Here is a 115,343-nt window from a genome sequence, read left to right as displayed (position 1 = left end):
GAAGTTTAGAAGAGTGAAAGGTGAAACAGGAGAAAATGGATAATGTTCCAATTCCAGAAAGCAAATTTGGACTCTTTAATTTTATGTTTCAAGGAATGTCGCTTGCTTCAGTTGTGAAATGATCAAAAACAGCTATAGAGCAGATCACTAATATTCTCAATGAAGGTGATGATGATAAAGCAAACCAATTTGCCCTCAAGTTTTTTGGACCACTTTTATGAAAAGATGGGAAGACTGATATGATGTCTCGGGTAGAACAAACTCAAAAGAAAAGTATGGAAGAATTTATCTGAAGACTTAAGGATATTAATTCTAAACCAGCTACACAATTAATAAAAAATTGGCTCAAAGACCCAAGAACTCCAGAATATAAAAAAGAAGCTGGTATGTTTTATATGCTTGAAAAATATGGAGCGCTCAATGCGAAAGAGATGTATGAATACCAAGGTCAAAGTTATTGGTATCAAAAAATGTGAGGTATTATTGGAGATTCTGTGTGGATGAGAGTCCATGAAAAAAATGATAAACTTTGACTCAATACCACGGAAGAAGAACTCGTTTATAACCTCATGTCTGAACAAGTAAAAGAATGAGGGTATAATGGAGTAAAAAGAAGATCTAAACTCGCAAAAGAACTTAAGAAATTTAGAGGTCAATGAAAAGAGGAAGAATGGGCTGTAGGTTTAAAAGATGGTTCTAATGAAAGAGATGTAGTCGAACGAATTGATGGATGACTTTCAGAAATGAGCAGTTGAAATTATCCAAACTCTTTTTGATGGCTTGAGTCTGTCACGAACAAATGAGGGAGCATGAAAGAAATGAATATGATTCCGTTTGTTATGATGTACTCGGGTATGGCATATAATTTTGAGAAAGATATTCTTGATAAAGCGAAGAATTTTCCAAGCCAGTCTCGAATGCTTATGATGATGAGATTTATGTCGTATTCATGAGATATAGATATAGTGAATCAAACTATAAAAAGAATATCTGAAAGACTCGAAGAAAAGAATCCTCAAAAGTATGCTTGAATATCTGCTCAAGCTCAAAGTATATTTAAGAATCAAAAAAACAATCTTAAACCAGAATGAGAGAAACAAGATGAAACAATTGCATTTTATAAAAAATGGGGATGAGATATTACAGATATTTTATATATGCTTAATACGTGAGAGACTGAAGATATACACAACAAAATGATTTTTCTTGAAAAGGATGACGATCCTATATTCAAAAAATATTATAACAAACTTGAAGGATTTATGTGACAAGATCCAAGTTTTACTGAGAATAAGTTATACGAAGATCCTATGGCTGCAAAGGGAACTTCGGGTCTTAGTATAAAAAAAGCCTCAGGACTCTTTAATATGAGAACCGGGTGAGTTTTATCTCACTGAGATGCTTCAAATATGATGTGGACTGATGAAATAGTTCCAGAAATGGTTGCTGTAACAAAAAGAAAGTATGATTCTGATCCAATGAAAAATAAAGAAATTCAGAAAAAAATTCTCGAAAAGAACCTCAGAGATTTTCTTACTGCTATAATGGGGATGCATGCTGAAATTAGAACTCTTGCAGCATTTAATTCTCCCACTTGAAAATTTTCTAAACTCAATGATTGGTGAGTGTATTTTGATCAACTCGTGAATGCGTGAGCAAACTCAGAAAGTATTGATGCCTGAGAAAATACGTGAATTATTGATAGATTTGTAAACCAAATTATAGATCATGAAAATGGATGAAGAAGTTATGAAAGAGCAACTGTAGTAGATTCACGAGGCTGATATGAATTTTTAAATGAATGAGAAGTGCCATCAGATGACTTTCCAAGCTTTTCTGATGTGGTGAAATGAGATGTAAACAGGGCTATTACTCCTCGAGTAGCTCCACAAAGAAAAGATGATGATTATTCAGATGAATATTAATAGATTAAAAAACACTTATCAATTTGATAAGTGTTTTTTAATCTATTTGTACCAATTCGTGAGAACGGTTTGCAATGTGAGAGTCTTAATGTTTTCATTTCACACATCTCTCCATTGTACGAGAGAACTCACCCTCATTTTAGCATCATTTGAATTGATGCTCGCATCACTATTCGTATCTTCAATATATTCAACAATTATCTCTCGAGTGTAGAGAGGATTGATATCAACTCATCCACTTTGAGTATAAAATCATCTCGCATCTTTTTGCACTTTGAAATCATTTCTATAGCTTGGTGTATCAAAATCTCAAAGATTACTTTTCAAACTTAACTCAAATTGATTTTGAGCATTTCTATAAATGCTATAAGACTGATTTGCAAGTGATCTTATATCGTAAGTTGTAGTAGAGTTACCTAAACAATTAATATTATAATTTAGTACATTCCAACAGTTTCGCGTGTCTGCAGAGAATCTAATCCAGTTTGTATCTCGTATATTTGAAAATGATTCGAGTCCATCTCTTGCAATAGAAATTGCTTCTATACGGTTTCAAGTACTGTTTGCTAATCGTTGAGAGGAGTTTAGTAATCAATATACTCAAATGATTCCTGTTACAACAATCAAGAGTACGACCATTGCTTCGATGATTGATGTTGCTTTGAGATCGTATTTCATTGAATAATTGAGAAATATTTGTATTGTTTTCAGTATAAAAATAAATAGAAAAATCACAAGAAATATAAATACAATTTTGCCTTTACATTTTTTATTTTATTTATACAATCTGCGAACCTTAACCCAAAGATAGTGGAAAAATTTTCAATACATGACGAGTTAAAATTAAAGGAACTGTTTGCGCAATATAAATTTCCTGCATTTCGTTATGGTCAAATTGAGAACGCTATTTACAAAAACTTCATCACAAATTTTGATGAAATTCAAACAATTCCGAAAGAACTTCGAGAATTACTCAAGGAGAATTGTTTTTATGAGACACTAAAAGTAGATAATCAAGCTACTTCAGCGAACGGACAAACAACAAAATTTCTCTTTGAAACCCAAGACGGACTTTTTATAGAAGCAGTTTTGATGCGTCATCTCTCTGGAAGAAATACTCTGTGTATCAGTTGTCAGGCAGGTTGTCCGATGGCGTGTACATTTTGTGCAACTGGAAAACTCGGTTTACAAAAAAATCTACCACTCTATGAAGTTGTAGAACAAGTGATGTATGCTGCTCGAATGTTAAATTCTGAGTGAGAAAAACTCAGAAATGTAGTATTTATGGGTATGTGAGAACCTATGCTCAATTATGACGTGATGAAAGAATCAATTCACGTATTTACGAATCAAAAGAAGTTTGATTTAGCTAATAGAAGAGTGACGGTCTCTACTTGTGGAATTGTTCCTGGTATACAAAAATTTACTGAGGATTTCCCTCAAACATCGCTCGCAGTAAGTCTCCATGCTCCTAATGATGAAATTAGAAGGAGTATCATGCCAGTAGATCATACCTATGATTTAGAAAAGCTTATGACTTCATTGGATAGATACGTAGAAAAAACGAATAAAAGAATTTTTTATGAATATATCATGATTAATTGAGTAAATGATCATCTCAAGCTCGCTGATGAACTCGGGAAACTCTTACAGGGAAGGCTTGCTCATGTAAACTTCATCCCGTATAATGCGTGAGAGGGAACTGCATCAGACTGATATACTACGACTCCACGATTCATTATTGAAAAATTTCAAAGAACCCTTGAAAAATACGGAGTGGTTTCAACGATTCGAGCAACGATGGGAGATGATATTGCTGCTGCCTGTGGGCAACTTGCGAGAAAGAAAAAAGATACAGAAGAAAAAACTCAGGATTAATCCTGAGTTTTTTATTTTTTATATGAGTGTTCAACGTTTTTCGCAAACAACAGAAATCATTATATCTTCAGACTTAAAAGAAAGTCTTTTTTCTCCTTTTGGTCATATGTGTGTTCTATCAGTTAAATCGTCATTGTTTAAGTCCACAGTATTTATTAAATCAAGTACTCTTTGTTTAGTTATTTCTCAAACTCAAACTCCATCACACTCAAATCATTATGTCGTAACCTTCATTCTATCATCTTCTTGGTAAGTTTGGGCATCTAATTCACTTACTCAAACTGAAGCTAATAAAGATAAAACTCAAATTCATTTATGCATAAAATCTCTTATTATTAATAATATATTAATTATATACTAACTAAATACTATTTTTGTCAAATATAATTATAAGCTATTTTTCTTAATTTGCTGTTTGTGGATACAATGTGCGTAATAATTTTTACTAAACTCTATGAAATCTCTTATTTTTAAATTGTTCTTAACAGTTCTAGGTGGACTGTTCATACTTCTGTTTGCTGTTCCTTGGAATTATTTTGGTTTAGTTGTTCCATTTTCTGGACCAGATTATAAGCTAGGACTTGACCTTCAGTGAGGAATAGAGCTTGATTATAAAGTTGATTTAGAAGAAGCAAGAACTGAAGAAGATTACAATCAACAGCGTGAGGATTCAATCGTAGAAGGGTTAAAATCTGTAATTGATAAACGAATTGCTACACTTAATATCAATGATTCTATTATTACGAGTGCGAGTTACGGTGATGAACAACATATCATAGTTCAAATACCACTTAAATGAAATGATGCACTTCAAAGTTCAGCGAATATAGAGCGAGCGAAAGATGCGATTGGAAAAGTAGTTAGAATAGAGTTTAAAGAACTCAGGGAAAATATTACAGAAGCTGACAGAACAGCTAGAAAAGAACTTGCTGGTCAAATACTCACTGATTTACAAAAGAGTCCAGATGAATTTATCACTGAAACACAAAGATTTCAAAATAATAATGAATGAATTGAAGTTGGAACGGTTTCCGATATAACTTCATTATTAACAGAAAGTTGAGCAACTATTAATCTCAATAAGCAAAATATATCTACTTCACTTTCTGAAATAGAAAACACTGATGGTGAAAACTGATATCTTGTGTATAAAAAAAATGAGGATAGTTTTGATTATATCGTAGTAGACGCTGAACCATCAATATGGATATCTGCTGAAGATTCTCAAGGGAGAGTGCTCAACGATACTTATTTTACGAAAGCTTCGGTTCAATATAATCAGGCATTTCAACCAATGGTAGAGCTTACATTCAATAACGATGGAGCGGATATATTTGGTGAACTTACAAAAAGACTTGTTGGACAACCTATTGCTATATTTGTATGATGAGAACTCCTCACTTCTCCTACGGTCAATGATGCTATACTTACAGGGCAAGCAGTTATCACAGGAAATTATACTCCAGAATCTGCTCAAAAACTCGCGACTGATATAAATACATGAGTGGTTCCTGCCCCAATTTATCTTACAAGTGAACGAACTATCGATGCTCGTTTAGGTCAAAACTCACTTGAAAAAATAATCTATGCTGGTATGTTTGGTTTTCTAGTTATTTTATTATTTCTTATATTCACTTATAGACTTGCATGATTTGTATCAGCAATTGCACTATTTATATACATAGTTATAACACTCGCTATACTGAAACAATTTGGTGTAGTGCTCACTCTTGCTTCTATTGCTGGTTTGGTGCTCTCTATCGGTATTGCTATTGATGCTAATATTCTTATATTTGAAAGGGTAAAGGATGAACTCAGACAAGGAAGCACTATTCGTGAATCAGTAAAAATTTGATTTGAAAAGTCATTTTCAGCTATTTGGGACGCGAATATTACAGGTCTCATCGTAGCGCTGATACTTTTTGTATTCGGGATTAATCTTATAAAAGGATTTGGATTCATTTTGGGACTTGGTATTATTGTCAGTTTATTTTCAGTATTCTTTGTGAGTCGACTCTTTATCCGACTCATAGCTCGATCAGATATTTCTCAAAAAGTATTTATTTGAAAATAATCTAATATATATGAAAATTAATTTAGAAAATAGATTCCAAGCTATTACTTCATCATGAGAAACAGCTGAACTGAGTTTTAAAGATATAATATCTTACTGAGATTACACTTTATTGTATTTTTATCCAGCAGATAATACTCCAGGATGTACGCTTGAAAATAAAAGTTTTTCATCACTTAAAAATGATTTTCAAGACTTATGAATTGTGTTGGTTTGAGTCTCAAAAAACAGTATTGCGAGTCATAAAGACTTCATAGAAAATCATGATTTACAAATAGATCTCATTTCTGATCCTGAACTTATTCTTCATAAAGAGCTCTGAGCCTATGGAGAAAAGAATAATTATTGAAAAATAGTTACCTGAGTTATTCGTTCTACTTTTCTGCTCAATAAAAATTGAGAAATAATACAAGAATGGAGAAATGTACGAGCAAAAGGACATGCTGAAAAAGTCCTCAGAGAAATACACCTCCCAGAATAAAATAAAAACGAGCCTAGCTCGTTTTTATTTTGTCACGAAGTGAATCTATATCTCAGGCTCAAAGAAGTAATAGGATGGCATTATTTGGATTATCAATATCAAATTTCTGTATTAATTCAGCAGTATGAATGAGTCATTTGCCATTTTTACTATTTTTATGATTCACTGCTTCCAAAAATATCTCCGTATTCATGTTTATTTTATCTGCTTCACTATCTCTGGATTCATAAATATTTGGAACGATAAGGGTATCAGCTGCATCAAAACTCTCTTTAAATCACTCAATAAGTTCAATAGTACGAGAATATTGATGTGGTTGAAATACACAGAGTATTGTATGTTCGGGATAAGTATCTCTGAGCGCTTGAAGTGTTACTTGAATCTCAGTTGGATGATGACCATAGTCACTTATGAGCATATTTCAGTTTTCTGTTGTTCCTATTTTTTCCATACGTCTCCAAACTCCGCTATAGTTTTCTAAACTTTCGAGTATCACTTTATCTGATATTCCAATCATATGAGTAACGACGTAACTGAGTTTTGCGTCATAGAGGATATGACTTCCAGGTACGTGAAGAACTATCTCAGGAAAATCAAAAATTTCGCTACTTCCATCTACTCCTCTCAATTCAAAACTATTTTTAGACACAGCAATGTAGTTTATATCACTTCTTTTTCAAATAAGTTTAGAGCTGTTTTTTTCATTAGCATCGAGGATACAAAATCCTCAAGGAAGTATATTATGTATAAAATTTTCGTAGGCTTGTACATAACTCTCAGGAGTTTTAAAATAATCAGCATGATCATACTCAATGTTTGTAATCACTGCAACGAGGGGTTTGTAGGCATGAAAATGCTCTTTATATTCACAGGCTTCTATTACAAAAAAGTTATTATCTCATTGTGTGTAAAAATTTTTCCCTCCAAACTCTTTCAGTATCGTGCCTATGACTGCTGAGAAGCTCTCTCAACTATGTTTCAGTACTTGAGCAATCATACTACTCGTAGTTGATTTCCCGTGTGTTCAAGAAACTGTGATGAGTTTATACTCATTGACTACTCTTCAAAGTGCTTCTGAGTACTTCAAACATAATAGTTGTAACTCTCTTGCGCGTAAGAGTTCTCCTTGAGTCGTTGGAACAGCTTCTGAATAAATAATAGTTTCAAAACTGTTATCTATACGAGAACTACTAGCTCATATGATAATATCACATCACTCTCAAATGAGAGCCTCAATGAGTTTTGAATTATTTGAATCACTTCAAAATACTTCATATCACTGTGACAGATAATATCTAGCTAGTGCAGAGACTCCAATTCATCCTATTCCTATACAGTATATTTTTTTCTGGTTCATTATTTTTAAATGTTTTTTTTTAATGTATCATCAATATTGTCATAGACCTCGTTTTCTAAATCTATGAGTTCTTCTTCACTCATCTTTCAAAGCACCCAGTCACTGACATCATACCTATCATCTAAACCCACTCATACTTTGATTCTTTTCCAAGAGTCTGAGAAGTATTGTATAATACTTTTAGCTCCATTATGTCATCCAGCCGATCACTTATCACGAAACCTCACCTTTCAGAACTCAAGGGATATATCATCAAAAATTATTATAAACTGTGAAGTATCAAGCTTATAAAATTGAGATATTTTTTGAAGTGACTCTCCAGAAAGATTCATGAATGTTTGAGGTTTTACCAATATAACTTTTTCTCAACTTATATCTCAGTGAGATATATCAGCTGTAAATTTTGATTCATACTTCCAATCAGAAAAATTATTTTTTTCTCTAAAAATGTTTAAAAATATAAACCCAATATTATGTCTTGTAGTACTATATTTTTCTCAAGGATTTCATAGTCATACTATTATTTTCATGTGTTTGTTCTGAAGAATATTTATTAATAATTATATGAAAAAGTCTCTGCTGAGCAAAAGAGCTTTTAGTAAAATATTTTAACAAAAGCTGATTGGAACAGTTTGATGCTATGAGAAATGACACGAAATAGTATATTTTTAGGTTTTTTTTCAAGTAATCAAAAATCAAATACATAGAGGTCTTTGCCGTCAGTAATGAGATTATGTATTGTTTGAGGATGCGTTACAATATCACTTCCTAAAAGATCTAAAAATACTCATTCATTTTGCCACATTACTTCATTTGCTATGACGAGCCTTTTAAAACGTGATAACAGTTCAGGATTATTATCCATCATATCTCGGGTTAGCTCTTTTCCTCATTCTACTTTTACTTGGTCAATGACAAAGTGGCCTTCAGAATCCTCATAAATCTTAGTTTCTGGAATAAATGCTATAGGTCAGAAATATTTTCGTATTGTTTCAAGTGATGTGTTTACTTTTTCATACGAGCTACAATCTCTATACATCGTATTTTTTGCTAAATACGTTGGCATTTTATAAAAATGTCAGTCTTCTTCAAAGACAAAATTTTCTCAAAGCAGTCTCCATGAAAATTTTCATTTTCTCATTTCTTGAATTTCTTCAGCTTTTTTATCCATTATTTCATATATTTAGAATGTATTTTCTTGAGTTGTGGATTTGTAACGTGAGTATAGACTTGAGTAGTAGTTATACTTGAGTGTCAGAGCATTTCTTGGATACTTCGCAGGTCAGCTCCAGCTCAAAGTAAACTCGTTGCAAAACTATGCCTAAGAGTATGAGCTGAAATATCTTTGAGTATTCAAGCTTTTACAGCTCGAGATTTAATCATTCCGGTTATAAAAAATCTTGAAAGTCTTATCGTCTCATCCTCAAGTGCATCAATTGAATCAATTTTAATATTATGGCGAATAAAGAGGGGACTGACATGATCATTTCTCGATTGTAAATATTGCTCAATTAGTTCAGCAGCATGTTCGGTCAGATACACTATTCTAAGTTTTCTTCATTTTCAACGTATTGCAAATTCTCGTGTTTCTAGATTGATATCTGTTTTATTGAGTGCAGTGAGTTCTGAAATACGCAGTCATGTTGAGTAAATACACTCCATAATAGCTTTGTCACGTTTCCCAATAAGAGTTTTTGTATTTGGGTTATCAAAAAGTTTTTCTAGTTCTTCAGGGCTCAAAAACTCAACCTGGCGAGATTCTGCTTTAATAAGATCAATACTTGTAGCAGAAAGTGTTTTAATGCCTTGTTTTTCAAGATATTTTAAAAAACTACGAAGCGTTATCATATATGCATTTGCAGTCTTGATAGAAATTTTTTTTGTTCACTTATATAAATAGCTTCGAAATCATTCAGCAAGTTTGTGAGTTATTTCCTCTACCGTGAAAGTGAAACTATCTATATTTTTATCTTCTAAATATTCTGAAAATTTCTCCAAATGTCGATTGTATTGCTCAACCGTTTTTGGAGATTTATCTTTAATAACTTCTAGCCAGTTATTAAAATCATCTCGTGCTTCTTGGAATTTCATAATTATATTTTAGTTGGATCAAAGTCGGGATATTTTTCAATAAAATTTTGTACAGGAAGAAAATTTTTATCTCATAATTTTATTATCTCTTCCCAAGAAAGCCATTCCCACTTTTCCAATTTATCTGGTTCCATATTTTTAAGTTCTCATGTGAATTCTGTGATAAATGTGGATATATTTATATAATGTTTTTCATTGTTTGGATATATTTCATTGAGTGTTCCGTATACTATTACATTTTTTTCTTGAGCTATAAGTCAAGTTTCTTCATATAATTCTCTTACTGCACATTCTTCAATTGTTTCTCAATATTCTAAGTGTCAACCGGGAGGAGAGTATTTTCATTCTCAGTGTTTAGACTTTCTTAGTCCGTACAGTATTTTTCAATCTTTGACTGCAAAGGATCAAATTCATACCCTTATTATTTTTTCCATATTAGAAATATTTACACGATAATTTCTGGATCTCCATCGGTGATAAGAATGGTATGTTCAAATTGGCAGCCGATACTACCATCTTCTACATAGATTTCCCAATCTCAATGATCTACGATATTTCCAGAAGAATATCAAATAATTGGCTCAATTGCAAGGGTCATTCCAGCTTTGAGTTTCATACCTGTTCAAGGAGTTCCATAATTGTAAATATACGGTTGTTCGTGAAGAGATTTACCAACTCAATGACCAGTAAGATCTCGTATAATATGATATCACTTCTTTGAAACATAGGAATCTATAGCTGCTCATATATCTCAAACAGTTTTTCAAACTCTTGCTTGTTCGAGTCATTTTTTTAGAGCTTTTTCACCAACTTCTAAAAATTTCTTTTTTTCTGGATAATCATCAGGATTTCAAACTATCATAGTAAAGGCTGCATCCGTACATATTCAAAACTGTTTGTCTTTTACTCAAAAATCAAACGTCACAACATCTCAATCTTGAAATTCGATACTTTCAAGGGGACGACCATGCACTACTACATCATTCACACTCGTTTGGAGTGTGAATTTATAGCCATACACTCCTGTGAATGCTGAGAGGACTCAAGCAGATTTACATATTTCTAAAGCAAGTTTATCTATGTCAGCAGCTTTTGTGCCAGCAACAGTTACTTGTTTAATTTTATCAAAAACTCTTTTATGAACTTTTGCGTTTTCGCGCATAATTTGAAGTTCTTTTTCACTGAGCATGTACACATGTTAACGAGTATAATTCGTAAAAGTATAGAGAAAATTTAATTATTTACAAAATAAGTTTATCTATAGCTACAGTTTCCATCTCAAACTCATTGTTTATTACAGAGTTTTTCTGCTTGTGGGACTTGTTTAGAGAGTATATTTATACTTCTCATGAGTGAATAATGTATTTCTATAATTCTTCATTGGAGTTTTTGAGTTGATACGTCCTGACTGAGAGAAAAAGGAATCTGCTCTTCATACATAGTTGCTATACTCTGAGATATTTCTGCAGAATTTTTAGCTATTGTATCGACCCGTGTGAGTTCTAAATAAGGAATAGAATCTTGACCACTTTGAAGTTTTTGAGCAAGTGATTCATCAAAACTCTGAGCTACATTTGTAACTTGAGTCAGAGAGTTATTTGCTGTATTTGAGAGGGGATTACTGGTAGAGAGTCAACCACCGTTATACCTATTTAAATTTCACATAATGATTCATGCTTGATCTGTTGAGATTCCCTGTTCCTCGAGATATCTTGCTAGTACAACAGCTTCTTGTTCTTTATAAGAGCCTTGTGCACTTCAACCACGTGCCAAAGTCCACGCATCTTTCCATTGTTGGATTCATTTTTTTGTTTCTCACGTAAAATTACTAATAGTAAGTATTTGTTTGAGACTTGTATCTTTAAATCACCCATCACACGCGGAACAGCCAGAAAGTGTATCCGGGTTATAGTACTCAAGAATTTGAGTACTGAAATCATTTGGAGTTAATATAAATATAGAATCTGTTGCTATAAAACTCTTTCATAACAGTGAACTTCTCATAAAATCTACAATTGTATCATTATTATTTATAAGACTTACTATCGCATTTCTAGCACTTGATTGCGTGAAAGTACAGTTTGAAACTCATTCACACAATTTGTTGAGAACAGAATCAGCAGATCATCTCTTACTGGATTGTAATAGAACTTGAGTGAGTTTTTCGCTGTAAGACTCAAGTTTTGTGACATCTCTTTTTATCTGGTCAGGTATTTCCTGCGTCATTGGAAGCGAGATTTTGTAATCAAAACTCGTATAATACTTTCAAACTGAAAATATTCTATTCATACTTGTAGATATTTTATTTTTATTCTCAGTATTTTCTTCTGCAGTTTTTTCAGATGATGTGAGACCTGAAAGAATATTTCACATAATAACTTCAACATCTGCCATATATTGTGTCAGCGCTGGAGCTGGACCATCCTGAATTTTACAACTTTGGCTGCATTCATCAGCAAAAAGCTCTGTTTGAATTCAAATAAAACAGCTAAACAAGATAAAAGAGTATGTAAGTATTTTTGTATTCATATTTAGCTACTTCTTGTAGGAATTTTTTTCATTTCACTGACCATTCAAGCAAGAGAGGCCGTAAAATCCTCGATTCATTTTAAGAATATTTCAAGCTCTGCAAATTGTTTTTCAAATCTATTCATCTCAGCGCTTAAAGTCTCTTTATTACTTTGGCTTGATACTTGTCTATTATTTTCCATAAGTGCTGCTCTAAAAATATCTAGTTGATTATTTCTGTTTTCTGATGTAGTTATAGGAAGTCACCCGGAAGCTAAAATTATTTTTTGCCTCAGCTCAGTCCCATTAAATACTTCTATATCATTTTTTCTCATACAATCTAGACCAGCATTTTTATAAAATTCACACACTTTATTTTCTACTTTTTCAGCTTCAGAACTCAGTAAATTTTCATTTCATGATTCTAAATCCAAAATAGGAAGAGGTTTGGTAGATACTTCTATTCAAAAACCTCGAAGCATTCCTGGGAGGTCTTTTATAATACTACCAAGTTCAAAGTTATTTGTTGTCATTTTTCTCTGAGTCAATGAGGCATTAGCAGGTTTTTCAAGATGCTTTGCAACTTTAGAGAGCACTTTTTCAATAGAACTTGTTGTTCATCAAGCAAGTCAGTATTGTGATTTTTGAAACTCTATTATTATACAAAATACGTCTCCTACATCACATTTCCAGTCATCTTGTACACTTGCATATTGTCATTCAGGTCAAATCGCTGGATATGGTCAACCCCAACTTGCTCCATTTGAGGCAGTACCATCTGGATATACCCAAGTATTTGTTGATGGTACATATGTACCTCAATTTACTCACTGTATAGAGTTATAAAGCTCTTCAAAATCCAAACTCACGAGTCAGCTGTTATTCACAGGACACATATATCTGTGATCATCTATCGAGTCAAGTAAAACTACAGGAGCATCTTCTGCTATTCCATCCTTATCTACAATATCAGGACTAGTAATATCTTTAGGTAATAGAGCATCACTGTCGTAGAGATATTTTTTATCTTCCTTAAAAAAATTATCATATTTTTTGTCATCTGACCCATTACTTTCCTCACCTTCATATTCAATCTCTTCGCTAAAAATAACTCTATCGATTTCTTGAATATCAAATATGAGATCAAATGGAGAATTTTCTATATTTCCATCACTGTATAGGCCAACTCGTGCAATTTCATAGGTGGCTTCTGTCTTTTCTTGAGCTCGTATAAGATAGCTACTTTTCGTATATGCAATAGCGTTTTGTACTTTTTCTATCATGAGATTCGGAGTTCCACCAGCTTGAGTAGAGTTACATCTATCTACTATAAACTCGATACTCGAATCTGCATTGTTTCACAAAATAGTTTCCATCTCATCACTTGACCTGATGTCACACTCTATTCATTCTGCTGCAAGAATTGGTCTTATCACATCTCCAATTGGAGCTTCTCATTGACCAGTTAATTCGTATTCATACTGTTTTTGCTCAAGTTCTTTTAGACCTTTATCAATATTTTCGTATAAATCGAGTCACAAGTCTTCTCACAAAAATGAGTACCCTTGAGGAAGAAAAAAGTGACTGATTAAAATACAGACATATATAAAAAAAATCTTCGTATTTTTATAAACTGGGAATGGAGTGGTTTTCCTCTTCATAAAGTTCTATTTTCTATATCAAGTTGTAGCTTCTATAATACCGATTATAGCATGTTTTTCACTATTTTAGATAAAAGAGTATTGACTAAATGTATTAATAATTTTATATAATAAAAAAAAGAAGCCAATAAGGCTTCTTTTTTTATTGTACTTCAATTTTATTTTTAATAGATTTGAGTGTAAACGATTTTTTCTCAGGATTTTGAAGAATACTTTCTGCAATCGAATCCTCAATTGTGTCTGTGATATATCTGCGTATTTCTCTCGCTCCAAATTCTGGATTGTACACCTCTTTTGTAATAGTTGTAATTGCTTTTGCATCAAAATTGAGTTTGAGCCCTTTCATTTCAAGTCGAGTATTAAACTTTGAAAGAAGTAACTTCACTATCTTTTTAATTGCTGCGGTATCCAAGGGGTTGAATACAATTACTTTGTCTATTCTGTTTATAAACTCAGGGGAGAAATAATCAGTGAGAGAGTCTTTGATCTTTTGTTTTGCTTTTTCATAATCTGTTATGATTTTCTCTTCGGCTGTTTCTGAAATATTAAATCAGATTTGAGCTGCTTTTTCTGAAAACTCTTCTTGTCAGATATTAGAAGTCATAATGATAATAGTGTTTTTGAAGTTAATTTTTCTTCATTTATTATCAGTTAATATTCATTCTTCAAGTATTTGAAGGAGCAGATTGTATACTTCTACATCTCATTTCTCTATTTCATCAAAGAGGATAATAGAATATGGTTTTTTTCTGACTTTTTCAGTAAGGAGCCCACCTTCTTCGTATCAAACATATCAAGCAGAGGCACCTATAAGCTTATTAGTTGCTGTTTTATCAGAGTATTCACTCATATCTATTTTTATAAGTGCTTCTTCGTCTCCATAATATTCACGAGCTAATACTTTTACTATTTCAGTTTTTCAAACACCAGTTGGTCATAGGAAGAGGAAACTACCAAGGGGTCTATGTGGTTCACCAATTCCTGTTTTATTTCTGATAATTGATTTTGAAATAGCATCAATGGCGTCATCCTGAGAGATAATACTCTTTTTCATTATCCCTGGGAGTTTTTTGAGTCTGTCTATTTCATTTTTAGAGAGATTTGCAATAGGGATTCCAGTGGTAATTGAGAGGACTCTGTGAATGTCTTCTGGTGTCACCCAAAATCTTTTGTCTTTTGGAATAGAAAATTTCTTTTTCAGGCTTTGTATTTCTTTTTCGAGTTTTTTTTGAGTTTCTTTGAGTGTAACTGCTCTCTTATATTGTTGAGAAATAACTGAATCTTCTATTTTTTTCTGATTTTTTGCTATTTTTTCTTTTATTTTTTTGATTTCAGCTTCATCGAAATTGTATTTCATTGATTTAAGCGAACAGGCTTCATCAACTAAATCTATAGCTTTATCAGGGAGTTGTCTGTCTGTAATATATCTCATAGAGAGATCTACTGCTTCCGTTATTGCTTCGTTAGAAATATTGAGATTATGATATTCTTCATAGACTTCTTTGAGTCCAATAATTATTTCAGTTGCTGTTTTTCGATCTGGTTCAGATGCGTTAATTTTTTGAAATCTTCTCTCTAAAGCTGGATCTTTTTCTATATATTTTTGGTATTCTCATAGCGTTGTAGCTCAAATAACTCGTATTTTTCCACGTCCCATAGCTGGTTTAAGTATGTTAGAAGCATCTAAACTTCATTCACCACTTCAAGCTCCTATTATGGTATGTATTTCATCTATAAAGAGGAGAACTTCATTCTCAGCTTTACTCGCTTCGTCTATTACTTGTTTGATTCTCGTTTCAAACTCACCTCTAAATTTTGTACCAGCTACGAGAGATGACATATCAAGAGAAAGGATTCGTTTATCTTTCATAGAAAATGGAACTTCTCATTTTGCTATTTTGAGGGCAAGTCACTCAACAATTGCTGTTTTTCCGACTCAGGCATCTCATACCAAACACGGATTATTTTTTGTTTTTCTGTTAAGTATAGCTATAAGTCGTTCTATTTCTGTTTCTCTCCCAATTATGACATCTATTTTACCATCTCGAGCTTCTGCTGTGAGATCAGTTGAAAAGAAATCAAGAGCTGGAGTACTGGATTCATCTTTTTTATCTTCCATAACTGGATTTGCATCAAATGGGAGATCTCACTCAGATTCATCTTTCCCACCTTGTAAGCTTGAAAAAATATTATCAGCAAGGTTTCAAAATAGTTTTTCTATAGAAGAATCTGAGGTGTCTTCATCAAGGATTTGTCCATTGAGTCAGTCAATAGTTCCTACTTTAATAAGGTCATTCATGTTTGTCTCAACGTCACTTGGATTAATTCCTATATATTCTAAGAAGTTAGCGAGCCAAATATCGTTTATAAGAAGTGATAAGAGTAAGTCCTCTAAACTCGCTCTCGCTTTTGTGTTTTGTGCTGCTATTTTTACACTTCAAAGTATAATATCTTTACATTTTTGGTGCATCCCACTATATACTCATTTTCTTTTTAACGGAGCAACATTAAATAGTCATTTGTTAATGATTTCTAAAGTGAGTTTTTTATCTATACCATAGAGCGTAAGTATTTCGAGAATTCAACCATCTGCTGTTTCTAAAAGCTCTAAAAATATATCTTCTGGTTGTAGGTTTTTAAGTCCTATTTCTCTTGCTTTGTTTTCAGCATTAATAAGAGTTTTTTTGTATCCATCTGAAAAGTTGTTGTAAACCATTTGTATCGTTTTTTATTTGAAATTAAGCTGTGATAGTGTAGTCATATACTAAGTGTTGTAAAGCAATACAAGTGCTTTTATGTTAAAAAATACAATTGCATCTCGTTGCTTAAATAATATAATCAATTATATACTATTTTCTTACAGCAAGGAAGTAATATAGCTGTACAATTTATTTTTCTCATTATTAAATTTATGTTTTGAAGAAAACTTTTATTCCTAGCAAGCGGGTATATAGCTTGAAATGTCGTGGCTTCTATGTATGGGAAGAACAAAAATACTATAAAAAAAGTACAATCTAAAGAAGACGTAAAACTTATGGTCGATAATTTTCTTGCGACTCAAAAAAGCTTTATTTCAGATGTTGAACAAAAATATGTTTCAGATGAAAATAGAGAAAAAATAGCTGCTAAAAAGGCTGATTTTAAACAATACGCTGAAAAATATCAAAAACAAGGGCAACAACTTATTGAAGAATTACAAAAAAATAAAGAAGTCGGAAAAGAAAAAGCACAAGGATTATTTTCTAGTTTTCTAAGCTCAGTTAGGGACCTTATATCTTCTGCAGATGACTCTCTAGATTCAGCTGAAAGAAAACTTGCAAAAGCTGATTCAGAGGTAAAAGAACTTAAAAAAGAAACTAAAAGAAATTTTAAAAAAATGTAATTTTAAAATTATTAAATATAAAAAGCTCAGAATTTATTCTGAGCTTTTTTATTGTAATATATTTTAATCTTGAAGTTGTTCTCCAACTTGACCAGATATTTTAATGGATGGAGTGAGAGTTTTAGAACCTGATTTCCAACGAGCTGGACAAGCAACTCATGGATTCGCTCCCATAAATTGAAGAGCTTCTATTTTTCGTAGGAGTTCTTCAGAATTTCGACCTAAAGGTCCTGAAGTAACTTCTATTCCTCTACATGTTCCTTCTGGATCTATGATAAAGGTACCTCTTCCAGCAATTCCTGTTTCTTCATCGAGAATATTATATGCATCTGCTGTTCCTAAATTATGATCAGCAAGCATTTTGAAAGGGAAGTTCTTCATAAGCAATTCATGTTGTACCCAGGCTTTGTGAGAGTAGACTGTATCAGTACTCGCAGCTAGCACTTCTACTCACATATTTTTGAACTCATCAAAGTTATCAGCCATATCTTTGAGTTCTGTAGGACATACAAATGTGAAATCTGCTGGATAGAAAAATAGAACCACCCATTTTCATTTTAAATCAGCCAAATCCATCATTCCTTCATCATCTTTTATAGGACAATAGTAAGGGAGATGGAAACCAGGAGCTGGAGTATCTATTTTTACAATAGAGTAATCTTGCATATTTTCGTACATGTATTTTTAATTTAAATTTATTAAGCTGTTGTAGTCTATAAAAATCTTGCATCAGGTCAATAAAATTATACATGAAAACTATCGTTCTAATACATCTAACTGTATTGATTGAGATCAAATATTGAAATCCATATCGACAGCTTCAACTTTAATGACGTGTTCTCAAATCTCTATTTCAGAACTATCAATCTCTTGTGCAAAGTCTCGTCATTGGATCCCTATTTTATAGGGTTTATCATCTATATAAATATTTACAGAACGAATAACACTTATATCACTTACAGAACCTCGTAAGTTAAAGAAGTCTCACGCATAGAGTGATATTTTGCCATTAGATGGGTTTGAAACAGTTATTTCAGGAGCTGCATTATCTCGTTTTATTACGTCTATACTATATGATTTAGATTGTGAATAGTATTCTGTGTCTGTAGCTTTTACTATAAGAGATTCTATTCAAAGTGTTCCACTGGGTATTGTAACATCTCACTTATAAACTCATTCTTTTTTTGAGTCTAAATCTATTTGTTTAATTTTCTTCTCTCATAAAAACACATCTATTTGAGTGATAGGAGTAGAACTTTGATACGCTATTTCAATATAATTTGAACCATTTACAAAGGTAGCTCAGGATTCTATATTAGCTCATACAGAAATATTTCATGCAAATCCTGTTCTTTCACAAGCTTCAGGATTAATATAAGTTATAAATGACCCCACATTTCAAATTTCACTGGTATACCCACCTCAATTCACCCAAGCTCTCACAGGATTTTCCCATGCTGGGTTATTTGGCTGGAGTGAACGAAGTGCTAATAAGTTTACAGTTCAAATTGCTGAAGCAGGAGTATTCTCTGTAATGGTACCATTACACAAGAGATCTACCTCTATTGGTTGAAGACTTTGATCAAACTCTGTAGGGGCATTTTTAAAAAGTGAAGAGAGTATAAGGCTAGAATCGAGACTACCAGGAGCTAATAGCCCTGATATTCTCGATATATTTGCTTCCTTCACTCCGTTTGGTCGCTTCCAATTTAGTACTTCTTTTCATACATGGGCACTTTCCATAAACTCTTTCCAAATGGATCCAGCAGCTTCAAGTCAATTTCAGTTCGTACCAGTTTCACTTCAATCATTGTTTCAAGCCCATACTACTGTAGTAATTTGTGGAGTAAATCATATAGTCCACAGGTTTCTGGCTAGTACCTCGTTCCCATCTTTTGAAGAAGCCTTCGTTGATGTACCAGTTTTTGCAGCTACATTTCTTCAAGAAAGAGAGAGATAGTTATTCCAACCTGACGGTCTTGCTGAAGTATCTGAAAGAATATAATCTAATATATAGGCCGTTGCAGCATCTATTGCTTGAACTCAATTATTTTCTTCTGCTTCTTCAATTACTAATCCCTTTGAGTCAAGTATCTTAATAACAGGAACTAATTCTCTTTTTACTCATAAATTGGCAAATACACTATATGCTTGAGCCATTTCTAGTGGAGTCATCATAACTGTTCAAAGTGCCATTGATGCTCAATAAGTATACTTAGTTCAAGAGCTTGCTGTATATTCATCTCTAAATTTACGAATACCATCAATTCAGAGCTTTTCCATGAATGTGAGAATATTTTCTTCTCCACCTGCTAGAAAGAACATTTTTACTGCTGGTATATTTCTAGAATAGTTTAATGCAGTTGAAATAGTCATCTTTCCCATGAATTTTCAATCATAGTTTTTGGGAGTATAATCTCAAGGAAATGTTGTTTTTAAATCATATATAGGAGTCTTTGTTCCTATTTCACCCTGATCAATAGCGAGTGCATAGACAAATGGTTTAAATGAAGAACCAGGTTGCAAAGCAGCTGTGGTCATATTGATATTTCATTTATTCTTTTCATCAAAATAATCACGTCCTCATACCATTGCTAGTATTTGTCCAGTTTTATTATCGAGTGAAACAAGGGCAGCATTTTGAGCTCAGAATTTTGTTTCATTAGCAGCAGCTCTTTCAGAAACTATTCTTTCAGCTTCTTCTTGAAGTTTAGGATCGAGTGAAGTATATATTTTTAATCAACCTGTCTCAAGTAAGTCTTTTCAGTATTTTTCTTCTAAATATTCTCTGACATAAAACACGAAATGCGGAGATTTGATATCCTCAGTATATTTTTGAAACTCAAATCCTATACCTCATATTACAGCATCTTTATATTCTTCAAATGTAATATATTCATCCTCAAGCATACGACCTAGAATAAAATCCTTTCTTCAGATTTGATATTCTACATTTTTATCTCCAACTTCAATTTTAATATTATTTAAGAGAGTGAGGAAGTCTGTATAACTAATAACACTACAGCCATCTCAATCAATAGAAATATTTGATTTCAAATTTTCTTCTTTCAGGCCACATAGTAGTGCTTTTGTCCCATCAAATCTTTGAGCCTTGAGTCCATCAAGAAAATCAGTGAGAGCTGTTACTGCATCTTTATTTTCTTCTATAGAGTTTTTAGATATAACAAATATAGAGTTTTCACTATCATTATTTTCATAAACATATGGGTATCCAACGAGCCTATCGAAATTATTGTATGGAGAATAATAGGTCGGTCCTTTTGGAAGAGAAGCAAGCATAGAAGCTTCTAATATTCATAAGTCTTTTGCACTTTTTCAATAAAATGTCTTAGAAGCTTGTTCAATTCAATACGCATTACTTCCGTACGCTATTTTATTTAAGTAGAGCTCAAGAATTTTTTCTTTTGAAACTCCATTTGTCAGTTTAAACGCGAGATATATTTCTTTGATCTTTCGTTCTACTTTATCAAAAACAGTTTCATCAGAACTTCGGTTCTCAATAATTGTGTTACGAATAAGTTGTTGAGTGAGTGTTGAGGTACCTCAGAATCATTCATTTTTACCTATTACTCAGTATATTCCTGCCCTCACAAGTCCTATAAAATCGACTCCAGGATTTTCCCAGTATCTTTTATCCTCTCATGCTACGATTGCGTTGATCATATTTTTATTAATCGCATCAAAGGTAACATATCTTCTTTTCTCCTGAAAAATACTATACAATTCTCAACCTTCTCTGTCATATATAGTTGATGATTCTGAAATTTCTAAATTTTCAAGTTCACTTATAGATGGAAGAGGGGCTATAATTTTTTGGTAGAGAACAATAATTCCAATAAGTCAGAATATAAAAAGCCCTCAAATAATATAGAGTAATGTTTTCCCTATTGGTTTTTTTGGTTTTTTCACTCATCCTCACGATTGAGTAGAAGTTTTGATTTTTTTGTAGTTTCTATTTCGATAACTACTTGGAGTTACTGCTGCAACTCTTCTTTTTTGAAATGCCATATTGTATTATTAAAAACTGTTAGTGTCATTGAGAATAATCTCTATTGTAGTTCAACTCCCACTAAATACAGGAGCGTCCACTTTTTCAATTTGTTGTATATTTAAAAAGTCTTTGAGTGCTGTTAAAGTAGAATCATTGGATTCTATACCATTATAATACAAAATAGAATTTTCAAACTCTTTTTCTTTCATGCTTTGAGTCCCAGTTTCATAATCTATAGTAAATCCATAAGGTCTCAGCTCTTCTGCTAGTTTTTGAGCGAGGAATCATTGACTAGTAGCATTGTAAATTACGATACTTTTGGGTTTAGAGTACATATCAGGACTTTCGTAGATATAATCTGCAAATTGGTGTATATCTGGATAGAGTCACGGATTGGTTCCAGTTCATCCATTCGTCAGCAGAACACTTGCTCCTCAAAATAATGCTCTATTTGGTGTATAAATAAATCCTCATGGCATACAGCTTGGACTATTGCTATAACAACTATCATTGAGATTAAAACTGAGTGTTTGAGGATCTTCCCATCATTTTACTGCAAGTCAGAGTTTAACCATATCTGTCAAAGCTAAATCTGTTTCTACATATTCAGTAAAGATATCGTAGAGTTCTACGATTTGCTTTCGATTTTTAAAGTATCAGAGATTCGATACTTTTTCTCTGAGAGAAGAAATAATTTGTTGTTGTCTGAGTGACCTATCAAAATCACTTGTTGAATGTCGGCTTCTCGCGTACATAAGGGCAACTTCACCATCGAGATTCCAAGTTCATTTTTTCAGTATGAACGTTTTATAACCCCTGTTTGCATCAGGATACTCATAATCAGCAAAGTTTTCTTCAAGTGTGACTTCAACTCCTCAGAGCGTATCAACTATTTCTATAAATCAGTTAAAATCTATGTTAACATAATGATCAATTTTTTTTCATGTTATGTTAGTTACTACTTCTGCTAATCATTGCATAGCTTCTGTTGGTGTACCTAACAGACCATTTTCATACACACCATTAATTCTTCATTTTCTTCAAGATGGATATGAAACCCATAAATCTCGAGGGAGTGAAAGAAGTGTAATTGTCTCTTGTGTTGAGTTTATTCAAGCTAATATCATGGTATCAGTAAGATTTGGAGCATCGTGATTACCACCTCATCTACCGGTAACAAGTATGTATACATTTTCATCTAAAGTATTTTCATCTTCTTTATTTCCAAAATTTAGGATTGACCCACTCCCTCCAGCAAATTCAAAAATTTGAAATGGAATTGCATTCATAGCTTGCACTACAAAAGTCCCCAAAAACAAAATACTTAGAACTCAAAAAGCTCACAAAATATAAGGAGTTTTTTGAATTTTTTTCTTTTGTGAAGCTATCTTTTTTTTCTTAAAAAACACGTGTTGTATCAGATTAGTTTTATGTTAATTTTTGCGTGCATACTTTAATCAAAAAAGTAAAATTATCAAAAAGAAAAATATCTCACTTTCCTGTATTTTTTCCTTACACTCTTCTTACAAATTTGTGATAAAATGATATTTTGTTACAATAGTAACTCAATACTTTATTAGATAAATATACATAGATTATGAAACACGAATTAATGGAACTTCCTTTTGCAAAAAATGCTCTTGAACCATACATGTCAGAGGAAACTCTTGAATATCATTATTCAAAACATCATCAAGCATATGTTACAAAACTTAATGAACTTATTCAGGGGACAGAATTTGCAGATATGGAATTAGAAGACATCATAAAAAAATCAAAAGGTGGGATCTTTAACAACGCAGCTCAAATATGGAATCATAACTTATTTTGGAATACTCTGAAAGTAAATAATGGTATAGAACCTATGGGGAGATTAGCTGATATGTTAACAGAAAATTTTGGAAGCTTTGATTGATTCAAGGAAACTTTTACAAAAGAAGCACTTGCTAGATTTGGTTCTGGTTGGGTATGGCTTGTTCAAAAAGATCAAAAACTTGAAATCTACTCTACTCCAAATGGAGAAAATCCTCTTACAGAAGGTGGAGAAGCCATTTTAGGATGTGATGTATGGGAACATGCGTATTATATTGATTATAGAAACGATAGAAAAAAATTCATAGATAATTTCTTTAACATTGTAAATTGGAAAATGTTAGAATCTAAAGTTAAATAATACAATAAAAATCCTCAGTAGTGAGGATTTTTATTTTACAATTGTTCTAAATCTTGAATTAATTGTAAAATTAATTTTTTTTGGGTTTCAGGAATATTTGGATTTTTTAAAATTTTTTCAAATCGTAATATTAGGTCTCTTCATTCTTTTTGTTTATATATCTTAGAAAGATTTCATCATTTTTTCTTTTTAAATTCTTCTCTTATAAGTAAAAATAATTCTTTTAAAATAAGTTCTAAATATTTTTCTTTCAAACAATCGTCCAATTCTCAGTCCTTTAGAATCAAAAAAATTGTAGCAAAAAATATATTCTTACTTTTAGGAATAGAATAGAGAGAATTTAGTTGAATGAGTTCTGAAAAGTTTGAGCATTTGCTCACTAAGTTTTGTCACACATTGGCACTTATTTCTTGTATACCACTTTTGCGTAATTGTATTAAAGTATTTGATAAATTAAGCCCTTTGGTATTGTTAAATAATTCTGTTTCAACATTTCAAATTATTCAGGATACATTTTTTCTACATTCATCTAAATGATTAATAGCTTCAGGGGAGTTACTAATTGTTTCTGATCAATGCATATTAGATTTTGAATTATTCATAACAAATTATTAAATACTATTCTTATATTGTTTTAATAGTTATTTAATTAACTTAGTCAAATAATATAGTGTTTCTTAGATACTTCTTACTTTTAAAATATACTATTTACATTACAATAGGCGAGATATAATAAATAAAATAATTATGATAGAAATAGCACAAAAAATACAAGAACTTCAAGATGAAGTTTGAAAAATAATAGTAGGTCAAGAGAACCTTAAGAGAGATATAGTTGTTGCACTATTATCGGGGGGACATATATTGCTAGAGTGAGCACCATGACTTGCAAAGACTCGAACTATCTCAAGTTACGCACAAGCTCTTAAACTGTCTTTTCAACGAATACAGTTTACTCCAGATTTACTTCCAAGTGACTTAATTGGTGCTAAGATATATGATCCTGACGCGAAGATATTTGAGGTTAAAAAAGGACCGATTTTTGCAAATTTTGTGCTGGCTGATGAAATCAATCGAGCACCAAGTAAAGTACAGTCTGCACTTTTGGAATCTATGGAAGAACGACAAGTAACAATAGGAGATAAAACATTTCCACTGGACGCTCCATTTATGGTACTTGCAACTCAAAATCCTCTCGAGCAAGAGGGAACTTTTCAACTTCCAGAAGCTCAATTGGATAGATTTCTTTTAAAGACTATAGTTGAATATCCAACAAAAGCAGAAGAAAAAATTATTCTCCAAAAAGCTATCTCTCGGGATACTACCAAACTCAGTACAATTTTTTGAAAAAAAGAAATATTGGAACTTCGTGAAATGATAGAACATATTCAAGTATCAGAAAGTATTTATGATTATATATGTAATATAATTTTTGCATCGAGAGATACTGAACTTCACCCCGAGATTGCCTATTGAGCCTCTCCTCGGGCATCTCTTGCACTCCTACGAACTTCAAAAGCACTTGCTGTCATGCAGGGAAGAGATTTTGTAATCCCAGAAGACGTAAAAACTATGGCTTATGGAGTGCTGAGGCATAGAATTATTCTTCAATATGAAGCGCTTGCTGATGGAATCGTCACAGAGGATATTATTAGAAATATTTTAAAAGATACCAAACTCGATTAATACATGAAACAAGGACACAAACATATAAGTTTTAAGAGTTCTAAGCTTATGGAGTGACTCTTTATAGGAAATTTTAAAGCTGCTTTTTCAGGTCGTTGAATTGAGTTTCAAGATTTCAGAGAATATAGTTCATGAGATGACGCGAAATATATTGATTGGGCTCGTTCAAGTCAAGAATGAACAACTATTATGAGGAGATATAGAGAGGACAAACAGGGGACAATTTTAACAATAATTGATCATTCTCAGAGTCTATATTATGAAGCTGGGAATCCAAAAATTAAGCTCATTCAAGATATACTAGAACTCATATGACAGGCAAGTATAAAATCTGGTGAAAATTTTGGATGATATATTATTTGAGAAAATGAGCTAAAATATATACCAGCAAAAAAATCTATTATTTCACTGCATAAAATTCTCTGATTTACCGAAATTTCTCCAAGGAACACAAAAACAGAATTTTCTTTAAGCCAAATAAATAAGTCTTCGCTTAAAAAATCAGTTATATTTGTTCTGAGTGATAGTCTCACTGTAGATGAGAGAAGTATTAAAATACTAAGTCATAAACACGATGTAATATATATTCATATTTCAACATACTTTGAAAACACATTAGAAGGAACGTGAATCGAAGTATTTTCTTCTTGAACTGCTTCTCTTTGAATGAATCTTTCTGACGAAACGAAGAAACAAGAATACCAATTGAAAAGAAAACAAAAACTAAAGGATTTTCAAAAATCTATGCATTTGATATGAGTTGATACTCTATTTTTACATGAACAAAGCTCACTTTTTGCTGAGTTTTTAAAACTCATGAAAGCAAAAGAACAAAGAAATATATTTTAAATTAACATTATGTTTCAAAAATTAACATTATTTTTCATCAGCCTCATGATTCTGTTAAGTGTGAACGGGGTATTTGCCAATGAGGATATAACTTTACAGGTTTCAAGAGCAAATTTGGAGGTTTGACAGGATTTTGATGTAGCAATAGAGTTAAACTGAGAACTTTCTCAAGGCCAAAATATGCAGATAAAAGTGAATGGACTTGAGAATTTTAAAATAAGTTCTCAATCTCAGGCTACAAGTATTCGAACAATAAATTGAGTTACGAGCTCAGTTTTAGCGTATAGTGTAAAACTTCATACCTCAGAAGTTTGAGAATACGTGGTATGACCTGTAAGTGTTTTAAAAAATTGAAATGAATTTATAGATGATGAATTATTTACTGTGACGGTCTGAGAAATATGATCACTTTCTCCAGCTCCACCAGTTATACCCAATCAAAATACTCAGGATGTAGCTCCAACTGATAATATAGATTCAGATATACAAGATTTGAGAAGATCAAATTTTCCATTAAGTCTTATAGTTCTCTGAATTATTGTATTTTTAATAGCTTTTTATTTTCTCATTGGATTTATTCTTAAACAAAAAAGGAAGGGATTTGTTGAGGAAAATAATATAAGCCCAGTTATTCCTCCTAGTTATTACCAACAGAAAATTTGAGAACTCCGTCGCTTAGAATCTAATATGTGATGACTCAGACAACAAGAATTTTATAGAAAGTATAACCACATCATCCGTGATATACTCAGGCATGAATGAAACTCTTTGGCTGAAAAAGCTACGCTCAGTGAAATGATGAAAACCAATAGTTTACAATCATCTCCAGTTTTTAATCTCTTTCAGGAAACATACTATAAAGAGTTTGCTGACAGAGATCTATCAATTGATGAAGAAACAGTATTTGTAAATAAACTTGTTCAGTTACTTTCTCAAAAATAATGAATATATTCCAAACATTCTGATTTCAGTATCCTCTCTTTCTTGCTGCAGGTGCAATTATTTGTGTAGTATGATTTTTATATTATTTTTTTCGAAAACAGGAAGAAAATTTTGTTGAGTATAAACTTCTTGCGGAAGTATATAAAAGAAATAATTATTTATATAATTTGTTTTTAACTCTTTGTTTTTTAATGACATTTTTGTTTTTTGTGTATCTTGCAAATCCATATATGAGTGAGCAAACACAAAAAATTAAACGTAACGGGATAGATATAGAGATAGTTTTTGATTTGAGCTATTCGATGATTGCCAATGATATACTTCCAAATAGACTTCAAGCTGCCAAATCTGTGCTGAGTGAATTTATTAGCCAAGTAGAAAATGATAGGGTTTGATTAGTGTTATTTTCTTGAAAACCATTCCAGTCTATTCCACTAACATATGATTACAGCTTTATAGAGTCCTTCATTTCAGATCTTGAAATAGATACAATAAATCAACAAAGTTCACAATTACAAGGAACGGCAATCTGAGATGGGTTGATTGTCGCTAGCGACGCCTTGAGTCGAGAGGAAAACGAAAGAGAAAAAGTAATCATATTACTCACAGATGGAGAGGCAAATAAATGAATCGATCCAGAGCTCGCCTTGAAATATATAAAAGAAGAAGGGATTAAAGTATATACCATATGAGTAGGGAAACAGTGAGATACTACGATTGAATTACCTACGTATGGGGGATTTACACAGAGAGTCTCAGTGAGCTGAGTCGATGAAGAAATTTTACAAAAAATAGCGAGCGAGACCTGATGATTTTATGGTCGAGCCGACTCACAAGAGAGTTTCCAAAAGATACTGAGTACTATTGCAACTCTAGAGAAAAAAGAAATAGAAACACAGAGCGTAGAGCTCCAATCATCTCTTCGATTTATGGTTTTAATGCTTATGCTTCTCAGTTTATTTCCTTTAATTTATATTACTTTTAGAGTACAGATATGAAATATTTCTCAAAAATAAATCTGCTGGTAGTTCAGAAAATATCTCTTTTAATATTTGGACTATTATTACTTGCCTGAATATATTTAGAGTTTGTTCAGTCATCTCAAAATAGTACTTGAGTCAGTGAAAATTCTCTCGTTTTTGTGCTCGATGTATCTAAAAGTATGAATGTATTAGACGTGAATCAAAACTCACGTCTTAATGCAGCAAAACGCGAAATATATGAGATCATGATTGAAAATGAATGATATGAATTTGCACTCAATATATTTGCAGGTGAATCTCAGAGAATTATTCCGTTTACTACAGATGTATCGCTCGTTGCTACATTTTTAGATGGTATAAATAATCAAAATGTCTCCATACAGTGAAGTGATATAAGTGCTGCTCTTGAGGATGTATTAGATTCATTTTGAGAATCTAGGCAATGAAGTTTTATATTATTCACTGATGGTGATGAAGATGAAGTAGAACTCAGCCCAGAATTAGTTACTATATTTACCGATGCTAATATTAGTAGCTCTATAGTCTGAGTATGATCAAAAGATGGCTGATATATTCCAGAAACAAGTGGATTAGAACCTTTTGTGACCTATAATTGAGAAACGGTCATCTCAGGCTTGAATGCTGACTCTCTTCAATTATTAGCTCAACAATTAAACTGAAATTATTATGCACTTTGAGAAAAAATTCAAATTGATTCCATAGGCTGAAAACTCAATAAAAATATGAATGTATCACTCATTTTTTTAATAAGCTTTTTAGTTTGGGGGCTCTATATATGAATTTGGATGTATCGTATATATTTTAAAAATCGAAAATAAAAATGAAAAAAAATATAATACTAGTCATCACCCTTATTGTACTGTGATTTATTTCTATCAGTATTCTTGTAGATTTTGTTCAAGAAAAAAAACTTGAGAGATTATATGATGCCTGAGAGTATGAATCAGCATTGCAGCAAGCATGATTACTTGAGGAGTCTGCACAAAATCTACATAATATATGAAATATATTTTATGAACAATTTAATCAGCAGGAAGAAATAGATTCTCTTGAACTTTTACAGCAATCTGTTGACTCTTATTCTGGCTCTCTCGCGATTGAAGACAACGAATTAACTCAATATAACTATGACTATACAAAGTCTCTTTTAGATATGTTAGAACGCCAAGAGCAAGAACCTGAACAGGAACAAAATCCAGAACCACAAAATCAAAAACAACAGGATGAATGAGATGAAAACAACAACTGAGAACCAGAAGAATCTGACGAGGGACAAGAAAGTTCAGAACCGTGAGAAAACTCTGATGGTCAAGAATCTCAAAACAACGGAAATGGAACTATACAAAACTCACGACCAGACGAGTATCAACTAGGTGAAAACGAACAAATAGAACAAATGACAGAATCTGAACGAGAAGCAGTAGAACAAAGCATTGAGGAGCTTAAACGTGATCAAGCTCAAAATCAGAGATTTTATAACAAAGAAGTACAGGAATCAGATTTTCAAAAAGCTTTTGATTCATTTTTTAATAGATGATGAGAAAAGGATTGGTAAAATTATTCATAAAAAAGAGAAACAACGTAGTTGTTTCTCTTTTTTTTTGTCAAGATTGAATTATTTTGTCATACCTGGAAGTCCTCCAAGCATATCACCCATACCCATTCATTGCATAACTCCTTGCATTTTTTCACCTGCAACGTCTTGAGCTTTTTTCATCCCTTTGTTTACTGCTTCTAAAATTGCTTTTTCAAGTCCAGCTTTATTTCCAATCAGTGCATCACTTTCAAACTCAACTTTTTCAACTTTCATTTCACCATTAACAGTAATAACGAGTCCATCTACTTCAGCTTCGATAAGTGTGTTTTCAAGTTCTTTTTTAACTTTCATTGCTTCTTGTTGCAGTTTCATAAGTTCACCAGCTTTGCTAAAATCCATTTTTTCAAATTTATTAATATAATGTCGTGATTATAGGCTGCTTTTGTTTTTTTTCAAGAATAAACTTTCGAATTTTGCCCAAAAGTATTTATTATGTTACAATACACTCATCTATAATTTAAATATAAACATATTATGGCTCAAACAGGAACAACACAAGACGAAGAGCTTCTTATCATAACCGATGATTCAAGTGATGATTCATCGGATATGGATTTTAGTTTTGATTTTTGAGATGAAAATACTGATTCAACTTCAGAAAAAGAAACTGAAACATCTAAAGCAGAGGCTCAAGCTACTGAAGATTCTTACACTGATGAAACAATTCTGGAAATGGAAGATGCTCCTTTAAAAGAAGAAATTTCACAGATTCCTCAATCTACAGATGAAAACGAAGAATCTGAAAATGAAGAATTTTCCCTCGATTTTTCAAAGGAGATTGATACACTCCCAGAAACGAATCAAAATGTTAGCAACGAAGTAGTAGCTGAAAAATCTGAACAAAATGATTTTGGAATGGATCTTATGAGCGATGATACTTCAAATAAAACTCAAAGTGAAGCTCCAGTGACAGAAAAAAATACTGAAACTAAAATACTTTCTGATTCTCATGAAAGTCTCAATGATATATTGTCTGCTACTATAGCTAAGCTTCAAAAGAGACAAGAAGCTATTGCTTCTGACACTGAAAATAAAGCAAAAAAAGAAGAAGAAATTAAGTCTCAAATCACAGAACTACAAACTCAAGTAAAGGAGCTTGAAGCTGATATGAAACAGCTCGATACTGAATCTAAAAAGATTACATCAAATATCGAGGAACTTGAAGGAATGAAACTTGATCCAGTGAAAGAGCATAATGCAAATAGAAACGCTAAAAAATAATTACAAACTTTATAGAGAAATCTCAGAATTAATTCTGAGATTTTTTTATATTATAAAATAATTTTGACAGTTGGTATAAATAATTTATAGTAATAATGTATTTTTGTAAATAAAACATATGTTGGAGAAAAAAAATAAATCTAGAGATACTTTTGCTTGAATGAAAATAAAATATATAGGTTGAATAGAAGATGATAATCAAGAAACTCCTTTAACAGGATCATGCAAAATTATAAAATTTCAAGATACTCAATGAAAGTTTATATCAGTAGTTGTTGATTTTTGATTGTACCAATGAGGACAAAAATTATGAGAATTAAATGAAAATATTGATCCAGAAATTTTAAAAGCAGATTATATTATTATCACTCATGCTCATCTCGATCATGTTTGAAGATTACCAATGCTTACAAAACTATGATTTACTGGAAAAATTATAATGACACCAGAAACAAAAGCATTAGCTGAAATTTCTTTGAAAGATTCAGCAAAATTAATGTTAGATAATTACTTAAATTCGATTGAACAAAATAAACGAGACGGGGATAGATATAGAAAAGTAAAAAAATATGTAACCAATTTAAAGAAACTTTATGATAACTGACTTAAAAAATGAGTAAAAGATAAGTTATCTCAAGAAAATACTAATGTTTTAAATGAACTTTGAGAGGACAAACTCAACGAATTCATTTGAGATATTGAAGGGGTAGATGGTGATATTAGTCTACTTTTATGAAACGTAATTGAACCATTATTTTCAAAGAATGATGTTATATTTTTATTTACTTGAGATAAATGATTTCTCCTCACTGAACCTTTGTTCAATGATATATTTTGAATCAAAGATGATATCGAAGAGGACGCATTGGTGAATGATGAAGATATTTTATCGACATGAAATGTTGCTGGGACTAAGTATGAAGAATTTTTTGAAACAAATTCTGATGTTAGAATCTCAGATGATTTAAATTGAAGAATTCCTAAAGATTCTTGAGATGTTCACTCAATAGTAACATTGAGTCCAGAACAGATAATTAAATTAGATTTTGTTTCTTCACATGTTTGAGCAAAAGATTTAAAAGAAACTCCAAAAATAAGGGAAATATTTTTAGAACTTTTTGATGCGTGACATATTTTATGATCAGTACAAGTTGAGTTTACTGTAAGAGTTGAATCAGTCTTAAAATGAGATAATACTCAAAACTTTTGAAAAGAAACGAGAGAACAAAATTTAAGATACAGAATATCATGAGATTTATGACGAGAACACGGTTGAAATAATGCTTGAAATATACAATTTCCAAGCTGAGAATACGAATTTTTAGAAGTTGAAGGGACATACGCTGATAAGGAACATCCAGATAGTTTAGAATCTATTCAAAAATTATTTGATGTATTACTTGATTCTTGAAAACATATTCTTCTTCCTACATTCGCTCTACAACGAACACAAGATACTTTACTCTTGCTTCTAGATTATATAGAACATATTATTGAACCTAGAAGAAAAGCCCTCATTGAGGAAAATAGAAATTATAAAAAAGATATTAAGGATTTTAAAAAACTCAAAAAATCTCATGGTGAAAGTAATAATTGAACTGAAAATGAAAATATTTCAGATGAACAATTTGAGATCTTAGAAACAATACAAGCTGAAATTCATGTGATTCAAGAAAAAATCCAATTCAATGAATGAGAGATAGATAGACTAGATATAACGATTATTTCTGATAGTCCTCTTTCTCACGCATTATGAACAGTGTTTCAAGTATTTAAACCTGACATTTACGATAAACTAACTCCAGAATCACAATTAGAAAGATTTTGAAAAGAAAAAATAAAATTTTTAAAACCTAAAGAATCTAAACTTCTTATTGATGATTATAAAAATATAAATGATTCTAAGAAAAAAGATAGAAGAACAAAGATTTATGTTTCATCTGGATGAATGTGTGAATGAGGACCTGTAGTTGAACATTTAAAATGATTAACAAGTAAGGTAGATTCAACAATTATTTTTACTTGATATGCTCCACCAGAATCTTTAGGTTGAAAGCTTAAAACTGATTCCCAAGTTATTATTGATGGAGAAATATTTAATGTAAGATCTAGAATACAAGATATATCTTGATTTTCATGACATGCTTGAAAGTCCACTTTAATTAAGTATTTAAACTCTAGTGCTGCAAGAGTCACTACTATAGTTCATGGTTGAAATGATAGATTTAAACTTGCTGTAGATCCTTTAGTTAGAAATAAAAAATCTATTAAAATTCCAGCTCCTTGAGATATTATAGAAATTCCATTTCCAAGGTCTAAAAAAATAGTTAATAACGGTTTTATAAAATAATTATAAAAAAAAACTTAGAATTCATTCTGAGTTTTTTTATTAAAAATACTTTGACTTACTTGGCAATAAATCGTATTATAAATTTGCCTAAACTTATATCACGGTGGTATGAGTCAAAAATGGAGATGATTATGAAAAATTTTTCAATCAACCTGAATAATTCGGAAGAAATCCTGGTTTGATCGGAGGTGATCACTTGTCTCGCCCGCAGTATGGAAAACAGCCGTCGAGCTTGAGTACAAACTGAGTCGGGAAGTCAGGACTGGCAATCTTGGCCCTTCTGGAATAAACCAGTAAAAATAAGATTATGTAGGGCAATAAAAGCTTCAACATAGCGAGTAGAATAAAAGGGGACCCCACTTGGGTCCTCTTTTTTATTACACTTCTTGAATACTTTTATATCCATCATTCCCATTCATTTCAACAAACATAATTGTAAGCTTCGTTCAAAGCAGAGATTCCATAAGTTCTCTATACTCTATAAAATACTCTGGTCTATCTTCATATACTATAATTTCACTTGGTATATATTTAAGTTCAAAAATTACATATTGTATTACTGCCATAATTTTGTCAATTCAGGTATCAACTATTTTAACGGTATAATTATCTAATTGCATTTTCTGAGCTTTCATACGCTGTAACTCTACCATCCCTGCAGTTAAAATTATATCAATCTTTGGATCGAGTAAATCAAGGATATCTCTAGGAAAATCAGTATGATACTGCTCCTGTATAAATGTATGTAATCATAAATCGTTTATAATCACATCTATTCATGAAGCTCCTCTGTTTTCTCTCAGCTTTACTTCTGATTCGAGTTGATCTCCTCTCCCAAAGAGTGTATCATCTAAATCTGAAACTCGAAGTGCACTCTCTTTTTTTTCTAAGTGTTTTACTTCTTCTATATAAAAATTAAGTACTAGTGGTCTATCAGTAAGTTTTTTCATTTTTGTAAGCATTGCTTCATGAGTAAGCATAGATTTTATTTCTTAAGAATAATTTTAGCAGTATTTTCTCCAAGTTCTAGCTCCTTTTCTATATCTCATGAGTTTAGAGTCGTATCAAGTGTTGAAAGTGTCTCAGAAGCAATATCATAGCTGTTTATGATAGCATCCAATTCTGGAGTGATGATATTTATTTTGATTCTATCATCTACTTGGTATCCGGCTTCTTTTCGAGCTTCCTGAATATGTCGAACAATATCTCGAGCATATCCTTCAACAGCAAGTTCTTGAGTAATTTCTAAGTCCATCGCGATAACCATTCCAAATCCTGATTCTATATTATCATTTTCCCCATCAGTAACATAAGCAATTTCAAATTCATCTCACTCAAGAATAAATTCTCATACTTTTACCGTATTTTCATCAATAATTTCAAAGTTTCCACTTTTCGCTTCTGAGATAATATTTTTCACCTCTTTTCCAAATTTTGGACCTATAAGTCGACCATTTGGTTTACAAATTTTTTGTGCGATACTACTAGAATCTACAGTATTCACTGCTTTAACATTGAGCTCTTCTTTGATGATTTCTTTGTAATACTCAGATAGATCAAATCCGATAGAAATAGATTGTAATGGTTGTCGAACTCTGATTTTTTGAGCAGTTCGGAGTGAAAGCCCAAGATTAATAACCTTTTGACAGATATACATCGCTTCATTGAGCTCTGAGTCAATAAGTTTTGTATCTGCAACAGGGAAGTCTTCCAAATGAACTGATTCATTTCCTGTGAGACTCTTATAGATATTTTCAGTGACAAATGGAGTAAATGGAGCCATAACTTTTGTAAGTGTTACGAGTACTTCGTAGAGCGTTTCGTAGGCTTGCATTTTGTCTCCGTCATTTTCTGATTTCCAGAATCTTTTTCGACTTCTTCTGATATACCAGTTTGTGAGATTATCCATAAAATGGACAATGGGACGAGTTGCTTCTGTTACTTCGTATGTTTCCATTCACCCAGTTACATCGGCTATGAGTTGGTTTGTTTCTGAAATAATCCATACATCAAGAGGATTTTCTGGAGTGTATTTTCCAGTTGGGACAAAGTTATCTATATTTGCGTAAGTTGTGAAGAAACTATAAGTATTCCAAAGTGGAAGTATGACTTTTTTGATAACTTCTACGATTCCTTCTTCTTTGAAATCCATATTTCCTCCATTTAAGAGAGGGGAGTTTGCCATATAAAATCTAATCGCATCAGCTCCATATTTTTGAATCGTTACTTTTGGATCTGGATAATTTCCGTATGACTTAGACATTTTTCGTCAGTCACTCCCCATTACGATTCCTGTTGTAATAACATTCGTAAACGCTCGCTTATCAAAGAGGGCTACTCAAACGACGTGCATCACATAAAACCATGCTCGTACTTGACCGATATACTCTACGATAAAGTCAGCAGGATATGAACTCTCCATTGGAGATTTATTTTCAAATGGGTAGTGCATTTGAGCATACGGCATAGATCCTGAATCCATCCACACGTCGAGTACTTCTGGAAGTCTCGTATACGTGATTTCTCCCTCTTTCCACGTAATCTCATCGATAAATGGTCGGTGTAAATCTGTCACAGTCATACCTGATGCAGCTTCTATTTCAGCTTTTGAACCAAACACCTTCATATCTACTTCATTTCCTTCAACGTCTGTTCCCATCCAAATAGGCATTGGAGTTCCCCAGTATCGAGTACGAGAAATACACCAATCTGGTGCTGACTCTACTGACTTGAGAAATTGACCATGTTTGAGGTGATTTGGTTGCCAGTTGATTCCTTCGTTTTCTTGGAGGAGTCTGTCTTTCATTTCTTGGATATTGATAAACCAAGAATCTTGCGCTTTATAGATGAGTTTTGTTCCAGATCTTGGACACATAGCAACTCTATGGTTGATTGATTCTTTCTTAAATAAGAGTCCAAGTTCTTTGAGTTTTTCAGAAACGACATCATTGGCAGCTTGGTAGTGCATACCTTCATATTCTGGTATTTCTTCTGTATAATTCCCAGCATTATCAAGAGCTGTTGAAATATGTACTCCTTCTTTTCTAGCAAGCTGAAAATCGACCTCACCAAATTCTGGAGCTTGATGCCCAACTCATGTCCCATCTGTATCTGTAATAAAATCAGCGTGGAGTATTTTATGATTTTTATCTGGATCTACTTTTCCTACATAGAAATCAAATGGAGGAGTATATTTGAGTCCAATTAAATCACTTCCCATAAAGCTTTCAAGGATTTCAAACTCTCGTCCTTTAAATACTGTTTCTACTCTGGCAGTTGCGAGAATATATACTTTATCTTCTGATTGTACTCTTGAGTATGAGAGGTTTTTATTGAGAGCCATACTCATATGAGCAGGAATCGTCCAAGGAGTGGTCGTCCACGCGATAATATAGTCTCACTCTTGTACGTGTTTATGACTTTGTGTGAGAGGAAACATTACGGTTACAGCTGGATTAGAAACTTCTTCATAGGAGTCATCCATCGCAACTTCGAAGTTTGAAATAGGAGTAGAGAGTTTCCAAGAGTAGAGCGAGACTCTTCGACCTTTATAAACTTTTCCTTTTTCGTGCATTTGTTTAAAAACCCAAAGAACAGACTCCATATAGTCTTGGTCCATCGTCTTGTAGGCATTATCCATATCTACCCATCTACCAATATGGTCGATATACCAATCCCACTCAGCTGATACTTCAGTCGTATAGGTATAACACTCCTCAACAAACTTCTTCACTCCAAGTTCCTCAATATCTTTATTGGATTTGAGTCCAAGTTTCTTTTGTACTTTTTCCTCAATAGGCAGACCATGACAGTCCCAACCCCATTTTCGCTCAACGCGTTTACCTTGCATCGTGTGGTATCGTGGAACGATATCTTTTACGATACTTGAGAGCAGGGAACCGTAGTGTGGAGTCCCTGTAATAAATGGAGGTCCATCATAAAATCTATACGGATTTGATTCTGGTCTCTGGTCTATAGATTTCTGAAAGGTATTATTCTCCTTCCAGAATTTTAGTACATCCTCTTCCAAAGCTGGAAATGATTGTTTTTGGTTTACTTTTGGGAATTTCATAGGGGAGTGGGGTTAGTTTTTAAGTTCTTCTAATTTGGTATTTATAATTTTGGTACAATTATTGAAGTCTTCTAAATCTTTTGAAGTATATTGTGGTATTCAGTTTATTTTTTCTCAACTATTATTCATATAGCAAACTATTCAATCAATAATTTCTTTAGTTAAAATATCAGTAATTTCTAGATTATATATTAAATTAACCCTTTCTGATTTAACTTTTTTAATTATCTCAGTGTATGCTATACAAGAATCTAACTTAGGTGTGTAATAAATCTTTGGATTTTCAATTTGATACTCTCAACTTTCATCAATTCAATCAGTAATAATTCAATACTTCTCTTCTAAAGAACTATATACATCATTATATAATAATGAACACTCAATTTTTTTAGAAAAATTATCTTCAGAATCATTACTTTTTTCTAAGTATTTAGAACTTGAACAAGAAGTAATAAATATTAATATTCAGATTATGGGGATCAATTTTCTCACTATAAATATTTAGTAAAGATAAAATTCTCAAAAATTATTATAAACTCACTCAATTGACCACTTATTATTTTCTTCTAATATCTCATCTTCTAAATTAAATATCGTATGATTTAAAAACATCGGGCAACTTCATTTAGTTACTATTTTTCAATTTTTTATATAAATATATCACTGATACATTTCAATGCTTCATCATCCTCCACAATCTAATTCTTCGTACTCTAAATTATATGATTTTAAAACAATATTTTCATTGTCAGTAATTTTTCCGTAAAATACTTTATCAGAATTTTTTGATAATAATGCTATATATCAATCTTTAACAATAAAATAATTCCACATATCATCAATTCAAATATCTCATTTAAGCATATATTTTTTTCCATCGGAGATATCTCTTATAATTATTTCTTTATTTTGATTAATTTCAAAAGTATGCGTAAGGTATGTATTTATTCTTTCTTCACTACCAATTATTTCTCACTTATCTAAGTCATATACGAACTTATTTGTGTAAAGTATACTTTTAAAACTATTTCAACTTACTCAATCATAGCCAGGGATTTCATAAATTTGTTTCATATTTTTTATATCTCAGACAGAACTGAGATAATTATCAAATTCTTTATGTGCATTTATTTCATAAATATTTTCTACAATTTTTTTAATCCTTATTTCGGTTCAGCTTTCTGAGTAAATTCTATTTGTTATTCAATCATCAGCACTATATTTTATAGTTAAGAAATCATCATAAAATACTTCAACATCGAATTTTTCTAATCAAATTCAATATATTTTTAGTAATTTTCAAATTTTTTCCTTCTCACTCAAACTTTCAAGATTTCACTCTGTACTTTCTGTTTTTTCTGACAGACTATCGTTCTCTGAAAATGAGTTATTTTGAGACTTCAAAGTCGTACATGAAGATAATAGAATAATCCCAATTATTATTAGTATTTTTTTCATAAGTTTTATTTATTTTTATTCTCAAAAAACTTTCTATCTTTAGATGGTTTATGATTTTCTTTTACTATAAACCAAACAACTATCATTAATGCTATTATGAATATTATAACCACTGGGGTAAATGAATTTAATAAATCTGTAATCATTGTGTTCATCTTATTTATAAAATTAACTTAAAATATTTTAGTTTTATGTCGTTTCGGACTAACTCTCTCTGTGTAGCCCCTTTCCTTTTGTAAAAAAGGATAAGCGAAGAAAGGAGTGTAACAACTATTCTGAAGTTAAAGCGTAGCAGAGGATTCAGGTGAGGAATATTACACCATTCCTATCTTGAATTCTTTCCTTTAAGTCTAAAGGAAAGAGGCTGCAATTTTACTCAAAACTTTATCAATATTATTTAGTATTTCTTCATTTCTAAATCGTAATACTGTAAATCATTTTTCAAGTAACATTTCTTGTTTATATAAATCAAGTTCTAATACTTCAGGAGTATAGTGAATATTCCCATCTATCTCTATAATGAGTTTATATTCAAGACAAATAAAATCAGCAATTACATATCAAGGAAATCAGGAATCTTCTTCAAACATAAATATAGGTTTTTGTTTCAAAAAGTTTTTTCACTCTAACTTTCAAGATTTTATATATTCCCATAAATTTTTTTCAGCTGGAGTCATGTTCTTACGTAAATCTCTCGCAGCTTGTTTTATAATATCAGGTACTATCATGTTTATATTATTCAAGAACAAATTATGCAGCCTCTTTCCTTTTGTCTAAAAGGAGAGAATTCAAGTGAGGAATATTTATTTTTCTTCAAGCTTATCAATATATTTAATAGCTGTTTCTCTATAGTCATCTTCTCAGAGTTCGAGGTAGAGCGTCGCTTCTGAGATAATATCCTCAAGTGCTTCAACTTCGTCTTGCGCAAGGGCTCCACTAAAAGCATATTCAAGAAGGTAATCAACACTTTGTTTTTGTTTGTTTTCGAGAGCTTCTCGAAGTTTTTCGAGGAAATCAGAGTAGGAGTCTGCAGTCATATATTTTTTTAGTTGTAAAATGGAGGAAGGGACGAGATTTACCCAAGGGCATAAACTTCTCATCACGTCCTAGTTTTGTATGTATGGAGGAAGGGACGAGATTCGAACTCGCGAAACGGGTATACCGTTTACACACTTTCCAGGCGTGCGCTTTCAACCACTCAGCCACCCTTCCAAAATCAATTGTAGCCCCTTTCCTTTAGGCTTACAGGAAAGGAATCTAGTTTTATGTCTTTTCGGACATATACTTAACCGTATAATTGTTGTTTTAAGGTTTCTTCATCTGGAACTCATTGTTCTAGAATAGTTCTACATTTTGCAGAGAAATTTTGAACCCAAGTTTTTGCTCCTTCGCGTCTTTCTAAATGTTCTATCTGACAATATTCCAGTATGAGTCAGCATTGTAATTGATACACTGCACCACTATCGAGAACTTTATCTCATAATTGACATACTTTTTCCATTCTATTTTTTATTTATACGCTATACATTCTATTTCAACTTTTGCTCAGGCAGGTAGTTCTCGAACTGCAACACAGCTTCGTGCTGGTTTGTGTTGAAAATATCTTCCATATATTTCATTTACACTTGCAAAGTCTGACATTTGAGCAAGAAATATAGTTGTTTTAAATATATTATCTATCTCGACTCAAGCGGCTTCACACACTCAAAGAATATTTTCACACACTTGTTTGGTTTGTGACTCTATAGTAGTTTCTAGTTTCATAGTATCGGGACATAAACCAATTTGTCCAGAAAAGTATATGAAGTTTCATACTTTTACAAAGGGAGAATAAGGTCAAAGCGCAGTTGGATACTTCATAGCACTATACTAAAAGATTAAAATAAAGATCATTATTGGTAATATTTTCAAACTGAAACCCTCATGCTTGCATATTTTGCTCAATTGCTTCAAAATTCTGATTTCACAGTGCTTCTATTCCTATCATTACAGGAGCTGTATTCCGGTTTGATTTTTTCATATATTCAAAACGAGCTATGTCATCATCAGGTCAGAGAAACTCAAGAAATGATTTGAGAGCGCCTGGTCTCTGTGGGAATTTAACGAGGTAGTATCTCTTTTTTCATTCATATCGCAGAGAGCGCTCTTTGATTTCAGGAAGTCGTTCAAAATCGAGATTTCATCCAGAAACAATGACGATTATTTTCTTTCCTTTTATTCTTTCAGACAATGATTTCAGTGCGTCTGATTCAATGGCTCCAGCTGGTTCTAGGACGATTCCATCTTCTCTGAGGAACTCGAGAATAGTGGAACAGACTCTATTTTCTGGAACACTGATAACTTCGATATTATTTGCCTCACAAATTGCATAGTTATTTTCTCATACTCGTGCAACACTGGCACCATCTACAAATGTATCTATTTTAGAAAGAGTTGTGTTCTCATTTTTTTCTAAACTTTTTTTCATACTCGCAGCTCATTCAGGTTCAACTCAGATTATTTCAGTAGTTTTTCAAAGGACATTTCTGGCAGTTATAATTCCTGAAATAACTCAACCTCCTCCAATCGGACAAATAATCATATCTGGTTCAGGGAGTTTTTCATAAATTTCAAGTCACATCGTTGCTTGACCAGTGATGATACGCATATCATCAAATGGATGAACAAAAATAGCTCACATATCTTGTTCGTACTGTTTTGCAGCAGAAAGTGCTTCATCAAAGGTATCTCCTATAAGTACTATTTTAATGTATTTCCCTCAAAATTGATGAGTTTTATAGACCTTTTGTTCTGGAGTGGTTACAGGCATATAGACGACTCACTGTATCTTGAGTTCAGCGCATGAGAGTGCAAAACCTTGAGCATGATTTCCAGCACTTGCACAAACTACTCAAGATTGTTTTTCGGTGTCTGAAAGGGAAGAGATGAGATTATAGGCTCCTCTAATTTTGTAGCTTCTCACTTTTTGAAGATCCTCACGTTTGAGGTAAATTTCTGCTCCATATTTTTTTGAAAGTCGGTCACTATACTGTAAAGGAGTATCTTTTACAACTCTTCAAAATCTATGTTTTGCTGCGGTGATGTTCTCGAGAGTAAGCATAAAAAAAGCATACAAAATAAGAGTTTGTATGCTTTGAGGTCATTTTGCAATGAAGGTACCACCTAAAGCTGTGCTTGATTTATTTTTTATCGAAGTATTTCGACTTCGTGAGGTTCTACTGAGATTATTATCTGTTCTTCCTCAAGCTTGCAGGTGATAGCTGCTCTAACGCTTTGAAGTATTATAGATAAAAAACAGTATTTACAAAACTTTTAATAGTCAGTCGTTGCAAATTCATCTTTTTTATCTCATGTATCAAATTCATCAATGAGAATAAGTGCTTTTTCACGACTAATATCGTTTCTATTTTCTATATAATCATCCACGAGTAGATTTATTTCTCTCACATCATGTGTTTCATAATCATATTGATCATCATTTTCAACATATACTCAAATTTCTTGAATCTTTTCTATATCCTTCGCTTTCAGTGCATTATACAGATTTTGTAGATACTCAGTCATTTCGTACATAGTTTTTATTTATGAAATATTTCATAGTAGTCTAGACTACATTTGTGTGAGAAGTGTATGAGGGATTATTTTAGAATTCATTTTGCTATTCATCCAGCAGTTGCAAGCCAGACTTCTTTTCATTTTATAAAAATTGAATTTATTGAATCGTTTATAATTCCCACTGAGCTATCGTAGGTTTTGAAGGTTTCAGTTTCTGGAAGATAAATTACAACTCATTTATCTGTTCCTATCCATAAATTATCTTTATCATCTATTATCATATCAGTAAGCGTATTTGAAGGTAATCAGGCACTAGTTGGATATACGGTAAAATCTGTCCCATTAAATTTTCTCACTCCATTAAATCCTCCAGCAAAAATACTGCCATTATAAAATTCTATTTCATGAGTATTATCTCAGGCAAAATTTATCCAATTAGTTCCTTCAAGCTTACTCACTCATTGTTGCGTTGCAAACCAAAAATTTCATTCTGCATCCTGAGTCATATCATAGGTATTACCTCATAATATGCCATCTCCGTCTGAATTTTTATAAACGGTTATAAAGTTTGTTCCATCATATTTTCTAATTTGACTTGAACCTGTAATCCATAAATCTCATACTTTATCTGTATAAAATGTTCATCCTCACGTATTTATTGTTTTATCAACGGTAATCGTAGTTGGATCTACAATCGATATTCAAAATCAATGGGAAATAAATAATTTGCCATTATACTCATGAAACTCTTTCGTCTCACTTTTATGTAAATTAAGATTTGCAGTGTTATAGAGCTTCCAAGTCTTATCTGTATCAATTATATAGATTCATATATCAGTACCAATCCATACTTTAGAACTAGCATCAATGTAGATATCATGAATAGTATTGGTTGCTAATGCTTCATTTATTGAATAAGAGGTCCAGTTAGAACCATTAAATTTTGAGATTCATTCTGATCTACTTCAAACCCAAAGCTCATTTTTTTTATCGAAAAAAGCGAATGATTTCTCTCACCCTACCATACCATCTGCTGGAGTAATGAGTCACCAGCTTGTTCCATCAAATGTGGAAATATTTTCTCAGGTAGGAAAATGAAGTTTTCAAGCATTATCCTTTGCTAAGTCTGCTCTGTTTGTTCTTCAAAATGTTGATCCATTTCTGAGATCTGTATATCTTGTACCACTCCCTGTCGTAAGATTCATATTATATAATTCTTGATAATGCTTATCCATCCAAACATCTCAGTTATTTCAAAGCAGTAGTTCATACACTACATTATTTCAACCACAGGTCTCACAAAATACATCTGAGTTTGTATAATTGTAAATAGTAGAAGTGTTTGCATCTATATTGTAAACTACCACTCAAGTTTTTGAAGGAATATAAAGAGTATCCTTAGCTGGGTTTATAATAAAATCTCATGATAAATTTGGATCAGCCAATGTTGTCGTGATTGCTGTCATAGTGCCATTTTCTATTTTGATGAGTCATTTTCATGTTCGTATCCAAAAGTTTCAATTCTTATCTTTTGTGACATTTCACGCTCATGAAGTTCAAATTAAACCTCCAAATTGATACTGAGTCCAATCCGTTCCATCATACTTACTGACTCATAAATTATGAGAAAAATAATAATCTCATGTATCAGGGTCAATATATACTCTCCTCACTACATCATTTTTAAGTCCATTTGCCGTATTACTTCCTGTTAAATTTTTCCAGACATTATCTTTGAGTATACTTACTCAAACATCACTTCAAAAAACCATCTCACCATTGTTTCATTCTGCTATGGATTCAATTCAGTTAGACAATAAACCAATGTCTCAAAAACTAAAAATATTAAACCAGTCAATAGCTCAACGAATCACTCTTTCATTAAAGTTTTCAACAAAAATTCCTGCAACTCAGTATCAAATAACATCAGCAACATAATTTTTTGCTCTAGTAGGATTAACACTTGGATTAAGACTCGTTATTTCATCATAGTATTTATTTCAAGCAGTATCTCAACTTGTATAAATACTGTATAATTTTTTAAAAAAAGTTAGTCTTGGAGCTTCATTTATTAGATCATTTAAGTCTCAAGAAAATACTATATAATCAGGACTTCAGAAATTTACAGCTCACGTCATAGTGTATGAGAGAGTATCAGAAGAAGCTAGACTCGAATAATGAGCTGGTAGATTTGTTCCTCCATTTATAAGTATATTTTTACTAGCAAAGATACTACTAATCTCTGGATTTGTAATATCTGAAGTAAACAAAGAGGGAAGAGCAAGAATAAAACTTGTTCCAGCAATATTAGTAAGAGTCAATACTCCATTATACTTCCCTCATAATCTCACATATCATGTTCTTTTTGCAGCAGCGTATGTTTCGTTAGTTCCTAATAGTCATAAACTTGTAACGGGATTTTCAAATACTCAAGCTATTTGATATTCGCCTCTATTTCAGGATACAGAATACGCATAGGGCAGTTTAGAAATTGGATCAACAGGAAGAGGATTTACTCTAATAATTCCTGCAGTTTTTTCTCACAGTATTCATTGCTCAAATAGAGTAGCTCAACTATAAGTTACGGCTTGAGCATTTTCTGGATCAGGATAGTATCACTCAGTGGTTCGGAAAAACTCGAGTCATTTTTCTATTGTTTTCATATCTGCTAGTCGAGTAGACTCACGAGCATATTGAGCATATTTTTGAATAGATATAAATCAAATGGTTCAAAGTATTGCAAGAATAGTTATCACCACAATGAGTTCAACGAGAGTAAAAGCAGTGATTTTTTGTTTTTTTAATACACTATTCATTAAATTATCTTAAGGATAAGTTCTATGTAATATAACTTTATGTGAGAATCTTGTAAGTTTTTTTTTAAATTACTGCTTGATGATAAATTATTTTATAGTGTAAATTATTTTTTTATTTATGTATCAATTGTCTTTTCCCAATTTTCAAAGACAGACATATCAACCATTTTGAGAGAAGGAGTTGTTTCTGAAATAGCTATTTCGAGAAGTCACTGTGTTATTTCATGATTTTGAAGTGCGTCTTTAAAATCACTGATATCTCCATCATGCGCTTGTATTTTTTCTGCTAATTCTATGATATTTTTACTCGCGTCTCTACTTGCTTCCTCGACTATTGCCTCTATGTCAGCGGCTACATATCCATCTGTAAACTCTGCAAGTTTGCTGTAATTAAGTTTTCAGTGAGGACGTTTTTGTTTTGCTATAAATATTTCAAACAGTTCTTTTCGGGCTTCTGTATCTGGAGCTCAAATATAGTATTTTTTATCGAGTCGACCAGAACGCAAGATTGCACTATCAAGATGATCAGGACGATTCGTTGCGGCTATAACTATAAGATTTGGAGCTTCTTCCAGTTTGTTAAACTCTTGGAGAAACTGAGAGACTTCCTCTGCTTTATTTGCGTCCACCTTGTTATCTCTTTTGGATACGAGTGAGTCAATCTCATCTAAAAACAGAATAATTGGTCATTTTTCACTCGCTAGTTTTGCTGCAGCGAAAAATTCTCTAATATTTTTACTTGTTTCATGGAGATAGCTTGAACCAAATTCTCACACTGATTTTGTGATGAGTCCTGCTCATAATTCTTGAGCGAGTTTTTTAGTGATAAATGTTTTTCCTGTTCCTGGAGGTCAGTACAGAAGCATTCCTGTTGGGATTCATACTTGAAAGGCTTCATAACTTGCGTAGAGATCAACGAGCATTTTTTCTTTTTTTTCTTCTTTTGTATCAATCTCAGTTTCTGACATAAGGTCGTATTTCTCTTTGAGATTACGAACTAAAAACAAAAATTGAAGTGGTTTAATGAAACCATCAGTGAGCTCCTCTTTGAGTTTCTGCATTCCAGCAACTCATTTAAATCCCCAAGTATCAGGATTTTTCATCACGAAATACTCAGGCTCTACTATAAGTTTTCGAGCTTCATCATCTCACGCATTTTTTGCTGATTTTCAACTAGTATCTGAACTATGAGTAGAGATATTATTTCACGCATCTATAGATTCAGGAGTTGCAAATGTTTCATGAAATGCTTTTGTGATATCTCAAGCTTTTGCAACTGAGGCTTCCATTTTTTTGAGAGTTTCTGAAAAATCTCAACTCCAATCTTTTTGAACTACTTTTTTAAATTCTGGAGTGGTGGTAACTGCTTCAAAGAAAGCATCAAATCACGCGTCTTTTTGTGTCATAAATTTATGAGTTATTAATATTTTGCATATGAGATTCTAGTCTCTTTTTTTGAAGTTCTAAAAGAGCTTTTCCTTCGATGAGAGGTGAATTATTTCACTTTGATTCTAACTCTGTAACTTCTCAAAAAATCTCTTTTTCATGGGCCCCAATCCATTTTTTTATATCGGTATGAAAACTAGAAAGTAGGTCAACGAAAAACACCTTTTCATGTTCTATGATGTCGTCTTGTTTTGTATTATGTGAAATAAGAGTTTCTAGAATATCTCAGCAATCTTTTATAGATTCAGTAATATAATCTATACACTGTCGTATATTTTCTCAATCGATAGCTTTAGCCTTTGTATCGATAATATCTTTTCAAATATCTGAGTACAGATTAGAATAATTAAGAAGTATTTCTTCTTTTTTTTCTGCATATTTTATAAGAATATTTTTGAAACTTTTTCAAAATATTCACTGTAATTTCTCCATAATACTTACATCTTTGTAGGAGTTAACTAAACGATGAGTTCTTTCGAGTTCTTCGTGGGATTTTTTGAGTATATGTTCTTGCATAAATATGTAGTTAAAATTTATATCTGTATATGTTTTAAATAAATTGATTTAAATTAATTATTTGAGTTTATCTATCGACTCTTGAAGTTGAGGGATGTATCTTTGTATTTCTCGTTTTTGTAACTCTATTCTCTGGAGCTGTAATTCAAGAGTCGATTTGTATTCAATTTTGTGAGTCTGAGTTATTTGTTGTTCTATATCTTTTGAAGTTTGGATGAGGAGAGAGAGGTTTTTTTCTAAGAGTGCCAAAATTTGTTCAAGGGGAGTCAGTATCTGTTTTTTTATCCAAGAATTATAAACTGGAAATGAGAACATATCACTATATTTAGACTGCGAGATAGTATTTTTAAGATCCAAGACTTGTATGATTGCGTTTTGAGTTTTTGAGTTTATATGTCAAATTCATTGATTAATTTGTAACAACAAGCCGTCTTGCCAATTATTGTTGTACGCTTCTTCTAGTAGGAGCTCTAAACTTTGTTTTTCATTGTAGATATCTTCTGAGGATATATCTAGACTTGAGAATAATTGATTTATTTTAATTACTGTGTGTCATTTTCTCACGAGGTATTTCGTATTTATCCACGTAATAAAACTTCCAAGTACCCAGAGAAATAAAACTCAGACGAAATACACACTTGCCATAATTGCTGCGTAGGCTGTGTAGAGTCAAATTACGAGCAAAACTGCTTTTTCAGAATCACGTGATGAACCTCATCGTGACATTCAGCTCATAATAATTTTGTATCATCAAAATAATTGATCCATTACTTCTTTCATAAGATTTTCCTTTGCTCCAGAGAGTTTTGATTCTCAAAACAGGTCTTCTTCAAAGGTTTTAGATACTTCGTCTATATCTTTTTTTAAACCTCAGATATCTGAAAGTTTATGAATCTTTCCTCAAAGAGAAATAGAACTATCTGTCATAATTACAAATGCAGATTTTGAAAGCAGAGCTGATCTCTTGATAGATATAAAAAAAAGGTAGAGAAATACAAAGAAAACTCAAGTAGCAATGGTTGCAAAAAATACCCATATATTTATTCAGCTAATGAGTCAGGCTAGAACTGAAATAACAGCTAATGGAATTCATATCACTTTAAGAGTACGTAAAAAATCTCGTTCTATAGAGAGCTTTACTTCATCAGGACTGATCCATTTATAGAGATGAAATCATTTATCAGTAATATCATCCTGTACGGATTTTGGTATTTGAAGAACCTGAGGGAGTTCATCAGAATATTCGTCGTGTCTTGTTTTCATATTTTTGTTTTAGGATTCTTATATTATATGAAAAATATTTTATTATTATAAATAAATCATTCAAAATTATAAAATACTCATACTATTTCACTATTTTGTCAATGTGAAATTCTTAATTTACCTGTATATAAATCATTTTAAATTTAATTATATGATATTTTTAATGTAATATTATTTTACATATGAAATATGTTAGAGCAAATTAGAACATTATATAGAGATGGTTTTAGAAGTGTCTTTTGAAACAAACATCTCCATCTCCATTGGTTACTCGCAGTTTTACTTGTATCACCAGTTGCTTTTTTTGATGTATCTATTGATATAACTCCAAAAACTACACAAGCAAGTTGACTTGGTATGACGAGTCAAATTACTGATTATGGAATCACTTGGACCCTTAAGGAACCTGCTGAATATGGAAAATATATTTCTGGATGATACTGGGTCGTTTGACCAGTAGAGATTGTACGTGTCAGTCCTGATTCGGTCAATGGACTCAATGGACTTGAGGTAAACATAATGTCTGATACCTCGCAAGCCTTTGACCTAAGAAGTCCAAAGTATAACTCTGGTACACTTCTCTCACTCCCGTATATAGCTTCAGCTGGTACATCACTCTTAAAAACAGTATCAATTGATGGTGGTATTTCTACTTGTAGGCCATGTACTCAAGAAGCGTCTATATTAACGGTAGTATCACAGGCTCCTAGTGACGACGCATTTAGACCTGCTTATGCTTGAAATAATAAAAGAGAGTATACACTTGGTGATATTAATTGGAGTTTGCTCCCACAAGTTGATGTTTGAAATATAACACTTCCTGTATACTCAGGTACTGATATCCCAAATTACTTAAAGGATGGCTGAAGTATCGTTAGTTTAGAAACAGTTGCTTGATATTTTGAAAGACCTTGGCTTGATCATATTACAGATTATCAAAGTAGAAATATTCATCCGATTGCTCATATGCCAGCGTATGGTTGAGATATGAACAGACTTATTTGAACAGCAATTTTAAGAACTATGTTTGATGATGCTACTCAAGACAAAGTTCCAGCAGTGACTCAAATTGTACAGTATGCTATTGATTTAGAAGGGATGATGCTGGAAGCGTGAACGAGATTTCCTTGAAATGGAGGACATGAAAACTGAAGAAAAATAGTTTTAACCTATGCGTGAGTCCTTCTCAATGATACTGAGATGAAAAATATTGTTCAAAATGCTGCAAATAATGTATTTTCAGAAAATGATCATTCATATTTTAGTCAAAAAGCTAATAATTGAAAAGGTATAGCACTCCTTTGAGATGAGAGTGGTGGGAGTGAAAAACAGTACTGGACACTTGTTGAAGATGGAACAGGTTTTAGAACAAACAAAGATCCCTACGGACTGATTGATGGTGGTCCAAGAGCGTGAGACTCTTATCTTATACCTATCAATGCAGCATTATGGAAAGCAAATGTTGTAGCCATTAAACTCATGCCGGAACTTAAAAGTGTATGGAATGATCAGGATAATATCGATGTTACGTACAGATATGTAGAACATGGAAAATGGACCAGTTGAGATATTTGTGCCCCTTTTGATGGGAATATCTCTAACAGATGAATCACATATTGACCTGATGGAAAGGGAAGTTGTATACTCGATACAGATTCAAGTGATGGAATAGGGAGATACCCTGAACTACACGGAACTGATAAAGATGCCTGAGCATATTCAAGATACCGAGTGCCACTTGCTGACGCTTTATGGAATAAATATATTACGAATAATGAAGCTCTATTGGATAAGAGTATTTCTATTCCAAATTCTCCAAATACTACTAACTCTAGTGATACTCCCCAGCAATCTTTTAATAATTTTCCAAGTGTTCCAGTCATTTCATATGGACAATCTGTATCAGTATGAGCCGGTTGAATTCTCTCACCAGATGCTCATGGACCAGAAAATACCGTTTGGAGTAATCGTATATTCACACTTAATAATGAAAAAAATGATTTTGTCACACTTGCTTCTACTAATTTTAGAAGTCATGATCAAGGAATGCTTGAACGAACGGTTCAAAATTTTATAAATAATTATGGTGATTCTCCCTCTTTTCTGAGTCAAAACTCTGGAATAGGTGGGCGAACAGTTCAAGAACTTGCTGTGAGACCTGAGCATATTTTTAAATCGTGAACATTAGCAGCTGCAGCAAATGCGGTTGAGACTAAATATGTATTTGCCCTTTATAATGGTACAAATTATGATATTTATATAGATGATGGAACATCGAGTCCTGCTATATCAGTAAGTTGAAAATCTGAACCAGTTTGATATGGTAATATGATTTCAGAATTTAAAAAAAGTAAAATTATTGCTGACCAAAAAGGGATTTCTCTGAATACTACTGTATTTTTTAACTGGACTCAGTGACAATCTAATACAGGAGCTATTCCAAACTGATATGACTTTTATCTTGGTCATATTATAGATATGCTCAAGTCAGATCTCAGTACTATTTATTCCAAAGATGTAAAAGTTGTATCTATGATTAATCAAGTATCAAGATATGCCTTTACAACTCCAAGTGCTCAATCAAAACTCGTTCGTGATAGATCTGATGTACATTTTTGATATCCAGAATACGCATATAATATAAAATTTCCGCAAAGAAATACTGACTCAGTTGGAGGACATCTCAGTAGTCTTTGATATAGAATCATGTGAGAAAATATGGGATATCAACTCTACGATATAATGACACAGTGATACTCACAAACTCCATACATAAGTTCATACCAATATAATGAATCAGGAAGTTTAGATATCAATTTTTGAGGTTTAAAAGGGAATCTTATAGATGATAGATTACTTCTCAATCAAACCTATAGTCCTGCTCAAACTATTAAATGATTTGTAGAAAATGTTCAGAGTTATTTTCCATATCAACTTACAAACTGATGATTTTCAGGTTTCCCAAGTGATATTATAATTGATTCATATTCTCTATTAGATAAAGACACAGTGAGAGTAAAAATAAATAACTCAAAAAATAGATCAAGCTTTAAAGTGAGAACTTGAGAAATTATTAATGGTTCTATTCTTACTTCACTTCGAGATTCAGTTGAATATTGAATGTTAGTTCCTGCTTCTAATTATGGAGATACTTCAGTGCATAAAATTCGCTTTCATCCATTCGTAGAATCTCTTGATATCGATATCTCAAATAACAATCTTGTAGTTTTAAAAGACGTCACAAATAAAACTCCGTATTTTAACTTTGGTGTCACTCAAGAATCTAAGCCAGAAATAATTACAACAATTCCTGAAGAGAATATACCAAGTCCGACTACAAATACTCCAGAAATAAGTACAAACTCAATCACCGTGACAAATTCTCTCGAACTTACATCAGCATTAGATTCAATTATAGGATGAGAAACTATTTATTTGAAATCTTGAAAATATGAGAGTGTTACTATTTCTAAATCTTACTCAAGTAGCGTTACAATAACATCCCTTGATAAAAATAACAAAGCTGAAGTAATATCGTTTGATGTTAGAACCTCAAATATAAAAATTACTGATTTAAAAATTACTCCAAATTCCGCTAAGAGCAATTGAATATACGTATTATGAGGAAATAATGTAGCACTAGAAAATAATTTTATTACTTTTTGAGATTCCACAAACTGGAAAGCGAGCGATTGGCTAAATAACGCTAAAAACTGAATCTATATTCGATCTTGAAAAAATTCTAAACTTCTCAATAACTATATCGAGAATGTAGCAAGTGGTATTACCGTGTTTGAAGATAATGCAATAATCCAAAACAATACAATTAACAGATTTAGAGTTGATGGTATACGTGCATTTTGAAATGATACAAAAGTACTTAATAATTTTGTAAAAAATTCTGTTAAAGTAGATTCTAATCATGATGATTGTTTTCAATCTTGGTCAACACTTGATGGCTCAGTTTGAAAATGAACAGTAGAAAGAATGATACTTAAATGAAACGTTTGTCTTTTATATGATGATCCAAATAATCCTTTGTATGGGAGAGAAATGCAATGAATTTGACTCTTTGATGGTATGTATAAAGACTTCGTTATTGAAGATAACCTCATCATGACTTCTATGTGGCATGGAATCGCTGTATATTGAGCTGATAATGTTCAAATTCGAAATAATACAGTCGTAGATATAGACAGTGTTGATCCTAAAGCACCTTGGGTTAAAATATTTAACCATAAAAATGGAACAGCTCCATTGAATTCTGTTATTGAGAACAATATTGCTACTAAATCTTTCTCTACTAATCAAACATGAGTGAGATCCGGAAATAATTTCACGGCTCCTATGGATACTTATGCATCAAATTTTAGAAATTCTGAAATATATGATTATAGACTTAAAAGTGAGAGCACTATTAAAAATGCTGGTGTAAGAATGATTGATGCTGGAAGTGAATATCTAAAATTTAAATTTGGTGATGTTATTCTTCCTCTTGATAGTGATAAGGATTGAATCTTAGATGTAAATGAAAAAGAAAACTGTGTCACTAATAATTCACTTACTTGTTGAGTTGCAACTACTGCAACGTGAAGCAGTGTCCCAGTATTAAATAATACTACATCATCTTGAACTACTATTCCAGAAGTTATAAGTACTACTTCATCTTGAACTACTACACCACAAAATACGAGCTCTAGCGACGGAGTAACTCCTACTTCACAAAATACTACTCCACAAAACACTAGTTCTTGAGAGGGGAGTTCAACAGATTGAACAACATCTTCCAAATCCGATGAAAATAAACCTGATTCTAATCAACTAAATCCGATATCTCAGAATCCAGTTATTCCTGTTAATAGGATTCCAGAAATTGAGAAAATTAAAGTGGATTCTACAAAACTTATTCCACTCAAGAGAAAAAACAACGCAATAATAAATCTGGGTGAATGAATGAAGAATCAAACTATTGAATCTGAAAAATTAAAAGAATTTGTATGATTATTTAACAATCCTACTAAAGTGGAATACTCTCAAGGTGTTGATTATGTGAGCAAATGTAATGTTATAAAATATTTACAAGAAAGTAGTTTTAAAACAAGTGATTCAACAGACTTTGCTTTTACTGATGAATGAAAATCTGGAAGTAGATTACAAATTAGAAAATTTTCAGAGTTGTGAATTCTAAATTGATTTAATGACTGAAGTTTTAAACCCCAAGAGTGAATCACACGAGCTGAGTTTCTGAAAACTATATTAAAATCACATTGTTATGATTATTCTAATCAAGATACTTCACAAATTACCTATGGTGATGTGGATAAAAATTCATGGCAAGCGAGGACAATTATGTTTGCTCAGTGATTATGAATCGTGAGATGAAGTTTAGATTCACGATCTAATGTTGTATTCAGACCAAATGAATATATAAGTAAAGCTGAAGCATTTAAAATCTTACTGAATCTCAGTGCGATAGAAGTTAATGAAACTATTCCTACACTTTACACTGATATTTGAAATACATGGCAAAAAAAATACGTAGAAATCTGAGAATCTCTTTGACTCTTTGATCCATATATGGAAAAACAATTATTTAACCCAAACTCTGTATTTACGAGGGAAGATTTTGTAAGTTTTGTAGATACTTTTGTAAAACTCTACAAGTAAAATATTTTTAAAAAAACCTCAAGAATTTTCTTGAGGTTTTTAGATGTTCATTTTTTATTTATTGATTTCTGCTGCAAGTTCTTCTTGAGATTGAGCCGAAAGTACTTTTACTTCTTCTAGTTTATCCTTTGCGTCAGCAAATGCTTTATTCTCTGCTTCTGCTTCAAGTTTTACTTGAGCTCTATAACTCTCGATTTGATCAAAGTGATTTTTTAATTTTGTTACATTTTCAACAAATACAGAAGCTGAGAGTACTGGTTTACTTGAAAGTTCTTCAGATCTTTTAGCAGAATCAATAGCTTTGTCAGTAAGTTCAGAGGACATCTTATCAATAGTTTCTCCCATGACATTGAGAGCCTTCATACTTGCGTCAAGTGCTTTTTGTGAACTTGTTTCAATAAGCGCAGTAGAGAGTAGAGTTTTAAAGATAGGTCGACTTGAGCTCATCGCAAGTGAGAGTTTAGAAGCACTATCAAGTCTCATAAGGAGTCTCTTTCTCGCCATTTCTAGATTTCCAATAAGAACTACTAGATTTGAAACAAAATATTCTACATTACGAAGAAACATATCGTATTTCATTTTTTCATCTTCTGATTCGACATTTTCTGACTTAATTTTAAATTCTTCAAGTTTAACTCGTAAAAAGTCTTTGTAAGCAACGACTTTTCATAAATTAGCTTCAATTCCTTCAAGAAATGCTTTTTGCATGTCGATTGAAGTATTAAGCGAAGTATTTGATTGGTCAAAACCGTCAAATATTGCTTCAAGTTTTCCTTCCATTGATTTAATATTGAACTTAGCTTCATCCCATTTAGCGTCCAAAGTCTTTGCTAGATTACCGATAAGTGGAATAGACTTAGCTATTTTCATAACGGTTCCATCATTGTTGATGATATCCTTGTAAACTGACTGTACATCTTTGTTCATTTCAGCAAGTTCATCTGAAACCTGCATAATAGGGTCGCTGTCAATAATTTTTGCCGTTTCAGATATTATACTATCAAGGGGAGCTGTGATTTTTTCTCCAAGCTGTCTGAAATCCTTTGCTTCAGTAAATGTTTGCTCTATTTCAGCTTTATCTGTTGCAGATAAAGGGACTGATTCAGTGCTTGAAACTAATATTTTAGATTCTTCTTTTATATCATCAGTTTTAACTTTTGTAGCCATAATTTTTTTATTAAAAGAAATATTTACACTCTCTAGTATATCAAATATTATCGTGAAGTGGAAATTATTTTTTCATATTTCTGTACTTTTTAAATTCTTCACTCTTTGTTCATTCTGGAAACCACTCAAGCATTCTACAATTTTCATGAAAATAAAATACATGAGGAATTCCTGATAGAATTATTTTTTCTCACATTTTAGGACTCAGTATTTCTCTTACTTCAAGTCAATTTTGCTCTGATATAAGCTCAGCTTTTCCTGAGATAATCTTACAAACTTTATCTGAAAAATATATTTTCCCTCATCTGTAAAATCACATTCTCGTAAATATATCATAGAGTACGACTCATCAAGAAATACTCGTATGCATAACTCAAGCTTCGTTTTCTTTTGTTGTGTGTCTGTTCACAGAGATTATAAATTATTGATTAATCATGATACCTGTAATATCATTTGATATTGGATCTAAATAATGCTTAAATCATCATTTTTCATAAAATAGAATAGTTCCTGGTTCATAACTGAGCCATATTTTTTCATAATTATTTAAGATATAATTTAGGATTTTAAATCCTATCTTTTTTCATCTATAATTTGGATTAATAATAAGATACACTAATGCTTTGTATCAATTTTCTTGTAAATACTTTTTATATTTTATTTTTTTCTTTGTACTAAATTGATTTATAAAAATATCTTTAGATATAATTGCTCATCATAAAAAAACTCAATTTTCTTGAGCTATTAAAATATCACATTCATGAATACCAGTTTTATCTGAAAATTTTTCTCAGTTAAAATCTTCCTTAAAATCTCTTGGCCAAGTTGTTTTAATAAGTTTTTCGTATTCTGATGCAAATCAATTGTCAGGTGATATTTTTATTATTTCCATAAATTATTTTTTACAAATTATACTCATCCAATCATCAGTTTCGTTATGATATATATGAGTTTTATAAATATTTAGTCATATTTCTTCTAATATTTTAAGTATTTCAGATTCTTTGTAATATACATATTTCTTTTGAACTCCTGGAAGTGAAGTACTATTTTTAAATATAGTATCTCAAGATTCAGAAATCTTGAGTGTGAGAAAAAATACTCAAGAATTTTGTAGTAGATTAAAAATATCTTCCAACGCTTTTAGTGCTATATTTTTATCCAAATGAACAATTGATACAGATGAAATTATTCAATCAAAACTTGAATTTGAATAGAGCTTATCCAAATTAGTTATATCTCACTCAAATAGAAAATGTGATACAGAGCTATCTGCTAAAGTTAGAAGTTCTTGAGATATATCAATCCCATAGGCCTCATATCAAACTGCTCTGAGTCTCATAACATCTCTTCAAAAGGCACATCATACATCTAATATTTTTTTTCCTGAGAGTTCATCTAAAAAATACTCAAACATATTTCCTGGAAACACAAAGTCTTCACAGCTTTTTTTGTATTGAATAGCTCAGTCATTGTATATTTGAGTCGTACTTTTTTGATTTATATCTTGCATTAGTCTATTTGTGATAAATAATCCTCTTTTGTATAACTATAATGAGCTATATCTTCGTATTTTCACCTAATAATATCATCTTTTCTTAGAATTCAGTCTTTTTTAAAATTACATCTTTCTGCGACTTTGCATGAATTTTTATTTAAGATATTTACACGTACAATTATATTTTCAGTATTGAAATTACAATATATATAATCTACAAATAATTTTAAAACTTCTGACATATATCACTTTCATTGATATTTTTCTCATAACCAGTAGCCAATTTCTATAGTCTTTGTTTTTTCCATAGTTCTAGGAACTCAAAAACTTCCAATCATTTCTCAAGATTTTAAATAGATTGCTGCAGACCAAGATACAGATTCTCTCACTCAATTATGTCGTTCTTTAATGTGTGCTTGTTGTTCTTTTATGCTTTTGCATTTACTCCAAGGCATAAACTCAAGTGTATTTTTATTTATTAACTCTAACATCTTCTCAGCTTCAGATTCTTGAGGTATTTTTAGAATACATCTAGGAGTTTCTATGATATCGTCTATTTTGGGAAGTTGCATACTTAAGTTCTTAAATATTATTTTCAAAGTTCAGGATGTCTAATGAGATATTCGCCAAGTTTAATAGTTTGTGTTCTCGCGGAGTCTATTATCTTGATTTTTGGATACTTCAAACTTATATGTTCGTAAAATACCGTGTAATGTGTACAAGCAAGAATAATACTATCAATTCACTGTAAAATAAGTGAGTCGATTCTACGCTCGAGGTACTCTAAGGTATATTTATGTTCTTGCATTCAGGCTTCTATAAATCCTGCTAGTTCTGGAGTTTCAAGTGCTATGAGTGTGTGATGATCTGAAAGTTTTGCAATTTCTCGTTCATATTTTCAAGAGTTTACGGTAAATTTAGTCCCGATAAGCCCTATATTTTTGTGTGAAATCATCACAGCAATTTCAACAGATGGAATAATACATCATAGTATTTTTTTATCAGGATAGGTATCTTGTAAATGTCTGAGTGTTTCAGCGCAAATGGTATTGCAGGCAATGAGTATCAAGTTACAATCTCTCTTCCATAAATCTAAACATCAAGCTTCTGCGAGTTTGTAGATTTCTTCTCCAGATTTATTTCCATAGGGTGCATTTTTGTGGTCAAGATAGGTCTCATACTTATATTGTGGAAAGTGAGATTTTATATCAAGTAGGGCATAGTGTCCACCCATTCAAGAATCTAGAATTCAAATCTTAAGCATACTATTTTTTATAATAATTATTATGAGCATTTTTAATTAATGCTTCTTGAATATACAGTAATTCTGGAAAGTCTAAGTAGTGATGGAGTCTCTTTGACTCGTGATAATCTTTTGTCCAGTTTTTAAATAAATATCATTTATTAAAGCAAAAGAACTCTGCTTCGATAATATCTACTATTTTTACGAACTTACTTTCAAGTGATTTTCGTTCTTCATACTCATTATATGCTGAAACAAATTTTGACTGTATTTCTTTTGGAAGTTTGGTAGGAAAAGTCTCCATAGCATGCTTTTCTTGTTCTCATTTAGCATTGTGATTTTCGCTATTACTCGGATCTAAATCCTCATCACCCGTTTCTGCTTCTATAAGATCATGATACATTATAAGTTTGCAAACTTTTTTCATATCTAAATCGTATTTTCATGGAGCTAGGTGATGTAGTTTCTCTTCCAGGTAATCAGCAATAAGAAACATACTCCAAGTATGTGCTGCGACTGATTCTTTGTCACCTTTGAGTCTGTTTCAAAAACGATAGGTAAATTTGAGTTTCATAGCTTCTTGCATTTTGAGAGCATCTTGTAAAACTTCATTATTCATGGTACAATTTTAATTATTGTGATTTATATGCTAAAATATATTCAATATTATCTTATTGTAAAATATGAAGTCCATTGAACAAACAAGTTCTCCAGAGGAATATATTTTATATATGTTTCAAATTAATCAGTGAACAGGCTTTAGTGAAGATTTTAAAACAAGTCTACTTTCTCCACTCATTGGATATTTTTCTGAAAAAGAGGAAACATTTGCTCTTATGTATTTATGATGAAATACTTTAGAATGAGTCTGTAATAAATTTTCTTCTTACAAAGATTTTCTTCAATCAATCGGACAAAAACCCAAAGTACGTACTTTTATGGAAAAACATTGAATTAAACAAGAAGACCTTATGAAAGTTTTGTGAGATATTTTGAGTCCCTATAGTGATTGAGAGTTTGATTCTGATTTTGAATCTCTGAGGCAACATGTACTTACGTATGATTGAGAAAAAAATAGAGTGAGAGAGAGCTTAGAGAATTTTTTAAAAAAATATTTTCCTCAAGCAAAAGAAATTGCAAAGAAATGACAAATTGAGTTACATCTCACGAGCTACAAAGCTCAAGTTCTTGAAAAAATTCGTGAAGTCATATGATAATTATTTTCAATATTTTTCTACTATTTGGCTTATATTTGAATATTTTTTAGAAAAAAATCTATTTCCTGTAATAGTTTTTTTTATGAAATAATTATCCCAATATATTGAATTTTTGTTCCAGAGATCTGGTAACTCTCAAATTCAGAGTGTATAGAATGTTTTTGCGAGTTCTTGCTTTCCGAGATTTTCAAATATAGTAGCACAAAAGAAATAATTCTCAGCTGATGAAAACTCTGATACGAGTGTATTACAGAGTTCTTGTCTATTAGCCTCATTTATAATCTGGACTTTGATGTTTTCTTGACTTACAAGTCATTCGAGCCTTGCGGCTGAATCGTATTCTCATTGTTGCAAGAGGGCTGCAGGAGTCGCAAATATTTGAATAGATTTTTCACTATTTCACTGAGCAAGTGCTATTTCTGATTGTACTAAATTCAAACATCAAATAGCTCAAAGCAGAGAAATGAGGGAAAAGAGTGTGAGGAGTCATATTCTCTTTTTTTGATCACATTCATTTGAAACATCTCCAAATTTATTATAAATATTGTCTTTTTCTATTGAAGTAATAATAAGAATGATGAGTACATATGAAGCTATAGAAAAATAATGAAATATTCAAAATATACAGAATATTATAAGTGCAATTACTTTTGGACTGAGTCATTTTTTTATTTCTTGAATGAGGAAATAAAAAAGAAACATAACAAATGTAATTCACAGTAATCAGAAGCTATAGAATATATCTAAATAACTATTATGAGCTCTATCTGCTGTAAATCCATAGTTTTCAAAGATGTAGAGTTCAGGGACTTTAAAAGCATTAAAATAATAGGGAAGAGTTTCAGGTCATGCTCCTATAAATATATTTTTTAAGTTTGAGAAAATAATAAGAAGTGTCGTTTTCCAAATATAAAAACGAGAAAGAAAAGAGTGAAGTTTTTCTGGAAGAAATACAATCATCACATAACAAAAAAATAAAAGTGTTCATATAAAAAGTAAACACAAATAAACACGTACTAATTTTTTATTGAACAATCTACAAACAGAATCAATGAACTCTCTATTTGAAAATGAAATTATATATCCATAGTAGAGAATAAGTATAATATAGGCTGTAAAGGATTTTGTAAGTAATATTGTGAGAGTAAATAATATTACAAGAGAATTCTTGAGAAACTTATTTTTTACACTTTTTGTAAGTGGAATAATAATAACAATTATTCATGCAAGATAATTGGGGTGTCAAAAGGTCCCAACAGCTCTTTTTGTAAGTTCACCATAATCATAGCTAGGCATAAAATATTCCTTGAAGCCAATGAGTGATGCTATTGATATGCTTATAATACTAACATATAATAGTTTTTTAATGAATGTTACTTCTAATTGTCTGAGAATCAAATAGAGTAGTAAGAGGTTGAAATACATCAAAGCTGTATGTCATTTTTCAGTATCTCAAATCAATGAAGTAAATGGGGAAATGGAGAAATAGGTGGAGAGTCATAACATACTCAGTACAAATACCAGTATGAAGATTGTAGTACTATTATGAGGAACTTGAGCCAATTTTTCAGATTGACTGAGATTCCTGAAAAAATATTTCTCATAGAGAAATACCAGTAAAATAAGACTCACAACGATATTAAAAAACATTACTTTTGTAAACTCAAAGTTTCCATTGATTGTAAAGTACAGAGGAATTCAGAGAGTAGGCAAAATCTTTGCATGGATAATTGGTATCAATGCACAGAGAATCAAAAATAAGTATTTTGTAAATCTCATAATCTAAGCAGTTATTTTTGAGAACAATTTAGGTATTTGAGGAAATATACTTTCCATTTTTATAATTTCTCTTACTTCAAACCATCAATAATCTTTGATTTCTTTTTCTTGTATTTTAAATTTTGGCATTGATTCTTGCTTTACTTCCGCGTGAAATATATATTCACATTTTTTTACTTCTCAAAATTTCTTTGAATTATAATAGATTTTATACATAGCCAGTGGGAGAACTTGGCTCTTGATGTTCTCAAGTTCAAAATCATCCTTTGCTCCTAAAAACTTCATTTTCAAATTAAACTCTTCTTTAATTTCTCTTTTCATTGCTTGATGGAGCGTCTCTCACTCATCCACATGTCCTCCAGGCAGAGTCCAAATATCAGACTTATGATGTTGGACCAACAAGTATTTTCATTCTTCATTTTTCAGAAGTGCTCGTACAACTTGTCGCATAAGATTAAAAGTGAATGAAATAGTCTCTCTATTTTAGGAAATATTGCCTAAAAATAAAGTTTTTATTCACAAATTTCTCCTACTAAAAAAAATACTATATCTTATAATACTCATTATAAAACGGAGCAATAGCAGCTTTGAATGCTGCTGAGAATTCATCAGTTCTGGTAAGCATATCATTGGACCAGGCTCCCATACTGCCATTTTCACTGCGAATATCTGTATTTCAAGAAAGTTCTCACATTATTGGTCAGAGTTCGAGTCATTCTTGATAGAGTTTTTTCTCAATCAAACTTGGAACTTCCATCATAGGAGAAAAACCATAGTGTCACTCAGATTGATTATTTTCAATGTATACGACTCAAAATATGTATTTTTTATTTCAAATACTACTTGTACCTCACTCTATTCAAATATAAAAATCTGCAGTTTCAAGAGTTTTGAGATTTGTAGCTCTATTTTTAGCTCACAGCATAACTTCATCAAGAGAGAGTGGCATATCAGAGATTTCACTTGCTACATTGTGAGGAAAATACTCTATTTCTGAAAGTATATCTTGAAAATACGGGCAATCTAAAATTCATTTTTTAATTCATTCTAATTTTGGAAGCCTCGTGGTTCCGATTGCTATTTTCATGTAGAAAAAATATGTAAATATTAACTAAATTCCTTAATCATATAAGTTCATTCGAGATGATATCCTCGTTTTTCATAATAAGCTTGTACTCCGACTCCAGCAATAACAGCCATTCGAGTTACTCCTGAATGTTTGGCTGCAAGTTTCTCAGCTTCTATTAGAAGTTTTTTTCAAAACCCTATATGTTGCCCGAAACTTGATCACTTTTGATTGATAGATAGTTGGTCTCCAAAAGTATGTATTTCTCTGACAATTGCAGCTCATTTGAGTTCTGGAATATAGTCAGTGATGTCGTTTAAGAGTACTCTGTTTGGGTCTCTATTTTCTGCTTGCGATTTTGCAGCGTCTGTTGTCATGTCATAGAGTTGTTGCGATTCTGGTTTCACAATAAAACTTGGGATTCTGAGTCTGAGGAGAGAAAATATGGTTCTATCTGCAGGGTCTTCATAAGTGAGAAGATACTCTATTCCATCTGAGGCTTCGTATTCAAATACGTTGAGCTCTGCGTCTTGAGGATTATTAGTTTTATCTTTAATTTCCCTACTTCGGATATCTGTCATGATTCTTCATTCAGCGAGCAGTTTATCCTCAACCAGTTGACGGAGATTAGAGAGGGTAGATCCATGAAGTATTTCACTGGCAGGAATATCTCTATACGTTCTGTTGATTCGAACATACTCTGGGATAATCATCTCCAGTTCACACATAAGGTCGATGAGCGTCTCGTCGTCATAGGCAGTAAATCATCCAGCTTTCCAGATATCTGTGAGTTCAGACTTATCTGTTACCATCATCGGATAGATTTTTAGCTCATCTGGTCTATAAAGTTGGTTTTCAAAACATTCCTTCATACTTGCTATATCACCCTCAGGTGTTGCACCCATAAGATTTGGCATCATATGTGCGACTACTTTGAACCCAGCATCTTTAAGCATTTTTGTTCCTCCAATAGATTCATAGTTCCCATGTCCTCGTTTATTGAGTTCATTAATTGCGTCATCCGTTGTTTGGTATCCAATTTCTACTCTGGTTACTCCGTAACTTCGTAGTCTCACTATTTCCTCAGGAGTAATCCAATCAGGTCGAGTCTCTATTGCGATTCAAATAATTCTATTCTTCGCTGATTCGTTATTTTTTTTCGCTTCTGTAAAATCAGCTGATTCATACATTTTAAATCATTCTCTGAGTTTAAAACTCGCAAATCTATCATGTTCAAAATCAGTTTTTTCTATATGAGGCTTCATCGCTTCGTAGCTATTAAAAGCATCATATATTCACTTCATGAATTCTTCTTGATATCCATGTGGATAAAATGACCAAGTTCCACCTATGATTCTGATATCATTTTTTTCTATTTTGTGTCATGTTACTTCAAGAGCTCGGAGTCGATTATGAATTTGAAGGATTGGATCAAACTTATTGAGCTCAGCTCGCATCACAGCTGGTTCATGTGGGATATATGATTTTGGGAGACCTTCAAAAGTTGGGCAGTAAACACAGAGTCCAGGACATCCCCAAAATTTTGTAAGCAGAGATATTACAGTGACACCTGAGAGACTTCGAACCCCTCGTTTTCGTAAGAGTCGTCTGAAATTTTCATCTTCAGGAAATTCTCAAGCTATTACTCGGTTATCATAACGTTCTAAGATTCTGATACTTGGAAATGGTTTTGGTACGTCATAACTCTTATAAATATCATTTTTTATTTTATGAAAGGCTTGTTTTGAAAATCCTGAATCCTTCTCAACTTGAATAAGCCCAGCATTGATGATTAGGTCGAGAATGTCTTGAGTGTTTTGCATAAAGTTTTGTATGTTAATTGACTCAGGATTATAAAGAATAATTGTAATTTTCAAAAACTTATTTATAATACTAGACAATATTTATAAATATGATTTACATAGAATTGGTATGCAAAAATTACGTTGACTTAATGATAGAATTGTATCTTCAATAACACATGAACCTTTAAATAAATTATTGCATCCTGTAAGTGTTTTTTCTAAAAATATTTGAGATTTATTATCTCTATGAGAGCGTCTGTCTCGACTTGATTATAGGGCAGAATCGACATTGAATGTTGTAGATTTTGATGATACTTTATATTCAAGATATGAACAATTGCAATTAAAAGGTTTTCAGGATAATAGAGGGGAGATGGGAAATAAATTTGTACGAGAAAATTTTTGATTTAGAAAATTTATAGAGAAATTCTATTCCAGATCCAGAGCCGTTGAAAAAATCTTATGAGTTGTAGAGTCTCAGACAGAAACTCATACATCACTTATTCTCACTGCTGGGATGCAAGATTTACAAGAATTAAAAGTAGATTCACTTGATATATGTAGAGAGAGTGTTGCGCTTATTACGGTTGATTTTGCTCTAAAAAAACCTCTAGAACTTATCAAATATATTATTGATACACTGAAGTATGTTCCTTGAAAAATAATTATTTACGAAGATAAACCAGAATGTTTTGAATGAGAAATGCAATCAATCAGACAACTGCTTCCAAAAACCGAGATAGTTGTAGATAAAGTATTTTTAAATCCTCCTTGAATGATGAAACAGATACATTCAATAGAACAAAATATTTATAAAGTCTAATTTTTATTGTACCACTTTCTATAATCTTGGAAGTCCACCAATATTATTTTGCATCAAAAAATTTGTATATTCTTGTACAGCTTCTGAGTCATCAAGATTAATTTGATTCAGTTTCTCAACGGCATCTGTACTTTTTTGAGATACGTCACTCATCTGAGAATATGAAGCAATAAGATTTTCCAAAAACTTTCTTTGATTCTCGTACTCATTGAGTTCATTTAAATTTCCAGAAAAAACAATAGCATTCATGTCTTCGCTTTTTACTCATCCTGATTGATTATATTCTCAGGTATTGTAGCTATCAGAAAGATTATATTTTCAGTGAATTACGAGATTATTACTTTGAATAATTTCAAGCAGTTCATTACTGCTATCATCACTCGATGTTATACTAGGAAGTGCAACAATTATATCCCTACCGTCACTTTTTACGTAACTTACTCGTTCATTATAGTTTCAAATATTAAATGCTGTGATTTCAGCAGCATAGGTATGTGAGATAAAAGGGGATTTGGTAATTTCTTCTCATTCAAATATAGTTGAAATTTGATACTCTTGAGAATTATTGAGAAGAGAATAAGAATACTCAATCCCGAGAGATGGATCAACGGGTTTTTTAGAAAGCCTTTTTACAGCTTTGTGAGCACTATCTCAAAATGTTCATTGGTACCAAACCACACTTCAACTCAGAGTTATTTCACGAGCTTTGTCTGGGATTGGAAATCTTCATTCATCAATTGCAGAGAGTTCAAGGGATTTTTGAATATTTCTTACTTCTGTAATTCTAACAGAATCTCTTGATCCCTTAGAAAAATTGATATAGGATATAAATCCCATAGTAGATAAGAGAGATAAAATAGTTATAACTATTACGAGCTCAATCAATGTAAACGCACTTTTTTTGTCGAAACTTTTCATAAAAATATATGATATTAAATAATGGGATACTAAATGTAATCTATTATTTTAAAAAAGTAAAATTTTAGACAGTTTATTTTTAATGAAGTACTTTGAGTTATTTTAATCGAGAATATTTGACGTTATTTTCAGGAGTTTCTGAATGATTTCTTCCTGTGAATCTATACTTTGAAAACCACTTGCTTGTAAGTGTCCACCTCATCAGAATGTCTGACAAATAGCATTTACATCATACCCTGATTGACTCCGCATTGATACTTTATTCTCACTTAAACCAAGAGGATAGAGAAGAAATGCGATTTTTGTTCCTTCTATATTTATAAGGACATCGTTTATAAATCATTTGAGATATCATCCAATATCTTCTTTATTTATTCAAGTTATACTTCGTAAATCATCGACTGAGATACTACTGTAGGAGAATGTTTGAGCGTCGTTTTGTTTTAAATTTCTCAGCGCGATTTTCCACAGTTCTATTTCTATAATACTTCGAGATTTAAAACATTTTTCAATTGGGAGTCTAAAATCAGCTCAAAGTTCTATCAGTTTTGCTCAAGCTAAAAGCGTTTCTTTTCTGGTATTATTCGTAAAGTACATATTCGTATCAGTCTGAAGTCCTGTGTAGAAAAAAGTTGCTACTTCAGGGCTTACGTGACTCTCAAGTCAGAGCTCTACTATAATTTGTACCATCATCTCACATACGCTACTCGCTTTCGTATCAATAATATTAAGATTTCAAAAAGCAGGGTTTGATATATGATGATCGATCACCACAAGTGTTTTAGTCTGAAAATATTTTTTATATTTTTTATAAATATTTCAAAGTCTATCTTCGTCAGCAGCATCCAGAGAAATAATAAGATCAGGGTTATAAGCTTCAACATCAAGTTCGGCTTGAACTATTTCAGTATTTCATAGGAAATCTAGAAATGGAGGGACAGGGCAGTCGTTTATTCATACTACTTCCTTTCCTAAACTTTTTAGTATTAGAGCAAGTCATCCAAGACTTCCCCAGGCATCTCAATCCATTCTTATATGATTTATAAGGAGTATTTTGTGAGAATTATGAATAAGTTCTCAGAGTTTTTGTATTTCGTTTTGCATAACTCTCTCTTGAATTCTCTCCCTTTTCAAGGGAAAGAAGCTGCAAGTTCAGTTTTAAATAATAAAAAAATCTCTATAAGTATAGAAATTTTTTGATAAATGTGAAGCTAATTCAAAAATCTAGACAATAAAAAAGACTGAGTATTTTGGGTAAAATTGACTCAGTCATTAAGTGTCCAGATTCACTTCCTGTGACGTTAAATATGGTTGTTTGTTGTCCAGGGGAATAAGGATCGGTTTTGAAAAACTAATCCTTGTTTTTCATGAAATTCATAGCGATTCTTTCGAACGTTTCTGAATTTCTAGAATCAAACCTCCCTTGGGTAATTATTTAAAAGGTATTCACCATCCTTATTTGTTTTTATTTTTGTTCAGTAAAGAACTTTTTTTGTTTTTTGTATGTGAGTTTTTGGTGTTATACTTGCTCCTAAAACTATTTCTTTGAAATAATCTTGAGAGCAAGTATAATCTTTCTCACGTTTTTGTTTTTATTTTTGTTTATTTAACCAAAGGCTAAACAAAATTTTTGTGGGTTTCGGGTTGCTTGTTAGATTTTTACAAGACCCATACTCGAGAAGTAAGATTCTGTTATGTAAGGAACATCAGTAAATTACAGATGTAACTTACATATCTATTATATCTCATATTCTCCATACGCTCAAATATTTGTGTACTTTTTTATAAATAAAGTTTTTAAAACATCATTTTTTGTGTATAAATAGGGAAGAACTACTGTGAAGAAAAGGTGAAGATAATTTAAAATACTTCCTTGAAATACATCTAAAATACTCTAAAAAATGAGCACTAAAACTTAGTCTTGTACAAATAAATGACACAAAGAGTAAGAACACTGTAAGAATGTTAAAAACTTGTAAATAAGACTCATTTAAACAACCCAATACCCTATGAAAGCAGAAGCAGCCTACAAATTATCTCAAAATTTTATAGCCAAAGAAACAAAGAATTTCACAAAAAAAGAATTTTCTGAACTCTGAAAATTAGTCTCTTATCACGCTACACTTTATTATGAATCAGAAAATCCTGTTATTTCTGATGTAGAATATGACACTTTATTTAAAAAGTTGGAAGAACTTGAACTGAGATTTGCTACGAACGTTCAAATTTCTCATAAAGTTTGAAGTTCACTGAAGCAATCAAGCTTTTGAAAGGTGGATCACTCTCGCTCGATGATTAGTTTAGACAATACCTATAATGAAGAGGATTTAAGAGACTTTGATACTCGAGTAAAAAAAATATCTAAATCAGACGATTTATCCTATATGATTGAGTTCAAATTTGATGGATTAGGTATTGAGCTCATATATGAGGATGGCATACTTACACAAGCCATTACACGGTGAAATGGAGTAACGTGAGAAGATGTCACTGAAAATGTGAAGCAAATCTCTAATATTCCAAAAAAAATAGAGAGAACTTGAACCTTTGAAGTGAGGTGAGAGGTTGTTATGCCACTTTCGAGTTTTGAAAGACTCAATACTGAAGCAAAAGAATCTGGATGAAAGATATTTTCAAACCCGAGAAATGCAGCTTCAGGAAGTTTGCGAGTTTTAGACATAGAAATAACTAAAAAACGTGATCTTAAATATTTTGCATATGATGTGAGTGATACTAAGAGTTTAACTGTTGAGTTATCAGAAAAATCATGAGGATCTGCTGAATATGCTGACATGATAGGGTATCTAGAGTCTCTTGGTTTTGATATTTCTTCATATTTTATTAAAGGTAAGGATATCTCTGAAGTTATAGAAAATATTCATAACATTGGAGAAATAAAAAAACAAATAGATTTTGAGATTGATGGATTGGTTCTTAAGGTCAATGATATGAATCTATGGAATACTATTTGATTTACCGAACATCATCCAAGGTACGCTATTGCTTATAAATTTCCTGCTGAAATAGTCACTACTAAGCTTATATCCGTAGATCATAGTGTTGGGAGGACTGGGACTATTACTCCAGTAGCAAATTTAGATCCTGTTACTATTGGCTGAGCCATTATTCGTAGAGCGACGCTTCACAATTATGAAGAAATAGAGAAACTCTGAGTCAAAGTTTGAGATATAGTTTTTTTGAAACGTGCTTGAGAAGTAATTCCAAAGATTATTTCAGTAGCAACCAGTGTTTGAAATGAATGAATATTGCCTCCAAAAAATTGTCCAAGCTGTGATTTCGAAGTAAAAAAAGATCAAGAAAAGGTCAGATATTATTGCCCAAACTCTTATGGCTGTCCAGCTCAAATGAGAGAAAAAATTGCTTTTGCAGTAGGAAAACAGTGATTTAATATCGACTGATTTTGAGAAAAACAAGCAGAGCTCTTCTATACTTTATGATTTATTAATACTTTTTGAGATATATTTAAACTTAAAAAGTATAAAGACAACATCTTATCACTTGATTGATTCCAGGAAAAATCTGTGAATAAACTGCTTGATGGAATAGAAAAAGTAAGAAATACTAATATTATTTCAGTTTTAAAAGCACTTTGAATTCCTGGAGTAGGGAAGAAGACTGCTAAAACTCTCGCAACACTGATTCACAGTGAAAGAGACATACTCTCAAATGAGTTTTTGAATCTAGAAATACTCGAGTCACTCCCTGATATTGGTCCAGAAGTTGCAGAAAGTGTTATACTCTTTTTTACGAATCATAGATGAATCGTTGAACAACTCCTTGAGGAGGTGAATGTACAGTTTTCACAAAAAGTTAAATTTACTGATGGTACGTTTACAGGCAAGAAGGTATGTATTACGGGGAGTTTTGACTGATATAGTCGTGATGAACTGGTTGAAATCCTTGAAAAACAAGGATGAAGTTTCGTTGGTTCTATTTCTAAAAATACTGATTACTTGCTTGCTTGAGACAAAGCTGGAAGTAAACTCAAAAAGGCAAATGAACTCTGAGTAGAAGTACTGAGTTTAGAAGCGTTTATTTCATAGTGCATATTTTTATATTCATTATTTATATGTTATAATTTAATATATAGATTTTTATTATGATTATTATGGAAAATGACCTTGTATGACCTGATAGGTTGGAGTCACTCAATAATGCAGTTTGAAAAATCGTTGATGTAGAAGATTTTTCATGAAATTTAGAAAAATTTAAAATCATTAAATATGGTTCTGATTTAATAACTTTTGAAGTTTTAGAGTGAGAATACTCTTGAGCAAAGCTTCAATTTGATTTATGAACAAATTCTACACTTGACGTCACTATTAAAAATATTTCACTTGATTGAAATGAAATATTTTGAGAAAAACTTATTCAAAAAAATAACATAGAAAGGGCTCATTTATTTAAAAATAAGCTAGATGTAAGACATGCTGTAGATCTTGCAAGAGATGAATATAGAAAAAAAATACATAATCTGATGTCAATTTGTCCTTCTTGAGATTATTCCTGAATACAATCATTGGTGAAAGAAATTTGAGCTAGATATCAACAAGATGGTATAGTTGAACCAGAAAATATTATTATTGTTTAAGAATTTATTTTGCTCTCAAAAGATTTCGAAAACTATGAACTGCGAATGAAAAAACTCTCTCTAGAATCAAGAGAGTTATTTGAGAAGTCTAAAAAAATATTTGAAGATGAGTATGAACAAGCACTTAATACTCTTCTTCCTGATGATATTTTAGGTACCAAAAAATCTATAGCACTTGTATTTACTATAGAACACTCTGAAAACTTGGCTTCTTGAACAGAAACAAGTAATGAAGATATACTAAAAAAGAGTATCATTAAGGTCTGTAACTCTCTTCCATTGAATGGGGATATCAAAAATATTCTTGCTCATTCACTCCTCTCTCAAGTAAATGGGAAATCACTAAACTCTTCTCAAGTACTCCCTCAATCAAATATTCAAAGAGATCCTTTATTCCCTATTTTAGAGGATATATTTAAGGACTGACAAATCTCAGGTGAAGAATTTTTGTTATTACAACATCATTATAATAAACACAGTTCATTTACTGATTCACTCGAGAGTATTTCAAGCACATCTAAAAAAGCTGTGAAATGAGAAATAGGAGAGCTCTCAGCTACAAATTTTAGTGAAAGAAAAGAATTATTTGAGTCAGAATTTTCAGTTCCTATACAAAACTTAAAAAAAAGAGGATACAAAGTTGCACCTGTTATATCTTTTGTTTCAAAATCATACTACAAACCAAAAAATCGATTTGAAAAAGATAAAAATAGACTCAGGCGAACTTGGAAGATAGCACTGCTGAAAATGCTTTGAATCAGGTTTTGAAGTTTTGATATTGAATCTGTATTACAACAATTTGATAATTGTGAGAGTTTTGAAGATTTTTTCTTACTTTTCTACAAACTTTTTGAAATCATTGGAGAGGATGATGAAGCTCAAACATCATTTCACGCAAAAGAAGAAAAAGAGTTAGTTACAAGTATTTTAGAAGACGCAGATCAAAAAAAAGAGAAAATACTCAAATGAGAAAAAGCTACAGCTAATATTAGTTCAATTATTTCAGAAACTGACTGACAACTAGAAGAATGAATGCTCGAAAAAATACTAGAGTCTTGAACTCATTTTATTGGATCGGATATTCATTTTTGACATGAAGATGATATGGCTTGAATATATGCAGAAGATAATGAGCGAGAAGATGAAGATGAGGAAGAAGACGAAAAAGAACAAATTGATCCCTGAAACACACTCGAGTGAAATTATGAAAAGCTCAAAGAATATTTCTTTGAGCTTGATGATCTCAAACGACAAGCATTTGCTTCGTGAGATTATGATGAGATTGATAGAATCAACGATAAACTTATAAGACTTGAGTCTCAACTTATAAAGATTTGAAAACTTTTATGAAGAGACGAGTAATTATTTGGTGTATTCTCGAGCACATCCAGTATATTCTTTGTCTCATTTTTTAAGAATAACACTGTAGCCGTATTCATTTTCTGTTACTCCATCAGTACAATTATCTGGATTTAGTATTGCACTGAAGTCTCAAGCTTCGATGACAACGTTTTGGTTTTCTTCTACGAGTGTAGAGCTTCCAGTAGCAGTATATGAGTCAGCTCCTGTTGAGCCAGGTTCTTGCCAATTAAATTTACCTGCTGAGAATCGAAAAGCAAAGTCTGGATCTATTCCAACTCATTCAAATCAAGCTTGAAAGAGTTCTGCTTTATCTGTTTTAGCATCTTCCTTTGTGACAGTATCTTCTAAATCTGAGTTGTTTGATGCACATCCTGTTAAAACTATAAGTGTAGTTAATAGGAGAGAAGCAAAGATTTTCATAATAGTAATATTAAAAATAGTGTGTGACACGTATTGTAGTAAATAAGTCAAAAATGTAAAAGGTTTCGATGTAAAATCTATAACTTTTCTTACAGAGTTTTTACAAGTTCGAGGTAATTGATGTCAGTGTTTTTTCATCTATAAAAAGCTTCGAATTCTGTTATATTTCACATATCAAAAATCTCATCACTTTCATAGTTATCTATAATTTTTTCTATTTTCCATAATCAGAGTTTTTCAATTATAGCTAGTACACTTTCAAAATATTCTCTATGATCTGTTTTGAAATAGAGTTTTCCTCCATCTTGAGTTATAGTATAGAGATGTGTTAAAAAGTCAGTTTGCAAGAGTCTGTTTTTTTTCTGACTTTGTTTCTTGCCCCAGGGATCTGGAAAAAATATATATGACTCAAACACTTCTCAAACTCAAAATATTTTATCTATATTTTGACCGAAATCTTTGAGAAGTACAAAGTTGTCACTTGAGTCATTATTTTTTCTTGATTTTTCAGCTGTTTGAAAGAGTCTTTTATATCGTATTTCCATTCAAACGTAGTTGATTTCTGGATTTTCGATGACTTGTTTAGAAAAGAAGTTTCACATTCATGTTCCTATTTCTAAAACAACTGGGTTAGTATTTCATATATATTCTGACCATTTTCACTGTTGAGCATAGATAGTTTCAAGCTCTACCAATATATCGTTGTCAGCAAGCACGAGTTCCCTATAAGGATTTTGTATAACCATTGTTTCTTGTTTTATTTATTTTTTATGAGGATATATCAATCAATATTTCCATACAATCTATCTCTTTGAGTTGTGTTATTAATCGCTCATTTCTCATATGGGATATTTGCACTTCAGATAAGGAGTTTAAATGTTTTAGTTTTTCACTGTATTTCAAAACTGAGTTTATCTCCATCTATTCAACCATTACTCGTATTTAATTGTAACTCTCTGAGTGAACTAAATATTGATGAGATATCAATAGACTCTTCTTCACCTCAATTTTGCGAGATTATAAGAGATTCTGAGTAAATATCTATAGAAATATTATTTTTAGATGTATTAGGAAATCACAGATTAACTATACTCTCATATCCGCGTACATCTATTGGAAATATATCTGTATAATCATTTCTATAAATATTTATGAGCGTATTAGTATCTACAATTCAAGTTATATATGACTTAACTTTTATAGAATCAGTAATTTTACTTATATACTCCCAGTTAGAAACACCAGGATACCTTGGTTTTTCTCAACCATTATTTATAAAATCTTTACTTCCATAATACTCATAATTTCAATTATTTTCAGTATAATCCTTGAAATCTTTTGCATCTAACTTTTGCGTAATTTCTGGAAATAATTTTTTTATTTTAGCACAATTATCAAAGTTACAGGTGTACTCTATCCCATCATAGATTTGTTTTGAGAGATTCTCATCAATATCAGCGTAATTTTCAAGAGGAGTGATTCTTCTTCATTCTATGCTGTCAGTAAGAATTCTAGCATCTCGTAGGTTATTTTCTAGTCGAGAAATCTGACGAGTGAGTGGAAGATCATATACTGACCATGGTCAAAGAGATATTATAACTATAAAGAGCGTTAAAATTGCTGGGATAAAAACCAGTGATTTTTTTCGTGAAATAATATAATACAACGAAATAACCAATAACCATATCCCAAATACGAAAACAAAATATCTGTTAATCGTGAGATCGTATTGTCATATTCTGAGTCAAATCGCGTAAAACAGCATGGCAAGTTGTGGAATCACTACGAAAGGGAAGAGTCTTCGAAACGTGAGAATAAAACTATAATTCGTCTGCTTATTGTTAAATTCAAAAAAGTATGAAAATATATACGTGATATATCAAAATATTGAAAACAGTATTACCATCCAGCTTATCTCTCATTTAGGCCAATCTCAAAAATTGAGTAATACTTTTATAGAATAGGCATAGAGAATAATAAAATAAACATATATAAAGGGAATAGCAATAAAGCGTACTAGAAATGTGAAAAATACATTTTCATTAAAATTATTGTCATAAAATTGGTCTCGAGTAGGTAACTGTGTCAGTCAAAATAATGGGGTGAAAAACACGAGTGACAGTACCGTCCAATATCAGTATGTATCTGAGTATCCAGAATTATTTATATCAAATAGGGTATCAACTGCAAGTATTGCACCATTTCATAGGAGCGCAAGTGCTCATCACACTATAAAAGATATAAAAAATACGACTGACACACTATAAAAATAGATATAGTATTCTTCCTGTATTTGAGAATTTTCTATAATATTGTTGATATACGGAGCAAAAAATAAAAAACTTGTGACTCAAAAGAGCGTCAAGACAAAGAAAATAATATTATTCATACTCTCTAAGTCTGCACTCAAAAAGTAATAAAACAATGCTCAAAATATTAATACTCCAACTTGAGATATAATATCTCAATGATTATACTTAGTATCTTGCGACTCTACAAAGAGAGTTGCTCAGACTGATAAAAAAAATGTAATGATTCACGTAAAAATAACTCTCATAATTCTCTCAATGAGTATTTGATTTTCAAACGAATTATATATGAGTACAAAAAATAATATCGTTAATACAGTACTATAGACTACGGCAAATGGAAAACGTGATATTATTACTTGAATCTTTTTTTGAAGTTCTTCCTTATTGAAACCAGAAAATATATTTTTCATAATCACACAATTAGAATATAAAATTATTCCTTTGCACTCTAAGGATACTCTCGTATTATAGCTTCTTTTCTATGTTGTAAAATAAGAAACTTCTTTTTTACTTTTATTTGATTTTTCCCTAATTATTTATAGACTGTGCGGGCATTTTTGCAAAATCTATTATGGATCGATAGCTCAGTTGGTAGAGCGCAGGACTCTTAATCCTTAGGTCCCGGGTTCGAGCCCCGGTCGGTCCACCATTCATTGAAATTGAACTCTCTAAAGGCTTTCATAGTAGGAATTTCCTCTATATAGAGCCTTTTTTTGTTGTCTATTTTAAGTTCGACGGTGATATCATTTATCCATATCGAGCGAACCTCATCATCCCATTTTTTCCAGTATATATCTATGTTACATAGGAGTTCGACGGAATAGTTAAGATACTCAAGCATTTTATCATTACTCTCTGTGAGTTTAAACATTTTCAATTCTATATCATGAATTTCACTCATGAGTTTGTTTTTTCTAGGCATAAATAATCCCTGGTCTATTTCTCACATGGTTCTCATTGATATGAGGCCATCTATTTCTTTCGTTTTTTCAGCATGATTTTTATTGAGAGTTATTCTGATTCTTTTTATGTCTCACATTTCTTCCTCATACAAATTTTTTAAACTTTCTCGGCATTCCTTCTCATATTTTTTCGGCATTTTATAAAGATTGATATTTTTATCGAACTCTTTAATTATATTTTTCTGATTATACCAAATTTTTTCTCAGGCTTTTTCTGAATGCTTGTGAAAATAAATATGTTTTTGTTTGATCAATGAAACCGTTAACGGTTTTCACTCAAAAAATACCTTTCCCTTCAGAGGAGAAACTAAAGACTTCTTAAATGTCTTTTTTTTCTTGTTTACAGCATCGAAAGTTTCTTTTGATACAATTGCTTCATGAGTTCAATTATATATCTCTCAGTCGTAAGAAATGACTCCATAATACAAAGGATTTTGTAATATTCTTTCGCAGCTAGATTTTACAAGTGATCATCCAGGTATTCTTATTCAAGTTACTGTAAATCTATCTCTATTCTTAAATCAAAGATCATTTATAATTTTTACGATAGATCTTACTGGTTCACCAAGCATTCGAAGCTCAAATATTTTTTTTACAAAAAATGCTTCAGATTCATTTATTACTAATTCTTTATTTTTTGTATCATATCAATACTTAAATCCTCAAAGACTCTTTCATAGTTTTAATTTTTGTTCTCTCCCGTCTTGCATTTTCTTTTTCATCTGATGAGATTCATAGACTGCAAAAAGAGACTTCATTCCAAGATGAAGAATATCTTCAGGTAAAAATTTTCATGAAGCAGTTACAAGTATTTTTATCTTTCCTTCCTGGGAAAGAGTTTGAATAATTGAATTCTCTGTAAAATTTCGAGCAAGTCTATCTACCTCATAGGTAATAATTGCGTTGATTTTTCATGCATGAATGTCTTCAATCATTCTGTAAAATTCTGGCCGTCATGATACTTTAGTAGCACTTTCAGCTTCAGTGTATTCTTCAGAAATTTTATAGCCATTAGAAAGAACTTCACGATCTCTCCAACTATCCTGGTTCTCTAGAGATAATTGTTGAGTGTTTCGTGAATTGGTACTCTTTCTCCTGTAAAATCAAAAATTAAGATCCATTTTATATCATTGGTATATAAGCTCTAAAAATTGCAGAAATTATAATTAAAGCAGCAATTCATATTCAAATAAAAAAAACTATATCTTCATCAAAATTTTCCTCTTTTATTTCAAATTTTGATAATGTATTTTTTATAAATTTCATTTTTTCGTAATTTTAGAAAGTCTCTTGTAAATTCTTTCTGCAGATATTCAAATTTGCATAGAAATTAGATTTGTGTCCCATTCATAATGTTCTCACCACTCCAGTAATTCGTTGTCTGAAATTAGTAGTTTAAATGCTCTTTCATCAGCTTCTTGTTCATTCCATTTACATTCACATGTATGATTACATATTTTATGTGCTAACTCATGAGCTACTGCAAATCTTTGTTCATACCATGATATATTCTTATTAATTGCAATATGTCTCCCAGAAAGCAAAAAACCATTCAAAATCTTATTCATAGGAAATATATCAACAGTTAATTTATGACTTCGAATCATTTTTATAGTTGTAGATGGCAGTTGTAACATATTATTTTAAATCTTCTAGAGTTTTAAAAAGAAAATGAAATACTCTATAATTAAGAAAAATCATTAGGAGTATTCAAAGAATAAAGATAAAAGTACTAATTAAATTTATAGCTCATCAAAGTGATAGAAATACAGATATTATCGCTGTAATACCACATACGAATATAGCTTCCTTAAAATATCTAATAAATAGTTTAAATTTTCACAATTTTTGCATTGCTTTTATATTTTCATTTTCAGGACTTTGTAAAATAATTGCAAGTCATGCCATTAAAAAACTAGCAAAAATAGAAGATACTCAAATTATAGTATTTGAAAGGTTTTTCAAATCCTCTGGATCAATTATAATCTTATATTTGTTTAAAATTAATACTATAGTTATTGCAATAATAATACTGTATATGTAGGATCTAAATCTATCATCAATTCAAATTAATTTTAGTAAGTTCATTTTTGATAAATAAGAAATTAAGAATTATTTATATTCTTCTCGTATTTTAGGAATTTCTTGTAAATAATTTTCCTGCATCTTACTTAGAACTATCTCTGGATTCAATTCTTTATTATATAATTGTATAGAAACTGCAGACTTAAAGCGAATTTTGTCTATTTTTTGTTGTACTTTTTTCCCAGCTTCATCAACTTCAATGGTTGCAGAATTTGCAAAATTGTGTCATTGATCTTTCTGAAATCATAGTATTTTGTCCTTGTCTAAACCATCTTTATCCAAAACAGTAAATTTCATTTTTTTTCATCAAAATTGTTCCTTTAAATCCCATACTGGATCTAATCATCAACTAACTCATAAATTCTTTTGATTTTTAATAGTAGCTATTTCAAAAGAATAAGATCTAATCAGATTTTCATTAAAATATTTTTCTCTGTTTTTATATTCAATGGTTTTTAAAGTAATGGTATTTTTAAGTCAAAGTATTGTACAAAAGAATTTTCATATTAGAGCTAATGAAGGTTCCTTTCATCACTTTAATACTGAAATTATTCATAATGAATTCATAAAAGGATTGTTTGAAGAAAAATCAATATACATATATATATCTGCATATAGAGATTCGTCTTCAAGTAATCAGAGAGATTCTAAATCATCAACACCAACATTGTTTCATTTTCATTTCTTATATAGAACTTCAGAATCATGTTTTTGAATGAGAGTAAAGAAGAATTTTTTTTCTCATACCTTTTCAATTTTGTATCAATCAATAGATCAAAATGCAATCTTATTTAAAGTGGAAACAACTTGATCAATATCTATAGGGTTTCAAAGTAAATTTAGATCATAATAGTATAATGGAAATTCTTTCATTTATATTTAATTATTATTAAATGTTATTCAAAATTATTATTTAACTATTATCAAGCTAAATATGTATATTTTTATATCTAAATTTATATTTTTTTTATGTCATTTTATATCTATTTTTAGCTAAAAAGCCTTGAACTAGGCAGTTTATATATATTGACATATATTAATATTATGTATAAAACTTTTGACAAAAAGTCTAATTTCATATACTATGTACCTGTAAGATTTGTTTGGCACGTCCTCACACTCGAACATATCTCTGATTCGGTGCAGATCTTACTCAAGATAAGCTAATCTACTTTGGATTAGCTTTTTTTGTGTCTTCTTCAACAAGTTCATCTATAAATTCATCAAGATTGTCTTCTTCTCATTCTACTTCTTCAATAAACATATCTCATCTCATTTGCATATCATGATAAGAATTCATGACCCAAGCTGGCTGTATGCTATGAAATTCAGACTTTTCGTATCAATCTGGCTTTCTAATTACAATCTTAACTCTCATATTGCTATATAGAATTCAAATGAAAGCATAATATTGTACCTGTCTTCTCTCAGTAACTAATCTAGATCATCTTTTAACGGTCACATTTTCCATAACACACTTATATTCTTGTGGTAATCATAACTTTCTTAATAAAGTTCATACATGTGGGAAACATTTTAATCTTACATATGCATCCTTTGGATTTCTTTTTCTCTGATTTTTAAATCATTTATTTTCTAAGTGTTGAAATCATTTTTTAGTAATTTTTACCTGTCAGAGATATGGTGAATGAAATTCTCTATTTAACTTATAATACTCAACAGCATCGTTTAGTGCTGCATCATATATTTCTGAAGGTATTAAATTTGATTCAGTCATTTTCTATTTCTTTGGGTATTTAGTTCTCAGGAAAGCAATGTAACTCTTCAAATCTTTCTGAGCTTCTTCAGAGATAATTCAATTTTTAGACAACAAAACATCTTCGAGATCTTCATCACTCAAAGTTTCTATATCGATTTCTCATGATATTATCTCTTCACCATATTTGTATTTGTATTCTTCTTGATCTGCAGCTTTGAATATTTCCTGCATTTCTTTAGTGGAGAGTCCGATTGCTCTTGAAGCTTTAGTAAAAAAGTTATCACTTCATCAAACCTTTCAATTTAAAACTCTACTGAGTGCTGGTTGAGAGATTCACATTTTTTCTGCTACCTCAGAAACTGTAAACGATTTTTGTTCAATAACATTTTTTAGATGTTGTCATATTGTTCAACTTCTAATTATGTCGGAGTTTGCCTTTATTAACATATTTTTGATTACATTATAGATATATATAATATTTAAAAGATATATTTGTCAATGATAAAATGATAAAAAGATATAAATTTATTTGCAATATATCAATTAAATGATATATTTATATTGCACATAAGAAAACTGCTCTTTAAAATCAGAGTTCAAGCAATAAAGTTTTGCTTGGAATTAATATATATTTTTTTGCTTATATGTATGACAAAATAATGGTATATCTATAATAGATTGAGATGAAAACAAAATTCAGAGAATTATTAGATAAAGAGAGATGACTTTCATATTTGATATGCAAAACGGAAAAAATGGCCACAAAAACAATTGATAAAGCAGCAAATGGGTGAGACGTAACTTTTACTACAAAATTTAGGATTTACTCATTTTTGCTCGAACACAAAGTAATAGATATCAACACAAAAACTTTAGATTTATTTGAACCAATGAAAGAATGACAGCCAGTTGAAAAATAACCGTTTTTGAAAACAAAAAATACATCGAAAGAAATTGAACATTTTTCTCAATAAAGAAAACAAAACCTGATCCTAACGATTGGAAAAGACTTTACATGATGACTTTAAAATTATGAAAGCTATAGGAATAACGCTGCTTGTCCTCGTGATCTACGGAATAGTAGGACATATCGAAACTCAAACGATTGAATTGGAGAATCTTACTTACCAAAACCAATACACATATGGAGACTAAATACATGATCCAATACAAGAAACAAAAGATGCTTCTCAGTAGGGAAGAGCTTGATGACTTTATTCAGGATCTGATTGATTTAAAGATTTTTAAATCAAATAAAAAAGAACTCCCGAAAGAAGTTCTTGTTTAGAAAAACCACAAAGCAAAGCGATTTTCTCGCTCAATTATAGCGAGAAAATCATAAAAAATCAATTTTAATTTTTTTATAAAATTTTTTTATGACACAAATCATAAAGTGGGAAGAAAAAACCCAGTTACAAACCATAAAAGATATCTATGCAAAGGATCTTACAGATCCAGAGTTTGAAACTTTTGTATGAGTAGGGAAGAGTACATGACTCAGTCCATTTCTTAAAGAAATATGGGCCGTTAAATATAAAGATAAACCTGCAAGTATTTTCATCTGAAGAGATGGATATAGAAAATCTGCTCAGGCAAATAAGTTATATGATTATCACATAGTAGATGCCGTTTATACCAATGACGATTTTAAAGTCTCATGAGGAGAAGTTAATCATACTTACAATCTGAAAGATAGAGGGAACCTTGTCTGAGCTTACTGTACAGTCATGAGAAAGTGATCAACAAAGGCTACATTTACTTATGTTGAACTCAAAGAGTACATTCAAACATATTGAGTATGGACATCTAAGCCAGCTACTATGATTAAAAAAGTAGCTGAAGCTCAATGACTCAGACAAGCATTTCAGGAATTATTCGCAGGAACATTCGAAGAGTCGGAGAACTGGAATACTCCGGAGGATGAAACAAAACCTACTCTACCAAAGAATACAAAGAAACCTCCAGAACCAAAAGCTCCTGAAAAACAACAATCAACGGTTGAAGAATTTTTCATCTGATGGTATGAATGAATACAAGAATCTAAAACTTTAGAGAGTCTTGAATCTAAACTTAAAGTTTTCAAAGAAAAACTGAGCAATAGAGCTGATTGTCGAAAAGAGAAAGAGAAAATTGATAATATCACGCAACTTGTAGTAGATATGAAATGATCACTCGCTCACTGAGAAATCCAAGATGCTGTAGTAGAAATTCAACCTATTGAAGAAACGCAAAAAGATAGGGAAGAGTATTTAAAGGAAATCAGAAAATGAGATTATCGAGCAGATGGAACTGAAAAAGAATGGTTCAATGAAAAACCACAATATGAAGAATTTCTGAAGGGAAAAGATAAATACAAGAATTTCTCTGAAGCACTCGATGACATCACTTTAGATTACAAAGTCTGAAAACCAATGAGAGCAAAACTCAAAGATTTATTTTCTAAGACTCAATCAACATGAAAGACTTCGAAGTAAAAATTTGAGAATATAAATGAAAGCAGGTATCGGAGGTCCTAGCTCTTAGTAAAGATTATTTTTACTGGCTCTACCACACATTATGGGAGAGTGTGAGAACTGAAGAATATTGTTTTTGCATGGAAGATTTATGGACTGCGAATTGAAATAAAATTAATGATCTGACATTCAAAAAGAAATACCAGATCAAAAAATCTAAAGAAACAATTACATACGAATCAAAAAAAGCTTTTCATCATCTCTCAGATGATCATAGGCCAGTCTATGTTCCATTATCTAAAATCACTCCAGAGATGGAAGATGCTGAAGATACATGGTGTGCTGAAAATCAAGAAAACATATCCCGACATAAAAATTAAAATACATTATAAAACAAAAATATGCTTAAAAAAGTAACAAAAAAAGTTCAATTATTTAAAAACCCAAAATACCCCGACTCTTACACAATAGATCTTAGATTCGAAAAATCTATGGAATATTGCAACTCGAGAGATTGGGGAAAGTGAGGAAAAATAATGTGAATAATATTACCAATTCTCGCAGTTCTGTGAGCAGGATTTCTAGTCTCTTTAATAATCCCTATTACTTCTGCAGATTATTGAAAGCTTACTTTTGAAGATTTCTTCTGAGAGGAAAGAGTAGTTATCTGATGTTATAACGACATATCTTGAGAAACAAGAGAAGAAAGATCATGTACTCAAAGATGAGATCATAATATTATGACTCCTCCACAAAGAGACATCAAATCATGGAAGAAATATTACAACGAGAAACAAATTATAAACAGATTAGCGCTTGTAAATTTTGAAAGCTGATTTTCTGAGACTGCCAGCAATCCAAGTGCATGGTGATATGTACAAACACTCAGAAGTCACGGTATATCTCCAGATATAGAATCACAACTCGCATGGATGAAGAATAGAGAAGAAGTATACCGACAAAGATATTTCCAAGGAAAATCTGGAACACTTGATGGGTGTGGGAAATATTGGGAATTTGATAATCTCAAAGATTGATTTGAAGCCTGAGAATACGGTGTTTTATCTTGTCTTTATAGATTCCATTATCATGCAAATAAAGGTACTTGGTATGCCAAAAGGTGAATAATTGTAACTGAATTTTATAAAAATTATTTTAATATTAGTTGATCTTATGACAAATAAAAACCCAGAAATACTGAAGGAAATGCCTTCAGAAAAAAAAGAAATCAAAGAGCTCGTAATTTTCCCAGGATTTGACCTGAAAAATTCAAACCAAATTGAAGCAAAAACACTCGAATTACAGAAGCTTGCATGAGAGCTCAAAGAAGTTGATAAATACTCATTTGATAGAGCTAAAGGCTACAAGAAAAAAGTGATGGATCATTATAAGAGAATTGAGGAAACCAGAGTGAATCTCAAAGCTCCTGCACTTGAGGCCTGTAATATGATTGAAGCTCAAGCAAATAAGTTTAAAGAGCCACTTGTAATACTAAAAAATGAGCTCACTGATAAAATTACAGCTTTCAGTGAAGCTGAAGAAAAAAGAAAACAAGAAGAAAAAGAGAGAGTTCAATGAATCATTAATTGATTTCTCCTTATCGAAACACAAGAAGAATTAAAGAAATATTTTAAAGCACTTCTAGAATCTGATAGAAAGAAGAAACAAATTGCTGAATCGTTTAGAGATAGAAAGTTATACCTGGAAGAGCAAGAAAAACTTAGAAAGATGAAAGAAGAGCAAGCAGAGATTGAGAAAAAAATAAAAGCTCAGGAAGATATAGAGATTGAAAAAATTTCAAAAATAACTTCATTTGAGCAAATGCAACACATGGAAGATTATATTGAAAATATGTATGGAAGAAATCATTCAGTACCTATTGAGAATGCAGTCTCATTAAAAATTAAGGAATTAAGGGAGCTAGAATCTATTGAAAATAAGAAACTCGAAGATCTAGAAAAACAAACTAAAGCAGAAGCAGAAGTAAAAGAAATTGTAGTAGAAAAAGACTCTGTATTACCTGAGAAAGAAGTGGAAGTGAAAAACGACTCAATACAAGCAAATGATACTAAAAACGCTATCAGTGAAGAAAAAGAACCAAGTTTGTTTGAAAAATTTGATTATCTCTGCTCAAAAATAAATTTCGCAGATTCCAATCTTGATAGTATCGCGATTACATACATGAACGATTTATTTATTGAACTTAAAAAACTCTCTTAATATGAAAAAAATACTGTTTTTTGATACCGAAACAACTGGTGTCTATATACCTTGAGCTCCAATAGAAGAGCAACCACATATGCTTCAATTATGAGCTTTATTTTGAAAATTTTTAGAGGCTCATGAGTTAGGTGATGGTGAAGTAATACCAATTCCAGATTGAAGTGACGAAAAAATAAATGAGCTCTTTAATCCGTGAGTTCTAATTCCTTTAGGATCCACAGAAATACACTGAATCACTCAAGAAATGATTCAGAACAAAGATAGATTCTTCTGGTATGCAAATAAATTCGCCCAACTCATAAATCGAGCAGACATCATAGTGTGACATAACGTAGATTTTGATTTTAAAATTCTATCAACCGAATATCGAAGAATTGCTGCAGAAACAAACTGGGATTGAGTTGATGCTTTTTTAAAAATGTTCGAATCCAAACTCTCATGCACCATGCAATCCTCAATACAGTTTTGTCAGATACCAGGAAGGTACAGATGATACAAATGGCCCAAACTATCGGAACTCCATATAAAACTGTTTTGAGTGGATTTTGATGGAGCTCATGACGCATTTGCTGACATTGTTGCTACTAAGAATTGTTACTTCGAACTCAGAAAAAAGAAACTCTTGTAAAAATTATCTCTTTTAAGAAATAAAAACATATGAAGAATTGATACGCAATTTGTATGAATGAATGGATCTTCGATAAGGATATAAAAAACGAATTAAATCTGCTTTTATATATCTCATCACTTGCAGCAGAAAAATGATACTGTCATGCAGGAAACATTCATTTATCAGAAAAATTTGAAATTGATGACAAAACTATAAGTAGAAAAATATCAAAACTTCAAAGCCTATGATATATCGATATCGAATACAAAATGAGAGGATGTGAAGTTATATATAGACATATTTATTTAATAGATTCTCCCTATAAAACACGAGTGACAAAAAAGTCACTCGACGAGTGACGTAAAAATCACTCGACGGGTGACGAAAAAGTCACGGATAATAATACAAGAAAGAATAATACAAGACAATATAAGAAGTCTTTACCAGAAAGAGATAAATCTCTTCTGGAAAATAAAATTTATTTTTTGAATATTCTTGTTTTAAAAATCATAGAAGTCTTTTATAAAAATTCCTATGAATATAAAACCTCAAAGGATTTTTTATATTTTAATTTAGATAAACCACAAATACAGCATTATGTGAAAACACAATGAGAAGAAAATGTGCTGGCCGCGTGGTGTGATGAAATTAGAAAATTAAAAGAGATTGATTGATATAACGAAACGCAAATCACTTACATCATAAAATTTGTTAAATCTGATGACTTCTGGAGTAATCAGATTATTTCTATGTCAAAATTTAGAGAAAAGAATAAACAAAAAATACCATTTTTCGTAGAAATGATTTGAAAAGTGAAAGAAGAAGCAGAGAAGCAACAAAAGAAAAAACCAATAATTATGTAAAAATATTTTATGACTACACAAATAAAAAAACATGTCCCCATGGTCTGAGTACAGGTAGCATTTTGACTCGAAACTGAAGTTTTATATTGGGAGTGATTGATTGAGAATTTTAATTCCATCTACCAACAAGCAGAAGTTATAAGATTTCCAAGGCACAATAGAAATGTAGTAAAAAATAAAATCAAAGATTGGTGGGAAGTGAAAGATCAAAAATCTATTTCTTATGAGGAGAAACTTGCTGGATTGGATCCTGAACAAAGAACTGTTGTGAAGTTTCATATAGGGAATATGAAGAAAAACATTAATAGGGAACCTACAATTACAGAATTAGATTCGATAATCACCACAGTAATTTGAAATGTAAAAAGTGAAGAAACTCAAGAATTCAAAACACTAAATGATGTTGAGAGATTTAAAACATCTCTTCAGATAACTAAAACGAGAATTGCAAAAATAACGACATGAAGTTACTGGTGATTTAATCCAAAAAAAGAAGCATGCAAGTAGATTTTACATCAGAGGATTTAGTGTATATCGAAAGTGAACTCGATGAATACGATATTTTATATATAAGAGCAGAACGTGAATACCAAAATAATAAAAACAGAGTGAAAGATGAATTTTTACTCTCACTACAGTATCGCCGAAATAGAATCAGGGCAATTGTTGCAGCTCAATTACAAGAAGACAGAGTCTCGCAAGAGCTTCTCGCTGCATCTGAAAGTTGAGAGAATATCCAAGGAAACTTGAATGATAATTGGCACCGGTCAATTTTCTGACCAGGGAAGCAATTATCTTTTCCACGTGAAACAGGTGTATAGGAATTACACACTCGACCCAATAGCTGCAGGAAAGAAAGTACAAATATTTTTTAAACGGAAACCATGTCACTAAAACAAGAAGTTACAATGTTATTAGATTATTGAATTAGAGTTCCTGCAACTTACATAAAAAGTCATGAATATGTCTGACTATCAAACTTAATTTATCATGTGTATTTATCTTCAAATTCAGAATCAGTAAAAACATTTGTTTCTGAAGTATTGTGAGAAGACGACATGACTCAGATGTTTGAAAAAGATTTTCTACCAAAAATTAAACATAATACGACTCAAATTTGAAAGCTTGAAAAGATAGATCAATACAAGACTTATTTTTGAAAAGATTATGTATGAGTTTTTTCATGACATGATGCAATATGTATTGATTTTCAGCTTTATAAAAAATTAAAAAAGATGATAACTGAATCATCACTTTGAGAAGACGACTGTATGGTTTGAATTTATTCATTCAGTGATATGAGTAAAGCTTTAGTGATATTTCATGATGACATACCTATGATAATTGTATCTGCAGTAATCATTCATAAACAAGCGAGCTTATTTTAAGATTAATAATAATATGTTTATCTAACATGTGACAAAAAGAACAATATATCGAAATAGAAATATGTGCATGGCTAATGGAGGAGTGAGCTATGGTATGGGACAATGAAATGAGAGGGTTTTACAATGAGAAACTCTGATTTTATCAAAGAAATAATAATAATTTCGTTCGTCCAGGCATATCAGACGTAATGGCTCTCGTACAATGAAGATTTATCGCTATTGAGGTAAAGAAACCAAGCGAAATGAGTTTTTTTGATAGAACAATAGAAGATCTTAGAGAGCGATTTGCAAAAGCTCAATACACCACAAAGAAACCTAAGAAATACCATCATGCAGTAGAACAAAGAGAGTTCCTTGATGATGTAATCAAAAATTGATGAACTTGATTTTTTGCTTCGAGTATAGAACAAGCCAGAGAGAGACTTGAGGAGAATTGATTTATATTTACATAAATAGTCTATGCAACTCACTAAATTAGAAAAAAGAGCCATGAAAAAATTCATGAGAGCTCATAATATGAACCCGAAAAAACACCGTACTTTATTTTTTGAGACTATCAGAAATGAAAGAAAAAAAGCTGAACAAATTAGAGAGAGCGATGTTACTCTGGAGGGATACTCCGAAAAAGAATCGAAAGCTGAATAGTATTTTATTTGAATTATAGTAATTTTATGAAAACAATATGACACACACTCATAGTAAAATCTATTCCTGATAACTGGAATAAAGAAAGATATTGAATCAAAAATAATACAGTTCGTGAAGTTCCTAATTATGAACAAGAAATATTTGATAAATTTTTAGAAAAATATAACTCTTGAAATCCAGTTTATATTGAAATAGTAAATACTGAAGAACTTACAAGATTCGATAGAGAGGTTACGGATATTACAAAATTCAAAGACAATATTTATATTATATCTTTTAAAAGCAGATAATTATGGCCCACGAAAACATTCACATAATCCGAAACGAAGAAAATCCAGAAGCATTAGATATACTTGCTGAATCTATACTTGAGATAGAAAAAAGCATGAAATCATTACTTACTACTCGAATCAATAGAAAAACACTTGTGAAACTTATTCAGATGAATTGTAATTCAAATCCTAAACCTCGAATTGATGAAATAGACACCGTTCTCCTTTCATTAAATACTTTGAGCAAAGCATTTTTAGTTCCTGATAAAAAATTATAACATGAACTATTCAGAACAAGATCATGAAGAGCATTTCTGAGAAGAGTGCCAAAGGTTAGAGCAGAGTTTCCAGGAATCAGAAATAACAGAAACTGATATTGCAAAAGTAATCTTTCTATTTGATAGGAATGCAGCATTTCATTTAGTAAGTTGAGATTTAGCTGAAAGATATAAAGATCTTACAATCTGAGAAATATTTGAAGGTTTCAATGAATTAAAAGTAGAGAGCAATAAAGAATCTACTTGAACTTGAGAAGAGATCAGTGTGGAAGATTTACCATTTTAAATTCAATTTAAATAACTATGAAAACTTTAAAAGCAATTATCTCAATTCTTATAGCAATCCCGGTGATATTTCTCCTTGCATGTTATATAATATTTCTACAACCATTTATTATTTTATATTCGTTAATATGGATGAATAAAGTTTGATTAATGCTCCAATATAATCAGTTGAAATTAGAACTTTACCCGAGAATTGTTACTACAAAAAAATAAAAATATATCACTAAATTATTTAGAAAATGAATAAAAAAATAAAAATTTGGAAGAAAGAAAAATGAGGAAAAGTAATTCATAAGGTATTGGAATATGAAAGTATTCAATGTTTTCAAACGTACGTTGTTGTAAAAACCAAATCAAGTGTTCATGTAATTTCTAGCTTTGAGGAAATGGTGACAGATGTAGATTCTTTTGAGGATCTGCAGGCAAAATAAATTCTTGTATTCTAAGGTGATATTGGTATAATTTGTATACATTTTTCGAATATTTTTCTCTTAACCGATTCAGGTAAGAGTGTTGTCTCCATTGGAGACTTTCGCCGTACTGGCAACACTTTTATTTACGTCGGTTTTTTTATACGCAAGTATCTCAGTGGAAGAGGCTTTCCCTTTCAAGGAAAGAGTCGCAGGTTCGATTCCTGCCTTGCGTTACCTATAAAATTTTTTCACCTGTTCGTTAGTCATACAACCATTTCGAGGGATTAAGCAGCTAATACTCTTACCCTGAGCCTCGAAGTGGACAATACAGGTCGAGCAGGAGCCTAAAAAACTTTTTAGCTTGTGTTGTACGTTTTATTCTCAGGGTAACGAGTGGCTGAAAGCATTTTATAATAACAAAAAATATGGATTTAATACAGGATCTTAAGAAATATAAAAAAGAGCTCATTTATTTAAACATAGATGAGATAATTCCGTATGAGAAGAACAATAAAAACCATACGAAGGAATCGGTTGATTGCCTAGAAATTAGCATGAAGAAAGTTTGATATATAGCTCCAATAATCGTTGATGAAAAAAACATGATTATTTGTGGCCACTGAAGACTCCTTTCTCTGAAGAGATTTCAAGAAAATGAAGTAGATGTTATTAAAGTTCATTGAATGCCTGAGAAGGAAAAAAAGTATTATCGAATCAAAGATAATACTTCGAACCTATTGTCATGATACAACAAAGAAAATCTGATGTCAGAACTAATGGAATTATGAGACTTCTGAAATGATATTCCAGATGATCTTCCTTTCGATATGAATTTTGATATTTTTGATGAAGATGAATTTGATGCTGATATTGAAGACCATGTACCTGAAGTGAATCCTGAAGATCTCATTATCCAAAAATGAGATATTTTTCAATTATGAAATCATTACTTGATGTGCTGAGATTCATCTGATCAGAAGGATGTCTGAGAATTAATGAATTGAGAAAAAGCTCAAATGATTTTTACTGATCCACCATACAACGTGAATTACAAAGGTCAGTGAAAAAATACGAAAAGATGAATAGAGAATGATCATATGTGAGATCAAGCTTTCGATGACATGCTGGTATTATGGTTCCAAAGATATGCTGAAATTACAAGAAATACTGCATGAGTTTATGTATTTCACTCTTCCTCTACTCAAGCTCAATTTGAAAAGGCTTTACTAAAAACAGGATTTGATATTAAGAATCAAATAATCTGGAATAAACCTTCAGCTGCTCTCGGGTGGTGAGATTATAGATGGAAACATGAACCTCTATTTTATTGCTCCTTGAATCAATGAAGAACAAATTTTTACTGAGATAGAACACACGGAACAGTAATAGATACTTTCAAAAATAAATCTGACTCTCAGATTCTTAATATTATCAAAAGAGCTCGAGCTGCTGAAGAACAATGAAAGTGAACAATCTGGAGTATGAAGAGAGCGAATGTTTGAGATTATGTACATCCAACTCAAAAACCAGTTGAGCTTATTGAATATGCACTCTTCAATAGTTCGAAACAACATGACATCGTGGCAGATTTCTTTTGAGGTTCATGAAGTACTCTCATTGCATGCGAAAAGACAAATCGCAGCTGCAGAATGATGGAGTTAGATCCATTATTTGTCCAGGTAATCATAAAGAGATATTACGATGTTACCAAGTCGAAAAAAGAAATCTGATGTGTAAATCGTGAAATTGATTTTAATTTTTTAGAGAAGTAATCGATGGAAAATACATGGTTCATATGGGAAAGTAATCCACTCTTCCAGGATATGCTGAGAAGATCTATAACGAGGACAGATGATGTCAATCAATCCAATCTCGCAGCAGCTCAGAAGATAATCCAATCTCGCATGATGCGAAAGAAAAGAAATAAGATTTTACGAAAAATTAGAAATGGCAATTAAAGCTGGTCCATCTCCTGAAAAAAAACAAGCTGCAGATAAAAAGATTCCTGTAAAAAGAACTCTAAAATCTGTGGCTAAAACTATTTCAAAAGAAGATAGATCTGCTTCAGCTAAAAACTTAAATCAGAAGCTTCCAAAATCTTTGAAAACTAGTACAAAAAAGTGAACAAAATTAGATTGAACAAAGCGAAAGAGTAATGCATGAGCAAAACCAGTCATGACAGATAATGTACTCCGACAATTAGAGTTATGTTTTATGGTAGGTATGAATGACCTAGAAGCTTGTGTATTTTGCGAAATCTGAAGCTCTACTCTCTATGATTATCAAAAATCTCATCCTGAATTTCTGGAGAGAAAAGCACTTTGGAAGAATAAAATAACTCTTCAGGCAAAGATTAACATCTGAAGAAGTATAAAAGATTGAGAAGTTTCTGATTCTAAATGGTGGCTCGAGAGGAAAGCGAGAAAGGAATTTGGGAATAGAGTTGGACTGGTTGATGATTCAGATTTGAAGTTTGAAGAGGATGAGTCAGATGTTGAAATGTATGAACTAATTCTTAGCAGAAAAAACAAGAAATAATGACTCCACAAGAAATACATATTCCTTCAAAGATTAAATCATTAGCTAAGAGAAAAGAACCTTCTGAGAGCGATATTTTAAATTATATTTTCAGAAATCCGAAAGCAAAAAAATCTCGAGTTCTTATTCTAGAATCAAGATTTATTGAGTTTATGGAATATTATTTCCCGAGAGAGTTTTATCATGAGATGGCTCCGTTTCAAATCAATTATTCAAAAGATTTGCAGAATGGAGAAGATATAATCTTTGTTTGATTTCGAGAGTGTGCTAAATCTATGATCTTAAGATACTACTATGTTTGGTGCATCTGTTACAGGAAAAAGAGATTTATCATGCATTATAATGATAATTTCACCAAGGCTAAGAAGATGCTTCTTTCGGTGATCATCATACTCGAAAAAAACAAGAAAATAATTAGAGATTACGGATATTTATATATACCTGCAGAATGAAGAAAACAGAGAGATATTTCAAAGAAATCTGTGACTGAATTTATCACAACAAATCAAGTCATGATGAAAGCGATGTCTCCAGGTATGAGTCCAAGATGAGAAACTTTCTATTCTTCAGAAGGAGAAACACTTCGTCCTGACTTGGTTTGATTCGATGACCTGGACACACTCGAGAATACAAAGAATCCAAAGATTATAAGCGAAGCTGTAGAGTTTATTCTTTCAGAAGTTATGTGATGACTCGATGCTTTTGCACAAAAAGTCTTTCTTTGAAATTCTATCAGGGAAGATGGGAGAGTTATAAGACTCAAGAAACACTTCGAATCAGATGAAGCATTTAATATAAAAATCTACTGGCAAAAGATTCGAGAGAAGTGAAAGATTGCATGGAGTAGATTTGTAGCTACTGATAAAATTGCCGATAGGTTAAATAAATGAATCACTAATACGAAGGCCATGTTTATTTCTCTTCAGAAGAAAAGAAGAGAACAAGGAAGTATCGCATATAACTGAAATTTTAATCTTATTCCATATGTCGCATGACAAACAATTATCGGAAAGACTCTCATAAAATATTGGTACTCTAAACCAGATAAGGTCAGAATCGTAATGTGAGTCGATGGAGCTCTTTCTGAGCAAACAATATCAGATCCAATGGCTGTAACCATAACAGCTCATTATACCAATGATGAATGAAGAAAGTTTAAATACATCTTATGATCCTGGAAACTTGAATGAGCTGAGAAATCTGAAGAGAATTACAAGAGATTTATTTCAGAGAAATATAAACAATTTAATGTGAATATTATTGTTCTTGAAAGTCAGTGAGGTGGACTTGCTATTGGTCCAGTCCTGAGAAAAGAAAAATTAGCAGTTGTAATAATTTCAGCAACGAAAGATAAGACTCAAAGACTGATGGAATTCCAGTGAGATTTTGAAAGAGGAGAAGTAATGTTCTCGCCAGATAAAACAGGAGAGCTCGAAACTCAGCTCCTCGCGTTCCCAAATGCAACAGAGGACGATATGGTCGATAGCATGGTATATTCGTTCTATGACATCAAGGTTTGATGATTTACAAGCAGTGCATCGAAATAGGTTAAATTTTACTGAACTTAACACAATTTTACTATGAATGTAATCCAAAAATTAATCAAAGATCTCCAGGATAACTGACCATGATTTATGGCTAATAAGATTGGAGTATCTTATAATTTTATGTATCTCATATTTGTAAATTGAGCTCCAGATAGAATCAATTCTTGAAAGCTAGATTTGATTTATAAGTTCTATAATCAGGAGAAAGATGACTTTTATTTAGAGAATCAAAAGAAGTGGCAAAATCCCACACAATCTATTCTCTGAAGTTTGTTTCGAAAGAAGAGATTAGAAAAATTCTTGAGTGTGGATGATGTAGCAAAACTGGTGAGATGAGACTCACTTGCAATCCATCGAATAGAATGAGGAAGCACTCTTCCAAATTTTAACTCATATTATATCACAAAGTTCATGGAGATTTACGATTTTACTGAAGAAGAGAAACAAACTATTTCATGGTTCATTGTCATACTTCGAGATGTCATCAATATTTACAAATGATGAAATGACATTGAAAAAAAAGAGCAGGAGTGTATCACTTAATAATAGTATTTCATAAAATCTTATAATGGGAAACAAAAGTAAAGCTGTGACATTCTCTAAAATCTCAGTAACAGTAGATCCAAAACATCCTCTGCAGAAGACTCAAACAGCTCAAGAAATCATGACTAAAGTTGAGGAATCTAAGCAACTTTCAGAGAATACGAAGTGATACAAGGGAATGATAAATCCTGAAATCTCTTTCGATTTACTGAGAAAAACTGTAAGAAGTTCTTCTCTTTTATCATGAATAATTAAAAAAATCGCTGCGAGTTGTGACACTGGATTCCTTGAAACTTCAAACGAGGATTTAAATAAAATTCTCAATAAACTAGATGTAAATGAATGAGTATTTAATTTTTGTACATTCGGAAATTTCTTCTATGAGATACTCACTACAAATTGAAATAAGATAATCGAATTAGATCCTATACTTACTGAAACATGTCTCATTGCTGAAGATACAGATTGAGAAGAAAAGCTTATTCAGAAATGAAGTTGAAATGAGGAAGTTGAATGGGGGAAATGAGAATTTATTCATATTAAAAGAGCATCACTCACGAGTAAGTATTATTGAGATACTATTTTTGTAGATTGTATCGAATCTATTCTCATTCTCTATTTCATTGAACAAGTGTACCGAAAACTCTTTGAGAATGGATTTATTGAACCAACACTTCTTGTAGATGAAGATAATGTAATGACTCCTCAGGATAAAGCTGCTATTACAACATTTATTAAAGATTATTTCAGAGGTGTGAATAACGGTCTTGAGATGTGAATAGTATCTTGAAAACTTAAGAAATTAGATATCGCGAGCAAGATAGATCATAATTCTTTTATTGCTCTCAAGAAAGAAATTAAAGAAGATATCGCAATCGCTCTTCAGATTCCCTTTGATTTACTTTCTTGAAAAAATTCAAATCGTGCGACTCGTGAAAGCTCATTAGAAGATTTTAATCTCACAACTATCAAGCCTACTCAGGCTCGGTTCGTGAGACAATTGAAAGAATGACTTCGAGAATATTTCCCTGATGCTGTAGATGAAATAGAAATGAATCCAGTCGATACAAAAAACCAAAAAGAAGAAGCTGAAGTTGTCGATAAGCTTATTAGAACTTGAGTCTTTAGTATTGATGAATGAAGAGAATATATTTGATATGAAATAACATGAGCTGCAGATAATATGATTCATAAAGTTTATGGATCTTGAAACTCAGATAAGACTCCTGAAGAAGATGCAGTAGAAGAAGTACTTCAAAAAATGTATGAAAAAAAATGAAAAAAATAAATAAATCATGAGACCTTCGAGGGAAAGAATTTACATCTACAGTCGCTGCATTCAAGAAAGTGGCCACAAAGTATTTCGAGCTGCAGATACAAGACTATTTAAGTTATATTGATTGAAATCCTCAGTTATTTATTGGTGTCTCAGAAAACTCTGAGAATGAAATTAATCAGGTTGAAGTGCTCCTCGATAAGATGAAAAAAATATCAGCTGAAGAATTAGAAACAATTGTTGAAGAGTTTGTGAATGTACATGTAACTTGATATGTCGCTGGTCAAAACTTCTCTGAAAAAAAAGCACAATCTGAAATTCCTGTATGAGTTAGTTTTGATATAGATAATTCTGAAGCAATTAGTTGGGCTAAAGTTCACGCATGAGAAATGATCAGATATATCGATGAAACAACTCAGAAGGAAATCTCAAAGATTATTTCTGATTCGATTGAGAACTGAAATTCTGTTGATTTATTGAAAACTAAAATCTATACTAAGTTTTGAAAATACAATGAAACTCGTGCAGCTCTAATTGCTCAGCAAGAAATATCTATTGCATTTGCCCAGGGGAAGAGAATACAATATGAAAAATATTCTAATTATTTTAATACGGTATGATGGAAAAGAAATATGGACCAATGAGATTCAGCAGTTAGAGATTCTCATGAGGAAAATACTTTGGAAGGTTGGATTCCAGCAGATCAAGCATTTAAAGCAACTCAGACTCAAGATGAACCTCATTGATTTTATTGTAGATGTTATGTAGATAGAAGACTCACAAATCCAGATGAAGATCCTTTATAAACGACATTGAAAAAAAAATCTCAGAAAGTACCGTAGTTTTATTACTTGGTACTTTTTTTAATTATGAATCTTCGAAAAACATTTACAGAACTTCAAAATAGTATCAACACTAAAAAGAAAAACTGAGTTGAAGTATGTCCTTGATGTGACCACGATTATTGTTCTGATTGCTGATGTTTCATGGATAAAACAAAAAAAGAAATAAAGCTACTTAAGACTGAATCACACAACACAATAACATTCGTAGCACTTGAACCAGATGTCGAGGATAATAACTGAGATACAGCTTCGCGTGACGAAGTAATAAAAGCATGCCATCAATTTATGATCAACATGCAGGAATCTTGAGTTACTGCGAATATAAATCATGAAGAAGATACAGATATCGATTGTACTGAAGCAAGATTTGTGGAGTCCTATATTCTTCCAATGGATATGGAATTCGAGCACTGAGTTGTCAGTAAATGAAGCTGGCTAGTCGCAATTAAATTTAGTGATGCATTATTTGATAAAGTTATAGCATGAGAGATTATTTGAATTTCTATCGAAGGGTGGTATCAAAAGGAACTTATTATTTAAAGATTATTATTATGAGCTTCAATATATTTTGAATTAAAACTGAGAAGATTTCTCTCGTTACGAGTGATCATACTCCTGCAGTTAAAAAGGCAACTACAGGTTTTGCAATGTTCAAGAAAGTCCTTCTAAAAAAGGAAGTTTATGACATGAAGAAAATTGAAAAACTACAGAAAAGACTCTCTCAAGAGTAAATGACATTGAAAAAAAAAGCCCAAACTCAAAAATGAAAAGAGTAATATTATTAATTATTAAATTATTCCTATGAAAGAAAAATTTGAAAAAATGAAGAAAAGCTTGAGTGAAGCTCTAGAACTTCTCAAAACTCAAAAAGGAGATGAAGCTTTAGAAAAACTATCTGAAGCAATCGATTGAATCGATGACGTAGAACAAGAGTTTGAAAAAACTGAAGATTCTATGAAAAAAACAACTGAAGAAAATGCATCTCTCTGAGAAAATATGAAGAAGATTGAAGAGAAAATGGAAAAATGGGCTGACTTGTATGTAACAGCATCAAGCTTGAAAGAGTTAATGGATGACATGAAAGATGCGATGACAGGTGCTATGAATAAGATGCAAGAAGAGATGACAAAAACAATCGAAGATCTTCCTAAAGGTTCTAAGCAAGTAACGAAAACTACTTGAGGAGAACCAGAAAAAGGATTATGGGATGAAGTGGTAGCTGGATCATAGTATTTTATTTAAATTATTTTTAGAAACATGAAACACAATATTTTTATGAGACTCTTAGCTCAAATTTTTAGTTTCCATTTGGTTGCTACTTATGTTGATGAACCAGGTTCAGGTGGTGGAAGTGATGAGAGATTAGAAAAAGCTTTTGATGCACCTACTTTAGGTTCAAAACTTGTAACTCTTCGAGAAGAACAAGCAGTTGCATTCATTGATTATATGAAAGATGAATCTGCAATACTTAAGAAAGCTCGAGTCGAAAGAATGGATGGTCCAAATAAAACTATCGCAAAATTATTTGTTATCGGAGATTTTCTGTATCCAGGGAGTCATTCAGAAGTTGATACTTCGAAAGATACTACATTTGGTAGTGATACTCTAGAATTAAAATCTGAACTCGTGAGAGGTCAATTCATGGTAACTGATCAAGAACTTGAAGATAATATTGAGAAAGGAAAAATTGGTGAAAAATTCATGAGAATGATTGGGAAGAAAGTTATGAATGAACTTGATGTTCTCTCATTCTATGCTCGAAAAAGAGGGAATCCTCTTACAGTAAATCAACTTTTTGATGGATTTAAATATAGATCTCTTGAAGGAGCTCATATTATTGATGCAGCTGATACAGATACATTTGCAGATAGACTCGTGAAAAGAGAAAAATTTATCAAAGCAATCAAGGCTATGCCTTCTAAGTTTGCAAATGATGCTGAATTTATTACTTCTCGAGGTGTTGTTATTGATTACACAGAACAATATACAACAATTGCAGATTCACTTGTAAAGACTGATCTTCAAAGAACAATCGCTACAATGCCATATACTCAAGCAAATCTCATGAGAGATGGAGAACCAGTTCTTCTTGGAGGATGAGCTGCAACTACTACTGCTTCAGTTTCTGCTGCAGGACAAAAAGTGATTGCGGTTACATCTGCAACTTGAGTAACTGCTGGAAAAGCATTTGTTACTGATATTGGTACAGAGAAAGAACAAGTTCATATAGTAGCTAGTGTATCAGCTTCAAATATTACTATGGTATCTAATATCATGTATGAAATTGAATCTGGAGCAACATTCACTGAGGTTACTCTCGATGGTTCTGACGCACTTCTCACAGATCCAAAGAATCTTATCTACGCTATTCAAACAGGTGGTAGCGCTTCAGATAGAATTAGTTTTGAAATTCATAGAATTCCTGGAGTTGGTTACAGATATTACTTCAAAATGAGAATCGATATTCAAATCGAAAATCTTGATGCTGTAGTACTTGTGAAAAACCTAAAAGTTATTTAATCGGATATCTCTCTTCGGAGAGATTTCTCATTTAATTTATTTTTAATTATAATATTATGAGCCAAATAGAAACTGTACAGGTAGTGAATACAACAAAAAGAATTTATAATTGAGTAAGACCAGGGGAAGTTCGAGAAATTAATAAAATTAATCTCTGAGCTTATAAGAGTTTTTGATTTGAAGTTCTTGGGAAAGAAATACCAAAACAAGAAGCTCCTGTAGTTGATAATTCATTGACTGTAAAAGAAATCAAAGAAAAACTATCAGTACTTTGAGTTGAGTTTGATGCTAAGGCAAAAAAAGATGAACTCCTAGAACTTTTAGAGAATTCTAATACATGAAAAACTTGAGAATCAGATCTTACAGGAACTAAAGATTTAGAAAAACTTCTGAATGATAATTGAATAGAATTTGCTGAAGGTGATGATTTGAATCAAATCGCTGTTGATAATGGATTACTTTAAAATGACATTGAAAAAAAAGCTGAGCTCTCTAGTCTAACTAGGAGCTTATTTTTTATTCTAAATTTTTATGGAATATTGCAGCCTAGTAGATCTGAAAAAAGTATTATCAATTCCTGAAACTGATACATCCCAAGATGTAAGATTGACGGATTTAATAACTACCCTTACATCATTAGTAGATCTAGAATTATGATGGAATTTATGAGAAAAGGAAATTACTCGAAGAGTTTCTGGAATGTGAAGCAATAGACTTTTACTCGAAGGACCAATTAATTGAGTTTTAGAAGTAAAACAGTTTACGAATATATCATCATGAGAATTTAATAACGTCTGAATAGATTTTTTTGAATGAGCGATAGTATACCTGGACAAAGTCATCCCAAAATGAAACAAAAATGTAGAGATTATATATAAAAGAGGATTTACTTCAGTTCCAGTTGATGTTAAAACATTCTTCCTGAAGTATTGTACAGAAATGAATAGTATTCAATTGAATTGAGAAGATACAGTCAAAAACAAGAAAATAGAGTGATTAAGTATTACATATTTCTCTCCTTCAGAACTCCTAGATGGGAAAAAAATGAATAGCTTGTCAGACTTTTCCTCGATACTAAAAAAATATAAAATTTTTAATTCTATTCACTATTAAACTATGTTTCTTTGAGCTTTTAGAAAAGATATAAGAAATTACACTCACAAATCAGTAAGTAGTAATAAGAATAGTATCTGAGAATCAATTGAGAGCTTCTGAGAAGATGCTTTAATCAAATGAGTACTAGTTCAACTCAAAACTCCTAAAGAGATATGAGGGACACTCACAAAGCAGATTTCAGAGCATGCATTATATAGCTCATTAGAATTTGATTCGAAGAGAGGAGATCAGATTATACATTGAGATGTAAAATATAGTGTGATCACTTCGAGAGTAGTACAATATTTTCAACAAGATGATCCTTTCAGGATTCATTATTTGCAATTAATACAATAATGGCCGAATTTAAATTTAGTAATGATTTTATCATGGAGCAAGCTATTAATTTTGCTCTCTTAGAAGTTACTGTATTCTTAGAACAAAAAATTCGTGAGAATACTCCTCGAGATAAAAATAGACTTCCAGATAATATAAATCGAAAGGATTGATTGGCTCCAATTAGAAAATGAAGAAATCCGGTGATAATTTGAGGGAACTGGTATGAATGAGTTACATGAAATTTAAAAAGAAGTATTTGACATGAGAAACTTGGAGATATGATCTATCAACTCTGAGTAAAGAAATGACCAGCTACCGAATATGCGAGAGCTCAAGAATATGGATATGCACATATTCCTGAAAGAAGTTTTGTAAGAAAATGAATTGAAGATAATCTAGAGCAAGCAAAGAATATCTTTGAAAAAGCATTGAAACAATATTTAAAAATATAAATTATGGCTAAAAATATTAAAGGGATTCTCTATTCTATTATGACCAGCGATGAATGAATCATGTCTTTAGTAGAAAATTCTGACCAGGTATATTATCAAAATGATGATGCTGATGTGAATAGAGCTCAGTCAAAATTTGATTCAAGTATTCCTCTCATTACCTATCATAGAATTACAGATAATGCTGCAGAATATCCAAAAAGAAGATCTCTTTTTCAAATAACATCATGGGCAAAAACAAATCTTCAAGCTGAAGAATTAATGAATGCAATTGTGACATGCTTCAATAGAAGACAAAATATGGACGGGATTTCTTACGTCTCACTGAATAGTGTCGATAGAGATACCTATGATAAAGAAATAAAATGCTGGGGAATACATCTCACTTTTACATTCATTTATAGAGATCTAGATTTCTAAAAGCAAATGACATTGAAAAAAAAATCTCAAAGTATAGCTTAATATAGAATTATTTATTAATTTTATACTATGCAAACAGCAGTACAAAACAGCCAAGCGATTCGTCTATGAAGTGTGAAAATGTTTCTTGATAATGTAAATCTAGGATTACTTGAGGATGCACAACTCGAAGTAGTTTATAATGTTATTGATTTAAGAGCTCATAACTGAAAACTTCCTCCAAGAAAAAAAGTAGAATCTGTAAAAGCTACAGCAAGCATATGGGAATTATTTTTTGATAATCTTTCTAAGATTGATAATCATGGAGTATTCGAAGATATAGCTGCAGCTCCAGTTAATATTACTTGAGAAGCACTCGGTACATGATGGATTGTTTGAAGTCCAATAAAGCTTGCGAATAAAAATGGTGCATATAGCGAAGTTTCTTCAGTAATAATAAATTCTGATGGTTCACCACTTATTTCAGGTACAGATTATTCAATCTATCTATCTGATGGAAGTAATGGAGAGAAATGATATACTTATATCGTTCCAAAAACAGCTCAAACTTGAGTTTTAGTTGCGTCTTACTCTTACACTCCAAACGCTAAGAAAAAAGCTACATGGTCAGATGTAACGAAGCTCATTGCACTCTATGAGCTTAGAATGGTAAACACTGATGAAAATGGTAAAAATCTTACCATAACAATTCCAAAAGGGTATGCATCAGGAAACATGACGTGGGGATTTGTTGCAGATGATGCAGTAGATGAAGTAATGAAAATGCCATTTGAATTTATGGCATTCCCAGATGAAAATAACAAAATTCTTGTTATTGAAGATGAACAATCAGTTTAAAAATCGATAAATAAAAGACCTCAAATATGAGGTCTTTTTGATTTATTAGAAAAAATCATTATAAGTGTTCTATTACTTTTTTATATATTTCCATGAAGAAATGTAAATTCTGTGCTGAAGAGATTCAAGATGATGCGAAAGTTTGTAAGCATTGTTGAAAAGAACAGAAACCTAAAAAGAACATTTGATGTGGTGGATTAATTATAATATTCATAATTATTGTAGGAGTTATATGAGCTATATGAGAACAATTTTCTACTGAAACTAATAATTTACCAACAACTCCTGCTTCTTATTTAAATGAAAATTCATGAGTTGCAAAAATGATATGTAGAAATACAGTAAAAGGACTTTTAAAATCTCCATCAAGTGCTGAATTTAGTGAAGAAGAGGTTGGGATTTCTACTGATGATCAAAATACGGCACTCGTAAATTTAAAAGTAGATTCTCAAAATGGTTTTTGAGCTATGATTCGTTCAGCCTATCAGTGTGAATTTAAATGGAATTGAACTGATTTTGTAATTACTGATGCCAAAGCAATAGAGTTTTAAATATATTGATGTTGAGAATTGAAATTGATAATTATAAATAAATAGCTTATTCTTAGACTCAGAAATGACATTGAAAAAAAAATTTCAAAACCTACCCTAAAAAGTAGGTTTATTTTTTTATTAAAAAAATGTTCTACAACTTAAATAGCTATGAAATTAATATCGTAATTGCCTGAAAAAAGTATTACATGTGAAAAATTTCTCACGAAAAAAAGTGAGAAATTATATCGGCTACTCAATGAATTACTAACAATAAAAAACTTAGGAAAGTTATTATTCCATTTATTCATCAAATACTCAAAAAATTAAATAATTGATATTTAGAATGTAAAGATTGAGAAATATTAGATGAAGAAATTATTAATTTTATCACAAAAATTAAATGCTAAGAATAAAAAATACTTTCAAGTATAACTGAAATTACTTCATTACATGAGAAATTACAGTTCAACAATATCTCAGCTGGTTAATTGAACCAGAAAAAACTATTTTAGAAATATTGAATGAGTTTAATGAAAAAACTCCTAAATTATCTTCAGAACATACGGAAAAATTTTTAGAAATTTTATTCCAAATAAAAGATCATAAAAATAAAAATAACATGAAAGATTTTGATTTCTTGGAAGAGTTTAATGATATGGAATATTTCATAGTACTCTTAGCTAAAAATTTAAATCAACCAATTTCAGAAATACTCTCTCTACCACTCACTTCATACAGAAGAATTTACTCTAGAATTTGAGAACTGCTGGATCCATCTAAATATAAAAGATTATCAAAAAAGGCAGACAGAAAAGCAATCAATGATTTAAAAAATATCTTAAAAAAATAAAATATGAAACTTTGAGATTTAATATTCTGAGTAAAATCAGATAAATGACAATTAAGAGCTGAGCTCAATAAAATAAAATATGATTTTAAAGATGTTTGAAATGATATTGAGAAATCTTTATGAAAGAATACCATCTGATGATTAAATAGTAGACTCACAACACTTACTTCAAAATTAAGTGGTGTTAAAATTTGAAGTAAAGAATTTCGAGTTCTTCAGAGAGAAATAAAATCAACTGAATCTGCACTGCAAAAAGCCAATTGACAGACTACATTATTCACAAAATCTTTGAAAGTAGCTGGATGATTTTTGGCTACAATTTGATTTGCAAAAGCTACTTCTGGAATTTGAAGTTTATCGGAATCATTCACTAATATGTGAAATAGATTGAAACAAGTTTCAGAATGAGCTCAGCTTGAGCAACTTCGAGATAATTTATTTCAAATGGCTAATCAGGCAAGAGTTCCAGTTGATGATTTAACTGCTTCTTTTGTTCGTTTTGACTTGGTAAATAAACAACTCTGATGAAGTCAGGCAGAAACTCTAAAAATTTTAGATACTCTCTCTAAATGATTAGCTTTATCAGGTGCAGAAGCAAATGAGGTTTCTTCTGTAATGCTTCAACTTGCTCAAGCTTTTTGATCAGGGCAACTTGCAGGTGATGAATTTAGAGCAGTATCTGAAGCAATGCCATCTCTTCTCGATATACTCGCAAAACAACTATGAGTAAATAGATGAGAATTAAAAGACTTAGCTGCTCAATGAGTTATTACTTCTGATGTCTTAAAAAATGCACTGCTTGAAGCGAATGAACAAGTAAATGATAGTTTTCAAAATTCTAGTGTGACCATTGGTCAAACGATGACACAAGCAACCAATGATTTTATTAAAAAGTTCTGAGAAATTGATGAAACATATTGAATTACAGAGAAAGCAACAACACTAATAAATTGATTCTCAAATGCTATGATTTCTTGAGTATCCGTAATAGGATATTTAGTAAATGTTGCCTCGAAATGATTTAAATTCATTGCTTCTACAATCTGAACTTCTCTTATTTGAGCATCTGAAACAGTAGTATGAGTTTTTAATACTATTAAAAATAATACATGAACATTAGTTGAAAATATGTGAATTGCATTTGAAAAGCTTCCAAGTGCAATTGAAAAATGATTAAAGAGTGCTCTCAATGTAGTATGAAATTTTATAGATAAAGTTTCTTTTTGAATCTGATGAAAAGTTTCAAAAGCGTTATGATTAAATAGTTTAGTAGATGGAATTAATATTTGATGAGGTTGACCAACTAGAGCTTTCAAAAGCTTTGAAAATGGATTTGATTATTCTTTAACTAAAAAATCAAATCTTGCTTCAGTAGCTGTATTTGATGATTTCACTAAAGCATTGACAAGTTTTGGCTGAACAACTGGTAAAATTTGAACTGAACTTCTAAGACCTGCTACTTGATGAAATAGAGGTGGTGGATGAACATGATGAGATGATTCTTGATGAGGATGAGCATCTGCAAAAGATGAATGAAAAACTCAAGAAGAAATCGAAAAAGAAATACTGAAGGCAAAAGAAGAAGCCATTAAAAAAGAAAATGAACTTTTAAAACAGGATGCTGAACAACGAGAGAGAAGAAAAAAATATCTCGAAGATCTTCAGGAAGAAGAAAATAAAAGACTCAAAGAAAAAGTAGAATTTATTTCAGATACAGTTGAGAAAATTACTGAAGTATATGATGATGAGTTAGAAAAAAGTAGTGATATAATTGATGATTACATAAAGAATATTGAGAAACTCGAAGATACATTGTTAAATCTTGCTGAAGAGAGTAAAAAAATAAAAGAAGATTTATTTAAATTTTGATCTACAGATACTCAAGCTGATTTAGAGGAATTAGCAGAAAGATATAAAGCTATTCTCGCAGTTGCCTGAAATGATGAAACACTTGAATGATGAGTAAAAGTCTGAGATTTAAGAGATTTCGTAAAAGAAAAACAAAGACAAACTGAAATCGAAGTTGAAAGACAAGCTGCAGAAAATGAGCTTGAATCTTTACGAGAAAAGAAACTTCAGGAGCAAATTATTTTTTCTGAATTTTCCAATAAAAGAGCTGCGATTGATGAAAATTATAAACAACTCCGTCAAAGTATAGAGGTTCAAATTACTGATACAGTATACCAGGAATCTTTGAAACAAGAATCATATCAAAATAGACTCATTTCTAAGTGGCAGGCAGTTGCAGCTGCAAGAAGAGCTGCATTATCATGAGGAGGTGGAGAATGAAGTTCTTGAGCTTGATTTTATGAATGAGGATATACATGAGATGGTCCAGTTACATGAGAAGCTGGAACAGTTCACTACAAAGAATATGTAATCCCTCATGACATTGTAAAAAAAGTTCCTGAAACTATTTCACAACTCGAGAGAATGAGACAATGAAATCAAAGTTTTGATAATTCAAAAAATATAAATGTTCCAAATATCACTGTGACAAATCAAATAGATCTGGAAACAGTTTTTGATAAGTTAAAATTTAGACTCTAATAATTACTCATGAACGATTTTAAAACTGCAAGGCTTGATAATAAAGATATTCTTCGAAATAGTATTTCGGGTATTTATTATACATTTAAAGAATGGAGAAAACTCTCAACTTCAGATGACTCTCAAAACATTGATTGAATGCATGGGAGAACTACATCTCCAACATACGCGCGCACACGAATAATATCTTTAGAATGATACATAGATAGGATGTGAGCTATATGAGATGAAGAATATGCATCCGTATTGTATTTAGAAGAGCTCTTTGCACTCCAGGGGAACCCGTGAAAAATACAAGAAAGAGAATTATATATTCAAGATATCTATGATAGAGAATGGACTCTCAAAGTGAAGATTAAAGAACCTCTCGAAGTACTTGAATGAGATGATCAAATCATATGAAGTCATTGGAGATGGAGAGTAGTTTTAGAATCAATTGAAGATCCTATTTATAGATCACTTGAGCAAATTGTAACTGCATGAGGAGAGTGAGTCTTTTTATGATTTAGATTTCCATTCACCCTTCCAGATGCTTGGGACGAATCATGAAGTATTCTAGAATGTATTGGAACCTGAAATACAGATAGTCCTGCAAAGATTGAAATAAAAGCCAATCAAACTCTCAGTTCTCCCATCAAAATATTTAATGTTTCAAATGATACATATTTTATAATTAATACTTCACTCACCTCATGAGATGTTTTGATTATTAATTCAGCTGAAGAAAAACTTACGAAAAATGGAGTTAATATTCTTTGAGATAGAGAGCCATGAAGCATTTGGCCTACAGTATCATGAAATACGAAATTCATTGTAAATGATAATGATTGAGGAATTAGTCCTGGAAGTTTTGATGCTACCGTATATTTTAATAATTCACTCTTATAAAAATGTATATTGCTTATGTTTCTTCTCCATCGAATGTAAAAATCACTCAAATTCATAATATAATTTCTGCTTCAGCTGAAAGCAAATTAAGTGATGCAGGGAAGGGAAGTTTTAAAATAAAATCAGATAACATTGGAAATGATCCTGAAATTCTTCAGGAGTTTTTCCGTGTAAAATTATTCAAACAAGATCCTGTAACTGGAAAAGAAAATCTTCTCATTGATGGATATATTGATTACATCCAAGCTGAAAATAATGTAACTGAAGTTTGAATCTGAGATATGATAGATTTTCTCCAAAATAGATATTTATGAATAGATAAAAATTATTTCTGAAAATCCCTTCAGTATATTTTAAATGATGTATTATCAGATATTAGTTCGAGATATGATAATTGATTTATTCTTGATTGTGGAGTCACTGATATCCTACCTGATAAAGAATATTTTGAAGGTCAGGATATTCTCAGTGTTTTTAAAGATTTAACGGAAGATGGATATGAATTTTTTATAGATAATAATGTCATATATTTCAAAGCGAAAATCTGAATAGATAGAACTTTGTCATGAGAGAATTATAGAGAGTATAATTTTGATGTGAACAATCCAAGATCGCGAAGTATAGAAAATCCTAAAACACTATTTAATTCTAAAAATATTGCGAACTGAGTAAAAGTGAAAGATACTACTTCAGTAGAAACTCAAATAGATACTCCAAGTAAGACAAAATACTGAGCAGTTGAAAGATTCTTCCCAAGTTTATGAAAAGATGCTACTACAGCAGCTGAAATTCTCTCTGAGAGAAAAGAAAGTGTCAGAGAGATATCTTTTACTCCAATTACAAGAAACTACTTCGAGGTGGAAATTTGAGATGATATAAATATATTTATAAACTCAGATAATATTTTTAATAATTATATCGGCCCAAGTAGAATAATAGAAAAATCATATAAATCTTGAGACCTCGAGAATATATCTCTCAAAACTTCTACCAGTAAAGTAAAAACACTGACTTTTCCAGAACAAATTCGAAAATTAAAAGAATCACAGAAGATTTTAGAGTACTAAAATGACATTGAAAAAAAAACCACGATATCTAGGCTTAAACCTAGATATTTTTTTATTATAAATTATGCAAAGAGTTTCTCTCCTTCAATGAAATAATCTTGTCCAGGACTATGATGTTTCTAAAATCTTAGAATCACTTTCAACTGCTTGAGTAGCTCAAGGCTTACAAGTACAATCATGAAAAGTAACAAAATGATTTTGATTTATTGAAGTGACTCGAACATGAAAGTCATTTCGAGTTTTATTTGATTCAGATACTGACGTTACTATTGATACAACTGGAACTAAAAAAGTATTCGTTGAAATTACTCAAGCCAATATTGATAATGGAACTATAAATGCACCAAATGGTGAAGGAATTGGAACTATTAAAACTGCAGCATCTTATCCTACATCTAATTATATAAAACTTGCAAGTATTACTTCTTGAGTGATCACTGATGAAAGAGTTTTTATAAAGAAGGATTATTTAGCTCGAAATATTGAAGAAACAACAAATGCAAGATTGAATGTAATATGATTGACATGGAATTCTTGTGTTCAATATTGAGCAGTAACAGATTTTAATGACATATTAATTGGATGAAGATATAGAGTTGATACTTGAACTGCTTTAAATAAACCACCAAAAAATTGAACTTATATACTTATTGTTGATAGAGTTTCACAATGAAGTAATTATGCTTTTCAGATGGCTATATGAAGTTGATTTTGATGATCAACAGCAAATGAAATATATACAAGATCAATGAATAATAATATCTGGACTTCTTGGGAAAAACTTATTACTTGAGGTGTTCCAAAACTTGCAAATACACCCGATAATAGAGGAGGTTGAAGATGACCAAATTGATATGCAAGAAGTCTTGAATTAGAATTTATAGATGCTTCAGATATCGCATTAACTTGAACTTCCCCCGGTATTTGATTATTAACACTTGCACCTTGGAATGACCCGAATTGATCTGGACAAACTGTACAATTTGCTTTTGCTAATAATGGAGATAGATTTTACAGACGAAGTACAAATAACACCACTTGGGGGCTTTGGGAAAAAGAGTGAGTAAAACCAATAACTATGGGATTTCAAAATCCTAGTTATGTTAGTTGAAATCAAGATATAACTTATAATCATTCATTTGGTTCAATCCCAAATTCGATTGAATTTTATTTTTGATGAGCTGGAAAGGCTGTATGGACTAAAAAAGATAACACTCAAAGATTTATTTCATATTGATATAACTGACAAAGAACAGCATCAACTTGAAATCTAATGAGTAGATTATACAACAATAATTGAAACTATTTAGTTATGACATTACTTAGTGTTACATCAACTCAATTTACAATTAGGTATTTTGCAGATAGTTCGACTTCATACCCAAATGATGAAATTTTAGTTACTTTATCTTAAAAAAATGTATTGATTAATAAAAAATTGAAAACTCATTTCTCGTTCTTCAGAGTTTATGGAAATGGAATGAGCTGAAACTATTAAAATTTCAAATGATTTTATAAATTCAGAAAGAAGGATTGAAAACTATAAACCTATCGTAAAAACTCTCAAAGATTTTCAAGATGAAATCGAAGCACAAAATAAAATAATTGTAGAAGATGCACAAGCTATAGATCCTGATCTTATAACTGAACTTGTACCTGAGTATATCGCAGCAGAAAAATATCAAGAGTATCTCGATTCATTTATAGAAAATGATTTTGATTTAGTAGAAACTTTGGAGAGTAAAAATCTAGAAATTGAAGCAAAAGTATCAGAAATAAAAAGAAAATGCTCCGAGGATATACTGAGAAAATATAGCATAACAGACCAGGCAAATATGACCGCAAATGTGGCCAGAATAAATGCACTTTGTACGAGAGAAAAAAGAGATCCATCAGCTGAAGAAAATGAACTCTTAAATGAAGCTGATGTGATGTTTTTGGAAATTAAAGAACTTCGAGATAAATGTGCTGAAGAAATAGAAACTTTATTTTGAAACTAAGAAGAAATCATGGCTGGATATGAAAAACTTTTAGACCTAATGATGCTCTCTCGAGAAGATCAGGCAAGATTTTGAGAAGCGTTAAAGTATCTATGAGAAGATCTCCGAAGAATGGAAGCAAAGCTAGATTATACTAACTGAAGTGTTCGGACTCTTCGTTCTGAAATGGATTGAGTTCATCATGATTTATGAATAATAAAAAAATCCAAAACTACAATTAATAATCCAACCAATGTAACAGTTAAAAATTGATTTTTTAAAAGAGACTGGAAAGAGATATTTTATGTCTTAGCAATTTTGGCTTCAACACTTTGATATTTAATTGTTCAAACCTTAATTTATATCCAAGAGAATCTATGATAACAATATATATTTTTTTTAGAATACTCATATATCTACTTAGTGCTTTTATAATTTCTTATTTGAGATTTTATAGAAAAAAAAGAGTAGATGTAACTCATTCATTCGTCGCAATTTGTATTTTATCATGCATATCAGCAATTAGTAAGTTAACAATTAATGCAGATATTAGCTTATGGATTGTGACTTGATTTATTCTAGTTACTGCCTATACAGCAATTTTATATATTTTATCATGATAAAATGAAATTAAAAACCATAGAAAAAATACTCTGATACAAGCCTATTTCAGAATACAATATTGAGCTTCTGAAAAAATGAGGTTTCTACAATTGAACATGAGCTGATGGAATATTTTTTGATGACATCATAGATGCAATTTTCGTCACTTTAGAAAAATCAAAAATCTTTGATCCTGAAAAATGTTTGAAGCTTCGAAAGGATATAGAGCAACTTGTAATTCGACATGATATAGATACAGGATTCAAGATTTGATTCTTCCGAGCAAATAAAAGACTTACAAAATGAATGTTTGATCTCTTATATAAATTCCCAATGAAGTACAGATTAATAATTAGATTATTTTTATTCTATGTTGTGAATTTTACAAAAAGAGCGAGATATAATTACTTTACTAAAAAATAAACTATGAAAGATTTAAAATATTATGTATCTGGAATTGTAGCAGTAGGAATATTTGTATGGCTATTATTTATATGAGAAAAAGATATGGCAAATCAATTATTCCAAAGCCTCATACTCATTCTAGCTTTTGTATTTGGACTCAATAGCCCTACTCCGAAAGTAAGTGAATCAAATGAAGATGAAAAAATGTTAAATGAAATACTTGGTAAAAACTAAACATGTATATACAAGATTATCTAAAATTAAGAATTGGTACTGGAGTTATGGAAACTAAAGAGTATTGATTCCAATGTGTCGCTCAAGTAAAAGATTTTTGTAATCTCGTACTCGAAACTCCTATTTGAAGTTTTAGTGGTACAGCTCTCAATTGATGGAAAACTGGGAGTCCTTTTAATTCTAAATGGGAGAGAATAGAAAATAATCCAAAAGATGTAAATCAAGTTCCTCTTGCATGAGATATTATATTTTTTAAGTGACCAACATCTGAATGACATGTAAATATATGCTTAGATGCTAAAGTATGAGAAAATATTATTTATACTGTAGATCAGAATATTTGAAACTGAGATGGAATATGAAGTGATGACTACGTAAAGTATAGCCAACATGATTATACTCTTATTCTTGGTTGGTATAGACTCAAAGAACAATCTCCATATCAACATATTACTAAATTTGATAATTTTGAAGTAACGAGAGAAGAAAAGTTTGTTTCAAGCGACCCAGTTTTAAAATGAGGAGCAAATGCAAGGTATGTAAAAAGTACCAGGTCAATTGTAATATATGATGTTTTCTATACTAATTCAATTCAACAACAAGCAGCAACTCTCAAACATGAAGTAGGACACGATTTGTGGTATTTACTTCCATTTTTTATTCAAAAGCTCTGGTATAAAATAAGTACATTTGATACAGCCCTAGTGAAATCTTTTAATAAAGAAAGTAAATATAAGTACACAAGAAATCATTATCTCAATTTTAATGCTGAGAGAAATATTAGAGAAGATTTTTGTGAACAAATAGAAAAACAGGTTCTAATAGAAATGTGAGTCGCCTACACACCAAGTAAATTATCTTGGGAATGGGTAAAACTCATGGTTGCGAATTATATATTCACTAAATATATCTAATGCTTGAAAATATTTCTACATTTATGCTTGTTCTCATGTCCTGTACTATTATTTTTGTATTTTGAGTTTTTATATTTTTTATAATAGATTGAAAAATGGAGATAATCAACAAGTCTTGTAAAAAATGCTGAGGATATATGATAGGAAAATACTGTGAAAAGTGTATTTGTTTCAAAAGATAATATGAAATTTAACTTCTCAATACACGAATGAAAACTCAAAGTAAGACCATGAGTTGATGAAAATATGCAAGTACAAGTTTCTATGACTTTAGCTGCAGTATTCAAGATTCTTAGATGTGATTTAAGCACAGAAGTAAGAAGTTATAATGAAGAACAATTTCAAAGACTCGATGAAATACTGAGAAATAAATCTGAAGTAAAAAGATATTCTATTCCTGAAGAATAGTAATTGAGCTGTCAAAGAATATTTGACAGCTCATACATCCTCCAATCCTGGGGGTCCATAAAGGGAGTCGGTTATGTACTTTAATACACAATCCAATTCTTGGAAATGCCAAAACGGCAGAAAGTGAGGTGATCATCTCGATTGTGACAAACTGGTCGAAATCAACCAGTTTAGAATCACATAGAATAATCTCATGTTTCAATAACTAGGTATCCACATTTTGTGGGTACCTTTTTTTTAATCTAAAACTTCTAGATTATTCTGATCTTCAGGTCATGAATTTCTTTTACTAAAAATATTTTGGACTTGTTTCATCTTGTATCTTTGAGCTCAAAGCTTGAAAACATTATTATTATATCAAAGTCTCGTTACTGATGGATCTAATTTCATGCTAAAGTCTTTTCAGTTTTGAAACTGAAACATGTGATCAATAACTTCTTCTATATTTACTCAAAATTTTTTAGTTTGCCAAGACATTCAAACTTCACTCATTTCGAGTTTATACAAGTAGTCATAGTAGGATATTTTATATTTTCTCTTCATCGAAATATTATATATATTTTTGTAATTTATTAGTATATAAAACTACATTTTCTCTTTCTCTATATATAATACTATAAAGGTTATGACGACGGCACCGGTCGGTCCACCATTTCTATAACTAACAAAACCTTAAGAATAATTCTTGAGGTTTTTATTGTTATTAGATGGCAATACACTACAAAATAGCTATAGTAATAATTCAAATATTTTTAACAGAGTTGATTATGAAGTTACTCCAAGATACATTTCGAATTTGGTGGCAAAAACCATCATCTGTGACAGAGAGAGAAAAGAATCGAGAAATTAGTTATCTTGAGCTTTTTTATGATTTGGTATACGTAGCAATAGTCATCGAACTAACCCATATACTTGCTGGTAACATTAGCTTGGGTGTATTGATTCAGTATATAGCACTTTTTTCAATGGTATGGTGGGCTTGGCTCAATGGAAGTTTGTATCATGAACTACATGGAAACAATGATGTGAGAACTCGTATTTTTACATTTATTCAAATGTTATCACTTGCTGGTATGTGAATATTTACTCATAATGCTTTTTGAGCTGGATATCAGGGTTTTGCTATTTCTTATGCACTATTTTTAAGTATTTTGACATATCTATGGTGGAGGACAGGAGTTTATGATAGGGATCATAAACCATTTTCTACTCCCTATGTTTGGTGATTTAGCTTCACAACAATTTTATTTGTAATATCTATTTTCACTATTCCAACCGTTTCGTTTTATTTGTGGGGGATTGCAATAGTGTTTTCACTGTTTCTTCCTTTTACACTCAATAGAAGGACACAATTAAAGTGAACAACTCATACTAAATCATCACTTATTGAGCACCGAGAAGCTGCTTTGAGTATCAATCCATCATTTGTTGAAAGACTATGACTCTTAACAATCATAATTTTGGGCGAAGCAGTTATCTCTGCTGTGCAATGAGCAACGTTTATAGAAACTCTTCGTATGAGTGATATAGTACATATTATGTGATTTTTTGGTATTATTTTTTCTATGTGGTGGATCTATTTTGATTTCATTGCGAGACGTCTTCCGGTTCAAGGAACTATAAATAGATTTATATGGATATACCTTCATTTATTCTTAACACTGAGTATTGGTTTATTGAGTGTATGAGTATATAATACACTCAAATACGCAGAATATCTACAATGAGCTAATAAATGGATATTAATTGCTCCACTTATGCTATTTTTGTTCACAATTATATTATTAATTCAAACCTTGGATATTAGAAAAGAATTAAAGAGGTTTTATTGATTCGGGACGATTGCTTCAGCAGTGAGTATTGTACTTTTATGAATAATAGGAGTTATAGACTTTTGAACAACTATAACAATCATTTCTGCTATGTTTGTTATATTTATACCGGTTGTTGCTTGATTTTTTGTATGGATTGACCATGCGAGTACAAAAATAAATACTCAATAGATACATATTAAGTTTTTGAGAAATTTTTTACTTAATATGACATCGTATCTTTATTGATAGAGCTTGGAAATATAACTGCATCGATTCTATAAATACTTCCATTTGTTGCTTTAATTTGTTCACTCGTAATATTCGCAGTATCATTAATAATGACTTTATCATTATTCTTCGAAAATATAAGAGTATTTCCACTTATCGCTTCAATATCTATTCATTCGTTGAGAGTTTTAAGACTATAATCTCAGTCAACAAAATGAAAGGCGATTATTTCACGTAATTCATTGATATTATTAGCATCAAGCATTTTTTGTAAGCTTCCAGCTGGGAGTTGAGAAAATGCGTAATCAGTAGGAGCAAAAAATGTGAACGGCCCTGTTCATTCTAAATCCTTTACGGCTCAGGCAGCTTCTATAAGTCGTGCAAGAATAGAAAATCTACTTCTTCGTCCAATTGTATCAAATATATCAGTTGCTTCAGCGACACTTGATTGTTCTATACTGTTAAAATTTGAATACGTTCTCGCACTTGTGAGAAATACGAATCTTCTGAGAGCTGGAGTATCGTTATAATTTATATTGAAGTCTATGAGTCCGATTTCAGTGGCTTTGGTACTGTATCCAAATTGCCAATTGCTACTTTGATTTCGACTAATTCATCGTACTATCATAATCATTTTGAGTGCTTCAGCTTCCGTTACTGAATCATTAGGCCTGAAAGTGCTATTAGGAGATATAAACTTTTTTTTCAGGGCTATTTCAGCATATTTACATCCCCAATCGAAGTTATCCATATCACTAAATTTTCACTCACATGTTTCAGGAACATCTGTTCATGAGAGATTTATCACTATTTTCAGCATCTCTCTTCTTGTCACTTGAGAATAAATATTATATTCTGAAAGATTTTCAGATTTGTTGAGTATTACTCAAAATGTAGACAAATAATTTGCAGCTAACACGCTCGGTTTTGTACTAAATTCAATACGTGGAACGAGTGGTTTAGAACTTCATTCTCATGAATCTTCTGCAGAGAATACTCATGGAGTAAAACTAGAGAGTAATAAACTCACGAGTAAAACACTGATACATTTTTTTATAAATTGAGACATAATACTATTATGAGAGAATAAATATATTTTTATTATAGTTTTTTGAGTAAAAAAGTCGATAAAATAGTCAGCTTAGTGAAATAAACTACTAAAGTAGTAACAATATTTCTTTATATATTAATTATATAATTATTAAAATATTTGAATATATAAATATACTAAAATATATATTTTACATAAATCAATATTTTACTATCATTATACTAATACTTGTAAAAATACTGTATGCTCAATACTATTTCTTGAAATTTCCGAGTTCCTGAAATTTCAGATGAAATACACAAGAAACATAAAAAATGTTCACTCAAGCAAGCACGTGCTATAGCTTGAGATTTTGATATTCAAAAACACTGAAATCGTATAGCTAGACAGGGTATTACTATTGATTCTCTTGCTTCACCAGACCTTGATGATGCCATACATATAGAGAAACTGGATGGGAAAAAAGGCTGGAGATTACAAATATCTATCGCAAGTCCTACTGAGCTTATTGAGCCAAATTCTCCTGTAGAACAAGAAGCAATTGATCGTGCAACGAGTGTATATTTTGGAGAAAATCATATTCATCATATGCTTCCAAATATCATTGCGACCGATATATCATCTCTCAATCATCATCAACATAGACTGACTCTCACATTAGAACTTATACTGAATGAGGATTTTGAAGTGACTCAAAAAGATTTGTATCAGTCTACATTTTATAATAGACAGAGACATTCTCCAGAGAGTTTTACTCAAGCAATAACTCATACCTCTGATCCTGAATATGAGTATTTTTCACACATGCATGAGCTCGCGCGAGGACTCAGACATACAAGAGAAAATGAGTTTCGTATAGAACATTTTGATGATGCAGATAGAAAAATCACGATGTGAGAAAAAATCCTCGGTCATAGTAACTCTCATATATCTAGTTTTGTAATACAAGAATTTATGCTGCTGGCTAACACCCAGATTGCTGAGCTTATGGATGAAAACTC

The 115,343-nt window shown here is 31.3% G+C and carries 118 protein-coding genes, 3 tRNA genes and 1 pseudogene (2 of these 122 running past the window's edge); 70 read left to right on the top strand and 52 right to left on the bottom strand.

The annotated features are described in order from the left end of the window. Positions 1 to 1,925, top strand: the 3' portion of a protein-coding gene (locus GW846_03685; GenBank protein NDK09854.1) for a hypothetical protein. The gene continues 2,158 nt to the left of window position 1, outside the view; 1,925 of the gene's 4,083 nt are visible here — the last part of the coding sequence; its start codon lies off the left edge, out of view; it ends in the stop codon at positions 1,923 to 1,925. Positions 1,926 to 1,967: 42 nt separating this feature from the next. Here GW846_03685 and GW846_03680 read toward each other — a convergent pair whose 3' ends face one another. Beyond that, entirely contained in the window at positions 1,968 to 2,603 is a 636-nt protein-coding gene (locus GW846_03680) for a hypothetical protein (protein ID NDK09853.1), read from the bottom strand. 132 nt (positions 2,604 to 2,735) lie between these two features. Here GW846_03680 and rlmN point away from each other — a divergent pair, with 132 nt between their 5' ends. The 3 genes from rlmN (at position 2,736) to GW846_03665 (ending at position 6,358) form a co-directional block, all read left to right on the top strand. Continuing rightward, positions 2,736 to 3,803, top strand: coding sequence for a 23S rRNA (adenine(2503)-C(2))-methyltransferase RlmN (gene rlmN, locus GW846_03675; GenBank protein ID NDK09852.1), 1,068 nt, complete (start codon positions 2,736 to 2,738; stop codon positions 3,801 to 3,803). A gap of 454 nt (positions 3,804 to 4,257) precedes the next feature. Continuing rightward, positions 4,258 to 5,877 (top strand): protein translocase subunit SecD, encoded by a 1,620-nt coding sequence (gene secD / locus GW846_03670; protein ID NDK09851.1) that lies wholly within the window; start codon positions 4,258 to 4,260, stop codon positions 5,875 to 5,877. Between the two features lie 10 nt (positions 5,878 to 5,887). Continuing rightward, entirely contained in the window at positions 5,888 to 6,358 is a 471-nt protein-coding gene (locus GW846_03665) for a peroxiredoxin (protein NDK09850.1), read from the top strand. A 13-nt stretch (positions 6,359 to 6,371) separates the two neighbouring features. Here GW846_03665 and murC read toward each other — a convergent pair whose 3' ends face one another. The 9 genes from murC to GW846_03620 form a co-directional block, all read right to left on the bottom strand. Beyond that, positions 6,372 to 7,715 (bottom strand): UDP-N-acetylmuramate--L-alanine ligase, encoded by a 1,344-nt coding sequence (gene murC / locus GW846_03660; GenBank protein ID NDK09849.1) that lies wholly within the window; start codon positions 7,713 to 7,715, stop codon positions 6,372 to 6,374. A gap of 5 nt (positions 7,716 to 7,720) precedes the next feature. Then, a complete protein-coding gene (locus tag GW846_03655; protein NDK09848.1) occupies positions 7,721 to 8,245 on the bottom strand; it encodes an aminoacyl-tRNA hydrolase in 525 nt (174 codons plus the stop codon). Between the two features lie 65 nt (positions 8,246 to 8,310). After that, a complete protein-coding gene (locus GW846_03650) occupies positions 8,311 to 8,886 on the bottom strand; it encodes a hypothetical protein (protein NDK09847.1) in 576 nt (191 codons plus the stop codon). Continuing rightward, positions 8,886 to 9,806, bottom strand: a complete 921-nt coding sequence (locus GW846_03645; protein ID NDK09846.1) for a tyrosine-type recombinase/integrase — start codon at positions 9,804 to 9,806, stop codon at positions 8,886 to 8,888. Before GW846_03645 ends, GW846_03650 begins: the two co-directional genes overlap by 1 nt. Positions 9,807 to 9,808: 2 nt before the next feature. Further along, entirely contained in the window at positions 9,809 to 10,240 is a 432-nt protein-coding gene (locus GW846_03640; GenBank protein ID NDK09845.1) for an NUDIX domain-containing protein, read from the bottom strand. Positions 10,241 to 10,251: 11 nt separating this feature from the next. Then, positions 10,252 to 10,995: a type I methionyl aminopeptidase gene (gene map / locus GW846_03635; GenBank protein ID NDK09844.1), complete on the bottom strand. Its 744-nt coding sequence runs from the start codon at positions 10,993 to 10,995 to the stop codon at positions 10,252 to 10,254. A 65-nt stretch (positions 10,996 to 11,060) separates the two neighbouring features. Then, positions 11,061 to 12,335 (bottom strand): hypothetical protein, encoded by a 1,275-nt coding sequence (locus tag GW846_03630; protein ID NDK09843.1) that lies wholly within the window; start codon positions 12,333 to 12,335, stop codon positions 11,061 to 11,063. A gap of 2 nt (positions 12,336 to 12,337) precedes the next feature. Further along, positions 12,338 to 13,975 (bottom strand): hypothetical protein, encoded by a 1,638-nt coding sequence (locus GW846_03625; protein NDK09842.1) that lies wholly within the window; start codon positions 13,973 to 13,975, stop codon positions 12,338 to 12,340. A gap of 142 nt (positions 13,976 to 14,117) precedes the next feature. After that, positions 14,118 to 16,691 (bottom strand): ATP-dependent Clp protease ATP-binding subunit, encoded by a 2,574-nt coding sequence (locus GW846_03620; GenBank protein ID NDK09841.1) that lies wholly within the window; start codon positions 16,689 to 16,691, stop codon positions 14,118 to 14,120. Between the two features lie 195 nt (positions 16,692 to 16,886). On the opposite strand from GW846_03620, the gene GW846_03615 reads away from it, so the two are divergent. Continuing rightward, positions 16,887 to 17,357: a hypothetical protein gene (locus tag GW846_03615; protein NDK09840.1), complete on the top strand. Its 471-nt coding sequence runs from the start codon at positions 16,887 to 16,889 to the stop codon at positions 17,355 to 17,357. Positions 17,358 to 17,420: 63 nt separating this feature from the next. On the opposite strand, the gene GW846_03610 is transcribed toward GW846_03615, so the two are convergent. The 3 genes from GW846_03610 to GW846_03600 all read right to left on the bottom strand — a co-directional run bounded on the left by GW846_03610 (position 17,421) and on the right by GW846_03600 (position 22,778). Continuing rightward, positions 17,421 to 17,936: a peroxiredoxin gene (locus GW846_03610; GenBank protein ID NDK09839.1), complete on the bottom strand. Its 516-nt coding sequence runs from the start codon at positions 17,934 to 17,936 to the stop codon at positions 17,421 to 17,423. A 177-nt stretch (positions 17,937 to 18,113) separates the two neighbouring features. Further along, positions 18,114 to 21,386, bottom strand: a complete 3,273-nt coding sequence (locus GW846_03605; GenBank protein NDK09838.1) for a penicillin-binding protein — start codon at positions 21,384 to 21,386, stop codon at positions 18,114 to 18,116. 9 nt (positions 21,387 to 21,395) lie between these two features. After that, positions 21,396 to 22,778, bottom strand: coding sequence for an LCP family protein (locus tag GW846_03600; GenBank protein NDK09837.1), 1,383 nt, complete (start codon positions 22,776 to 22,778; stop codon positions 21,396 to 21,398). A gap of 188 nt (positions 22,779 to 22,966) precedes the next feature. Between GW846_03600 and GW846_03595 the strand changes: the two genes are divergently transcribed. Next, positions 22,967 to 23,542, top strand: a complete 576-nt coding sequence (locus GW846_03595; protein NDK09836.1) for a superoxide dismutase — start codon at positions 22,967 to 22,969, stop codon at positions 23,540 to 23,542. A 35-nt stretch (positions 23,543 to 23,577) separates the two neighbouring features. On the opposite strand, the gene GW846_03590 is transcribed toward GW846_03595, so the two are convergent. Beyond that, positions 23,578 to 24,144 (bottom strand): hypothetical protein, encoded by a 567-nt coding sequence (locus tag GW846_03590; protein NDK09835.1) that lies wholly within the window; start codon positions 24,142 to 24,144, stop codon positions 23,578 to 23,580. Between the two features lie 145 nt (positions 24,145 to 24,289). Between GW846_03590 and GW846_03585 the strand changes: the two genes are divergently transcribed. From GW846_03585 to GW846_03560, 6 genes are read left to right on the top strand one after another with little or no spacing between them, the layout of a single operon-like run. Further along, complete coding sequence (locus tag GW846_03585) at positions 24,290 to 25,228, top strand: MoxR family ATPase (protein NDK09834.1); 939 nt, start codon at positions 24,290 to 24,292, stop codon at positions 25,226 to 25,228. A 3-nt stretch (positions 25,229 to 25,231) separates the two neighbouring features. Next, positions 25,232 to 26,077, top strand: a complete 846-nt coding sequence (locus tag GW846_03580; GenBank protein ID NDK09833.1) for a DUF58 domain-containing protein — start codon at positions 25,232 to 25,234, stop codon at positions 26,075 to 26,077. A gap of 9 nt (positions 26,078 to 26,086) precedes the next feature. Then, the gene (locus GW846_03575; GenBank protein NDK09832.1) at positions 26,087 to 27,019 is read left to right on the top strand and encodes a protein BatD; all 933 of its coding nucleotides are present in this window, start codon (positions 26,087 to 26,089) and stop codon (positions 27,017 to 27,019) included. Then, entirely contained in the window at positions 27,019 to 28,035 is a 1,017-nt protein-coding gene (locus GW846_03570; protein NDK09831.1) for a VWA domain-containing protein, read from the top strand. Before GW846_03575 ends, GW846_03570 begins: the two co-directional genes overlap by 1 nt. Continuing rightward, positions 28,014 to 28,841, top strand: coding sequence for a VWA domain-containing protein (locus GW846_03565; protein ID NDK09830.1), 828 nt, complete (start codon positions 28,014 to 28,016; stop codon positions 28,839 to 28,841). The genes GW846_03570 and GW846_03565 overlap by 22 nt, the downstream gene beginning before the upstream one ends. 2 nt (positions 28,842 to 28,843) lie before the next feature. Next, the gene (locus GW846_03560; protein ID NDK09829.1) at positions 28,844 to 29,578 is read left to right on the top strand and encodes a hypothetical protein; all 735 of its coding nucleotides are present in this window, start codon (positions 28,844 to 28,846) and stop codon (positions 29,576 to 29,578) included. A 60-nt stretch (positions 29,579 to 29,638) separates the two neighbouring features. Here the strand turns inward: GW846_03560 and GW846_03555 are convergent, their stop codons facing one another. Next, entirely contained in the window at positions 29,639 to 29,959 is a 321-nt protein-coding gene (locus GW846_03555; GenBank protein NDK09828.1) for a YbaB/EbfC family nucleoid-associated protein, read from the bottom strand. A 135-nt stretch (positions 29,960 to 30,094) separates the two neighbouring features. On the opposite strand from GW846_03555, the gene GW846_03550 reads away from it, so the two are divergent. Then, positions 30,095 to 30,841, top strand: a complete 747-nt coding sequence (locus GW846_03550; protein ID NDK09827.1) for a hypothetical protein — start codon at positions 30,095 to 30,097, stop codon at positions 30,839 to 30,841. Positions 30,842 to 30,959: 118 nt separating this feature from the next. Next, positions 30,960 to 33,191 carry an MBL fold metallo-hydrolase gene (locus tag GW846_03545; protein NDK09826.1) on the top strand — a complete coding sequence of 744 codons (2,232 nt, stop codon included), beginning with the start codon at positions 30,960 to 30,962 and terminating at the stop codon, positions 33,189 to 33,191. A 377-nt stretch (positions 33,192 to 33,568) separates the two neighbouring features. Here GW846_03545 and GW846_03540 read toward each other — a convergent pair whose 3' ends face one another. From GW846_03540 to GW846_03475, 14 genes are all read right to left on the bottom strand, one after another. Next, on the bottom strand, positions 33,569 to 34,171 hold the full coding sequence (locus GW846_03540) for a hypothetical protein (protein NDK09825.1): 603 nt from the start codon (positions 34,169 to 34,171) through the stop codon (positions 33,569 to 33,571). Between the two features lie 5 nt (positions 34,172 to 34,176). Then, the gene (locus GW846_03535) at positions 34,177 to 37,263 is read right to left on the bottom strand and encodes an isoleucine--tRNA ligase (protein NDK09824.1); all 3,087 of its coding nucleotides are present in this window, start codon (positions 37,261 to 37,263) and stop codon (positions 34,177 to 34,179) included. A 12-nt stretch (positions 37,264 to 37,275) separates the two neighbouring features. After that, positions 37,276 to 37,746 (bottom strand): hypothetical protein, encoded by a 471-nt coding sequence (locus GW846_03530; GenBank protein NDK09823.1) that lies wholly within the window; start codon positions 37,744 to 37,746, stop codon positions 37,276 to 37,278. Positions 37,747 to 39,071: 1,325 nt separating this feature from the next. Then, the gene (locus GW846_03525; protein NDK09822.1) at positions 39,072 to 39,449 is read right to left on the bottom strand and encodes an endonuclease domain-containing protein; all 378 of its coding nucleotides are present in this window, start codon (positions 39,447 to 39,449) and stop codon (positions 39,072 to 39,074) included. Positions 39,450 to 39,524: 75 nt separating this feature from the next. Continuing rightward, positions 39,525 to 39,758 (bottom strand): hypothetical protein, encoded by a 234-nt coding sequence (locus tag GW846_03520; protein ID NDK09821.1) that lies wholly within the window; start codon positions 39,756 to 39,758, stop codon positions 39,525 to 39,527. A gap of 84 nt (positions 39,759 to 39,842) precedes the next feature. After that, positions 39,843 to 39,933: transfer RNA gene (locus GW846_03515), tRNA-Ser, on the bottom strand. A 73-nt stretch (positions 39,934 to 40,006) separates the two neighbouring features. Continuing rightward, positions 40,007 to 40,222 (bottom strand): hypothetical protein, encoded by a 216-nt coding sequence (locus GW846_03510; protein NDK09820.1) that lies wholly within the window; start codon positions 40,220 to 40,222, stop codon positions 40,007 to 40,009. Between the two features lie 8 nt (positions 40,223 to 40,230). After that, a complete protein-coding gene (locus GW846_03505; GenBank protein ID NDK09819.1) occupies positions 40,231 to 40,581 on the bottom strand; it encodes a deaminase in 351 nt (116 codons plus the stop codon). Positions 40,582 to 40,585: 4 nt separating this feature from the next. Continuing rightward, the gene (gene ilvA / locus GW846_03500; GenBank protein ID NDK09818.1) at positions 40,586 to 41,821 is read right to left on the bottom strand and encodes a threonine ammonia-lyase IlvA; all 1,236 of its coding nucleotides are present in this window, start codon (positions 41,819 to 41,821) and stop codon (positions 40,586 to 40,588) included. A 212-nt stretch (positions 41,822 to 42,033) separates the two neighbouring features. Beyond that, positions 42,034 to 42,294 carry a hypothetical protein gene (locus tag GW846_03495; protein ID NDK09817.1) on the bottom strand — a complete coding sequence of 87 codons (261 nt, stop codon included), beginning with the start codon at positions 42,292 to 42,294 and terminating at the stop codon, positions 42,034 to 42,036. A gap of 65 nt (positions 42,295 to 42,359) precedes the next feature. Next, positions 42,360 to 45,092, bottom strand: coding sequence for a prepilin-type N-terminal cleavage/methylation domain-containing protein (locus GW846_03490; protein ID NDK09816.1), 2,733 nt, complete (start codon positions 45,090 to 45,092; stop codon positions 42,360 to 42,362). 116 nt (positions 45,093 to 45,208) lie between these two features. Then, a complete protein-coding gene (locus tag GW846_03485; GenBank protein NDK09815.1) occupies positions 45,209 to 46,498 on the bottom strand; it encodes an ATP-binding protein in 1,290 nt (429 codons plus the stop codon). Positions 46,499 to 46,502: 4 nt separating this feature from the next. Continuing rightward, entirely contained in the window at positions 46,503 to 47,054 is a 552-nt protein-coding gene (locus GW846_03480) for a hypothetical protein (protein NDK09814.1), read from the bottom strand. 57 nt (positions 47,055 to 47,111) lie between these two features. Continuing rightward, the gene (locus GW846_03475; protein ID NDK09813.1) at positions 47,112 to 48,317 is read right to left on the bottom strand and encodes a hypothetical protein; all 1,206 of its coding nucleotides are present in this window, start codon (positions 48,315 to 48,317) and stop codon (positions 47,112 to 47,114) included. A gap of 189 nt (positions 48,318 to 48,506) precedes the next feature. Here GW846_03475 and GW846_03470 point away from each other — a divergent pair, with 189 nt between their 5' ends. Further along, on the top strand, positions 48,507 to 53,984 hold the full coding sequence (locus GW846_03470) for a hypothetical protein (GenBank protein NDK09812.1): 5,478 nt from the start codon (positions 48,507 to 48,509) through the stop codon (positions 53,982 to 53,984). A 54-nt stretch (positions 53,985 to 54,038) separates the two neighbouring features. Here GW846_03470 and GW846_03465 read toward each other — a convergent pair whose 3' ends face one another. From GW846_03465 to GW846_03435, 7 genes are all read right to left on the bottom strand, one after another. Next, complete coding sequence (locus GW846_03465) at positions 54,039 to 55,151, bottom strand: hypothetical protein (protein NDK09811.1); 1,113 nt, start codon at positions 55,149 to 55,151, stop codon at positions 54,039 to 54,041. Between the two features lie 64 nt (positions 55,152 to 55,215). Further along, the gene (locus GW846_03460) at positions 55,216 to 55,560 is read right to left on the bottom strand and encodes a hypothetical protein (GenBank protein ID NDK09810.1); all 345 of its coding nucleotides are present in this window, start codon (positions 55,558 to 55,560) and stop codon (positions 55,216 to 55,218) included. A 12-nt stretch (positions 55,561 to 55,572) separates the two neighbouring features. Continuing rightward, positions 55,573 to 56,043 (bottom strand): GNAT family N-acetyltransferase, encoded by a 471-nt coding sequence (locus GW846_03455; GenBank protein ID NDK09809.1) that lies wholly within the window; start codon positions 56,041 to 56,043, stop codon positions 55,573 to 55,575. A 3-nt stretch (positions 56,044 to 56,046) separates the two neighbouring features. Further along, entirely contained in the window at positions 56,047 to 56,664 is a 618-nt protein-coding gene (locus GW846_03450) for a class I SAM-dependent methyltransferase (GenBank protein NDK09808.1), read from the bottom strand. Continuing rightward, the gene (locus GW846_03445) at positions 56,664 to 57,221 is read right to left on the bottom strand and encodes a GNAT family N-acetyltransferase (GenBank protein ID NDK09807.1); all 558 of its coding nucleotides are present in this window, start codon (positions 57,219 to 57,221) and stop codon (positions 56,664 to 56,666) included. Before GW846_03445 ends, GW846_03450 begins: the two co-directional genes overlap by 1 nt. A gap of 17 nt (positions 57,222 to 57,238) precedes the next feature. After that, positions 57,239 to 57,913 carry a hypothetical protein gene (locus GW846_03440; GenBank protein ID NDK09806.1) on the bottom strand — a complete coding sequence of 225 codons (675 nt, stop codon included), beginning with the start codon at positions 57,911 to 57,913 and terminating at the stop codon, positions 57,239 to 57,241. Position 57,914: 1 nt separating this feature from the next. Next, a complete protein-coding gene (locus GW846_03435) occupies positions 57,915 to 58,511 on the bottom strand; it encodes an HD domain-containing protein (GenBank protein NDK09805.1) in 597 nt (198 codons plus the stop codon). Positions 58,512 to 58,575: 64 nt separating this feature from the next. Between GW846_03435 and GW846_03430 the strand changes: the two genes are divergently transcribed. After that, positions 58,576 to 59,109 carry a hypothetical protein gene (locus GW846_03430; protein ID NDK09804.1) on the top strand — a complete coding sequence of 178 codons (534 nt, stop codon included), beginning with the start codon at positions 58,576 to 58,578 and terminating at the stop codon, positions 59,107 to 59,109. On the opposite strand, the gene GW846_03425 is transcribed toward GW846_03430, so the two are convergent. The 4 genes from GW846_03425 to GW846_03410 all read right to left on the bottom strand — a co-directional run bounded on the left by GW846_03425 (position 59,110) and on the right by GW846_03410 (position 63,777). Next, positions 59,110 to 60,822: a hypothetical protein gene (locus GW846_03425; GenBank protein NDK09803.1), complete on the bottom strand. Its 1,713-nt coding sequence runs from the start codon at positions 60,820 to 60,822 to the stop codon at positions 59,110 to 59,112. Positions 60,823 to 60,891: 69 nt separating this feature from the next. After that, a complete protein-coding gene (locus GW846_03420) occupies positions 60,892 to 61,338 on the bottom strand; it encodes an NUDIX hydrolase (GenBank protein NDK09802.1) in 447 nt (148 codons plus the stop codon). Between the two features lie 94 nt (positions 61,339 to 61,432). Next, positions 61,433 to 61,975, bottom strand: a complete 543-nt coding sequence (locus GW846_03415; GenBank protein ID NDK09801.1) for a DUF84 family protein — start codon at positions 61,973 to 61,975, stop codon at positions 61,433 to 61,435. A 20-nt stretch (positions 61,976 to 61,995) separates the two neighbouring features. After that, entirely contained in the window at positions 61,996 to 63,777 is a 1,782-nt protein-coding gene (locus GW846_03410) for a tRNA uridine(34) 5-carboxymethylaminomethyl modification radical SAM/GNAT enzyme Elp3 (protein ID NDK09800.1), read from the bottom strand. Between the two features lie 109 nt (positions 63,778 to 63,886). Between GW846_03410 and GW846_03405 the strand changes: the two genes are divergently transcribed. Then, positions 63,887 to 64,582 carry a hypothetical protein gene (locus tag GW846_03405; protein ID NDK09799.1) on the top strand — a complete coding sequence of 232 codons (696 nt, stop codon included), beginning with the start codon at positions 63,887 to 63,889 and terminating at the stop codon, positions 64,580 to 64,582. 18 nt (positions 64,583 to 64,600) lie between these two features. Here the strand turns inward: GW846_03405 and GW846_03400 are convergent, their stop codons facing one another. Both GW846_03400 and GW846_03395 read right to left on the bottom strand, forming a co-directional pair. Beyond that, positions 64,601 to 65,500, bottom strand: a complete 900-nt coding sequence (locus GW846_03400) for a type II secretion system protein (protein NDK09798.1) — start codon at positions 65,498 to 65,500, stop codon at positions 64,601 to 64,603. 102 nt (positions 65,501 to 65,602) lie between these two features. Continuing rightward, positions 65,603 to 66,604, bottom strand: coding sequence for a bifunctional oligoribonuclease/PAP phosphatase NrnA (locus tag GW846_03395; protein NDK09797.1), 1,002 nt, complete (start codon positions 66,602 to 66,604; stop codon positions 65,603 to 65,605). Positions 66,605 to 67,509: 905 nt separating this feature from the next. Here GW846_03395 and ligA point away from each other — a divergent pair. The 3 genes from ligA to GW846_03380 all read left to right on the top strand — a co-directional run bounded on the left by ligA (position 67,510) and on the right by GW846_03380 (position 71,474). Beyond that, entirely contained in the window at positions 67,510 to 69,564 is a 2,055-nt protein-coding gene (gene ligA, locus GW846_03390; GenBank protein NDK09796.1) for an NAD-dependent DNA ligase LigA, read from the top strand. A gap of 65 nt (positions 69,565 to 69,629) precedes the next feature. Then, positions 69,630 to 70,112, top strand: a complete 483-nt coding sequence (locus GW846_03385) for a hypothetical protein (protein ID NDK09795.1) — start codon at positions 69,630 to 69,632, stop codon at positions 70,110 to 70,112. A gap of 45 nt (positions 70,113 to 70,157) precedes the next feature. Next, positions 70,158 to 71,474 (top strand): hypothetical protein, encoded by a 1,317-nt coding sequence (locus GW846_03380; GenBank protein ID NDK09794.1) that lies wholly within the window; start codon positions 70,158 to 70,160, stop codon positions 71,472 to 71,474. On the opposite strand, the gene GW846_03375 is transcribed toward GW846_03380, so the two are convergent. From GW846_03375 to GW846_03365, 3 genes are all read right to left on the bottom strand, one after another. Beyond that, positions 71,475 to 71,894 (bottom strand): hypothetical protein, encoded by a 420-nt coding sequence (locus tag GW846_03375; protein NDK09793.1) that lies wholly within the window; start codon positions 71,892 to 71,894, stop codon positions 71,475 to 71,477. A gap of 89 nt (positions 71,895 to 71,983) precedes the next feature. Next, positions 71,984 to 72,640: a tRNA (guanosine(46)-N7)-methyltransferase TrmB gene (trmB, locus tag GW846_03370; protein NDK09792.1), complete on the bottom strand. Its 657-nt coding sequence runs from the start codon at positions 72,638 to 72,640 to the stop codon at positions 71,984 to 71,986. A gap of 11 nt (positions 72,641 to 72,651) precedes the next feature. Then, positions 72,652 to 74,616, bottom strand: a complete 1,965-nt coding sequence (locus tag GW846_03365; GenBank protein NDK09791.1) for a DUF4153 domain-containing protein — start codon at positions 74,614 to 74,616, stop codon at positions 72,652 to 72,654. Positions 74,617 to 74,779: 163 nt separating this feature from the next. On the opposite strand from GW846_03365, the gene GW846_03360 reads away from it, so the two are divergent. Further along, positions 74,780 to 74,855 (top strand) — tRNA-Lys (locus GW846_03360). 1,566 nt (positions 74,856 to 76,421) lie between these two features. On the opposite strand, the gene GW846_03355 is transcribed toward GW846_03360, so the two are convergent. From GW846_03355 to GW846_03335, 5 genes are all read right to left on the bottom strand, one after another. After that, positions 76,422 to 76,805, bottom strand: coding sequence for an ImmA/IrrE family metallo-endopeptidase (locus GW846_03355; GenBank protein NDK09790.1), 384 nt, complete (start codon positions 76,803 to 76,805; stop codon positions 76,422 to 76,424). Between the two features lies 1 nt (position 76,806). Then, entirely contained in the window at positions 76,807 to 77,256 is a 450-nt protein-coding gene (locus GW846_03350; GenBank protein NDK09789.1) for a hypothetical protein, read from the bottom strand. Positions 77,257 to 77,280: 24 nt separating this feature from the next. Then, complete coding sequence (locus GW846_03345; protein ID NDK09788.1) at positions 77,281 to 78,126, bottom strand: hypothetical protein; 846 nt, start codon at positions 78,124 to 78,126, stop codon at positions 77,281 to 77,283. Positions 78,127 to 78,421: 295 nt separating this feature from the next. Further along, positions 78,422 to 78,991 (bottom strand): hypothetical protein, encoded by a 570-nt coding sequence (locus GW846_03340; protein NDK09787.1) that lies wholly within the window; start codon positions 78,989 to 78,991, stop codon positions 78,422 to 78,424. A gap of 3 nt (positions 78,992 to 78,994) precedes the next feature. Beyond that, complete coding sequence (locus tag GW846_03335; protein NDK09786.1) at positions 78,995 to 79,420, bottom strand: helix-turn-helix domain-containing protein; 426 nt, start codon at positions 79,418 to 79,420, stop codon at positions 78,995 to 78,997. Positions 79,421 to 79,656: 236 nt separating this feature from the next. On the opposite strand from GW846_03335, the gene GW846_03330 reads away from it, so the two are divergent. The 47 genes and pseudogenes from GW846_03330 to GW846_03100 all read left to right on the top strand — a co-directional run bounded on the left by GW846_03330 (position 79,657) and on the right by GW846_03100 (position 111,249). Beyond that, entirely contained in the window at positions 79,657 to 79,893 is a 237-nt protein-coding gene (locus tag GW846_03330; GenBank protein ID NDK09785.1) for a hypothetical protein, read from the top strand. 456 nt (positions 79,894 to 80,349) lie between these two features. Then, positions 80,350 to 81,447: a phage recombination protein Bet gene (gene bet, locus GW846_03325; protein ID NDK09784.1), complete on the top strand. Its 1,098-nt coding sequence runs from the start codon at positions 80,350 to 80,352 to the stop codon at positions 81,445 to 81,447. Then, on the top strand, positions 81,429 to 81,806 hold the full coding sequence (locus GW846_03320; protein ID NDK09783.1) for a hypothetical protein: 378 nt from the start codon (positions 81,429 to 81,431) through the stop codon (positions 81,804 to 81,806). Before bet ends, GW846_03320 begins: the two co-directional genes overlap by 19 nt. Before the next feature lie 21 nt (positions 81,807 to 81,827). Then, positions 81,828 to 82,610, top strand: a complete 783-nt coding sequence (locus tag GW846_03315) for a hypothetical protein (GenBank protein ID NDK09782.1) — start codon at positions 81,828 to 81,830, stop codon at positions 82,608 to 82,610. Next, positions 82,600 to 83,646 carry a hypothetical protein gene (locus GW846_03310; GenBank protein NDK09781.1) on the top strand — a complete coding sequence of 349 codons (1,047 nt, stop codon included), beginning with the start codon at positions 82,600 to 82,602 and terminating at the stop codon, positions 83,644 to 83,646. Before GW846_03315 ends, GW846_03310 begins: the two co-directional genes overlap by 11 nt. A 1-nt stretch (position 83,647) precedes the next feature. Then, positions 83,648 to 84,277 (top strand): 3'-5' exonuclease, encoded by a 630-nt coding sequence (locus GW846_03305; GenBank protein ID NDK09780.1) that lies wholly within the window; start codon positions 83,648 to 83,650, stop codon positions 84,275 to 84,277. A 29-nt stretch (positions 84,278 to 84,306) separates the two neighbouring features. Beyond that, entirely contained in the window at positions 84,307 to 85,122 is an 816-nt protein-coding gene (locus GW846_03300) for a helix-turn-helix domain-containing protein (protein NDK09779.1), read from the top strand. 9 nt (positions 85,123 to 85,131) lie between these two features. Beyond that, entirely contained in the window at positions 85,132 to 85,629 is a 498-nt protein-coding gene (locus GW846_03295) for a hypothetical protein (GenBank protein ID NDK09778.1), read from the top strand. Beyond that, positions 85,620 to 85,943 carry a hypothetical protein gene (locus tag GW846_03290; protein ID NDK09777.1) on the top strand — a complete coding sequence of 108 codons (324 nt, stop codon included), beginning with the start codon at positions 85,620 to 85,622 and terminating at the stop codon, positions 85,941 to 85,943. The genes GW846_03295 and GW846_03290 overlap by 10 nt, the downstream gene beginning before the upstream one ends. 63 nt (positions 85,944 to 86,006) lie before the next feature. After that, entirely contained in the window at positions 86,007 to 86,510 is a 504-nt protein-coding gene (locus GW846_03285; GenBank protein ID NDK09776.1) for a hypothetical protein, read from the top strand. Between the two features lie 26 nt (positions 86,511 to 86,536). After that, positions 86,537 to 86,962 (top strand): hypothetical protein, encoded by a 426-nt coding sequence (locus GW846_03280; protein ID NDK09775.1) that lies wholly within the window; start codon positions 86,537 to 86,539, stop codon positions 86,960 to 86,962. Between the two features lie 7 nt (positions 86,963 to 86,969). Beyond that, positions 86,970 to 87,155, top strand: a complete 186-nt coding sequence (locus GW846_03275) for a hypothetical protein (protein ID NDK09774.1) — start codon at positions 86,970 to 86,972, stop codon at positions 87,153 to 87,155. Positions 87,156 to 87,181: 26 nt separating this feature from the next. Further along, on the top strand, positions 87,182 to 87,448 hold the full coding sequence (locus GW846_03270; GenBank protein ID NDK09773.1) for a hypothetical protein: 267 nt from the start codon (positions 87,182 to 87,184) through the stop codon (positions 87,446 to 87,448). Between the two features lie 2 nt (positions 87,449 to 87,450). Continuing rightward, the gene (locus GW846_03265; protein NDK09772.1) at positions 87,451 to 87,708 is read left to right on the top strand and encodes a hypothetical protein; all 258 of its coding nucleotides are present in this window, start codon (positions 87,451 to 87,453) and stop codon (positions 87,706 to 87,708) included. 1 nt (position 87,709) lies between these two features. Next, positions 87,710 to 87,994: a hypothetical protein gene (locus GW846_03260; protein NDK09771.1), complete on the top strand. Its 285-nt coding sequence runs from the start codon at positions 87,710 to 87,712 to the stop codon at positions 87,992 to 87,994. A gap of 238 nt (positions 87,995 to 88,232) precedes the next feature. Beyond that, positions 88,233 to 88,424, top strand: a complete 192-nt coding sequence (locus GW846_03255; protein ID NDK09770.1) for a hypothetical protein — start codon at positions 88,233 to 88,235, stop codon at positions 88,422 to 88,424. Positions 88,425 to 88,567: 143 nt separating this feature from the next. Next, positions 88,568 to 88,639: transfer RNA gene (locus tag GW846_03250), tRNA-Glu, on the top strand. Between the two features lie 321 nt (positions 88,640 to 88,960). Beyond that, positions 88,961 to 90,178: a DNA modification methylase gene (locus GW846_03245; GenBank protein ID NDK09769.1), complete on the top strand. Its 1,218-nt coding sequence runs from the start codon at positions 88,961 to 88,963 to the stop codon at positions 90,176 to 90,178. Positions 90,179 to 90,181: 3 nt separating this feature from the next. Continuing rightward, complete coding sequence (locus tag GW846_03240; GenBank protein NDK09768.1) at positions 90,182 to 90,364, top strand: hypothetical protein; 183 nt, start codon at positions 90,182 to 90,184, stop codon at positions 90,362 to 90,364. 217 nt (positions 90,365 to 90,581) lie between these two features. Continuing rightward, positions 90,582 to 90,815: pseudogene (locus GW846_03235) on the top strand (hypothetical protein). Positions 90,816 to 90,943: 128 nt separating this feature from the next. Beyond that, positions 90,944 to 92,491: a hypothetical protein gene (locus tag GW846_03230; GenBank protein NDK09767.1), complete on the top strand. Its 1,548-nt coding sequence runs from the start codon at positions 90,944 to 90,946 to the stop codon at positions 92,489 to 92,491. 33 nt (positions 92,492 to 92,524) lie between these two features. Beyond that, the gene (locus GW846_03225; protein NDK09766.1) at positions 92,525 to 93,034 is read left to right on the top strand and encodes a helix-turn-helix domain-containing protein; all 510 of its coding nucleotides are present in this window, start codon (positions 92,525 to 92,527) and stop codon (positions 93,032 to 93,034) included. Positions 93,035 to 93,080: 46 nt separating this feature from the next. Next, the gene (locus tag GW846_03220) at positions 93,081 to 94,322 is read left to right on the top strand and encodes a phage portal protein (GenBank protein ID NDK09765.1); all 1,242 of its coding nucleotides are present in this window, start codon (positions 93,081 to 93,083) and stop codon (positions 94,320 to 94,322) included. Then, complete coding sequence (locus GW846_03215) at positions 94,310 to 95,116, top strand: hypothetical protein (protein ID NDK09764.1); 807 nt, start codon at positions 94,310 to 94,312, stop codon at positions 95,114 to 95,116. The genes GW846_03220 and GW846_03215 overlap by 13 nt, the downstream gene beginning before the upstream one ends. 63 nt (positions 95,117 to 95,179) lie before the next feature. Then, on the top strand, positions 95,180 to 95,695 hold the full coding sequence (locus GW846_03210; protein ID NDK09763.1) for a hypothetical protein: 516 nt from the start codon (positions 95,180 to 95,182) through the stop codon (positions 95,693 to 95,695). Positions 95,696 to 95,706: 11 nt separating this feature from the next. Further along, complete coding sequence (locus tag GW846_03205) at positions 95,707 to 95,886, top strand: hypothetical protein (protein NDK09762.1); 180 nt, start codon at positions 95,707 to 95,709, stop codon at positions 95,884 to 95,886. Positions 95,887 to 95,956: 70 nt separating this feature from the next. Beyond that, positions 95,957 to 96,385: a hypothetical protein gene (locus tag GW846_03200; GenBank protein NDK09761.1), complete on the top strand. Its 429-nt coding sequence runs from the start codon at positions 95,957 to 95,959 to the stop codon at positions 96,383 to 96,385. A 27-nt stretch (positions 96,386 to 96,412) separates the two neighbouring features. Then, positions 96,413 to 97,675 (top strand): hypothetical protein, encoded by a 1,263-nt coding sequence (locus GW846_03195; protein ID NDK09760.1) that lies wholly within the window; start codon positions 96,413 to 96,415, stop codon positions 97,673 to 97,675. A 56-nt stretch (positions 97,676 to 97,731) separates the two neighbouring features. Next, a complete protein-coding gene (locus tag GW846_03190) occupies positions 97,732 to 98,139 on the top strand; it encodes a hypothetical protein (protein NDK09759.1) in 408 nt (135 codons plus the stop codon). A gap of 67 nt (positions 98,140 to 98,206) precedes the next feature. Further along, positions 98,207 to 98,788, top strand: a complete 582-nt coding sequence (locus tag GW846_03185; protein NDK09758.1) for a hypothetical protein — start codon at positions 98,207 to 98,209, stop codon at positions 98,786 to 98,788. A 3-nt stretch (positions 98,789 to 98,791) separates the two neighbouring features. After that, a complete protein-coding gene (locus GW846_03180; GenBank protein NDK09757.1) occupies positions 98,792 to 99,127 on the top strand; it encodes a hypothetical protein in 336 nt (111 codons plus the stop codon). Next, positions 99,127 to 99,561: a hypothetical protein gene (locus GW846_03175; protein ID NDK09756.1), complete on the top strand. Its 435-nt coding sequence runs from the start codon at positions 99,127 to 99,129 to the stop codon at positions 99,559 to 99,561. Before GW846_03180 ends, GW846_03175 begins: the two co-directional genes overlap by 1 nt. A 3-nt stretch (positions 99,562 to 99,564) precedes the next feature. Beyond that, positions 99,565 to 99,981, top strand: a complete 417-nt coding sequence (locus GW846_03170; protein ID NDK09755.1) for a hypothetical protein — start codon at positions 99,565 to 99,567, stop codon at positions 99,979 to 99,981. A 69-nt stretch (positions 99,982 to 100,050) separates the two neighbouring features. Continuing rightward, a complete protein-coding gene (locus tag GW846_03165) occupies positions 100,051 to 100,818 on the top strand; it encodes a hypothetical protein (protein ID NDK09754.1) in 768 nt (255 codons plus the stop codon). A 92-nt stretch (positions 100,819 to 100,910) separates the two neighbouring features. Continuing rightward, entirely contained in the window at positions 100,911 to 101,369 is a 459-nt protein-coding gene (locus tag GW846_03160; protein ID NDK09753.1) for a hypothetical protein, read from the top strand. Between the two features lie 128 nt (positions 101,370 to 101,497). Next, positions 101,498 to 101,758: a hypothetical protein gene (locus GW846_03155; protein ID NDK09752.1), complete on the top strand. Its 261-nt coding sequence runs from the start codon at positions 101,498 to 101,500 to the stop codon at positions 101,756 to 101,758. Further along, on the top strand, positions 101,752 to 102,201 hold the full coding sequence (locus GW846_03150) for a hypothetical protein (protein NDK09751.1): 450 nt from the start codon (positions 101,752 to 101,754) through the stop codon (positions 102,199 to 102,201). Before GW846_03155 ends, GW846_03150 begins: the two co-directional genes overlap by 7 nt. Positions 102,202 to 102,204: 3 nt before the next feature. After that, positions 102,205 to 104,751: a tape measure protein gene (locus GW846_03145; GenBank protein ID NDK09750.1), complete on the top strand. Its 2,547-nt coding sequence runs from the start codon at positions 102,205 to 102,207 to the stop codon at positions 104,749 to 104,751. A gap of 9 nt (positions 104,752 to 104,760) precedes the next feature. Continuing rightward, positions 104,761 to 105,639, top strand: a complete 879-nt coding sequence (locus GW846_03140) for a hypothetical protein (protein ID NDK09749.1) — start codon at positions 104,761 to 104,763, stop codon at positions 105,637 to 105,639. Positions 105,640 to 105,641: 2 nt separating this feature from the next. Continuing rightward, complete coding sequence (locus GW846_03135; protein ID NDK09748.1) at positions 105,642 to 106,706, top strand: hypothetical protein; 1,065 nt, start codon at positions 105,642 to 105,644, stop codon at positions 106,704 to 106,706. Between the two features lie 64 nt (positions 106,707 to 106,770). After that, positions 106,771 to 108,120, top strand: a complete 1,350-nt coding sequence (locus GW846_03130; GenBank protein ID NDK09747.1) for a hypothetical protein — start codon at positions 106,771 to 106,773, stop codon at positions 108,118 to 108,120. Between the two features lie 4 nt (positions 108,121 to 108,124). Then, positions 108,125 to 108,706, top strand: coding sequence for a hypothetical protein (locus GW846_03125; GenBank protein ID NDK09746.1), 582 nt, complete (start codon positions 108,125 to 108,127; stop codon positions 108,704 to 108,706). 9 nt (positions 108,707 to 108,715) lie between these two features. Further along, positions 108,716 to 109,069: a hypothetical protein gene (locus GW846_03120; protein ID NDK09745.1), complete on the top strand. Its 354-nt coding sequence runs from the start codon at positions 108,716 to 108,718 to the stop codon at positions 109,067 to 109,069. A 240-nt stretch (positions 109,070 to 109,309) separates the two neighbouring features. Then, positions 109,310 to 109,711, top strand: a complete 402-nt coding sequence (locus GW846_03115; protein NDK09744.1) for a hypothetical protein — start codon at positions 109,310 to 109,312, stop codon at positions 109,709 to 109,711. Positions 109,712 to 109,714: 3 nt separating this feature from the next. After that, a complete protein-coding gene (locus GW846_03110; protein NDK09743.1) occupies positions 109,715 to 109,927 on the top strand; it encodes a hypothetical protein in 213 nt (70 codons plus the stop codon). A gap of 2 nt (positions 109,928 to 109,929) precedes the next feature. After that, positions 109,930 to 110,841, top strand: coding sequence for a hypothetical protein (locus GW846_03105; GenBank protein NDK09742.1), 912 nt, complete (start codon positions 109,930 to 109,932; stop codon positions 110,839 to 110,841). Positions 110,842 to 111,024: 183 nt separating this feature from the next. Continuing rightward, on the top strand, positions 111,025 to 111,249 hold the full coding sequence (locus GW846_03100; protein NDK09741.1) for a hypothetical protein: 225 nt from the start codon (positions 111,025 to 111,027) through the stop codon (positions 111,247 to 111,249). A gap of 237 nt (positions 111,250 to 111,486) precedes the next feature. On the opposite strand, the gene GW846_03095 is transcribed toward GW846_03100, so the two are convergent. Next, on the bottom strand, positions 111,487 to 111,792 hold the full coding sequence (locus GW846_03095) for a hypothetical protein (GenBank protein ID NDK09740.1): 306 nt from the start codon (positions 111,790 to 111,792) through the stop codon (positions 111,487 to 111,489). Between the two features lie 224 nt (positions 111,793 to 112,016). Here GW846_03095 and GW846_03090 point away from each other — a divergent pair, with 224 nt between their 5' ends. Beyond that, a complete protein-coding gene (locus GW846_03090; GenBank protein NDK09739.1) occupies positions 112,017 to 113,252 on the top strand; it encodes a low temperature requirement protein A in 1,236 nt (411 codons plus the stop codon). Positions 113,253 to 113,283: 31 nt separating this feature from the next. Here GW846_03090 and GW846_03085 read toward each other — a convergent pair whose 3' ends face one another. Further along, positions 113,284 to 114,360 carry a hypothetical protein gene (locus tag GW846_03085; protein ID NDK09738.1) on the bottom strand — a complete coding sequence of 359 codons (1,077 nt, stop codon included), beginning with the start codon at positions 114,358 to 114,360 and terminating at the stop codon, positions 113,284 to 113,286. Between the two features lie 225 nt (positions 114,361 to 114,585). On the opposite strand from GW846_03085, the gene GW846_03080 reads away from it, so the two are divergent. Beyond that, a protein-coding gene (locus GW846_03080; GenBank protein NDK09737.1) for an RNB domain-containing ribonuclease crosses the window boundary here: on the top strand, positions 114,586 to 115,343 show its 5' end (the start). It continues 862 nt past the right edge of the window; only the first 758 of its 1,620 coding nucleotides appear in the window; its start codon is at positions 114,586 to 114,588; its stop codon lies off the right edge, out of view.

Source organism: Candidatus Gracilibacteria bacterium (assembly GCA_010119145.1).
In the GTDB taxonomy this organism is placed as follows: domain Bacteria; phylum Patescibacteriota; class Gracilibacteria; order BD1-5; family UBA6164; genus JAACSU01.
This window is presented reverse-complemented; position numbering and strand designations above follow the sequence as displayed.